This window comes from Parabacteroides sp. AD58 (genome assembly GCF_023744375.2).
GTDB classification, from domain to species: Bacteria; Bacteroidota; Bacteroidia; order Bacteroidales; family Tannerellaceae; genus Parabacteroides; species Parabacteroides absconsus.
In genome coordinates this window covers 1,727,010-1,842,352 of record NZ_CP146284.1, presented here as the reverse complement: position 1 = coordinate 1,842,352, position 115,343 = coordinate 1,727,010, and the positions used below count along the sequence as shown (strand labels likewise).

At 43.2% G+C, this 115,343-nt stretch carries 82 protein-coding genes, 2 tRNA genes, 3 pseudogenes and 3 riboswitches (2 of these 90 cut by a window edge); of the genes and pseudogenes, 39 read left to right on the top strand and 48 right to left on the bottom strand.

Features of this window, described 5'->3' with window-relative positions; translation table 11 throughout:
• The 3 genes from ribH to NEE14_RS08050 all read left to right on the top strand — a co-directional run.
• A protein-coding gene (gene ribH / locus NEE14_RS08060; RefSeq protein WP_251968681.1) for a 6,7-dimethyl-8-ribityllumazine synthase crosses the window boundary here: on the top strand, window positions 1-457 show its 3' portion. The gene continues 38 nt to the left of window position 1, outside the view; only the last 457 of its 495 coding nucleotides appear in the window; its start codon lies beyond the left edge, outside the window; it ends in the stop codon at window positions 455-457.
• Between the two features lie 33 nt (window positions 458-490).
• A tRNA-Tyr gene (locus NEE14_RS08055) sits at window positions 491-573 on the top strand.
• Window positions 574-593: 20 nt separating this feature from the next.
• Window positions 594-666 (top strand) — tRNA-Gly (locus NEE14_RS08050).
• Window positions 667-901: 235 nt separating this feature from the next.
• On the opposite strand, the gene rny is transcribed toward NEE14_RS08050, so the two are convergent.
• The 16 genes from rny to NEE14_RS07970 all read right to left on the bottom strand — a co-directional run bounded on the left by rny (window position 902) and on the right by NEE14_RS07970 (window position 16,732).
• On the bottom strand, window positions 902-2,437 hold the full coding sequence (gene rny, locus NEE14_RS08045) for a ribonuclease Y (RefSeq protein WP_251968680.1): 1,536 nt from the start codon (window positions 2,435-2,437) through the stop codon (window positions 902-904).
• A gap of 109 nt (window positions 2,438-2,546) precedes the next feature.
• Window positions 2,547-2,840 (bottom strand): cell division protein ZapA, encoded by a 294-nt coding sequence (locus NEE14_RS08040; protein ID WP_251968679.1) that lies wholly within the window; start codon window positions 2,838-2,840, stop codon window positions 2,547-2,549.
• Window positions 2,841-2,844: 4 nt separating this feature from the next.
• Entirely contained in the window at window positions 2,845-3,138 is a 294-nt protein-coding gene (locus NEE14_RS08035) for a hypothetical protein (RefSeq protein ID WP_251968678.1), read from the bottom strand.
• 153 nt (window positions 3,139-3,291) lie between these two features.
• Complete coding sequence (locus NEE14_RS08030) at window positions 3,292-3,495, bottom strand: winged helix-turn-helix domain-containing protein (protein WP_251968677.1); 204 nt, start codon at window positions 3,493-3,495, stop codon at window positions 3,292-3,294.
• 76 nt (window positions 3,496-3,571) lie between these two features.
• Window positions 3,572-4,264, bottom strand: a complete 693-nt coding sequence (locus NEE14_RS08025) for a B3/B4 domain-containing protein (RefSeq protein WP_251968676.1) — start codon at window positions 4,262-4,264, stop codon at window positions 3,572-3,574.
• A gap of 12 nt (window positions 4,265-4,276) precedes the next feature.
• Window positions 4,277-5,134, bottom strand: coding sequence for a peptidoglycan editing factor PgeF (pgeF, locus tag NEE14_RS08020; RefSeq protein ID WP_422394689.1), 858 nt, complete (start codon window positions 5,132-5,134; stop codon window positions 4,277-4,279).
• Window positions 5,079-6,263, bottom strand: coding sequence for a GTPase ObgE (gene obgE, locus NEE14_RS08015; RefSeq protein WP_251968675.1), 1,185 nt, complete (start codon window positions 6,261-6,263; stop codon window positions 5,079-5,081). The genes pgeF and obgE overlap by 56 nt, the downstream gene beginning before the upstream one ends.
• A gap of 76 nt (window positions 6,264-6,339) precedes the next feature.
• On the bottom strand, window positions 6,340-6,912 hold the full coding sequence (locus tag NEE14_RS08010; RefSeq protein WP_251968674.1) for an adenylate kinase: 573 nt from the start codon (window positions 6,910-6,912) through the stop codon (window positions 6,340-6,342).
• A 94-nt stretch (window positions 6,913-7,006) separates the two neighbouring features.
• Window positions 7,007-7,552 carry a phosphoribosyltransferase gene (locus NEE14_RS08005; RefSeq protein WP_251968673.1) on the bottom strand — a complete coding sequence of 182 codons (546 nt, stop codon included), beginning with the start codon at window positions 7,550-7,552 and terminating at the stop codon, window positions 7,007-7,009.
• A gap of 232 nt (window positions 7,553-7,784) precedes the next feature.
• The gene (locus tag NEE14_RS08000; protein ID WP_251968672.1) at window positions 7,785-8,699 is read right to left on the bottom strand and encodes a hypothetical protein; all 915 of its coding nucleotides are present in this window, start codon (window positions 8,697-8,699) and stop codon (window positions 7,785-7,787) included.
• A 248-nt stretch (window positions 8,700-8,947) separates the two neighbouring features.
• The gene (locus NEE14_RS07995; protein ID WP_251968671.1) at window positions 8,948-9,208 is read right to left on the bottom strand and encodes a hypothetical protein; all 261 of its coding nucleotides are present in this window, start codon (window positions 9,206-9,208) and stop codon (window positions 8,948-8,950) included.
• 1,425 nt (window positions 9,209-10,633) lie between these two features.
• A complete protein-coding gene (locus tag NEE14_RS07990; RefSeq protein ID WP_338578832.1) occupies window positions 10,634-11,842 on the bottom strand; it encodes a 6-bladed beta-propeller in 1,209 nt (402 codons plus the stop codon).
• Between the two features lie 64 nt (window positions 11,843-11,906).
• Window positions 11,907-13,325 (bottom strand): glycoside hydrolase family 140 protein, encoded by a 1,419-nt coding sequence (locus NEE14_RS07985; RefSeq protein ID WP_251968736.1) that lies wholly within the window; start codon window positions 13,323-13,325, stop codon window positions 11,907-11,909.
• A 114-nt stretch (window positions 13,326-13,439) separates the two neighbouring features.
• Complete coding sequence (locus NEE14_RS07980) at window positions 13,440-15,674, bottom strand: GH92 family glycosyl hydrolase (RefSeq protein WP_251968737.1); 2,235 nt, start codon at window positions 15,672-15,674, stop codon at window positions 13,440-13,442.
• A gap of 35 nt (window positions 15,675-15,709) precedes the next feature.
• Window positions 15,710-16,147 (bottom strand): DoxX family protein, encoded by a 438-nt coding sequence (locus NEE14_RS07975; protein WP_251968738.1) that lies wholly within the window; start codon window positions 16,145-16,147, stop codon window positions 15,710-15,712.
• Window positions 16,148-16,174: 27 nt separating this feature from the next.
• Window positions 16,175-16,732, bottom strand: a complete 558-nt coding sequence (locus tag NEE14_RS07970) for a sugar O-acetyltransferase (RefSeq protein WP_251968739.1) — start codon at window positions 16,730-16,732, stop codon at window positions 16,175-16,177.
• Between the two features lie 256 nt (window positions 16,733-16,988).
• Between NEE14_RS07970 and NEE14_RS07965 the strand changes: the two genes are divergently transcribed.
• The 11 genes and pseudogenes from NEE14_RS07965 (at window position 16,989) to NEE14_RS07915 (ending at window position 35,365) form a co-directional block, all read left to right on the top strand.
• Complete coding sequence (locus NEE14_RS07965; protein ID WP_251968740.1) at window positions 16,989-19,811, top strand: glycosyl hydrolase; 2,823 nt, start codon at window positions 16,989-16,991, stop codon at window positions 19,809-19,811.
• A gap of 105 nt (window positions 19,812-19,916) precedes the next feature.
• A complete protein-coding gene (locus tag NEE14_RS07960; protein ID WP_251968741.1) occupies window positions 19,917-20,783 on the top strand; it encodes an alpha/beta hydrolase in 867 nt (288 codons plus the stop codon).
• Between the two features lie 808 nt (window positions 20,784-21,591).
• On the top strand, window positions 21,592-23,103 hold the full coding sequence (locus NEE14_RS07955) for an NAD(P)H-hydrate dehydratase (protein ID WP_251968742.1): 1,512 nt from the start codon (window positions 21,592-21,594) through the stop codon (window positions 23,101-23,103).
• 188 nt (window positions 23,104-23,291) lie between these two features.
• A pseudogene (locus tag NEE14_RS07950) lies at window positions 23,292-24,410 on the top strand (AAA family ATPase); the annotation flags it as partial.
• A 239-nt stretch (window positions 24,411-24,649) separates the two neighbouring features.
• A complete protein-coding gene (locus NEE14_RS07945) occupies window positions 24,650-26,407 on the top strand; it encodes a tetratricopeptide repeat protein (protein ID WP_251968743.1) in 1,758 nt (585 codons plus the stop codon).
• A gap of 378 nt (window positions 26,408-26,785) precedes the next feature.
• A complete protein-coding gene (locus NEE14_RS07940; protein WP_251968744.1) occupies window positions 26,786-28,000 on the top strand; it encodes a 6-bladed beta-propeller in 1,215 nt (404 codons plus the stop codon).
• Between the two features lie 49 nt (window positions 28,001-28,049).
• A complete protein-coding gene (locus tag NEE14_RS07935; RefSeq protein ID WP_338578830.1) occupies window positions 28,050-29,258 on the top strand; it encodes a 6-bladed beta-propeller in 1,209 nt (402 codons plus the stop codon).
• A gap of 20 nt (window positions 29,259-29,278) precedes the next feature.
• On the top strand, window positions 29,279-30,445 hold the full coding sequence (locus NEE14_RS07930) for a 6-bladed beta-propeller (RefSeq protein ID WP_251968771.1): 1,167 nt from the start codon (window positions 29,279-29,281) through the stop codon (window positions 30,443-30,445).
• A gap of 20 nt (window positions 30,446-30,465) precedes the next feature.
• Window positions 30,466-31,626, top strand: a complete 1,161-nt coding sequence (locus NEE14_RS07925) for a 6-bladed beta-propeller (protein WP_338578829.1) — start codon at window positions 30,466-30,468, stop codon at window positions 31,624-31,626.
• Between the two features lie 58 nt (window positions 31,627-31,684).
• Complete coding sequence (locus NEE14_RS07920; RefSeq protein ID WP_251968772.1) at window positions 31,685-32,884, top strand: DUF4934 domain-containing protein; 1,200 nt, start codon at window positions 31,685-31,687, stop codon at window positions 32,882-32,884.
• Window positions 32,885-33,052: 168 nt separating this feature from the next.
• Window positions 33,053-35,365 (top strand): TonB-dependent receptor, encoded by a 2,313-nt coding sequence (locus NEE14_RS07915; RefSeq protein ID WP_338578828.1) that lies wholly within the window; start codon window positions 33,053-33,055, stop codon window positions 35,363-35,365.
• A 96-nt stretch (window positions 35,366-35,461) separates the two neighbouring features.
• On the opposite strand, the gene NEE14_RS07910 is transcribed toward NEE14_RS07915, so the two are convergent.
• Window positions 35,462-36,592, bottom strand: coding sequence for a type II toxin-antitoxin system HipA family toxin (locus tag NEE14_RS07910; protein WP_251968788.1), 1,131 nt, complete (start codon window positions 36,590-36,592; stop codon window positions 35,462-35,464).
• Entirely contained in the window at window positions 36,589-36,900 is a 312-nt protein-coding gene (locus tag NEE14_RS07905; protein WP_251968789.1) for a helix-turn-helix domain-containing protein, read from the bottom strand. Before NEE14_RS07905 ends, NEE14_RS07910 begins: the two co-directional genes overlap by 4 nt.
• Window positions 36,901-37,351: 451 nt before the next feature.
• Between NEE14_RS07905 and NEE14_RS07900 the strand changes: the two genes are divergently transcribed.
• Window positions 37,352-39,007, top strand: coding sequence for an IS1182 family transposase (locus NEE14_RS07900; protein WP_338578827.1), 1,656 nt, complete (start codon window positions 37,352-37,354; stop codon window positions 39,005-39,007).
• Window positions 39,008-39,095: 88 nt separating this feature from the next.
• Here the strand turns inward: NEE14_RS07900 and NEE14_RS07895 are convergent, their stop codons facing one another.
• From NEE14_RS07895 to NEE14_RS07880, 4 genes are all read right to left on the bottom strand, one after another.
• Window positions 39,096-40,457 carry a cytochrome-c peroxidase gene (locus tag NEE14_RS07895; protein ID WP_251968764.1) on the bottom strand — a complete coding sequence of 454 codons (1,362 nt, stop codon included), beginning with the start codon at window positions 40,455-40,457 and terminating at the stop codon, window positions 39,096-39,098.
• A gap of 91 nt (window positions 40,458-40,548) precedes the next feature.
• The gene (locus NEE14_RS07890) at window positions 40,549-42,009 is read right to left on the bottom strand and encodes a PepSY domain-containing protein (protein WP_251968765.1); all 1,461 of its coding nucleotides are present in this window, start codon (window positions 42,007-42,009) and stop codon (window positions 40,549-40,551) included.
• A gap of 11 nt (window positions 42,010-42,020) precedes the next feature.
• On the bottom strand, window positions 42,021-44,402 hold the full coding sequence (locus tag NEE14_RS07885; protein ID WP_251968766.1) for a TonB-dependent receptor: 2,382 nt from the start codon (window positions 44,400-44,402) through the stop codon (window positions 42,021-42,023).
• Window positions 44,403-44,499: 97 nt separating this feature from the next.
• Window positions 44,500-45,384 (bottom strand): sirohydrochlorin cobaltochelatase, encoded by an 885-nt coding sequence (locus tag NEE14_RS07880; protein ID WP_251968770.1) that lies wholly within the window; start codon window positions 45,382-45,384, stop codon window positions 44,500-44,502.
• Between the two features lie 130 nt (window positions 45,385-45,514).
• Window positions 45,515-45,716: riboswitch (cobalamin riboswitch) on the bottom strand.
• A 128-nt stretch (window positions 45,717-45,844) separates the two neighbouring features.
• A riboswitch (cobalamin riboswitch) is annotated at window positions 45,845-46,074 on the top strand.
• A gap of 52 nt (window positions 46,075-46,126) precedes the next feature.
• On the opposite strand from NEE14_RS07880, the gene NEE14_RS07875 reads away from it, so the two are divergent.
• Both NEE14_RS07875 and NEE14_RS07870 read left to right on the top strand, forming a co-directional pair.
• Window positions 46,127-48,310, top strand: a complete 2,184-nt coding sequence (locus NEE14_RS07875) for a TonB-dependent receptor (protein WP_251968767.1) — start codon at window positions 46,127-46,129, stop codon at window positions 48,308-48,310.
• Window positions 48,310-49,242 carry a sirohydrochlorin cobaltochelatase gene (locus NEE14_RS07870; protein WP_251968768.1) on the top strand — a complete coding sequence of 311 codons (933 nt, stop codon included), beginning with the start codon at window positions 48,310-48,312 and terminating at the stop codon, window positions 49,240-49,242. The genes NEE14_RS07875 and NEE14_RS07870 overlap by 1 nt, the downstream gene beginning before the upstream one ends.
• Window positions 49,243-49,349: 107 nt before the next feature.
• Here the strand turns inward: NEE14_RS07870 and NEE14_RS07865 are convergent, their stop codons facing one another.
• Window positions 49,350-49,754: an HU family DNA-binding protein gene (locus NEE14_RS07865; RefSeq protein ID WP_022457080.1), complete on the bottom strand. Its 405-nt coding sequence runs from the start codon at window positions 49,752-49,754 to the stop codon at window positions 49,350-49,352.
• A 321-nt stretch (window positions 49,755-50,075) separates the two neighbouring features.
• Here NEE14_RS07865 and NEE14_RS07860 point away from each other — a divergent pair, with 321 nt between their 5' ends.
• From NEE14_RS07860 to NEE14_RS07850, 3 genes are all read left to right on the top strand, one after another.
• Window positions 50,076-50,294, top strand: coding sequence for a DUF4248 domain-containing protein (locus tag NEE14_RS07860; RefSeq protein WP_251968769.1), 219 nt, complete (start codon window positions 50,076-50,078; stop codon window positions 50,292-50,294).
• Window positions 50,295-50,411: 117 nt separating this feature from the next.
• The gene (locus tag NEE14_RS07855) at window positions 50,412-52,067 is read left to right on the top strand and encodes an IS1182 family transposase (protein WP_338578715.1); all 1,656 of its coding nucleotides are present in this window, start codon (window positions 50,412-50,414) and stop codon (window positions 52,065-52,067) included.
• Between the two features lie 154 nt (window positions 52,068-52,221).
• On the top strand, window positions 52,222-54,723 hold the full coding sequence (locus NEE14_RS07850) for a BT4734/BF3469 family protein (RefSeq protein WP_251968553.1): 2,502 nt from the start codon (window positions 52,222-52,224) through the stop codon (window positions 54,721-54,723).
• Window positions 54,724-54,848: 125 nt separating this feature from the next.
• On the opposite strand, the gene NEE14_RS07845 is transcribed toward NEE14_RS07850, so the two are convergent.
• The 8 genes from NEE14_RS07845 to NEE14_RS07810 form a co-directional block, all read right to left on the bottom strand.
• A complete protein-coding gene (locus NEE14_RS07845) occupies window positions 54,849-55,979 on the bottom strand; it encodes a tetratricopeptide repeat protein (RefSeq protein ID WP_338578826.1) in 1,131 nt (376 codons plus the stop codon).
• A 69-nt stretch (window positions 55,980-56,048) separates the two neighbouring features.
• Window positions 56,049-57,212 carry an IS4 family transposase gene (locus tag NEE14_RS07840; RefSeq protein WP_251968555.1) on the bottom strand — a complete coding sequence of 388 codons (1,164 nt, stop codon included), beginning with the start codon at window positions 57,210-57,212 and terminating at the stop codon, window positions 56,049-56,051.
• A gap of 370 nt (window positions 57,213-57,582) precedes the next feature.
• Window positions 57,583-58,056, bottom strand: coding sequence for a DUF805 domain-containing protein (locus NEE14_RS07835; RefSeq protein ID WP_251968556.1), 474 nt, complete (start codon window positions 58,054-58,056; stop codon window positions 57,583-57,585).
• A 24-nt stretch (window positions 58,057-58,080) separates the two neighbouring features.
• The gene (locus NEE14_RS07830) at window positions 58,081-58,476 is read right to left on the bottom strand and encodes a hypothetical protein (protein ID WP_251968557.1); all 396 of its coding nucleotides are present in this window, start codon (window positions 58,474-58,476) and stop codon (window positions 58,081-58,083) included.
• Between the two features lie 26 nt (window positions 58,477-58,502).
• Window positions 58,503-58,985: a hypothetical protein gene (locus tag NEE14_RS07825; protein ID WP_251968558.1), complete on the bottom strand. Its 483-nt coding sequence runs from the start codon at window positions 58,983-58,985 to the stop codon at window positions 58,503-58,505.
• A 257-nt stretch (window positions 58,986-59,242) separates the two neighbouring features.
• Entirely contained in the window at window positions 59,243-59,734 is a 492-nt protein-coding gene (locus NEE14_RS07820) for a hypothetical protein (RefSeq protein ID WP_251968559.1), read from the bottom strand.
• 18 nt (window positions 59,735-59,752) lie between these two features.
• Window positions 59,753-60,244: a hypothetical protein gene (locus tag NEE14_RS07815; protein ID WP_251968560.1), complete on the bottom strand. Its 492-nt coding sequence runs from the start codon at window positions 60,242-60,244 to the stop codon at window positions 59,753-59,755.
• Between the two features lie 134 nt (window positions 60,245-60,378).
• The gene (locus NEE14_RS07810) at window positions 60,379-60,864 is read right to left on the bottom strand and encodes a hypothetical protein (protein WP_251968561.1); all 486 of its coding nucleotides are present in this window, start codon (window positions 60,862-60,864) and stop codon (window positions 60,379-60,381) included.
• Between the two features lie 636 nt (window positions 60,865-61,500).
• Window positions 61,501-61,704, top strand: a riboswitch (cobalamin riboswitch).
• 136 nt (window positions 61,705-61,840) lie between these two features.
• Here NEE14_RS07810 and NEE14_RS07805 point away from each other — a divergent pair.
• Entirely contained in the window at window positions 61,841-64,204 is a 2,364-nt protein-coding gene (locus tag NEE14_RS07805) for a TonB-dependent receptor (RefSeq protein ID WP_251968562.1), read from the top strand.
• A gap of 38 nt (window positions 64,205-64,242) precedes the next feature.
• Complete coding sequence (locus tag NEE14_RS07800) at window positions 64,243-65,526, top strand: hypothetical protein (protein WP_251968563.1); 1,284 nt, start codon at window positions 64,243-64,245, stop codon at window positions 65,524-65,526.
• Between the two features lie 143 nt (window positions 65,527-65,669).
• Here NEE14_RS07800 and NEE14_RS07795 read toward each other — a convergent pair whose 3' ends face one another.
• From NEE14_RS07795 to NEE14_RS07755, 9 genes are all read right to left on the bottom strand, one after another.
• Window positions 65,670-66,830: an MFS transporter gene (locus NEE14_RS07795; RefSeq protein ID WP_251968564.1), complete on the bottom strand. Its 1,161-nt coding sequence runs from the start codon at window positions 66,828-66,830 to the stop codon at window positions 65,670-65,672.
• An 8-nt stretch (window positions 66,831-66,838) separates the two neighbouring features.
• Window positions 66,839-67,705, bottom strand: coding sequence for a carbohydrate kinase family protein (locus NEE14_RS07790; protein WP_251968565.1), 867 nt, complete (start codon window positions 67,703-67,705; stop codon window positions 66,839-66,841).
• A gap of 19 nt (window positions 67,706-67,724) precedes the next feature.
• Complete coding sequence (locus NEE14_RS07785) at window positions 67,725-69,596, bottom strand: GH32 C-terminal domain-containing protein (protein WP_251968566.1); 1,872 nt, start codon at window positions 69,594-69,596, stop codon at window positions 67,725-67,727.
• 182 nt (window positions 69,597-69,778) lie between these two features.
• Window positions 69,779-70,222: a 50S ribosomal protein L9 gene (gene rplI / locus NEE14_RS07780; protein ID WP_251968567.1), complete on the bottom strand. Its 444-nt coding sequence runs from the start codon at window positions 70,220-70,222 to the stop codon at window positions 69,779-69,781.
• Between the two features lie 21 nt (window positions 70,223-70,243).
• On the bottom strand, window positions 70,244-70,513 hold the full coding sequence (gene rpsR / locus NEE14_RS07775; protein WP_005637107.1) for a 30S ribosomal protein S18: 270 nt from the start codon (window positions 70,511-70,513) through the stop codon (window positions 70,244-70,246).
• A 2-nt stretch (window positions 70,514-70,515) separates the two neighbouring features.
• Window positions 70,516-70,869, bottom strand: coding sequence for a 30S ribosomal protein S6 (gene rpsF / locus NEE14_RS07770; RefSeq protein ID WP_251968568.1), 354 nt, complete (start codon window positions 70,867-70,869; stop codon window positions 70,516-70,518).
• Between the two features lie 157 nt (window positions 70,870-71,026).
• The gene (locus NEE14_RS07765; protein WP_251968569.1) at window positions 71,027-71,797 is read right to left on the bottom strand and encodes a LytR/AlgR family response regulator transcription factor; all 771 of its coding nucleotides are present in this window, start codon (window positions 71,795-71,797) and stop codon (window positions 71,027-71,029) included.
• Between the two features lie 147 nt (window positions 71,798-71,944).
• Window positions 71,945-73,972 carry a tetratricopeptide repeat-containing sensor histidine kinase gene (locus tag NEE14_RS07760; RefSeq protein WP_251968570.1) on the bottom strand — a complete coding sequence of 676 codons (2,028 nt, stop codon included), beginning with the start codon at window positions 73,970-73,972 and terminating at the stop codon, window positions 71,945-71,947.
• Between the two features lie 198 nt (window positions 73,973-74,170).
• The gene (locus NEE14_RS07755; RefSeq protein ID WP_251968571.1) at window positions 74,171-75,385 is read right to left on the bottom strand and encodes an alkaline phosphatase family protein; all 1,215 of its coding nucleotides are present in this window, start codon (window positions 75,383-75,385) and stop codon (window positions 74,171-74,173) included.
• A 388-nt stretch (window positions 75,386-75,773) separates the two neighbouring features.
• Between NEE14_RS07755 and NEE14_RS07750 the strand changes: the two genes are divergently transcribed.
• From NEE14_RS07750 to NEE14_RS07720, 7 genes are all read left to right on the top strand, one after another.
• The gene (locus NEE14_RS07750) at window positions 75,774-76,346 is read left to right on the top strand and encodes an RNA polymerase sigma-70 factor (RefSeq protein WP_251968572.1); all 573 of its coding nucleotides are present in this window, start codon (window positions 75,774-75,776) and stop codon (window positions 76,344-76,346) included.
• Window positions 76,347-76,428: 82 nt separating this feature from the next.
• On the top strand, window positions 76,429-77,403 hold the full coding sequence (locus NEE14_RS07745; RefSeq protein WP_251968573.1) for a FecR family protein: 975 nt from the start codon (window positions 76,429-76,431) through the stop codon (window positions 77,401-77,403).
• Between the two features lie 179 nt (window positions 77,404-77,582).
• On the top strand, window positions 77,583-80,981 hold the full coding sequence (locus NEE14_RS07740) for a TonB-dependent receptor (RefSeq protein WP_251968574.1): 3,399 nt from the start codon (window positions 77,583-77,585) through the stop codon (window positions 80,979-80,981).
• 19 nt (window positions 80,982-81,000) lie between these two features.
• Window positions 81,001-82,764 (top strand): RagB/SusD family nutrient uptake outer membrane protein, encoded by a 1,764-nt coding sequence (locus NEE14_RS07735; protein ID WP_251968575.1) that lies wholly within the window; start codon window positions 81,001-81,003, stop codon window positions 82,762-82,764.
• An 84-nt stretch (window positions 82,765-82,848) separates the two neighbouring features.
• The gene (locus NEE14_RS07730; protein ID WP_251968576.1) at window positions 82,849-85,842 is read left to right on the top strand and encodes a glycoside hydrolase domain-containing protein; all 2,994 of its coding nucleotides are present in this window, start codon (window positions 82,849-82,851) and stop codon (window positions 85,840-85,842) included.
• 229 nt (window positions 85,843-86,071) lie between these two features.
• A complete protein-coding gene (locus NEE14_RS07725; protein WP_251968577.1) occupies window positions 86,072-88,480 on the top strand; it encodes a glycoside hydrolase family 127 protein in 2,409 nt (802 codons plus the stop codon).
• A gap of 231 nt (window positions 88,481-88,711) precedes the next feature.
• Window positions 88,712-91,390 carry a valine--tRNA ligase gene (locus tag NEE14_RS07720; protein WP_251968578.1) on the top strand — a complete coding sequence of 893 codons (2,679 nt, stop codon included), beginning with the start codon at window positions 88,712-88,714 and terminating at the stop codon, window positions 91,388-91,390.
• 124 nt (window positions 91,391-91,514) lie between these two features.
• Here NEE14_RS07720 and NEE14_RS07715 read toward each other — a convergent pair whose 3' ends face one another.
• The 5 genes and pseudogenes from NEE14_RS07715 to NEE14_RS07695 form a co-directional block, all read right to left on the bottom strand.
• Complete coding sequence (locus NEE14_RS07715) at window positions 91,515-93,020, bottom strand: RagB/SusD family nutrient uptake outer membrane protein (RefSeq protein WP_251968579.1); 1,506 nt, start codon at window positions 93,018-93,020, stop codon at window positions 91,515-91,517.
• 54 nt (window positions 93,021-93,074) lie between these two features.
• Entirely contained in the window at window positions 93,075-96,143 is a 3,069-nt protein-coding gene (locus NEE14_RS07710; protein ID WP_317259027.1) for a TonB-dependent receptor, read from the bottom strand.
• A gap of 51 nt (window positions 96,144-96,194) precedes the next feature.
• Window positions 96,195-97,850, bottom strand: a complete 1,656-nt coding sequence (locus tag NEE14_RS07705) for an IS1182 family transposase (RefSeq protein WP_338578715.1) — start codon at window positions 97,848-97,850, stop codon at window positions 96,195-96,197.
• A gap of 18 nt (window positions 97,851-97,868) precedes the next feature.
• Window positions 97,869-98,006, bottom strand: coding sequence for a hypothetical protein (locus NEE14_RS07700; protein WP_338578825.1), 138 nt, complete (start codon window positions 98,004-98,006; stop codon window positions 97,869-97,871).
• A gap of 406 nt (window positions 98,007-98,412) precedes the next feature.
• Window positions 98,413-98,583 (bottom strand): annotated as a pseudogene (locus NEE14_RS07695) (PD-(D/E)XK nuclease domain-containing protein); the annotation flags it as partial.
• Window positions 98,584-98,935: 352 nt separating this feature from the next.
• Between NEE14_RS07695 and NEE14_RS07690 the strand changes: the two are divergent.
• The 10 genes and pseudogenes from NEE14_RS07690 to NEE14_RS07645 all read left to right on the top strand — a co-directional run bounded on the left by NEE14_RS07690 (window position 98,936) and on the right by NEE14_RS07645 (window position 111,431).
• The gene (locus NEE14_RS07690) at window positions 98,936-99,871 is read left to right on the top strand and encodes a helix-turn-helix transcriptional regulator (protein ID WP_251968136.1); all 936 of its coding nucleotides are present in this window, start codon (window positions 98,936-98,938) and stop codon (window positions 99,869-99,871) included.
• Between the two features lie 140 nt (window positions 99,872-100,011).
• Window positions 100,012-101,130, top strand: coding sequence for a site-specific integrase (locus NEE14_RS07685; RefSeq protein ID WP_251968137.1), 1,119 nt, complete (start codon window positions 100,012-100,014; stop codon window positions 101,128-101,130).
• A 241-nt stretch (window positions 101,131-101,371) separates the two neighbouring features.
• The gene (locus tag NEE14_RS07680) at window positions 101,372-102,202 is read left to right on the top strand and encodes a transposase (RefSeq protein ID WP_251968138.1); all 831 of its coding nucleotides are present in this window, start codon (window positions 101,372-101,374) and stop codon (window positions 102,200-102,202) included.
• A gap of 210 nt (window positions 102,203-102,412) precedes the next feature.
• Window positions 102,413-102,787 carry a helix-turn-helix domain-containing protein gene (locus NEE14_RS07675; protein ID WP_251968139.1) on the top strand — a complete coding sequence of 125 codons (375 nt, stop codon included), beginning with the start codon at window positions 102,413-102,415 and terminating at the stop codon, window positions 102,785-102,787.
• A 5-nt stretch (window positions 102,788-102,792) separates the two neighbouring features.
• Window positions 102,793-103,938, top strand: coding sequence for an AAA family ATPase (locus NEE14_RS07670; protein WP_251968140.1), 1,146 nt, complete (start codon window positions 102,793-102,795; stop codon window positions 103,936-103,938).
• Window positions 103,939-104,115: 177 nt separating this feature from the next.
• A pseudogene (locus NEE14_RS07665) lies at window positions 104,116-105,227 on the top strand (DUF6371 domain-containing protein).
• Window positions 105,228-105,534: 307 nt separating this feature from the next.
• The gene (locus NEE14_RS07660) at window positions 105,535-107,001 is read left to right on the top strand and encodes a mobilization protein (protein ID WP_251968141.1); all 1,467 of its coding nucleotides are present in this window, start codon (window positions 105,535-105,537) and stop codon (window positions 106,999-107,001) included.
• Window positions 107,002-107,088: 87 nt separating this feature from the next.
• Window positions 107,089-108,207, top strand: coding sequence for a PDDEXK nuclease domain-containing protein (locus NEE14_RS07655; protein ID WP_251968142.1), 1,119 nt, complete (start codon window positions 107,089-107,091; stop codon window positions 108,205-108,207).
• Window positions 108,208-108,248: 41 nt separating this feature from the next.
• Window positions 108,249-109,013 (top strand): hypothetical protein, encoded by a 765-nt coding sequence (locus tag NEE14_RS07650; RefSeq protein ID WP_251968143.1) that lies wholly within the window; start codon window positions 108,249-108,251, stop codon window positions 109,011-109,013.
• 105 nt (window positions 109,014-109,118) lie between these two features.
• Window positions 109,119-111,431 carry a TonB-dependent receptor gene (locus NEE14_RS07645; RefSeq protein ID WP_251968144.1) on the top strand — a complete coding sequence of 771 codons (2,313 nt, stop codon included), beginning with the start codon at window positions 109,119-109,121 and terminating at the stop codon, window positions 111,429-111,431.
• 400 nt (window positions 111,432-111,831) lie between these two features.
• On the opposite strand, the gene NEE14_RS07640 is transcribed toward NEE14_RS07645, so the two are convergent.
• The 3 genes from NEE14_RS07640 to NEE14_RS07630 form a co-directional block, all read right to left on the bottom strand.
• A complete protein-coding gene (locus tag NEE14_RS07640) occupies window positions 111,832-113,220 on the bottom strand; it encodes an ATP-binding protein (protein ID WP_251968145.1) in 1,389 nt (462 codons plus the stop codon).
• Between the two features lie 270 nt (window positions 113,221-113,490).
• Window positions 113,491-114,261 carry a hypothetical protein gene (locus NEE14_RS07635; protein WP_251968146.1) on the bottom strand — a complete coding sequence of 257 codons (771 nt, stop codon included), beginning with the start codon at window positions 114,259-114,261 and terminating at the stop codon, window positions 113,491-113,493.
• A gap of 19 nt (window positions 114,262-114,280) precedes the next feature.
• Window positions 114,281-115,343: the 3' portion of a RagB/SusD family nutrient uptake outer membrane protein gene (locus tag NEE14_RS07630; RefSeq protein ID WP_251968147.1), read on the bottom strand. 476 nt of this gene lie beyond the right edge of the window; 1,063 of the gene's 1,539 nt are visible here — the last part of the coding sequence; the start codon falls outside the window, past its right edge; its stop codon occupies window positions 114,281-114,283.

Here is a 115,343-nt window from a genome sequence, read left to right as displayed (position 1 = left end):
TAACAGCGTTCCAGACGCTTCAGAAATGAATGTCGGAATCGTTGTTGCAGAATGGAACAAGGTGATAACTGAAAAGTTATTGGAAGGTGCATGCAATACGTTGGAGAGACACGGAGTAAAACCTGAAAACATCATTGTCAAGCGTGTTCCCGGTAGTTTTGAACTGACATTCGGTGCAAAACGGCTGGCCGATGAGAAAGATGTAGATGCAGTCATTGTTTTGGGATGTGTCGTAAAAGGTGATACGCCACATTTTGATTATGTTTGTTCAGGCGTTACGCAAGGCATTACAGAGTTGAATCTGATGTATGATATTCCATTCATATTCGGCTTGTTAACGACCGATAATATGCAGCAGGCTGAAGATCGTGCTGGTGGTAAATATGGAAATAAAGGGGATGAAGCTGCCGTAACTGCAATAAAAATGATCGATTTTTCTTGCAAGTTACAAAATTAGTTCTTACCTTTGCATCGCAATTGAGAAACAGAGGGGCAGTTACCAGAGTGGCCAAATGGGGCTGACTGTAACTCAGCTGGCTTACGCCTTCGGTGGTTCGAATCCATCACTGCCCACTTCTTCTTACTTGCTTCCTGCGGAAGTAGCTCAGTCGATAGAGCATTAGCCTTCCAAGCTGAGGGTCGCGGGTTTGAGTCCCGTCTTCCGCTCAATAAGAGGATACATCTTTTTGATGTGTCCTCTTTTTTGTTATGGGGGAAACCAAGTATCAACGTAAAAGGTCTGTAGTTGCCTGTAATTGGGCTTATAGGTTATTTTCCGTGAGAAGGAAGTTTCTGGAAGAATCAGGATACAGAGAGGGATATCTCTGTTGGCTTATAAAGCAAACGAGGCTGTACCAACCGATACAGCCTCGCTTATTTAGATAGGATAAATTATCTGTTGTTATTTTGCATAACTTACCGCTCTGGTTTCGCGGATAACGGTAATCTTAACCTGGCCCGGATAAGTCATTTCATCTTGGATCTTCTTGGCGATTTCGTTCGACAAGTTTTCTGTTTCCTTATCGTCGATCTTGTCTGCTCCAACGATGACGCGTAATTCACGTCCTGCCTGGATAGCATACGTCTTGACTACGCCCGGATAGGAAAGAGCCAGTTGTTCCAGATCATTCAATCGCTTGATATAAGCTTCTACGATTTCACGGCGAGCTCCAGGACGGGCGCCAGAGATAGCATCGCAGACTTGTACGATCGGAGCCAATAGTGTCTGCATTTCCACTTCGTCATGGTGCGAACCGACTGCATTGGCAATATCCGGCTTTTCTTTATACTTTTCGCAAAGCTTCATACCTAAGATTGCGTGTGGCAATTCAGGCTCGTCATCGGGCACTTTACCTATATCGTGCAACAGACCGGCGCGTTTTGCCTTTTTCGGATTCAAACCTAATTCGGAAGCCATGATGGCACACAAGTTAGCTGTTTCGCGTGCGTGCTGCAACAGGTTCTGTCCGTATGATGAACGATACTTCATCTTACCGATCAGACGGATCAGTTCCGGATGCAAACCGTGTACACCTAAGTCGATGGCTGTACGCTTTCCGGTTTCGATGATTTCATCTTCTACCTGTTTCTTGACTTTGTTGACTACTTCCTCGATACGGGCTGGATGAATACGTCCGTCTTGAACTAACTGGTGCAAAGCTAGGCGGGCGATTTCACGGCGAACCGGATCAAATCCGGACAGGACGATAGCTTCCGGTGTGTCATCTACAACGATTTCAATACCGGTAGCCGCTTCCAAAGCCCGGATATTACGTCCTTCGCGACCGATGATACGACCTTTGATCTCATCCGATTCGATATGGAAGACGGTGATTGAGTTCTCGATGGCTGTTTCTGTAGCTACACGCTGAATAGACTGGATCACGATTTTCTTCGCTTCCTTGTTAGCCGTCATTTTTGCTTCTTCCATGATGTCGTTGATGTAAGAAGCCGCTTCCGATTTCGCCTCGTCTTTCAACGATTCGATCAGGCGTTCTTTGGCTTCATCAGCCGACAGGCCGGAGAGCGTTTCCAGATGTTCGATTTCTTTCGAATGCAGTTTTTCCAGTTCCTGTTTCTTCTTCTCTACCAGATCCAGTTGCGATGCCAGGTTTTCCTTGACAACTTCTACTTCAGCATTCTTGCGCTGCAGTTCTTCCTGGCGTTGGCTCAGGTTCATTTCGCGCTGTTTCAGCTTTGTCTCTACCGACTGGATTTTCGCATTGCGTTGTGATACTTGTTTCTCCAGATCCGCTTTGAGGTGGATAAACTTTTCTTTTACTTCCAGCAGCTTGTTCTTTTTAATTACTTCCGCTTCCTTTTCTGCTTCACGCAGCACCGATTCATACCTCGATTTCAAAAGGAAACGCATTGTTAGCCATACAAGTAAACCTCCGAGGAAGAAGGTCACTATTGATATGATAATATACATTCCCATTTAAATAATAATTAAGTTCGTATAAATTGTTATAAATAAAAAAGCACTACACTACATGATCTGCATCATGTAAGGCAGTGCGGAAAAGTCACTTATGTATATAAAAATATTACTGATCCTTCAAGTATTTATCCAGTTCGTCATTGAGTTCCCGGATTTTGTCCTCGAAGGGGCTTGTATCATGTTTGTCTTCCCATGTCAGGTTTTCGACTGACAGCTGAAGAGCAACCATTGCCAACATATCTTGTGTATCCAATTGAGTGCCATATTTGCTCTGATACTGGAGAATCTTCTGGTTGATCTGTTTGGCCGCAGCCCGCATTTCTTCTTCTTTATCCCTTTGTATCGTAATTGGATATCGTCTACCTGCTATTTCTATATGTATAAGAAATGTTTCGTTCATCGCTCTATTCATTAAGCAGTGCGATGCACTTGTCAACTTCCCGCACTAATTTGGACAATCGCAATTTGGCATTCCTCACTTCTCCTTCCTGGACCGAGAGTACGTGCGCAGTCAGCATATTGTCGCATTTGGCATTCAAATCTTTAATATCCTCAAAAGCTTTCTCCAGCTCTGTGTTTTTCATTTCAAGAGCTTTTTCCAATTCTTGAATTTTTTGTTTTTGCTGGTCGCATAAAGTTAGCAATTCTCGAAATCGGACTTCAAATAAAACGAGTAGCCTTTTACTGTCTTCGGTCATGTCCTGCCAAATTGTACACAAAAGTAAGATTTAGATTTGTAAATAACAATACTCACGCGGATTATTTTGGCGGTGTAAGGGGAAAAATAAAAGGTTGTCTGCGTTTTTACAGCTAGACAACCCTTTATCGATTCCTTTTTGGGAGGAATGGATTTAGCCGATCAAAGAAACGAAGATGTCGTTATCGGTTTCTTCAAAGGCCAGTTTTCCTTCTTTCGCCAACCAGCCTAAAGCTGCGTACATGTCTTTTTCAGCTTTGATCTTGGTGGCTTTCTTCAACGCTTTTAAACTCATTTTTCCGCCGTCGTGTAAAGCATTCCAAACTTTTCCGGCGTTTGTTCCAATTAGTTCAATCATCATTTTAGATATTTTAATAACACTGGCAAATATATGTATTTCAATTAAAATTCAAAATAAAAAAACAGGTTTTTCGCTATAATGTAATCTGTTCTTGTCCGTTTTGACTAATAAGTGACATTTTTATTTCTTTTGCGTTATTGAATTTCCGGAGTAATTCGAGGGAATATTGTCCGGTTTCACGAAGTCCTTCTTTCCCGGAATAGCCGTTGATGATCATCAATAGTGATGTCGTTTCCAGGCTGATTTTCGTTCGTTCTTCATCGCTGGTGGGCGTTCCGATGCCTCCGATGGCATCCCGATATACAGGTAAACCGGCAATGTTGAGTTCGCCGCGGCCGATGCCGTGGTAGATTTCGCCTTCTTGTCCGACTCCCAGAATGAGTTTGTCTCCTTGTATTTTGTCTTCATCAAATCCGCCGATGGAATATCCGCTGTGGATTGAAATTAGGTTGATCAGGTCAACCAAGGTATCGATCTGGTATAATGGCAATTCCCGCAAGATACGTCGACGAAGTGATTCGGCCGACGGGCGATAGCGGTTCGGGTCTTTCCCTAATTTCTTATAGGCCTGTCGGGTAGCCTGGATGGGAAGCCATTTGTTGATTTCATTGAGTTTGACTTGCTCCCGGATCAGGCGTTCTTCCTGGTGTATGATTTCCCAAAGATCCGCATCGTTGGGTGTATTCTTTACCTGGCAGGAAATGGCAAGAACATGTAAATCCGGACAGGCGTTCAGTATTTCGTTGGATAAAGAAATTTGTTTCATGTCGATAACTGTTTATAGGATAAAAATACCAGATAAAATACGTCCGCTGTGGATTCCTTCGCGGCGGGCAGAAAAGAATTGGTCGGCGTGCTGATAGGTACAAATCCGGGCATTCTCGATCTGTCGGGGAAGAATACCTTCGGTCTGCAGCTGCAGTTCGTTGGCTTTCCACAGGTCAATATGCGTTTTACCGGTTTTCGGATTATGCCAGCATAAGGAAGAGGTTTCTTCTGCTGTCCAGGCTCCTGACTGCCGGAAGGCTTCGACGACTTCTTCACCTACTTCGAATGCTTCCTGGCTGATGGACGGACCAATGGCGGCCTGCATCAACTCGGGATTACATCCGGTTTCTCTGCTCATCTGTCGGATCGTTTTAGCGGCTATTTGCAAGACTGTACCTCGCCAACCGGCATGAATAGCAGCAACCGTTTTCGTATCAGGGGCATACAGCAGGATGGGAACGCAGTCGGCGGTTGAAACACTGACGCACACTTGGGGCAAAGAGGTGAACAAGGCATCCACGCCGTCGAGTTGTTGCTTTTGTTCCGTTTCCGTCAATGCCATGAAGGCTGAGTCAATGTGTATGATCCGGTCCTGATGTGTCTGATGCGGTGTAATGATGTTCTGTACTGGCAACTGAATTCCCTCAGCTAATATTTCCCGGTTCTTACGGATGGAATCCGGAGCATCGTCGGTATAAAGTCCCGGATTCATGCGGGCATAAGCTCCGGTACTGACGCCTCCCTGGCGGGTGGTTATAAAATGAGAAATGTTGCAATTACCGGCCAGTCCGGGAAATTGCAACACTTCGAGGTTATTTTTCAGTGGACGGATCATCGTCTGCTTCTCCTTCCTCATCATATTCTTCATCGTCCCAGTCTTCATATTCCACATAGTCTTCTTCATCGTCCTCTTCTTCCGGGTAGACAAAGTCGTCGTCATCATCAAACTGAAGTGTGCTGACGTCGATATTCTTGTGGACAATCTTTTCTGCTTCGTGGAACGTCTCTTTATTCAGTTCATTCCAGAGGATGTCTTTCAGCTCTGTCAGTCCGAATTGAGCAACCGACGAGATAAACACATGCGGAATGCCTTCGGGCAGTTCTTTCTCCATTTCCTTCATCAGTTCTTCATCCAGCATATCACATTTTGTGATGGCCAGCACACGGCTCTTGTTTACCAGATCCGGATTGTATTTGACCAGCTCGTTATGAAGAATTTCGTATTCCTTCCTGATATCGTCGCTATCAGCTGGAATCATGAACAGCAGTAATGAGTTACGTTCGATATGGCGCAGGAAACGAAGTCCTAGTCCTTTCCCTTCACTGGCACCTTCAATGATACCCGGGATATCGGCCATAATGAAAGAACGGTTATCACGATAGCTGACAATTCCCAAATTCGGTTCCAGGGTAGTAAACGGATAATTGGCGATTTTAGGCTTGGCGGCTGATAAGACAGATAATAAAGTAGATTTACCCGCATTCGGGAAACCTACCAAGCCGACATCCGCCAATAATTTCAATTGCAGGATGACAAAACGCTCCTGAGCCGGTTCTCCCGGTTGTGCATAACGGGGCGCCTGATTGGTAGCCGTACGGAAGTTCCAGTTACCCAGTCCGCCTTTACCGCCTTTCAGCAGCATGACCTTCTGACCGTCTTCTGTTACATCACAGATGAATTCACCTGTTTCAGCGTCATAGACGACTGTTCCGCAGGGAACTTCAATGATCTTGTCTTGTCCGTCTTTTCCGAAACTACGTTTGGCACCTCCGCTTTCACCATTGGTTGCCATGATGTGACGGTCATACTTCAGGTGAAGCAGCGTCCAGTAATTCCGGTTTCCTCGAAGATAAATATGGCCTCCTCTTCCCCCGTTACCTCCGTCGGGACCACCTTTCGGAATATATTTGGCACGGCGAAAGTGAGAAGACCCTCGTCCGCCCTTACCTGAGCGACAATAGATCTTTACATAATCTACAAAGTTGGATTCAGCCATAGTTGTTAGTTTTTGAGTTTATACATGGGCAAGGGGAGAAGCTGACTTGTCCTCTTGCCCAATGGATGGATTAAACTTATTTTACTGCGTTGATCGCTTCTTTGATACGGCCGAAGATTTCTTCGATAGTGCCCATACCTTTAATAGCTACATGCTTGCCTTCTTTTACATAGAAGTCGGCCAACGGAGCTGTCTGTTTGTGATAAACTTCCAGACGAGATTTGATTGTTTCCAGATTGTCGTCAGAACGGCCTGATACTTTACCGCGTTCCAACAGACGTTTGATCAATTCGTCTTCGTCAACCTGCAAGTTCAACATGATGGATACATCAGTACCGCGTTCGTTCAACATCTTCTTCAGTGCTTCAGCCTGCGGGATTGTACGAGGGAAACCATCAAAGATAACACCTTTTGAATTGGCTTTGCTGTCCAGTACCTTTGCCAACATGTTTACGATCAGTTCATCTGGAACCAATTGACCTTTTTCGATGTAATCTTTGGCAATTTTACCCAGTTCTGTTTCATTCTTCATTTCAGAACGCAAAACATCACCTGTTGAGATATGATCCAAACCATATTCTTTGATGATCAGTTCACTTTGTGTTCCCTTACCTGAACCGGGAGCACCGAAAATAACTACATTCAACATATAACACTTCGTTTTTTTACTTGACAATCGGGCCTTGACTGATTCCGTCTTTCCAGATTGCCAAAATGATACATATATATTTTAGTTTTTGAGTTTACTCATCAATCACATAGATGTCCCGATAAGCACGGCCCAGACCGTCGTAATCCAATCCGTGTCCGACAATAAAAGCCGGTGGAATCTGCATACCTACGTAATCCGGTTTCAGGTCACAACGCAGAGACTCCGGTTTGAAGAGCATGGTTGCCAGTTTGACTTCGGCAGCACCCTGTTCTTTCAGCTTGGCGATGACGTGCTTCATCGTAAAGCCCGTATCGATAATGTCTTCCAACAGGATCAGTGTCTTTCCCTGGATGTTTTCCTTGATAGGCATGATCTCGTGTAAGACACCCGTGCTGTTTGTTCCCGCATAAGAGGAATACCGGGCAAATGTGATTTCATAAGATTCATTCAATTCCGACATCAGTTCGGAAGCGAACATAAAGGCTCCGTTCAGGATACAGACAAACAAAACCTCCCGATTTTCCTGCTGTTTGATGTCTTGCTCGATTTGCCGAGCCACTTGGGCAACCGCTTTCGCTATGGACTCCTGCGGAATAAATAACTTGAATTTCTTGTCTTTTAGTTGAATCTTATCCATAATAACTCTGCTTTTAAGGTTGCAAAGTTACAACATTTCGGGGGATAATTAATGTGTTGCTTTTAAAATACGCCGGGTTTTCATCATTGTTAATTAACTTTTGTATCCTATTTTTGTATTAGGATGTTAAGAATAGTAGTTCTTTAGAGATGTATCCCAGTCATTTTTAGGCAAGATATTCTTTTGGGTAACTAAATTATTGAAATTAATAAATATCAGCCTTTAATAAAGGCTACTTGACGTAGAATAAATTGTTGATATAGTCAATGATTATTAGTGTGTCGTAGAAATAAGCATTTCCTGTAATACCCCATATTTGATATGCATCAAAAATAGAGTTCCATAGTCCATCTTTATCATAGAAAACTTTAGAGGTTGGACGAGTTTTACCTGCTACTATAACAGGTTTTGTCACATTTAAACCATAAAAAGTAATATTTTTTCCCCACCATAAAGGGCCACTTAATGAATCAATTATTGTGGGATCAGCTATTTTTAATGCCCTGTTTTGATTTGTAACTAATTCAAATGGGCTAGATCCTGTGTCAAACATCAATTGGCATTCTTGATTATTTATTAAAAATGGGAGTTTTATAATTCCATTTTCTATGGTAAATCGTATTGCCTGTGTTTCTTTGTATTCGTTTGGAATACTGTTGGTGATGGCAATTCTTTGATTTTTATAGTCAATAATTAATACTTTATTTTGAAATATATCACTCCCAATTGTCCCTATATGGATAGGTTGTCGTTTATAAAGATCTTTTTCAGGTATATAAGTCCCCGTGTTTTTCATATACTTTAATTCTATGTCGCAAAATGTTTCTTTCCCTAGTGTTAAAGAAATGTGTTGGAAAGAGTATGTTTTATCATTCCATTTGTGACTTAAAGAAGAGTCTTTTTGCATAATTGAATGCATTGTTTTCTCGTAAAATACGGATTGTGGCGTTCCGAGGTCAAACTGCATTGTAAACTTTAGAGGTATATTCTCAATTTGTACAGGTATGTATATGTATGCTTTATCTATGTATTTTCCTGAAATGGAATCTCCTTCCCATAAAAACGGAATCCATCTTAAATTGGCTGTTGCGGAAAAATTGATTGACAGAAATATTGCTATAATTGTTATATAATATGTTCGTTTCATAATCTAGTAATGTTAATTTGTTAAAAATAATTTGTTCCAGTTTTGTGAGTGCTGATATAAGTTTAATTGTAAAACCATCCAATGTTAGGTGTCTCTGATTGTAGGATGCAATTTTCTACTCATATATCAAGACTCGAAGAATAGTAATTTATAAATGCCAGTATGAATGACTTGATATAATAGTCCTATCTCTTTTCATATTTTGTTCAGTTCATTTTAATGAAGAAGATTTTTCATATGAATCATCTTCAGGAGTTTTTAATTGAACTAATTTTCATATGTCTTATCAGCCCTTTGAATTTATCCATACGTAGCACTACGGCTTTTTCCCCTTGGTCAGCAACATGAATAGAAGCTGATATTAATGTAGAAAGAATAATAAATAATACGAATAGTAGATCATTTGTGAATTGTGAAACTCGTAAAGCAAATAAAATAGCCATAAAGATAATTAATACAGAAGCAGTGATTGGATTAATCCAATTCTTTTTAATTACATTAGTTGTCATAAGTATTGATTTTTTTATACATTTCTAATTGATTATTTCATTTATCTCAAATCTATAGCTTAATGCTGTTGCAGAGAATTGTGTACAAATTGCTTTTAGTTTGTCCTTTCGTTCTCCTTCCGATAGCATTGTGTCGGTTTGACAGATAAGCGTCCATGAAGCTTGTTGGGTTCCTAAAATTTTTTTATTTCCTATTCTTTATAAGGTTTAGAAACCGTGTTTAGGTTAACTTTTAATTCCACAGCAAGTGCGCGAACTGTAAGTAATTGTTCGCCTAACTTTAATTTCTCGCAAGTAATACCAAATCGTATTTGATCTATGATTTGCCGATATATAGGTATACCACTTGAATAATCTAATATAAATTGCATCATAATATTTGTATAAAATTATATTGTACTATTTTTATAGTACAAAAATACATGTGTTGATTTTAAAATCCAAATTTTTTTTTGAATAAAGAATGGTCATTTTCTATCGTCTTTTGGTCTAAAATAAAATTGATTAGAGGATTCAGGAAAATACAGTAAGATTTTGAATTTATTGTACTATAATTATTTATTGTCTTGTAGTGGTAATATATATGATATACAATTGGATCAGATCGTTTACGAATCAACATTTGCCGGCTGATAAAACTCGCTGTCATAGTCTAAAAAAGATTGGTGGTGAGCACGCACTGGGTGATGTTCTATAATTTGTGCGATGAGATTGCTAAACTTATATGTAGACTGTGTTTATATTGAGGCGGTGTTGAACCATGTGATCTGGGCAATGGCGTCCTACCAGTAAAGTATATATCATTCTTCCTTCCCACACGATGACGAATAACTTTATCAAACCAAGTGTTATTTCTCGCTCCATATAAACTTGTAATTAAATCCGAATTTTGTAATCCATGAAGGAAACAACTCTGGCAGAAGGTGTGGTGAATGACGAATGCTTATCATTTTTAGAAATGGGGCTCATGTACGATTACTGTCTCAAGGCCATTTGTAAACGAATATTCTAAGCTATGTTTTTTACATTTGTTGGGTTAATTATTTTGCTTCAACTGCTTTCAATATCATTTTTGTGTCTTGATTTTTATGTAGTCGGCTTGTGAATCCTGACTTGTGGGATCACTGCCATTTTACACCGCTCAAAATCTGTGCAGCCGTTTCCATGGATTATGCCATTACTAGATGATGAATCGCGATTAATCATTTTTTCGCGTAGGTGCGCCACTCTCTTATAAATATACTTTGATATTCTTTACTATCCTTTTCTTTACTTTGTGTACTTACTACGGTTTGAACTGGTATTTTAGCTATGGAAATGGGAGCTTTATCTGCGTTAACTGTATAATGTCTGTAATTTATTGTGGTCGTTGTAATTTGAATTATAGATTTGTTTTCTAATTTATTTTTTTTCGTTATCAAGTCTCTAAAAAGTCCTATGTTTTACCAGCATGATAACCGGGTTTGAATCTTCGGTTAATTCTTCAGCTATTTCTTTCAACTCACCTTTCAATTCATCTTTTTCAAGTGATTCAAGCAAATCAGCAGCTTCCAGCTTGCCCCAAGCTGCTATCTTACCGTCTAAAGGCTTGAGGAAATTCATATAGATTTCTTTTTCAGAACGATAATCCCCATTGCAGACCTTATAGTTAAAAAAAGCATTTTCCTTTTTGTCATACATCAAGAATGTACGAGGGAAACCGGTATTCTTTTCAAAATCATACTCATTTTTCACCGTTTCCATAAAAATATAACGATCAGAAAGCAAGCGAATCATCAGAAAAACTTCCGGATTCGTATCATTGACAGACGGTGTTCGCACAATAAAAGGTGATAAACTATTATTGGGTAATAACTGATAAATAGTATCAGAAGAAAATTCCAAAAGGAACCAATCTTTTTGATAAGATAGAATGCTCCGATAATAACCGACATAAATTGAGGATATGAGACCTGTTTTTTCATCTTTTCCCCCAACGACCATTCCTATCTTTTTTTTATCAAATGGAATACTTATCTTCTTTGTGATACTTCCATCTTTTTTAGAAACAAGCACAAAAGGAGTTTTAGCATTTAAGAAGTCATAGCATATCAGATTATTATCATCGTAATTATATATTTCCAAATAAAATGAGCTCAAATCCGAATAATAGGGATATGACTCTAAAGACCCTTTTCCTACCTGATGTTTAAGGGTTCGTTTATAATTTCCATATAAATCATACACTAAAATCTTTTGTATATGGTGTGAGTTGATGAAAATTTCCTCATTTTTTTCATCTAAAGCCATATCTATTATATTGACATATTCTTCGGCGCCTTGTCCTTTTCTGTTGAATTTATGTAGTGCTTTTCCTTTACGATCATATACAAAGACATCTCCATCATTTTTTCTATTTGTAACCAAGATATATTTCTCGCCTACATCTTGTACAAAACCTTGGTTAATAAACTCATCGTTAGTTTCCAACGGAATATATTCCACATCCATAAAGTCCTGAAGGAGCAGTTCCTTTTCCGGATAGGAAGTTTCTAATACATCCACATGGATGATATCACCCGTCCGTTGTACTTCCTTTGTACAAGCAAACATTGTGAGTAGCATCAAGCCAATATAAAATCCTTTGTTTTTCATGTCAATAAGTTTAGCTGGTATTATGGTTTGTAAAGATAGGAAATTTGTTGGAACATAATCCTTTCTATTCATTTTCCGGTATCGGGTATTTGAACTGCGCATCGTCCAATACCAATATCCAATCGATCATTTCTCCAGGATCAGGTGTTTCAAAGACTTTTGTTCTTTCATTCTTAAGAACTCCAATCATGCGGGATTTCCCGGTTCTGGGATTAAACCACCAGGCCTTTATCTTTTGGGCCGGAAGTATTTTCATGTTGACGGCAAAAGGTCTTCCTACGGGGGCATAAACCATCAGATAGGTGCCTTCCTGGTCTCTTGTGGCAACAAAGCGATAGCGCCCTTCTCCGGGCATGGCCGTTTTTATATCCGTTTCAACGAGAATGTTTTCGCTATCAGGTATTCTTGAAAAATAAGGTCTGGAGGCCAATAATTCGCGGGCATGTTTTATCTGCCTGGAACCGGGTTGTGAAATCGCCTGCTTCCATGGATAAAGAGGTGTATTTATACCTTTGTCTTTACTCGGATTATACATTTGCCAGATGGAATGGTGACCATAGGTATGTCCGAAAGCTCCATTAAATAAATCCCAATACATCGCCCGGCGGCAATCTGCTGCAATGGAGTGGCCTTTGTCTTTGGCGTTAAAGGCCACAGGATGGTCTTCATAAACCGGTTCTGCATCCATAACGGGTTTGACAGGTTGGAGACGGTAGTCATCTAATGTCTTGGAATAACTGCGATATTCCACTTCATGTCCGTTTTGTCGCATATTAAAATCCAGCCACTCTTCCTGATGGAAAGCAGTCGATGAACCGTTCCATCCGGACGGATGATACGTACATAAGTGCCTGCCAGCATCACCTTTCTTAAGCCCTTTGACCAACGCCCGGATAATTGATTTCTGAGCCTCGTTCTCCGGCATCTTGTCACCACCTAAAACCCAAATAATCTGGTTGTTTTTATACCTGTTTCCTAAAAACTCTCCGTATTTTTCAGCAGATGTTTCCTGAAAGATCACCTTCCCGTTGTCATGCCAGTAACTGCCCCAGGTCGGTAAAAAAGCGATGACCAGACCTAACGAGTTTGCTTTATTTACGATGTAGTCTACATGATCCCAATAATCATTGTTTTCTCCTTCCCGAACGAGTGGGCGAGAAGGATCATTATCCTGCAGCGGCAGGTGGCCGTAGGCATTGGGAATCGTTATCCCTTCCAGTTCGGCCAGGCCGACAGCCTGGATAACGGTAAATCCTTTTTGAGCTCTGTCGGTTAAATACATATCAGCTTCTTCCCGGGTCAGTTTATGAAACAGCTCCCAGGCTGTATCTCCAAAGTAGAAAAAAGGACTTCCATCGTCCCACTGGAGAAACCGGTGATTGGCTGAAACCTCAATTTTCTTTCCAGAAGTGCGGTTTTCTGCTTGGACTAAAGAAGGCAGTAAAGCCAATAAAACCCAGTAAATGAATCTGCATTTTCCCAAAACGGCTCAATTTAAGTTTAGCATTGCTTTGTTGTTTGTAAAGATAACCAAACTCATTTGATTACAGATAAAAATACTGGGTAATTGGAGAAATAAGGTGTGTCTTAAACTATTTTAATACCATGCTACAGGCTTGTCGCCCATGATAAACTTGAGTTGGCCACCTTTCATTATATCAGCATAATTAATCCAGGCTTGCTTATACTCCTGATTATTCAGACTGATACTTTGAATGTATTGGTTGCTCTTCCCTTTGTTTTCCTTTTCTATCGTGAACTTACCTCCCGGAACAGTTATTTCGGCTTTGTCGAAGAGTGGATAACCAAATACAAACTTGCCTCCGGCCGGTTCTACCTGATAGAAACCTAAAGAAGAGAGCACGTACCAGGCAGACATTTGTCCTACGTCTTCGTTTCCTGATAACCCGTCAGGCTGATCTGTGTACATCGTATGGAGAATCTCATTTACCCGTTCTGCTGTTTTCCAGGGCTGACCAACCAGGGTATATAAATAGACGGTATGGTGATTCGGCTCATTTCCATGTGCATATTGACCAATTAGGCCACTAATATCTGGTGAAGACGATTCCCCCATATCTCCATCAGCAATGAACAGTGAATCCAGTTTACTGATGAATGCCTCCTTACTGCCAAAACAATCTACCAGACCTTCTACATCATGAGGTACCAGCCAGGTGTATTGCCAGGCATTTCCTTCACAATAGTCGTCGTCTCTGTGTGTGGATGCATAAGGATTGAACGGAGTCCGCATTGAACCGTCCAGCATTTTTCCTCTCATGAAACCGGTGGTCGGGTCAAAATAATTCTTGTAAGACTTACTGCGCTCCAAGAAGTATTTATAGTCTTCCTGTTTATTCAACTTACGTGCTGCCTGAGCTACCGACCAGTCGGCGATGGCATATTCCATATCATAAGCGATGGCTTCTTTCATCAGATCCGCAGGGATGAATCCATATTTTATTCTGTATTCCATGCCCCGTTCAGGCAGCATCGACGATTCTTTCAGCGCCTTGTATGCATCTTCCACATTGAAGCCTTTGATCCCTTTCAGTATGGCATCTGCGACGACTGGTACTCCCGGATTTCCTATCATGCAATCTGTTTCACAACCCATAAGATGCCATACAGGCAGTTTACCCTGCTGTTTGTAGATATTCACCATCGTGTTGATAATGTCACTCATCTTCTCAGGATGAAGTAACGTCATCAGTGGCTGTGCTGCACGGTATGTATCCCAAAGAGAGAATGTGGTATAATTGACAAAACCCGCACTTTTGTGCACTTGATGATCGGCACCATAGTAATCACCATTGACATCACAGAATACGGACGGGGCCAGCATGGTGTGATAAAGACTGGTATAGAAATTCTTCTTTGCCTGTTCACTGGCTGTATGCACCTTGACCTTACTCAACTCTCCATTCCATGCCGCCTTTGCGTCGGCCTTTGTTTTCTCGAAGTCCCATCCGCTCAGTTCGGCCTGCATGTTTAATGCGGCATTTTCTTCCGATGTAGGTGATAAAGCTACTTTTAGATAGACGGGGTTGGAACTTCCTTCCGTAAAGTTGATTCTCGCAAACAGATTCTTGCCTTTCGCTTCTTTCCCATTCTTCACAGAATCATTTACAATGAAATTCACACTCTCAAATTTCTTTGAGAAGGCAGCTACGAAGAATATACGCTGATCATCGGCCCATCCTTTAGAGAATCTGTAGCCACTGATCGTACTGTCATTTACTACCCGGATCAAAGCATCTGTCGTTTCATCCCAGCAACCTCCATTGACCATATCAAATACAACTGCCGGCTTTTCTTGGGCCGGGAATGTATATTTGTGAAATCCGACTCGTTTCGTTGCAGTCAGCTCCACATCAATGTGATACCTCAGTAGATGTGTCTTGTAATATCCGGGAGCCGCAAATTCCTTTGATCTGTCGGAGTATGACCAAAGTCCTGTGCTATAAGACGACTCGTCACCTCTGGCGTATGTAACTTCTCCGGTGACGGGCATGACATTAATATCATGAAGGTCGCCAATGCCTGTTCCACTCAAATGGGTATGAGGAAACCCTATGATGGTAGAGTCGGATATGTGATATCCTGATACCCAATCCCAAGAATCTGGGATGCTGGTCGGACCGAGCTGTATGAATCCGTAAGGGACATTGGCTCCATAAAACACATGTCCGTGTCCTCCTGTACCGATTCGTGGATCAACATAGGTTGTAAGATCTTCCTTGTTGGTTTCTTCTTCTGGCGTTGAATTGTTGCTGCATGCAGCCAGACATACAGCCGTCAGTGCAGCTAAAACGATTGTTTTGTGTTTCATTTCTTAATAGGGTTGTTTTATGTTCTTGCGTTATTTTACTTCATCTCTTTTTTAGTTTTAAACAATAGGGAATCAATCGAATATTTACCTCCACCCACGATAACTAAAAAACAATAGATACCTAAAAACAACAAGGGCAAAGACAAAGTTGCAAACGCATCATGCCAGTGATATTTGGAAGCAACCAACATGTTAAAAGCCAGTATAGCTGCTGCCGGACGCGAGAAGAATCCTCCTATTAACGCAATAGAGCAGAATACTTGTGCAAAGATGGTCAGAATTAAAGACGGCATCATTCCAATACCAATGGGATCGTCGAAAAAGTTGACAGCATATTTGTCGAAATTCTCTATTTTACCAATACCATAAGGTATCATCATCGCTCCTCCAAAAATACGGAATAACAGAAGGGCTATTGATAAGCCGGTTTCTGAAACTGGCTTATTACATAAAAAGTCTCTCAATTTTGTCATAAGTTTATGTGTTTTATTGATTTGTAATCAGATTTTGCGGATAACACGACAGGGATTTCCTACAGCCAATGAGCCTGCGGGAATATCTTTGGTTACTACACTGCCGGCTCCGATGACGCAATTATCACCGATAGTGACTCCGGGCAGCACACATACCTGTGCTCCTATCCACACATTATTACCGACAGTGATCGGCCGCGCATATTCCAACCCGCTGTTTCTCTGTTCAACATCAAATGGATGTCCGGCTGTATAGAAGCCACAGTTAGGAGCGATAAAGACATTATTGCCAAATTTGACTGTGGCTTCATCGAGTATAACACAATTCATGTTCGCATAGAAGTTTTCGCCAATCTCTATATTATAACCGTAGTCACAATAGAAAGGCTGTTCGATCAGGAACTTCTTTCCGGTCCGGCCCAACAGTTTCGTGAGGATGCTTTCCCTCTTTTCTATATCTGACGGCAACGTATGATTGTATTCATAACATATATCTTTGCAGACTTGTCTCTCTGCTATTAATTCGGCATCATTATTCGCATCATACAGCTTGCCCTGACGGCATTTTTCTTTTTCACTTTCCATGAATTACTTTTATTTTAAATTGCTATTGCAAAGTTATATGCATGCGGTATATCGTACAATAATTATAAATAACCATTTTGATTATAATGAAATATTTGTTCGCAGACATCTCCCTTTCTGATTCTCTAAAAAGAGTGGGATTAAAAACAACCTCAAAAAATCATTTTTGATAATTATTGAATCAGATTTGGCAAATCTGGAATGAAAAGATTTCTGTAATTTTACTGAACTATTGGTTTGAATGAAAATACAAGATATGAAAAGATTATTATTGGCTGCGTTGTTGTTAATAGGTTCCGTTTTTTATTCCAGTGGAGAAAATTTACCCACTAAATCTTCATTCTCTAAACCTAAAGGGGATTTGTATGAGACTTTTAAGAATCCGGGTGCTCAGTACAGGCCTTTTGTGAGATGGTGGTGGAACGGGTTGAAGATCGATAAAGACGAGATTGCCCGGGAATTGGATTTGATGAAAGAAATTGGTATTGGTGGTGTTGAAATCAATTCGATCCGATTTCCGGATGGAGCTGATAGCCTGAATTATCGGAGCAAACCTTACTTGTCTGACGAATGGGTGGATATGGTTTCTTTTACAGCCGATGCCTGCCAGGAGCGGGGGATGATTTGTGATATGATCGGTGGCTCCGGCTGGCCGTTTGGCGGAGAGTTTTTACCTCGTAACCAGCAGCTGCAAATGCTTACGATTGAGACCGTCAAGGTAGATGGTGGTAAAAAGGGAACGGACTTTTCCATTCGGAAAGATGAACTGCTGGCGCGTGTGAATCCTCCGATTGCTTCCAAGAATGAACATCCGCTGAAAGAATTGGTATATATTCGGCTGATGCCTGCCCGGGTGGATCAATTTACCGAAGGAACATCTTTTGATTCTTTAGTTAATCAAGATCAGATAACTATTCAAGTGCCGGCTGGCGAATATGTCATTTATTTCTTTGTGAAGATGACCGGTTATATGAACGTAATTAATGGAGCTCCGGGTGCCAGTGGTCCGGTGTTGAACCATTTTAATAAAGATGCCGTACTGGCTTATTTATCCCGGTTATCAGACAAAGTCCATTTTAATGATCCGAGCCTGAAAGGGAAGATCCGGGCTACCTTTGTTGATAGCTTTGAACTGGAAGGAGCCAACTGGTGTGACGGTATGTTGGAAAAATGGGAAAAATATTTTGGCTATTCTTTATATCCTTATTTGCCTTATGTCATCAAGAAGATCGGGCATATGGGAAATCCGTTACCCGAAAATTATGGCAGTACGTTCTCGGATGAGGTGAAGAAGAATATTGAGTACCGGGTTCGAAATGACTTCGAGCGGTTTCAGATATATCTGTTTCAGGAGAACTTCATCAATACATTAAATGAATGGTGCCGGGAAAATGGCGTACAGTCGCGTGTACAGGCTTATGGCCGGGCCTTGCATCCGCTGGAATCAAGTATGTATATTGATATTCCTGAATGTGAATCATGGCTATGGCAGGATGTCGGATTTAAGCTGACCGAGAATAAAGTCATTGGCGAAGGACATGGTTTCTCATGTAATAATAAATTTACGGCTTCAGGCTCATTGCTTGCCGGTAACGGGAGAGTCAGTTGTGAAGAGCTGACCAATACGGGGAATATCTATCAGTCGACCTTGGAAGACATTAAGATAACGGGCGATATGAGTAACATCTCCGGTGTCAATCATTCTATTCTGCATGGATTTAATTATAGTCCCCGCGAAGCCGGTTTCCCGGGTTGGGTGCAATACGGTGATTATTTCAATGAACATAATACCCTATGGCCATATTATCATTATTGGATGGATTACAAGGCTCGTGTCAGTGCTATACTGCAAAACAGTATTCCGCAATCGGATATAGCCATTCTTCCGCCTCTGGAAGATATGTGGTCTGTTTTAGGCCAGCAGCGGGATCCGTTCCCGGAAAATATCTTCCCGGCTTATGCACATGATTTGTGGCAAAATCTGCATCAGAATGGAAATGGGTGTGATTATGTGAGTGAACATATTTTACAGCATGCGCGGATAGCGAAGGGAAAACTGTCGTTTGGTACCAGAACTTATCAGACGCTGATCTTACTGGATGTGGAAAGTATGGATCCTAAAACGGCTGTTACCATTGATCGGTTTGTGAAAAAAGGCGGTAAGGTTATTTGCATCGGAAAAAGACCGCATCAGAGCATTGGTTTTGCTGATTATCAGGAAAAGTCGCTTATTGTCAAATCTGTTTTCGATAACTTGTTCGAAGCCTATCCGGATCGGATTGTCAATATTCCGGCTCCCACCTTGCCGCAGACGGAATGGTTTGCCCATGTACAGAAAGAATTGGATCTGAAACCGTATGTAAAAGTAGATAAACCGGTCAAATGGGTGTTCTATAATTATTACAAATCTGGTGATAAGGATATTTTCTTCATTACCAACTTTAACCGTCAGTGTAGTTATCAGGTCAATTTAAGCTTTACCGATGCCGTTCGGGGTAAACAGGCCTGGCTTTGGGATGCTGAAACCGGAAAAAGATATCTTCTTGATCAGGACGGAACCTCTATGGCGTTACGGTTTGGACCGGCTGAATCTAAGTTCATCGTCTTTGACAAGCTGAAAACGGGTGAACCTTATCAGACTCTTCCTCTGGAGCCAGACAGCGTCCGGTTGATCGGTAAGGTATGGAATGTACAGGCAAACCATGTGGACGGTTCAACTCAGACCTTTGAAATAGACAGTCTGGTCGATTTCAATACACTGCCCTTTGTCTGGATGAAGCATTTTGCCGGGACATTAAGCTATACAACGACATTCCAGGTAGATGATCCGAATGCTTTTCGCGTTATCAATACCGGAAAGGCTCGGGGCGTTGTCGAGGTCTATCTCAATGGCGAAAAGATTGGTACCCATTGGTATGGCGAAGCCGTATTCGATATCCAGCACAAACTTAAACCGGGAGAAAATCAGTTACAAATAAAACTCGTTACACCTTTAGGCAATTATGCGACGACCATCACCCGGCGCTATGCTTCGTCGATGGAAGAGATTGGATTACAAGGTCCGGTCCGGATGTATTGAGTTTTATTGGTGAAAATTACATTTATCCTAACGGACGCTTGGCTCATTAAACAGGGAATTGTATTTTTACAAATGCGATGTTTCATGAACAAAATACAAGCGAGTATGAGAAATTTGATTGCATTTGTGCTTTTGTTGCTGTGCGGAGCCGTGCAGGCACAAACCGGGGGAAAGGTCTTTGATTGCCGAACCCTGAAAAGTGAGATCCTGAATGAGGACCGGAAATATGCGATTTATTTGCCGCCGGGTTATGATACTTCCGAGAGGAGTTATCCGGTTTTGTATCTGCTTCATCCGGCAGGTCCTAAGGGAACTCTGCCCAATCAGCAGGGATGGGTGAATTATGGTATGTTGAAATCGTTTATGGACCAGGCCATTGAAAGTGGAAAGGTGGCTCCAATGATTGTGGTTACACCCGATGCGAATTTTGGAACACGACGGATAAGCTATTTTAATGATCCGGACAACAGCTTTCGATTTGAGGATTATTTCTTCGAGGAATTTATTCCCTACATCGAGAAGACCTACCGGTGCCGTACCGAAAAAGGCAGCCGGGCCATTGCCGGTGCTTCGATGGGCGGCGGTGCTGCGTTTTTCTATGCCCTGCATCATCCGGAGCTGTTTGCTGTTTCCTGTCCGCTAAGTGCGTCTGTCCGGGAATATGATAAGGCTTATCTGGCACAGCGTTATCCGGATATCAAAGAGAACGAGCTGATTGCTTGGTATAAGCCATACAATGTATACGACTTGTTCAAGCAGTTGCCGGATAATCAGAAGACGGCAGTTGCCTGGTTTATTGCCTGTGGCGACGATGATGCTCTTTCGCCCAATAACGCATTGCTGCATGTGGAACTGAAAAAGTTGGGAATTCCCCATGAGTTCAGAATGGGCAACGGTAAACACGACTGGCAGTACTGGCGTTCCGTATTTCCGGATGTCCTGCATTATGTTTCGTCGGTCTTTCTGAAATAACCTTGTTGAGCCTCTGGAGTCTCCCGATTCAGAGGCTTTTCTCTTTATTCCCCACCTTGTCCCTTTCTCTTGAAGAAGTAGCGTACTGGTTTGATGATATTGGCAACAATTTTCCATGAATCAGTCTAATAAGTTATTAATAAATATAATTCTCTTCCGAAAACCCGCAGGCAAAGATAGTTGACTGGTTGGGGGCGACTGACAGATAAAGTCGGTTAGGGTCGGTTAATCACAGATAAAGTCGTTTATTCTGTGAACGGTATTTTTATTGCTCCGGAGGAAAACCAACGAGAATCAAAAAGGATATTCGAGGGAATTCATTACAAAATACTTGAGCATTGAAGATGAAGGTTATTCGTGTGCTTGTATTTTAATTAAAAAAATGGCCGCATATATTTTCTTTCTTACTTTTATATCTTTCTTATATATAATAGTTGTGCCGTTTTGTGCGCAGTTTGTGTGCAATTTTATTTGTAATGGATTGGCTACTAGGGTTATGATGAGTGCGGTTTGTGCGCATTTATGTGTGCATAATTTTTATTTACACTTTTTTTGAAGTGAGAAGTTATAGTAAAGCATTTGTAGAATGAGATGTTATGATGGAGATTTGGGAAAAAACTGTGAAAATCGTGTATTACTGGTGTATAATTGCTCTTATTGTACTAAGGATTAGTTGTGAAGTTTATATTTGCATATCCTTTTTTGAAACCCAGAACGATGTGTAAATGTTGGATTAAACAAAGAAAATATGAAAACAAATCCTTACATTTGTCGGAAATAAATTAAAGACGAAGAATACAGGAAAGCTATGATAAAAATATTTGCAACAGAAAAAGTTAAAGATATTGATAAATACACGATTCTGAATATGCCGATTGCCCCGATAGATCTGGTGGAAGAGGCGGTTACAGCTTTTGTGAATGAGTTTAGAAACCATTACTCGAAGATGCACCGGATTGTCGTTTTTGCCGGTCAGGGAAATAACGGGGCTGATGCTTTGGGCATTGCCCGTCAGTTGCTCGATGAATCGTATAAAGTCGTTGTATATCTGTTCAATCCGACGGGATATCTGAGCCCCGAGTGTGCAGAGAATAAACGCCGTTTGTTGAATATTGACCAAGTAGAATTTACTGAGATACGGGATAATTTCATTCCGCCTTATCTGTCATCTCGGGATGTGGTGATCGACGGTCTGTTCGGTTCAGGTCTGAATCGTCCGTTGACAGGCGGTTTTGCCGGACTGGTGAAATATATCAACAGCACACCGGCCGAGATTGTTTCCGTTGATATTCCATCCGGCTTGTTCGGCGAGGATAATCGGGAGAACGACAAGGAATGTATTATCCGTGCTAAAAAGACATTTACATTCAATTTCCCGAAATTGTCGTTTTTAATGCCGGAAAACGAAGTATATGTGGGAGAATGGAAGGTGTTGAGCATCAATATGCACCCGCAGGCTGTGGCCGATACGCCGACGAACTATTACATGGTAACGGAAGAAGATATCGCCTGTGTATTCCAACCTCGCAAGCGGTTTACGCATAAAGGAACATACGGTCATGCTTTGCTGGTGGCCGGCAGCCGTGGTAAATTGGGTGCAGCCCAGTTGTCTGCCCGGGCTTGTCTGCGTAGTGGTGTCGGGATGCTGACTGTTCATCTGCCGAAATGTGGAGAGTTGATGATGCAGACGGCGGTGCCGGAAGCAATGGTCGATCTGGACCCGCATACAGATTTCTTTACGGCGGCTCCGGACATTACGCCTTATACGACGTTGGGAGTTGGACCGGGTTTAGGTCAGCAGATTGAAACGGCAGTGGCTTTAGACGAACTGATGTCGGCTGTCATCAAACCGGTTGTGCTGGATGCCGATGCGTTGAATTTGATTGCAGCGAACCGGGATATCTTGAATAAGATACCGACACGCAGTATCCTGACTCCGCATCCGAAAGAGTTTGACCGTCTGGCCGGAGCCAGTAATTCTGCTTACGAGCGGTTGCAGAAAGCTCGTGAGTTTGCCAAAGAGCACCGGTTGTGTGTTGTCTTGAAAGATGCTTACACGGCTATTTGTACATCCGAAGGAAATGTATATTACAGTGTCTGCGGTAATCCGGGAATGGCAACTGCCGGCAGCGGTGATGTCTTGACCGGCATCATCTTAGGCTTGTTGGCTCAGGGATATGAACCGGAAACGGCAGCAGTTGCCGGTGTATTCTTGCATGGAACAGCCGGAGATTTGGCTGCGGCCCAATGGAGTGAGCGGGGCATGATTTCCGGTGATCTGATCGATTCACTCGGAAAAGCCTTTAAGCAGGTTATTTGACAGGCAGGAAAATCAGCATGAACGATAAAGGGAAAGGTGAGTCAACGTGTTGGCTCACCTTTTTTTGTAGAACTTACCTTCGTAATAATTCCTATTCGGATATATAATTTTGGACAAGAAACAAAAAATCAGTATGTTTGTAAAAGCCATGTGCAAGATGGAACTGCAATAGATAAAATGGGAATATTATGAATAGAATCTATCCGGTAGGCATACAGAATTTTGAAGAAATACGCAAGGGGAATTATTGCTATGTAGATAAGACGGCATTGATTCATCGGCTTGTGTATAGTGGCAAATATTATTTTCTGAGCCGTCCGCGACGATTCGGAAAGAGTCTCCTTATCTCTACCTTAGAAGCTTATTTTCAAGGTAAGAAAGAACTTTTCCATGGTTTGGCCATGGAAACATTGGAGAAGGATTGGACCGTATATCCCGTTTTACATCTTGATTTAAACAACGAGAAATATGACAGTCCGGACAAACTCGATGGTGTTCTTCATAATGTTTTGTGCAGATGGGAAGAAATCTATGGGAAAAGAGACAGTGAAACCAGTTTATCATTGCGTTTTCAGGGAATCATACAGCGTGCGTCAGAAAAGACGGGGCATAATGTTGTAATTCTGATTGATGAATATGACAAACCAATGCTTCAGGCGTTAGGCGATGAGGCCTTGCTGACCGATTATCGGAGCACGTTGAAAGCTTTTTATGGGACATTGAAAAGTTGTGACCAATATATCAAGTTTGCTTTGCTTACCGGAGTGACGAAATTCAGTAAGGTGAGTGTCTTCAGCGACTTGAATAATCTGATGGATATATCTATTGATGACCGTTTTACGAATCTTTGTGGAATAACGGAGGATGAACTCTACCAGAATTTTCAGGAAGATATTATAGCGTTGGGAGAAAATAACGGAATGACACCGGAAGAAGCGAAATCTACGTTGAAGAAACTTTACGATGGTTATCATTTTGCCGGGAATAGCGATGATATTTACAATCCATTCAGTTTATTGAATACGTTTGCTAAAATGAGATTTGGCAGCTATTGGTTCGAAACCGGTACGCCGACTTTTCTGGTAGAATTGTTGAAACGTAGTAAATATAATTTGCATCGTCTGACTGAAGAATTGGCTAGTGCTGATTGTTTGGGAGGAATAGATTCGATGACTACGAATCCGGTTCCTGTTTTATATCAGAGTGGCTATCTCACGATAAAGGGATACGACAAGGAATTCGGTGTGTATTCATTAGGTTTCCCGAATAAGGAAGTTGAGGAGGGTTTTACCCGTTATCTTTTACCGGACAGAAGTCCTTGTTAAAAACAACAGGCGACAGCCTGAAAAAGAGAAAACAACGGCTTAACAGGCAAATTGGAATGATTTATTCACTCTTTTTAAGAATAGCTGTCCGGTAAAAATTGGGCGTTTTATCGATTAACTTCCTATTTATCATTCATTTGGCACACAAACAGGCTGTCCATACAAGGAATCAATTATTTTTCTACTTTTGAGTAACGAAATCAGTTAGTATTGTTATATTCATGAAAAATTACTTGATTCTTTTGCTGCTTGTTTTGTTGGCTGCTTGCCGTCATGCCGGTAGGACTTTCGAAGTGTTGGATAAAGCCGAAGAATTTATCCAGACTTATAAACCGGATAGCGCCTATACGCTTTTGAAAGAGATACCGAATCCGCAGCAATATCCGGAGAAGGAACGGGCCCGCTGGTGTTTGCTGATGACTCAGGCCATAGATAAAACATATCGCACGCATACGTCGGATTCGTTAATCCGTTTTGCTGTCAACTATTATGAGAAAACCAATGATTTATCGAAATTGCCTACGGCTTTCTATACGTTGGGCCGCGTACAAAGAGATTTGAATGATAACGAGCATGCTGTTAACTCTTTTCTGAAGGCATTAGATCTTGCCAAAGGTAGCGACGATTATAAACTGCAATATCTGGCGGCTTCACAATTAGGTCATGTTTATGCGTATTCCCGTTTTATTGATGAAGCGTTGAAAGCTTATCAGCAGGCTTTGTATTTTGCTGAACAAGACAATGATAGTATCAGCTTATCTTATGCTAATTCCTATTTAGGCAGGGTTTATGGACTACAGAAAGATTGGACTCGGTCGATAGAGTTTTACCAAAAAGCGATTTCTATGGCTAAACAAATCTCTTATATCCCAATTCTTAAAGCCAAGTTGAATGAATTAGCCGCCATTTATAAGTATTGTGAGAAATATCAGGAAGCCGCCGATTGCTTGCAGCAGCTGATTAGTTTGGAAGACGATCCATTATCTGGTCTGGGAGGTGAGGTCTATCTAAATTTAGGTGATTTGTATCGTTTAACAGATAGGAATGATTTGGCTATTTCCTATTTGGAAAAGGCCTTGCAAACGAAGAATTTATATACAAAACGCTCTGCCTACCAATGCTTTTATTATGTGTATACAGGACAGAGAAACTACCAAAAAGCCGTAGAATACAACAACCTGTTTTGGGAATGCAATGATTCTATCCAAAAAGTAGAAAATCGGAAAGCTGTTATAGCAGCCGAAGCCAAATACAAGCATGAGAAACTCCTCACGGAGAAACAGCAACTGGAGCTGAAACAGTCGAAGTTGATATTTTGGGGCAGTTTTTTATTGCTTGTGGCAATCATTATTATTTTGCTTGTTTACATGGATAAGAAAAGGACAACGATCCGCCTGTTTGAGCAATTGCATGCGATTTGGTCTCAAATAGCAGAAAACAAACGAACCATCGCTTCTTATCAGGAACAAATGGATAATTTGTCGTTGCGACAATCCGATTATGATGATTTACAACAGGAAAAGACTTCGTTAGAACAAGAAGTATCCAATCTGCTTGAACAGAATGAAAAACTGAATAATCAGAAATCACAAATTTTGATCCGTCTCAACCAAAAGGACGAGGAAATCAAACAATACGAAGAAATCATCAAACAGCGGGAAAATACGCCGGATATATTTGCACGAATCAAACTAACCCATACAATTGAAGAGAAGGAATGGCCGGAACTGATTGCCCGCACGGATGCTTTGCACCAACAATTCTCCGAGCGGTTACGAAAAGCTTTTCCTCAGTTGACCGACACAGACCTCCAGCTTTGTTGCCTTATTCGTTTGGGATACGACAAAACGGAACAGAAATCCTTGTTAAAAATAACAGACGACAGCCTGGAAAAGCGAAAACAACGGCTCAAAAGGCGCTTAGATCCGAGTAAGAAATGGGAAAAAGGCGAATTAGAACAATTTATTCACCATTTTTAAGAGTTGGTTGTCCGGTAAAATAACGTTGTTTTATCGATTAACTTTCTATTTGTCAACTGATTGATGTATATAAAAAGTGTCCATACAACGAATCATTTCTTTCCTTACTTTTGAGGAAAGGACATCGAGTTCAGTATGAAAGTTTGTTGTTCCTATTACTTTCATCTGCAAAACTCGTTACTTTTTAATTGTTTGACAGTAGTCGTAAAGCTTTTCCATATATATGCTAAATCTTTTTGACGAATATAGTAAAGCTTTTCGACATCTGTCAAAAATATAAAATATAACGAGAAAAGGATTAGAAATAAATATAGTGAAGGTTTTATTCTAAGGAGTAACCTATAAAAAGGAAGTTTAATCAAATAAAAATATCAGATTATGAAAAATCTAATGTTATTGAAACTCGCTTGTTGCAGTATTATTCTAGGTTTGTCGGCTTGTACAGAATCTAAAAATGCAGGAAAAACAAATATACCAGAAGTCGATGTTCGTAGTGCAATAGATCATCCGGAAGGTATTTCATTGGGGGATGAAATAGAGAAACCACAATTTGTAATATTAAAGGAAACAGACGATGAAGAATCATTGGTTGATGGCATTAATGACTATGCGGTAACAAGTAAGTATATTTATGTTTTACCTGTTCGAGAATCGCGGATTGTTTTGTTCGATCGCGAAGGGAATTTCATCCGGACGTTGATCAAATCGGGACAAGGGCCGAATGAATTTTCCGGACCATTGGCTGGCATGCAAGTAGATGAGAAAAATAACCGGCTTTATTTGTTTGGAAGTAGTATCTGGGCTTTTACCTTGGAAGGAGAACCTATAAAACGGATGAACAGTCCGATGCCGATGATGTACACCCGCATGATTGCGCCAGACCGTTTTGCTGCCGTAGCTATGGGATTTATACCTTTTCAGCAAGGTAGTTTCGGAATAGGAACATTCAACGATTCAGGTGAACTATTATTCAATAAGAATAACTTTTATACACCATTAGTACCAGCCGAAAAAACTGGATTTACGGCAAATATTGCTTCTGCCCCTTCATTTGACAATCAATCCATTTTATTCAAGTCTGGAGCAAACGATACTGTCTTTCGGATAGGCTTGGATACTATTTCTGTGGCTTGTATCTTAAAATTGGAAAATTCAGACCAGGAAATTATCCGAGGTTCTGATGTTACAGATTTTACAGATATGGGTGGTTTAAAAAGAGACGGACAGGAAATATTTGTTCAAGACATCCTGGAAACTGCTACACATTTTTATTTCCGATGTCGCTATCAAGGCAATTATGCCATTCTTTCCGTTGAAAAGAACAATGGAGAATTAGAAGTAGAACATTGTCAACTTCCTCTTCCTTTTAAAGAATTACCAACATTGGCTTCCTACAAATATGGTTTATCGGGTATGCGAGGCACTGGTTCATTCCCTGTTTGGGGTAGTATTTTTGGAAATGAACTTGTGCAAGCTTTTACTCCAGCAGAATTATCAGTATATAAAGACAAAGGATTAGTTGAGATTCCAAACGAATTGAAAGAAATAAAAGAAGAAGGAAATCCGATCTTTGTATTCTATAAATTGAAATAGCGACTTGGCAGGAATTGATTGAATCGTAAATACCTATAATCTCACGCTTATGAAAACATTAATCTTTATCGAGACAATCCTTCTGCTTCTGTTGGCAGGATGCGGAAAAGACACTATATCGACTGATGGTTTTATAACAGTCGATGTAACCAAAAGCAGTTATTCGCCTAAAAAAGAACTGGTTCTTCAGGACTTTATGGATGTGGAATATATTCCGTTGGAAACAAACGATGAGTTTATTAACCAAGGTTTTGTACAAGATGTAGGCGAGAAATATATCTTGGTTAAAAATAGAAAAAACGGAGGAGATGTCTTTGTATATGATCGTAAAGGAAAAGCACTTCATAAATTCAACAGAAAAGGACAAGGAGCCGAAGAATATGTCAATATAACAGGTATGGTTCTGGATGAAAAAAATGAGGAAATTTTCATCAACTCACACCATATACAAAAGATTTTAGTGTATGATTTATATGGAAATTATAAACGAACCCTTAAACATCAGGTAGGAAAAGGCTCTTTAGAGTCATATCCTTATTATTCGGATTTGAGCTCATTTTATTTGGAAATATATAATTACGATGATAATAATCTGATATGCTATGACTTCTTAAATGCTAAAACTCCTTTTGTGCTTGTTTCAAAAAAAGATGGAAGTATAACAAAGAAGATAACTATTCCATTTGATAAGAAAAAGACAGGAATGGTCGTTGGGAAAAAAGATGATAAAACAGGTCTCATAGTCTCTGCTTCTTCAGGTTATTATCGGAGCATTCTATCTTATCAAAAAGATTGGTTCCTTGTGGAATTTTCTTCTGATACCATTTATCAGTTACTACCCGATAATAGTTTATCCCCGTTTATTGTGCGAACACCTTCAGTCGGTGATATGAATCCGGAAGTTTATCTGATGATTCGCTTGCTTTCTGATCGTTATATTTTTATGGAAACGGTGAAAAATGAGTATGACTTTGAAAAGAATGCCGGTTTCCCTCGTACATTCTTGATGTATGACAAAAAGGAAAATGCTTTTTTTAACTATAAAGTCTGCAATGGAGATTATAGTTCTGAGAAAGAAATCTATATGAATGTCCTTAGGCCTTTAGACGGTAAGATAGCAGCATGGGATGAGCTGGAAGCTGTTGATTTGCTTGAATCACTTGAAAAAGATGAATTGAAAGGTGAGTTGAAAGAAATAGCTGAAGGATTAATCGAAGATTCAAACCCGGTTATCATGCTGGTGAAGCCGAAGAAGTGAAATACCAAAATGATACGCTTATGAAAACATTCATCTTTATCGAGACAATCCTTCTGCTTGTAATGACAAGTTGCGGAAGAGACACTACATCGACTGATGGTTTTATAACAGTCGATGTAACCAAAAGCAGCTATTCTCCTAAAAAAAAACTGGTTCTTCAGGACTTTATGGATGTGGAATATATTCCGTTGGAAACAAACGATGAGTTTATAAATCAGGGAGCAGTAGAGGCAATTGGTGAAAAATACATCATAGTGAAAAACTATGGCCGTGACGGTGATATTTTTGTGTATAACCGGAAAGGAAAAGCTATCCGTAAGATAAACCGAAAAGGGCAAGGCGGAGAAGAATACATGTTTTGTAGCGGTATTACATTGGATGAAGAAAATAATGAAATATTAGTAGATGACCATATCATTAAAAAAGTATTAGTTTATGATTTGGAGGGGAATTTCAAACGAAGTTTTAAGCAGAAGCAAACAGGAGGAAGCCATAGTTATTGGAATGTATACAATTACGATAAAGATAATTTGATTTGTTATGATGAATTGAATAAAGATACCCCATTCTTGATTGTATCCAAGCAGGATGGAAGCATAACGAAAGAGATTAAAGTTCCATTTAAAGAGAAAAAACTTCTTCTTCAAATTTTACAGCATGACGAAGGAACAAAAGTGGTCGGGCCTGGAGAATATAGTAGAATTATTCCTTATAATGATAACTGGATCTTGCTGGAACTTTCTTCAGATACGATTTATACTTTAATGGCCGATTATAGTTTACGCCCATTTATAGCGAAAACACCACCAATTCATACCATGAACCCGGAATTTCATCTAATTCTAAGATTGGTTTCCGATCGTTATTATTTTATGGAAAGTATAAAGAATGTCTTTGATTTTGGAAAGAAAGAAGGATTTCCGAGAACGTACATCTTGTATGATACCCAAGAAAAGGAATTTTCCAGTTATATCGTATACAATGGGGATTATTCATCTAAAAAAGAATTACATATGTTTATGCTGAGTCCGATAAATTCCACAGGAGGATTGTGTGCGACCTTGAACGCTTCAGATCTTTGCCAAGATTACGAGGATGGAAAGCTGAAAGGAAAATTGAAAGAAATAGCTGCGAAATTGAGTGAAGATGATAATGGGGTAATTATGTTGGTAAAGCCGAAGAAGTGAAATAGTAAAATGATACGCTTATGAAAACAAACGTATTAAAAATTAAGAATGACATGCTACAAAGAATGTTCGGTTACTGTTTTATTGGGATGATACAATTTGTCCTACTTGGTTGTTCGTGTACAAGTACTGATCAAGAAAAAGGCTTGACAACAATAGACCTGTCAAAAGACTATCCCAAAAAAGAAATACTTTTATCTGAAATAGCCGATATACAGTATGTTTATATGAATGAGGGAAACGATTACATATATGGTGGAAACCCTTTATATGTATCAGATCATACTTTCGTCTTTTATTCGGAAGGCAGTTTTCTTTTCTTTACAAAAGACGGACAACCGAAATCTAAATTCAATCATCAAGGGAACGGACCTGATGAATATGATTATTTCTCAAAAGTAGTGTATGATGAAGCAAATGATGAGTTATACATACTGTCAGAAAAAAGGTTGATTGTTTACTCTTCATCGGGTGTATACAAACGAACGATCGCTTTATCACTGTCGGATGATAAACGAATCACAAGTATGGCTAACTATGATAATGGTTCACTCTTACTGTTTGATTCTGATAATTTTGTATTAATATCCAAAGCTGATGGCTCAGAACTAAAACGTCTTGATGTGTCATCAGGTGAAAAGGTAAAACTGTATGCCATAAATCAGGATGAACAAAGGGTATCTGTAATAGCCAGTACGCAAAACCAGATCGTGAATTATAAAGATGGATTATTATTATCGGACTATTCAACAGATACGGTTTTCTTCTTTAATAAGAACAAAGAATTAATACCCGTATTGATCAAGCAACCAAGTATTCATTCCATGGATCCGGTGATTTATGCCAATACATTTGTGGACGCTGCTGATTACTTATTCTATCGGAAAATAATCGTAAAAGTTCAAAATGGACAATTACCTTCGGTGTATCTGATGCAAAACAAGAAAGATGGTACTGTCTATGAACAGGAGATCAAGATGGACGACTTCAAAGGTAAGCAAGTAGAAATTGCTCCGGAGATACTAACCTCATCCTCTCGGCATGGCCTTGTCGTACTTGATTTGGTTGAATTGGAAGAAGCATACGCCGATGGTCGGCTAAAAGGTAAATTAAAAGAACTGATGGAAAAGATTGATCGGGAAAACGGGAATAATGTCTATATGCTTTTGACATTTAAGTAATATCAATCATAATAGGAAACAGAAACCATTTATTGTAAAATACAACTATATAATAATTATGAAACAGATATTTCTATTTTTGATCATAGGTGCGTTGTTTGCATGCAACAAACAAAATACACCGATAAAAGATAGTATCATTAATCTGGAAGGTGCCATGAATTCGGTTGAAACTATTCAGCTTTCAGAAATAACTTCGGATGTTACTTACATTCCATTGGAAACAACCGATAGCTCATTAATTGGAGAACAAGCAGATATGCGCGTATTCAATGACTATATTTTAGTTTCTTCGGCGAATCAGAGTCTGAAATTGTTTGATCGGACAACAGGAAAGTTTCTTTCAACGATTGGGCATATAGGTATAGATCCGCAAGGATATGCCAAAGATGCATGGGGGAAAGTAAATTATTGGATAGATAGCCAAAAGAATCTCATCTATGTTTTAGGATGGAAAAACGACTGGCAGGTTTACGATGTGGAAAATAACTATATAAATAGAATTATTGTGGGTGATGATTTGCATTGTAATCTGGCACAAGCATGTTTCCTGATTACTGCAGATACAATTTACGGACAGAATAAATTATGTATTGATCATTCAGCCCCTACGTTATTTACCTACAATTGTAAATCAGAATCATTGGAGATAATCCCGGACTTAAAAGAAGATGTACTTCCCTTAGATGAATTATTATCCATCTCAAATCTTTTAGGGAATTATGTTTCCTACGGAGGAGATTTGCAAATGGCCATATTCTCAGGAGACAGGAAATTCTACATGGCCATTAATAGTCCTTCTTTATGGAAATACCAACAAGAAATACGGGTTAAACAGGCTTTTAATGATACAATCTATACAATTGAAAAGAATCGTTTGCAACCTTCCTGGATATTTAATCTGGGTAATTGGCATTGGGATTATCAAGATCGTCTGAATGTAGCCGGTTGTGAAAATAAAATAAGTATTGACTATGTATTAGAGAACGAAAATCTGCTTTATTTCCACTTTCATACAGGTTTTTATTCGGAGAATCAAAAGGCTTACTGTGGTATTTATCAGAAAAAGACAGGAAATGTGAAAGTAATGGATAGCGATCAATGGATTGATGCCAAATTCAATCAGCCATTACAAATCCGGAATGTTTCTAATAATGGTAAATTTTGCGCCTTACTTCTTCCTGAGAAACTTTCAGACGAATTGAAAAAGCATCTTCAAGTTGAAGAAGATGATAATCCAATCATTGTGATGTTGTAAACTTTTATGGCAATAATTATTCACCTGTAAATCATATACGCCTATAAAAACATTCATTTTAATAGATAAATGCTTGTTATTTTTAATAATAGTTACTTTATTTACAGTGAATATGCCATACTGAAATATACGTGTTCTTTTTGTAATAAAAATTGGGAGGATAATACCATGAAAAAGAATCGGTGTAAATACATGTTATGCGCATTCGGATTATTATTCCACACACTGATTTATGCGCAGTATAATTTTTCCGGCTCAGTAGTTAATCCACAGAAAGAAGCATTGCCGGGTGCAACAATCATGCTTTATGCTGCTGATTCGTTGATGGGAGGAACTATTACGGATGCGAAAGGACTGTTCGAATTGAAGAATCTTCCGAAGAATGAATGCCGCTGTATCATATCCATGCTGGGTTATCAAATGCAGGAACACTCCATAAACTTGGCTCAACAGCAGCAGGCATATTCTTTTATCTTGCAAGAAAATGCTGAGGAACTGGATGTACTGACGGTAGAAGCCGATCGCCGGGATTTAGTGAAAGCCGGTGCCGGATATACGTCATATACCCTTTCCTCTCAGGCACTGAAAGCTAAATCGGCGTATGAGTCCTTGCGCGAAATTCCTCAACTGATTATTGATGAAAGTAACCGTACCATCCGGTTAAGTTCGGGCGAAACACCGGTTATACTGATTAATGGAGTGAACCGTCCGGGATATTTCGACAGCCTGGATCCGGAAATGATAGAATCAGTGGAAGTAATAGAAAATCCTTCGGCAAAATACCGTGGAGAGCAAGCCGTAAGTAAGATTCTGAATATAAAGATCAAGCGTGAAAAGGAGAAATCTTATCTGAATGGTAATCTTTATTCCCGGCATAATGTAGAAGCCGTATATGGTATTTCGGGACTTTCTTTAGGTGCCGGTAACAGCAAATATTCCTTGTATCTCACGGCACAGCAGTTCTATTTTCATAATGATGATGTGGATTTTAAAGAATATACGGAAACAAGTGGCATCATTCGTGATTTATCTCAGCAGCAAAGATTTAATACCAACATGATAAGTGCCAATGTCGGTGGGGATTGGGTAATATCGGATAAGGACTATTTGAGCTGGGCTGTTTCATATATCACAAATCCGAATGATATTAACAAGACTTCTTCCGGAACAATCACTGATTTGGCGGCGGATGAATCAGCTCCTCTCACTGCATGGCAGTCCACAGATAATCATTATTATATGAATACGTATAATCTTTATTACAAACATACCTTCCCGACTGATAACTATCTGGAAATAAAAGGTGGGTTCGGTTGGTTCGGTTCGGGAGCGCAAAGCGACCGTGTAGAAGAGTCTGCCTTGTCCAGCTATAAATCGGTTGTAGATTTGGATAACAAAAAGAAATCTCTGAACGTAGATATAAACTACGACTGGCAGTTGTCGGACAAACTGAAGATGGACTTCGGGGCAAATACTTATATGCAGCATTCGTTCATTGAAGACGTGGGCAACAATTATCCCATTTATCATTACAAGGATTTGAGGGAATATATTTTCGGAGACTTGTCGCATTCTGTTTTACCCAATTTGTCTTATCAGTTATCGTTGGGTGTTGATTTTGTTTTTACCAATGCGGACGGCATACACAACCGGTATGTCACTTTCGTGCCAGGAGCGTCGGTGACATACAATCTGAACCAAAAATCATTTTTCCAATTATACTTTTCCCGCCAGCGTACTTCGCCGGACATCAGCTTGCTGAATCCACGTAACACATCTGCCGACAGCCTGATGCTGATTCAGGGGAATCCGTATCTGAAGCCTTATGTGGATAATACGGTGAACTTGTCTTATACCTGGAATCATAAAGGCATCTATCTTTCGCCGTTTGTTCTGTATGATTATTCTGCCAAACAAATCTCGGATATCGGTTACATGGAAGGAAACCGGTATGTGCAGACCTATGAGAACCTGGACAACTTGCAGCAATTGCGTACGGGAATAAACACCCGTTTCAACCTCTCAACCTTCGGTAATCTGAATATGAGCGTTTATTATCAGAAAGACTTTATCGAAGGAATGCCATTCAGCGGGAACAATTGGGGGGCAAACGCGTCTTTGAATCTGTTTTACAAGAAAGTATCCCTGTATGCCTATCTATTTTATGGTGGATATCGTTACTCAAAAACCAGTAAATCATTCTCGACACCGGAATCAGAAATGATATTTACCTGGAACCTGCCTAAGAACTGGGCATTGACGGCCGGATTACGCTATTTTGCTGCCGGAGATAACCACCTTGAAGAGACGATTAAAGATGCAGGTTATTATTATCATTCAGTACAAAAGTTCACCGACCGCTATTTGATGCCGATGATCGGAATATTATACACGTTCAAGAACAAAGTACAACAGAAACGCTATCAGCAGCAACGGTTATATAACTCGGATTCAGGAATTGGCAGTATTAAAGTTAAATAAAGCAAGGTGTTCTTGGCATGAGTATTAGCTAATGGGTGTAAGTCCCCAATGAGTCCGAATAGCGGGAATCATACAGCCAATAGCAAGAGCGCTCTTTTATCGGCCCTTGATTTTTACTATTTTATCAACATCAAGTTCTGCGTTGCAGACAGCTTCGATTTCTTCGACAATTTCAATGCAACGTTTTCTGCTTATGCGGATGCCTGTGCCGGCAGAAATGATGTCTTCAAGGTTTGGATTGCCAGAATATTTGACAGACGTTGCATGTTCGCCTCTAGTACCATCCGGGGAATAAGTAATGTCGTATGCAGGGGCAAGTGTCCATTTGCCGTTTTCACAGAGGAAACTGAAGTTTTTGGCATGATCGTCTTTGTTGACGCATACGATATTGAAAACCATTCTGCGAAACATTTGCTCCACTTGTGCAGGATCTTGTGTAAGGTAACCGGTCAAGGCAAGAAGATTTACGTAATCTATGCTCTGAGTGCGGAAATCAGATTGTAGAAGGGCTGCCGCAGTGAGAGTATGGATGCGATGACCGCCTTTGACATCGAATCTTTTAATTGAGAAGTAGCGGTCATTAATAAGCCGGATCTCAGGAATGTCAATTCCACATTTCTTAGCTGTTCGCATATATTGATATTCTGTCTTACCCATATCTGAAGGATCGTATATATGTCTGAATTTTACTATCCAGTCTGAACCGTCAGCAGTCTTATATACCGCCTTTGGCCTTGCTCCACCAGAATTACGGCTATTGTAGTACAAGAAGGATGCATCCGCATCACTTTTATCGGAGAGTACATGAATAGCTTTACGCTGAAGTTCGTCAAAGTCGTTGTCTGTAATGGCAGCAATATGCTCTTTTAATGTTTCTGGCTTATAGCAAAGTGCTCCCATTCCGGAATTGCCAACCAGAGACAGTCTCTGAAGAGGGGATAGTTCGCCCAAAGAACAGCCTTCACGACGAAGCATTCTGTCAAGCAGGTAGAGGCCATAACCATCCGGCATACTGTCCTCAAATGCGGCAAATCCGCCACCAAAACTATTTTCTTTTGAGTATATGAGTCCTGTCTGGAGTGGAAGTTCCCATGGCGATATCGAGAAACCATTCGCGATCCAATCCTTGTCATACTCGAACACACACCGATCTCTTTCAGGTGTCATCTGCAAAGTGCCGACAGTACGTTCATCTAATGAAACTATGATTTTTAAAATATCTTTCATCTTCCTTTCAGTCTTCTTTGGTTCCGGTTTATAGTTTCAAGTTCCTCACCTGTAGTGAACTTGCTTTTACTCATAATGGCACTCATTTCGTCAAACCAGTCAAATTCAACAACCAATTTCAGGAATGCCTCAAGAGAAATCTTTCCTTTAGTTTCAAAACGTTCGAGTGTCGCTTCCGGAATGCCTGTTATTTCAGAGAGGCTACGCCTGCTCAGACCCTTATCAAGTCTGCGCTTACGACAATTCTCTGCCAAGATTTTTGCTAGACGCTCAGGATTCTTGTCGAAAACATCAAAACTATATTTCATAATATATTATGCTAAATTAACAATATATATTCTTATCCCTTAAAATAATATGCCAAATATAGTGTTTTTTGAGCAGATAGGCAAAAGATCTTGTACAATTCTTCTTGATAAATTATAAACAGACTCTAGTATTGAACATTCGGCAAAATCAGGGGCTTATCCATTTGTCTCAAATACGTTTAGGGAAGCCTAATACCCCAGTTAATTATACGTTGCTAAGGAATGTCAAATCCTGCCTGGCAGCAAGCTTTGTTTTATCTTTATCGTTGTAGATTATAAGTTAGTTGTGAAAGGAGGGAGCCTGTATTTATGTTGAGTAAATTTATTCTGTTTAAATGAAGGTGTGTCAAAAAGCACACCTTCTTTTTTAGCACAAAGCCCCGACTTTCACAAGCTGGGGCTTTGTTATTACCTAAAGATTTTGTATCTTTAAGCATAAAGATTTACACATATGACAAAGATACATTTTCGTCCATACACTCCCAACCAAACGGTACTTTTTCCGCAAAGAATCGATGAAGATATTGCAGAAAACGATCCTGTACGCATGGTTGACGCTTTGGTTGAAAGCCTGAATCTTGAAGGTTTCAGGAAGTTATACAAAGAATACGGCCGTAGTCCTTACCATCCCAAGATGATGCTAAAGGTTATCTTGTATGCCTATATGAACAATATATACTCCTGCCGGAAAATAGAAAAGCATCTTCGTCGTGATATCCATTACATATGGTTAGCCGGTTATGAGAAACCGGACTTCATTACTATCAACCGTTTCCGTAACCGGGTGAAGAAGGAAATTAACGAAGTGTTTACCCAAACCGTACTTCTGCTTTCATCCAAAGGTTTCATCAGTCTGAATGTGGAATATATTGACGGAACAAAGATTGAGTCCAAGGCCAACAAATATACTTTTGTATGGCGGAAGAGCGTTGAGCGAAACCGTGAACGACTGATGAAGAAAATCAGTGTTTTGTTTAGCCAAATAGATGACGTCATCGCTCAGGAAAAAGCTTCGGAAAACAACGAGGAAATTGAGTTTTCCCCTTCCATGCTGACAGAAATGGCAGGAGAATTACGCAATGCCCTTGAACAGGCTTCAGAACCATCCACGAAAGAGCAGAAATCTGCACTGAGAAAGAAACGCAGGCAGCTGAAAGAACTGGAAGCACATAGAGATAAGCTTCAGGAATACAATAACCATCTGGACAATCTTCAGGACCGCAACTCTTATTCCAAGACAGACAAAGAGGCCACCTTTATGAGAATGAAGGAGGATGCCATGCGCAACGGTCAGACAAAACCCGGATATAATCTTCAGATTGCTACGGAAAATCAATTCATTATCGATTATTCTCTTTTCCCGAATCCGACTGACACCTTGACGATGATTCCCTTCCTGAAGTCCTTTGCCGACAGATACGGCCAGTTGGCTCATACGGTGGTTGCTGATTCCGGTTACGGATCAGAAGAGAATTACCACTTTATGTCGGAAAACGGGATGGAAGCATACGTCAAATACAATTATTTCCACATGGAGCAGCGGCCAAGATTTAAACCGAATCCTTTTAAAGCCGAAAACTTTTTCTACAATGAAGAACAGGATTACTGTGTCTGTCCAATGGGACAAAAGATGCAGAGGGCAGGCACCAGGCATACGAAAACCGAATCCGGATATGTAGTCGAATATGCCAGGTATAGGGCTGTCAGATGCGAAGGATGTCCGTTAAGATGTCTGTGTTTTAAAGCTAAAGGAAACAGGACGATAGAACTGAATCACCGACTCTGGATATACAAACAGAAAGCCCGGGAACTTCTCTGTTCCGAAGAAGGGCTGAAACACAGAGGGCAAAGGTGCATAGAACCGGAAGCTGTATTTGGACAGATAAAATTCAACATGAACTACAAGCGCTTCCGTCATTTTGGAAAGGACAAGGTTCTCATGGACTTTTCCTTCCTGGCCATCGCCTTCAATATAAAAAAGATGTGTACCAAGATGAATAAAGAGGGTATAAATTGGCCAATTAAACACCTTTACGGCCTTATTACCGCTCATTTAAGCTATTGGGAACAAAATAATCGAGATTATCTTCAGAATATCGCTGCCTGAAAAAGTTAACTACGCTCTTATCGTTGATAAAGAAAAGAGGGTGAATCGCGTATTACGACACACCCTCATGTTTTATACTATGAATTGCTTATTGCAATGTCTTTCCGTTATATTCGCCAGTCAGAGAATGCAGGAAGGCTACGATCTTGGTCATGTCGGCATCCGATATGGCTGTACCAATCTGGAATTCGTGCATGATACGTACAGCATCTTCTACTGTCTTGACTGAACCGTCGTGCATGTACGGGTAAGTAATCATGACGTTACGCAAGGTCGGTGTCTTGAACTTGTGCAGGTCAGTTTCCTTCTTAGTGACAGAATAACGTCCGTTATCACCATCAGTCAGACCGGTACCACGGTAATCGAAGTAACTGTTCTTGATACCCATGTAATCGTAAGACTGTCCGCCGATGTTCATACCTACGTGGCAGGTTGCACATTTGTGGCTCTTAAACAAGTCATAACCTTCGATTTCTTCGGCAGACAAGGCTGATTTATCTCCTCGCAGATACTTATCGAAACGAGAAGGAGTCAGTAATGTCTTTTCGAATTCAGCAATGGCTTCTGTGATGTTTGACTGGCTGAAACCGTCCGGATATACCGCTGTGAATGCTTTGGTAAATTCTTTATCTTCGGCCAGAACAGCGCAGATGTCGTCAAACGACTTGTGTCCCATCTCTACCGGATTCAATGGAGGACCAGCAGCCTGTTCTTTCAGGTCGGCAGCACGGCCATCCCAGAACTGGGCGAAGTTGAGGGCTGCATTATAAACCGTAGGAGCATTGACACCACCTAATTGTCCGTTAATACCTTCTGAGTATTGCTTCCGGTCTACACCACCTGTTTCCAGTCCGTGACAAGACGCGCAGGAAATGGTGTTGTCAGCAGAAAGACGCGTGTCATTGTATAAGGCACATCCCAAAGCGACCTTGGCAGAGTCGACCGGAATGGATTCCATCAACGGTTGCAAAGGTTCGTTCGCGAACTCTTCTGCTACCGTAGGAGATTGATAATGAGCTTTACGCTCCTTTGCTGCCCATGCCAGAATCACGGCCTTTTCGTCTTTGTCAAGACTTGTTCCCCAGTGATTAGGCATGTACGAGAACTTGGCAGGAGGCATGGAACCACTCATTGCCGTGTTCTCCAGTTTTGCTAAATCGACTTCCGATACTGGCTTGCCGTTATCCAAAGCATCCAGCATATCTGTAAAGTCTACATACCGCGTTCCTTCTACCATATCGGCTTTCACGACTGAACCGATAACGGGGAAATTACCGTAGAATGGAAGAGGAGCATTTGCCGAATGGCAGTCCATACAGCCATTCTCTCGCAAGATGGAAGCCACTTGTTTGGCTTCATCGCCGGCATATTTTTTATATTCTGTCGTAGAACAACTGACAGTGAGTCCTGCCAGTAATGCCAGGCTTACAGGGAGAAATACTTTCTTCATGCTTTCCTTTGTTTAAAATAGTTAATAATAAACTCTCTTTTATCGTCAGCAAAGATACGAGTATATTCAGAATTCTGTATAACCGATGTCTTTATTTCCATCGTCTGGACTTAATTTTTCTTCGGAGATACTGGATGGCAAGCCAGAATCCGGACAGAGAAACAAATGTTCCCCCTAACATCAGTATCCACATGATCAGATACCACAGTCGCGGATGAGTGGTCAGTTCGGGTATCTGCAGGCTGTGCAATGCCGGATATGCCCAGTGCTGCCATCGGGCAGGACGATTCACATACCGGAATTCTCCGCTGTATGGATGAATGTAATAACAGCTGGCATCCGCATCATCTATCTGTACTTTCCAGACGGGCAGGGCCAGTTTCCGCTTACGGGAAACATAATATGTATCCTGTTCATTCAACCATTCGATTTTCAGGTTGGCCTCTTTCCCGTGGATGGACTGTAATACGTCTCGGATATCTTCGGGTGTGAGGTTTAAAGGCTTCAGGGAATCGGTACAACGCGCATCCCAGGTCATAGGTCCGCTGTCAGTCTGAGCGTGGTAGAGCGGAATCAGGCCGAAGTGAGTCCATTCCAATTGCCGGAGCTGATGCGGATGGCATTGGATGATTTTCCGGTAATCGAGCGGATAGTTTCCCGGATACATTTGCTTCAGTTGCTGAGACGGATTAAAGTCAAGCCGGGAGCGGATGCCGAAGTCTTCTACGTTGGCCAATGACATCATCCCGCTGAAACAGAACGTCAGCACAAACAGACCGAAAACAGCACCTGCCAGGTGATGCCATTTGTACCAGAACTTCTTGTAGGGCGAAAGCCTGTGCTGATGGCGTGCTCTCCGGAAATCCCGGATTCCGAGATACAAGCCTGTCAGACAGAAAATACAGCCGATGCCGGAAAGTGTGACGACCACGGTTATCCACCGGTCGATATCCTGCCGGAGAGTAGTGAAGTAAATCCAGTGAGGAATCGCTCCCAACCACGCCCAGCAGCGTTCTTCCCGACTGGTATATTGTAAGATTTCGGCCGTCTTCGACGAAATATATAATTGGTGCCTGTCTTTATCGGCAAAGTAATATTTATAGATCGGGAAATGCTGCCTGAGTGCTCCAAAAGGAATCCATTGCTCCAAGGTGTAAAGTGTATCAATCCGTTCGACCGGAGATGAATTCCAGCTCGCTGCCACCTGCCTGATGGAAGAAGCATCGATATGGGTTCTTTCTGAAAAGTCGGTGGTCAGTTCATGTGATCCGTTGTCTGTCCGGATTTGGAAAACCTGTTGCCCTAAACTCTGACAAAGCGAAATATGCCGGATCTCTTCGTTGGCCGGAAGCCGTTTCTGTACTTCGTCCCAGGCCGGAAGAGAATCAGCTTTCAGATAATCCATTCGGCTCCATCGGTCAGCCTGTTTTACCCGGGGAAAGGTATGATAAATCATGACCAGTCCGGAGAGAAACCACATGCAGAAAAGGATACTGAGCAAGGTGCCCAGTATCCGGTGTGTTGTCAAGATAAATGAATGTAGTTTATGCATGCGTCATTTATTTAGAGCGTATACGAAAGAGCTACCTGGAAGTTACGGGGCATGCTGGGAACAAGCTGGTTTCCTAACGCCTGGTTGTAATAGCTCTTGTTGAACAGGTTATTGACATTGACAGTCAGATGAACATGGTTGTTGACGGTATATGACGCTCCCATATCGGTTATCCAATACGGATCGAACCAGGTACTGTTCGCTGTATTCCGATAGACTTTCCCTGTATAGCTGCTGCTGATGTGGAACTCCAGGTTCTTCAGCCAGCCTTTGGGAATAGTATAACTGCCATAGGCATAAAATGTCTGGTTCGGCACGTTCGCCTGCCAGTTCCCTTCCTGGCTGTTCAGTTTGTCTTTCGCCGCCTGTGCGTCAGAACCGTAAATGGCTTGGGCCAGTTCCGGGTCTTTCACTTCCTTCATCTTCCGTATCTTCGAATCATTGAATCCATAACCCAGGGTGAATGCCAAGGTTGGCAAAGGAGTCACGGTCACATCGAAGTCAAATCCTTTAGAGTCTTGTACGCCGACCTGTCCGATGACAGTCAGCTTCTTCGTCTGTCCGTCTACCTCTGTCTGATAGCTGTTTGTCAGCGTAGCGGTACTGTTCATCTTCCGGATGTAGAAGAGGCTGGCATTGGCCTGGAGGAAACGGTTGAGGTCATATTTGATCCCGACTTCCGCCTGATATCCGTTTTCCGGTTTGAATACTTCTTCGTTGCGAGTGGGGTTAAAGCGTTCTCCATTCGCGTCGACATAGATCACATTGTCCCTGTAGAAGGTACGGATCGGTTTGAAGAAAGACGCAAAAGACGCATATAAAGAGGTATTCGGATGAGGCAGATAGACGGCTCCGAAACGGTAGGTGAGCGCCTTGTTGCGTACCCGGTTGAAAGACCCGTGGTTTTCGTATTCACGTTTGCCGGTCGGCGTTGTAGCCTCGGCCGACAGATATCGGTAGAAATCTCCCCGGAGGGCAGCCAGAATCTTCCATTGATTATTCAGTTCGATCATGTCCTGCAGATAGATGCTGTTGGCATAATGATGTGTAACCGTAGCTTCCGAAAAGCGGCTGACCATATATCCCATGCTGTGCGGGTCGTACACCGAAACATGCGAATACAGTCCGGGACCTTGCACATCTTCTCCTAAATTATAGCCCGAATAACTTGTCCGGTTGAGGGCAACGAACGAATACCCGCCCATGTAATTGTGTTTGACTTCGCCTGTATAGAAATGTCCGTTTAATTCCAAGGAGTTACTGACGGTCTTGGCTATGTGGGAAAAGCGCAGCGGGAAGGAGAGATATACGGTGTCGAGGCAGATATATTTCTTTTCGGTCGGACTTTTCCAGTAATAATGGTTATAGATCGGCTCGTCACTTTCCAGATAATCGAGTTCTTCTGTACCGAAATAATTGATGTCGTCACTGGTAAAAGACAGACGGTCTACCAGCTTCATGCTTTCGGAAAATTGATGTGTATATTGTCCGGAGATATTCCAGCTGTAGTTTCTCATGAAATCCGATTCGTTGTTGTAACGGGCTGTCTTGTCCAGTCCGGGCAACATATCGTTTTTATGCAGATAGAGCTGGTTGTCGGATGTGTTGTAAATGTCTTGCGTCATGATGTCGGGCAAACCAATTTCCGTTCCATAGTAATCCCGATTGAAACCCGTACGGATATCGATAAAATCGTTAGACGTTAATTGGGCATTCAGGGCAAGATAACCGGAGAAGCGCCTGTTCCCATTGTTGCGCCATCCTGTCTGGTCGGCATAATTGACATTGGCATAGTAATTGACAGGCCCTAATAACTTGCCACCTACACCTAAAGTCGCTTCCTTGTTCTCGAAGCTGCCGTAGGCAACCCGAGCATTGAGTGTCTGCCGTTCAGTCGGTGCTTTACGGACGATATTCAAGATACCGCCAACAGCCGAATGGCCATATAAGACAGAGGCCGGTCCTTTCAGTAATTCAATGGATTCGACGGCCGAAAGATCCGGAACAGGATATGAATTGTTGATGGCAGAGCGTTCGTCTCGTACTCCGTCGATCATCAGTACGGCATGATCGAAACCACGTACAGAGATTTGTTGGAAAGCTCCGTAGGAAGTCTGTATCCGGATTCCCGGCATGAAGCGGACAGCGTCCTGGATGTTTCTGATTCCTCGGATTTCCAAACTCTTCGACTCGATTCCATTGACAGAAAGCGGCAGATATTTCATGGGAACATCGAGCTTGGTAATCTGAGGTCGTGCTTTTCTGGCTGTCTGAATGACTACTTCCTGCAAATTATAAGTTGTGTCGGCTGCAGGTGAAACCGTTTTTTTCTCCTGGGCATGAATGCCACATGTCAAGCTTACGAGAGGTAAGATAATCCATGTTTTTTTCATATAAAATGTTTTTTGAATAAGACATACTTCTCCTTACCCGGAAGAAAATGAGTCTCTTCCGGGCAGAAAAAGTGTATAAAAATTGTTGGATGATTTGTTATTCTTTGTCGGCAGCGTATGCCTTCTTTTTATCGGAGATGTCGATAAGTATGTGTTGGGTCATGAACCGGGCATGGTCAATGAAGATATCTTGGATTTCAGGGTTTTGTCCTAATCCTTCCATCAAGACGCTTACCTGATATCCAGCTGATTCCAGGTCTTGCCGGATGTCACCGGCTATGTCGTTCTTGGCATGATCGCCGGCCACGAACATGAATGGTAAGAGCTGGATCTGCTTGATTTTCTTTTGTTCTTTGATTTTTCTGACGGCATCATCCAAAGTCGGATAGCCTTCAACGGTGGCGACAACGAAATCCGGGTGTCCTTCGGCTTCCAGCATATAATCAAGCATTGCATACTGTGCTGTTGCCGGTGTATAAGTTCCGTGACCGACAAGTACGGTCATGGTTTTATCCTTTCCTTTTTGTGACAGGATGGAGATGACTTGCCGGTAATCTTCTGGAGTGTACAGCAGAGGTGTACCCAAGCGGATTTCCTTAAACAGGTCTTTCATGACGTCGATGTCTTTGCGGAGTGATTCCATTTCGATTCCGTCGATGATGTTGGTCGACTGAATCAGGATGTGAGTAAATCCGTCAGCCTTCAGTTGGGCTAATGCTTCTACCGGATTCTTCTTGTAAACCCCTCGTTTTGCCAGGCGGTTCATGACAATACGTGAAGTGTACGCTTCGCGGAACTCAAGGTCAGGGAAAGCTTCTTGTGCTTTCTGATTGATGGCATCGATGGTCAATGCCCGGGTATCGTCGTGCGTAGTCCCGAAATGAACGAGCAGCAAGGCTGCCTTATCGCCTGCCTGCATGGTTTCAAACAGGTTCGATGGGACGTAGTTGCCTTCCGTATGGGCATAAGCCTGATGCAGCATTCCGGAGGCCGCAGTTACGCACACGATGAATAGTCTTTTAAGATTCATCATATCCAAGGGTGTTTTAAATGTAAAATATATCTCAACATTCGTTATAAGTTTATTCAATTCCCGGAATAAACATTCCATATTAATCGAATTTGTTCAGGCAGGTTTCCTGACTTCACCTTAAGAAGAAAAGCCTTCCCATCTTGAAAGATAGTGGCACGGAGTGTGTATTCTTCTCATTTGCAGGTGTTACAGTAGCGGGTACTGCTCCGGATTCACACCGGATTCCCTTTTCAAGTCCACACCGAAAGGTTGTGAATCTCACCTCAACGCTGCAAAGATAAATTTAATTTTGGAAATACTATCTGTTTTCTGAAAAAATTATCTCTTTCTGCAAGCAGTTGTTGTATATAGGAAAATACTTCTTCTTTTTTAAAGTTACAAAATGATAGTTTATTTCAAATTAAAGATGTACCTTCGCCGCCGTATTGGTGATATTATTCTCGATCCCAGAGATAATATAAAAGGGAATCCGGTGTGAATCCGGAACAGTTCCCGCTACTGTAAATTCCCTGCTCCATTGAGCAGCAGCTATAGGAAATCACCGCTTTGCCACTGTTGCCGGATCGTCATGGTCAGGCTGACGGGAAGGTTCTTTCCTTAGGAACAAGTCAGGAAACCTGCCAATATGTTTTAGTGAGAATGAACGCTCTTTCGGGAGGTAAAGAGTATTAGTACACAAACATTTTTATTCATGGAAACAAAAAAGATGTTGGCAACCTTGCTGATTGCAGGTTGCGCACAAAGTGTTTTCGCACAAGACCGTGTGATAACAGGCCGAGTAATTGATGCAGAAACGGGGCGCCCGGTATCGGGTGCCAATATCCGGGTTTCAGAAAGCTTGACAGGATGTACAACGAATAATGAAGGGTATTTCCAGTTGAGCCTGCCTGATAATGCTGACCGGATTCGTATTTCGCATCTGGCATATGAACCGGAGTCGTATAATGTAACACATACGGACCAGAACATTGAGATTCGCCTGATCGAAAAGTATGTGAACATTAATCCGGTGGTAGTTACCGGTACCGGTACTCACCGGAGAATGGATAACTCGCCCATACCGGTACAGGTGTATTCGGCCAAGGACCTGCGGACTGCCAACGTAACGAATGTGCAGGAAGCTATGACAAAACTCAACCCAAGTATTTCGTTCATGACCAACGGTATGGGAACAACCATGAGCATGAACGGTTTGACCGAGCGTTACATCCTGGTCTTGGAGAACGGAAAACGCCTGGCCGGCGATGATACTTATGCGCGTATCGATATGGCAAATGTCAAACGTATTGAAGTCTTGAGCGGTGCGGCTTCAGCGTTGTATGGAAGTGATGCAATTGCCGGTGTTATTAATATCATCACCGATGATGCCCAGAATAAGGCCAACATAACCAGTAATACGCGTTATGGCAGCAAGAACCAGTTTACTCAGTCGGTAAATGCGGATTTCCAGACCGGAAAATTCGGTTCGTTTACTTCTTATCAGCGTCAGCAGTCGGATGGCTGGCAGCTGAATCCGTATACGGAGGGAAAAGATGGCAATTTAGTGGAAACAAACAAGCAGGCTTCGACGGCTTTTCATTCGAATACGATCAGCCAGCGTTTTACCTTCGATCCGACCGACCGTCTTTCATTCTATCTGAGAGGAAATATTTATACGCATAAAACGGATCGTCCTATGCCGATGGGCGACAATACCACCAATTATGACATACGGCACGAAACATTTACCTATGGAGCGGGTGCACAGTATATGATCAATAAGAAATCGTATCTGAATGCGGATTATTTTTCCGATAACCATAGTACTTATAAAGATTTTTTCACCGGAGATAATCAGGGAACCAACGAGATGACCAAACGTATTCATCATCATAACCTGAATGTGAAGGGAATCTTTCAGTTGGGCCAGTACAACAAGCTTTCTGGCGGTTTCGAGTTTATTCGTGAGCTGCTGAGCAGCCAGACGGATAATATTGCCGGAAAAGGAGTATCAACAATGGCCTTTTATGCCCAGGATGAAGTGAACTTCAGCAAGCATTTTCAAGGAGTTGTCGGACTGAGGTATATTTATCATCAGAATTTCCACAGTTATGCAACTCCCAATGTGGCTTTGCTTTATAAAGTAGGCGGCTTTAATTTTCGGGGTTCGTATGCCTCGGGTTTCCGTTCGCCCAGTTTGGCTGAACTGTACACTTTCTCTGAATCCAAGCGGACTTCGCGGCTGACCATCGGTAATGTGAATCTGAAACCGGAAAAGAGTGATAACCTGACGCTGAGTGCGGAATATACAAACCGTAACTTCTCGATATCAGCTTCCGGATTTTACAACCACATCCGCGATATGATCAATTACCGTGAATTCAGTCAAGAAGAAACCAACCGCTATAATCAGGAAAACGGAACAGATTTTGCCAGTGTCCAGATCCGTGACAACATCCAGAATGCGACGATCAAAGGCTTCAATGTCCGTTTTGATGCTTATATCGGTGCCGGATTCTCGATGAACGGTGGCTATACGTTTGTAGATGCGAAAGATAACACCAACGACAGGCCGGTTGACAAGAGTGTAAAACATAGTGGCGTGGTGGCTGCTCTATGGAATCATACCTGGAATAAATATACCTTGAATGTGAATTTCAACGGGCGTATCCAGGGAGAACGCTTCTCTCAGAGTTATGGATATGCGCCGAAATTCTCTCTCTGGAACCTGAATACGACGCATCGGTTTGTGTTGAAGGATTTTATTCTTGAACCGGGCGTAGGCGTGGAGAACTTATTTAATTATGTGGATGACCGGCCTTATAATTCCAACTATGCGACTTTGACGCCGGGACGTACCTATTACGTCAGTTTGCTGGTGAAATTCAATAAGTGATGTACCGACGGGATTTTCTGAAAATAGTCATGGTTCTGTTGGCTTGCCTTGGTTGGGAGCATCCGCTCCAGGCCAAGGTCGGGCGTGAGTTCGTCGCTTCGGATATCCGTGAGACGATGCAGAAAGGCGATAAGCTGGCTATTCTGATGGTCCATTTCGGGAGCGCTTATCCGGAAACCCGCGAAGCCCTCGAACGGATGAATGATCAGGTACGTCAGGCATTTCCGCAAGTCGAAGTCCGACAGGCTTACAGTGCCCGCAGTATTGTCAACCGTGTACGCCGCCAAGGCATCTGGATCGAGCATACGACGGATGCTTTGATCACCCTGAAGAAAGAAGGCTATACGCATGTGGTGGTGCAGCCATCAATTGTGATAGAAGGCGTGGAGATGGAAGCCCTGCGCCGCGATGTGGAGCTCCGGAAAGGACTGTTTAAGGAAATCCGTATCGGCAACCCGCTGCTGTATGATGATGCCGACTATGAGGCTGTGATAAAAGCCCTGACCGGAAGTGCTGTGGCTTCTCATGCCGGTGCCAAGTTGTTGATTGCTAACGGAACCTATCATGCCAGTAATTCGGCTTATGCCAAATTGGGCTATATGTTGCAGGTGTCCGGACATAAAGACTATTTCGTCGGGACTCGCGAAGGCTTCCCGACTTTAGAGACAGTCATTGGTCAGCTCAAGGCAGGTAAATATAAACAAGTGACGTTACTGCCTTTTATGTTTGTCTTGATCAAATCCAACGAAAACCGTGTCTCTGCCTCGTGGCGGGAAGGTTTGGAAAAAGCCGGCTTCAAAGTCGGCCTGGAGGCCAAAGGATTGAGCGACTATGAAGCCATTCGCTGCCTGTTGGTCGAACACATTCAGTTTGCCTTGGCTTACAAGCGTATCACGGTCGCCGAACGGAAAGAAATGTTCGGCAGGTTTTAGTCATTAGATGTGGATTATTAAATAAAAAAACAAGTTGGCATTCGGCTTTTGTACCTGTACCAACTTGTTTTTATTTTGCCAGATCCCTTTAAGTAAGGTTTAGGGTTCTACTCTGCCGGTTTCAATTCAATACGTTCAAATTTAGGACTGGCACTCATGGTTCTCAACCGACTACCAGGCGTGAAGATAATCTTCCCTTTCTTGAACAACGACGTATTAAAATCTTCGGCATTGGCTACACCAGAACTACCTACACTCAAACGGAAATTCCCAAATTCGCCCATCTGCACGCTGTTCCCTGCCTGAAGTTCGGTAGTTAATACCCTGATCAATCCATCGATAACTACCATCACATCTCCCTTAGACGCCGTCGAACGATCGGCAATTCGTTCGCACAAGGTATCAAAATCGACTTGTTGCCTGATTTTGATCTGCCCGTAATACAATTTGCTACCTTCCAATGCACCCTCACTCTTGTCGGGCCGTTGTACTAAATGATACGTAAGTGACATATACACCTCCTTTTTTGTTTATAAAATAAAATAGATTATCTTTGATACCTGAGAAATCCACAATATTCCCCCGTTATAATTGATTCAGGAAATCTCCAAGATAATAAGAATACCTTATTTTCCCGGCCTCGTTTATTTCCCAGTTATCTTTCTTGTTACAAATATATCGCTGATTTACAGTTGCTTTTCCAGATAGACGATTCAACCTTCATATTCTGTCTTTTTTAGTCTTTTACTTCTCTATATATACTTTCCCTTGTATCTACTTTTTCTCTTCCCCCTGCCAATAGACAGATATTTGCTCTATAAAAATGTTTAGAAATGAAAACGTTCTGTTTAAAGGCATACGGCTGGCAAGAACTTGCAGTTCTGTATGCGCCGGAATTGACTCCGGAGAGTGCCAGCAAACGACTTGGATATTGGATACGTTACCATCCAAACCTAAGTCAGGCCCTGCAAGAGGCAGGATGGAAGAAGGGGCAAAGGGTACTGACACCACTTCAGGTAGAAGTGATCATTAAGTACCTAGGTGAGCCCTAAAATGAAGGTGTGTCAAAAAGCACACCTTCTTTTTTAGCACAAAGCCCCGACTTTCACAAGCTGGGGCTTTGTTATTACCTAAAGATTTTGTATCTTTAAGCATAAAGATTTACACATATGACAAAGATACATTTTCGTCCATACACTCCCAACCAAACGGTACTTTTTCCGCAAAGAATCGATGAAGATATTGCAGAAAACGATCCTGTACGCATGGTTGACGCTTTGGTTGAAAGCCTGAATCTTGAAGGTTTCAGGAAGTTATACAAAGAATACGGCCGTAGTCCTTACCATCCCAAGATGATGCTAAAGGTTATCTTGTATGCCTATATGAACAATATATACTCCTGCCGGAAAATAGAAAAGCATCTTCGTCGTGATATCCATTACATATGGTTAGCCGGTTATGAGAAACCGGACTTCATTACTATCAACCGTTTCCGTAACCGGGTGAAGAAGGAAATTAACGAAGTGTTTACCCAAACCGTACTTCTGCTTTCATCCAAAGGTTTCATCAGTCTGAATGTGGAATATATTGACGGAACAAAGATTGAGTCCAAGGCCAACAAATATACTTTTGTATGGCGGAAGAGCGTTGAGCGAAACCGTGAACGACTGATGAAGAAAATCAGTGTTTTGTTAAGCCAAATAGATGACGTCATCGCTCAGGAAAAAGCTTCGGAAAACAACGAGGAAATTGAGTTTTCCCCTTCCATGCTGACAGAAATGGCAGGAGAATTACGCAATGCCCTTGAACAGGCTTCAGAACCATCCACGAAAGAGCAGAAATCTGCACTGAGAAAGAAACGCAGGCAGCTGAAAGAACTGGAAGCACATAGAGATAAGCTTCAGGAATACAATAACCATCTGGACAATCTTCAGGACCGCAACTCTTATTCCAAGACAGACAAAGAGGCCACCTTTATGAGAATGAAGGAGGATGCCATGCGCAACGGTCAGACAAAACCCGGATATAATCTTCAGATTGCTACGGAAAATCAATTCATTATCGATTATTCTCTTTTCCCGAATCCGACTGACACCTTGACGATGATTCCCTTCCTGAAGTCCTTTGCCGACAGATACGGCCAGTTGGCTCATACGGTGGTTGCTGATTCCGGTTACGGATCAGAAGAGAATTACCACTTTATGTCGGAAAACGGGATGGAAGCATACGTCAAATACAATTATTTCCACATGGAGCAGCGGCCAAGATTTAAACCGAATCCTTTTAAAGCCGAAAACTTTTTCTACAATGAAGAACAGGATTACTGTGTCTGTCCAATGGGACAAAAGATGCAGAGGGCAGGCACCAGGCATACGAAAACCGAATCCGGATATGTAGTCGAATATGCCAGGTATAGGGCTGTCAGATGCGAAGGATGTCCGTTAAGATGTCTGTGTTTTAAAGCTAAAGGAAACAGGACGATAGAACTGAATCACCGACTCTGGATATACAAACAGAAAGCCCGGGAACTTCTCTGTTCCGAAGAAGGGCTGAAACACAGAGGGCAAAGGTGCATAGAACCGGAAGCTGTATTTGGACAGATAAAATTCAACATGAACTACAAGCGCTTCCGTCATTTTGGAAAGGACAAGGTTCTCATGGACTTTTCCTTCCTGGCCATCGCCTTCAATATAAAAAAGATGTGTACCAAGATGAATAAAGAGGGTATAAATTGGCCAATTAAACACCTTTACGGCCTTATTACCGCTCATTTAAGCTATTGGGAACAAAATAATCGAGATTATCTTCAGAATATCGCTGCCTGAAAAAGTTAACTACGCTCTTATCGTTGATAAAGAAAAGAGGGTGAATCGCGTATTACGACACACCCTCTTGAGAATTAAAATATTATTAATCGAGTGATGAATAGATGCTGATTATCAGTGATTCTGTTTATCGCTCATAATAAAAATAAATAATATGTATAATCTTTTTATAGAAAGGATCAAAGTATCTTTTTTTGAAAGTGTAAAGAGTTCTCAAAATAGTACTCATACACTACAGGGTATAGCCAATTTTATTGGCAATAAGAAACAAACGAAAAAATCAGAACTTTTAAAAGAAAGAACTGAGAAAATCCGTCAGTATCTGGCAGAGCAGAATGAACAAAAAGCCAAAGAGCTGAAAATCAAATTGCCGTGTGTAACATTTTCTGCTTGTTTTTCTGGAGCACGCCGATCAACTTGCGATCATGAAGAGACTGGCTTGATTTTTATTGACTTTGATCACCTGACAGATGAAGAGATGAAAAGTGTTTTGGAAAAAGTTAAGCAAATATCTTATGTCGTGATGGCGTGGAAAAGCGTATCGGGCAATGGGTTACATCTTGTTGTCTTACTTCCTGAAACGGGAAAGTTCGCACAGTACTATCCTTTAGCATGGCAATGCATGAAAAAAGATTTTTCTATGGCGGCCTCGAAGATGGACGAAAGTTGCAAAGATATAGCGCGTTGCTCGTTTTTGAATTATGATCCCAACGTATACACCAACTGGAAGGCTCAGCCGATGCCGATTAGTCTTCCAAATTCATGTGCAGATGAAGAATCAGAAGGCATAGATGCTAACGAGATTATGAATTTTGAATCATTTTTTAACAAAACAGGTATGGAAACAGATAATTTGAAAAAATACTTAGACAAGGTAGAATCTAGCCGCCCTATGGTAAAAGGGGAAAGGCATAAAAATTTATTACAGATTGTTCCTTTTTTAAACAAAAAAGGTTTTGACAAACAGGAAGTGATTGATGAATTATTGACTCGATATGCGTCACCTGATTTTCCACGTGATGAGATTGTAAATATAGTGGAATATGTCTATAAGGAAAATGCAAGTGAATATGGAATCAATAAAAAGAAATCGTTTGAGCCAAAAAGTCAAAAAAGACAAAAAGGACAGATAGAAGTGGATGAGACTGAAATTCTCAATGATTTCCATTCGGATATGCCTGATATAAAGTCTTTTAAAAGTGCTTTACCTGGTCTGATCCGTTCTTTTATGGATGAAAAACAGAAGGAGGATATACAATGGGCGTTGTTAATGAGTTTGATTTCGGCGTATGGCGGCATGGCGATGAATACGGTGTTCCAGTCAGACAAAATCCGTCATCCGTTGATGAGTGTTATTTGGACTGGAGAATCGGGTGCCGGGAAAGGGCAGTTGCATTTGGTTCAGAAAGTGGTTGCGTTGCATGAAGCACTGGTACAGGATATAGAGAAAAAGAAAACTCGAAAAATGGGTCCGGCTCGAGAGGAATTGCCATCAACACGGAAGAAGAACCCGATGTGTAAAACAGAACGTCTGAAAGTGAAAAAGATGGCAAGTGAAAAAAATGCTCGAAATATAGAGGAAGACGAAATGAAACACTTGATCGTTTCGTCGCATACTTCAGAGAGCCAACTCACGTTTCGTTGCCAGCAAAATAATCCTTATACGACATTCTATTTTACAGAAGAGATCGGGAATATGTCGAACAACCGGGAACAAAAATATGGAATCTCCTCTTCATGCTGGCGTGAAGCCTTAGAAGGCGGACGATTATCTACAGATTATAGGTATAGCGAATTTGTTTGTGTAGATGAGGTACGGATTATCGCCAATATTGCCGGAACAAAATCGGCTGTACAGAAATTCATCGACAATCAGGAAGACGGACTTTTTGCACGATTCATATATGTTCTCATCACGGATGATTTTACGTATAAACGTCTTGCCGACATCTATTGTCCTGATACCTCGTTTTGGGAACAAATGGGAACAAGCATCGCAGACTATACTCGATATTGCCTGCGTATGCATACGCAAGTTCTGTTTGACGAGGAATGTATGAAGGTTTTGGAAGATGTGTTGGAGAATTTGAACAAAATCTGCGCTTTACTCAACAATCCGGCTCTCCGTTCGTATGTTCATCGTATGCGTAATTTCGCCATGAGTATGTGTACAACACTCACGATGCTGTCAGCGTTCGAAAATCAGGTATCAGCCGAAGATACAACCCGTGAACAGCCTTTAGAAATATCCTGCTCTTTAGAAACGGCCAAGTTGGTAGCCAGCTGGTTGCCTTATATCTTCTATTCGGCATGCCAGATTATCTTGACATTACCCAAGGGTAGGATTCTAGGGTTGGAGGAAACTGACCTGACAACTCAACAGATTTACAAATCACTCCCCGATGAATTTGCCACCAGCATGATGATGAAAAAAGCCGAAGAATTGGGTATGATCCAAAAAACAGCGCAACGACGTTTGAAGAACTGGGTGAATAGCAGGGTGGTCACAAAATTGAGGCATGGAGTTTATCAAAAGAACTACCAAAAAGATGAACAAGGCTCTGAACAATCCCTTATACCTGCTGAACCTCAGCCAGATGGTAACGCAACATCGACAGCATTAGCACCTATTTGCAATTCTACGATTTTTGATTAATGTCCTAACTGTCCTTTTTGGGAGTTTTTTTAATTCCTTTGTCAGACAATATTTCACGATATTATCTGGCAAAGGAAATTTTTTATTGGAAAGTGTATTCGAAACAGATTTTATCTAACAGAAATTTATTGATTTTCAAGATTATCATAAATCTGTTTCCAATAATCAGCTTTTTCATTATCCGGCTCTAAAGCCGTGCCGTCTGAATATAACAGATACAAATTATATGCAGCGTCATTAATTCCTTCTTGATAAGCTCGTTCATAATATTCAATTGCTTTTTGCGCATCTTTAACTGTACCTATTCCTCTTTTATAAGCAATTCCAATATTACACAATGCTTTTTTATCCCCCAGCTCGTAGGCTTTATTTAATAATTCAAACCCTTTTTTCTGATCAGCCTCTTCTGCTGAATGGAATAAAATCATACCCAAATTTGTCGTTGCCAATGCGTCATTTTGATCGACCGCTTTCTCATACCAATAAATGGCTTTATTGATATTTTTTTCAATACCAAAACGCCCCGTTTCGTAAATAAGAGCCAAATTATATTGTGAATCTGCATTCCCCAACTCGGCAGCCCTTATATACAATTCAATACCTTTATTGATGTTTTTAGTTACAATATAGCCTTGCATATAACTATCAGCTAAGATACCGATAGCCTCCTTGTTTTTATATTCTTCAAACGATACCGCTTTTTCTATCAGAGGCAGAACTTTATGTAAATCGTTATGGTCAAAATAAAATTTAATCAAAAAATCAAGTGCGCTCAAACTATTCAAATACGCCGCTTTATTTACTAAAGAGAAACCTTTCTTTGTGTTTCTTTGTATTCGTTTGCCGAACAAGTATTGTATTCCTAAAATAAATAACGCATCCGGATGATTCAAAGCCGCTGCTGATTTTATATATCGTAGCCCTATTTTGTACTGAAGATCCGAAACATCATTGTCCTCAATTTTAGAAATACCTAAAAGAAACATGGCATTACTATCCCCTTGTTCTGCTTTCAATTTTAGATTCCTAACCACCGAAAAGGTGTCAGAAAATTGTTCAGATAAAGAGAGTACACCGTCTTTCATACGAAAGCAATAATGCAGTGTCGCATCTGCATCGGACAGCCCCAATGCATTCGCCTTCTTCAACCAATTATATGCTTTCTGATGACTCTCTGGAACATAGATGCCATACAGATAATAACCGCTTAATTCAAACATTGCATTTGAATTGCCTAAATGTGCTTTTGTGTACACAGATAAAAAGTGTAGTTTGTTTTTTATTTGTATCATATTTACACTACTGTCCACTAAAAATGGACAAGGTTAAAAATTAAATAAATTCGGTTCACTTGAATCATATCGGTCTTTGACATTTTTGAAATTAGATTTGTCAAACAAGTCACAGAGATGTGTTTTGTCAGTCAGGGAAATTCCAAGGATTTGGAGAACTTCATAGATGCTACGTTCTAATTTCATATCGTGTTGGATTATTGCTGCCAAACAGTAAGTAATTATCGCACAATAGATTTGTATGCGTACTGCGTTTTCCGATGTTCCCCAAAACTTCTTAATTCTGAGGTGTTGTTTTATCCATTTGAAGAACAGTTCAACACTCCATCTGTTTCGATAAAGCGATGATATCAACTCCGCAGATGCATCAAGACTATTTGTCAGAAAGATGTATCGTGTACCGTCTTCAGGATTCTCAACGATGAGTTTTCTAAGTTCCTCAGGGTACTCCTTAGAACTTTTATAAACCGTAAAGCATCCGATTACATCTGAAACTACCCCTTTCGGCAATCTTCGTTTCCAAGTTTTAGGCTTGATCCGTACGTTTGTTTTGGCTCGTACAACGAAGAAAGCACCTATACGATTTATTGTATTAAGGTTGCTGAAATCGTTATATCCGCGGTCGAATATGTAGTGCGCTCCAGATTCGTATGGTATCTCAGGCATAGCTTTTGAATCGTGAATATTGGCATGTGTAATATGCACAAATGCAGGTACTTCCGCTTCAACATCATAGAGCGTATGCAACTTTATTCCGCCTTTATGTTTGCGAAATTTAGCCCACTCAAACACTGACAGGCACAAATCAACCGTTGTAGAGTCAAATGCGTAAACATGATCGTCAAGTTCGAATATTTTATTGATTCTACGCTTGCGGGCCTCAGCAATCATGAATGTTGCATACTCTTCGAAGATGCGGTAGTTACGTTGCTCATTAGCCTTACTGAGATTGCTCCGCGTTACAGACTTTCCGATTCCAAGATGGTAAAGTTTTCCGGCATGAGCTTCCATAGCCACAACCAAATCTCGGAGACTCTCTCGATTGGATAGCTGACCGAACATCATCGTAAGTAGTTGATTCCAACAGGTGTAACTCTTGATATATTTGTCGCCTTCATACTTCTTTATGAGATAGTTGAAGTGATTGCGGTCAAGAAATCGGGTTAATTGAGCAAAAACGAACTTGTCTTTATGCATAACGGTCTGATTAATACCGCAAAAGTAAATTCAAATCCGTTGACTCCCAAAATACCTATAACAAATTGAATTTCAGTTGTTTCAAAGAACTCCTATAATTTTTTAGTGGACACTAATGTCATATTTATTCAGAGTTTATTGAACTGTATTTAGAAGGAATATAACAACAAGATACAAAGTTTTATCTTTATCTTATGGAAATATACATTCTTTTTAAATGGGATTATCCACTACATAAAACAATTAACTTGCGTGCTTGAATTTAGATCAGACACGCAAGTTATTGATAGTTTTCTCTAAAACTTATTTATTACCCAATCTGTTTTAGCTTCAGTCAAAAAAATAAATGAACAATTGTTGTTGTATGGTCTTAGGGCTTATAAATTTGACTTTCATAATCTTTTTTAGGTGAAGTTCCGTATCTGTTTGGACCATCTACTCCATCCGCAAAAAACATCCAGAAAATATAAAATGGAATAAACTGAAACCACCCCGAATTTCCTCTGTCATGGCATCTTTTAACTCCTTGAGCCAAGCAGATCCAAACGGCTGGAATAACCAGCAAGAGCCATATAAAGCCAAGTACTAAGCCAAAAAGATTTCCGTCTTCGAAATCTATCAGATTAGCAAAATAAACAAATGACATATACAACAAATAAGTCAAAACATATTCTGACCTTCGAATTCTTCCTTTAAACGAAAAAATCCGGGTAAACATCCCCTTAGAATTATTCAAGGGAAGTTCATATTGCTCACAACTACTATCATCCAAATACTTATAATATTTACAAGCTCCCTCATGGGTAAAATTTTTACACGCTGTACATTGTGCTAGCTTTGTCATAATTGGAATATTTTAGATTGTTTATTAAATTATAGCGACTCTCCAAATTCTGAAATCCTCATTTTTTCGGCTCAAGACATAATCAACCAGACCTAAGACCAGTATAACCAAACCTCCGAGTATGAGTTTTAGGTAAATTTGATATTCTTCGCCTGGTTCTGCATCAGTATAACTGCTGTATGTATTAATCAGTCCTGCGCCTAATAAAATAGAACCTAAAATCAAATAATATTTTCCACGTCCTCTTTTCTCTTTTTTATCACTACTGATAATCGCCGTTACAATCTTATTGGCCAATTCTTCATCAGCCCCTTGCCGCATCATGGCTGCTTTTATTTCTTCAGCTTCCACATGATTCTGGTACAGACTTGCGGCATAATTCACTAATTCACTAATTTTTTGATCTGTCATATTTTCCATGCTTTTATCCAACTTTTAGTTTCTTATTATTTTATTGAATGAGGCATATACTTAGGAACAATAGTTGGCATATATCCTCTGGTCATATTTTCTAATCTTTTATCATACTCTTCCTTGTCCTTAAAGAACATTTTTTCTGTTCCATATCCTTTTTTCCAGGCTTTAAAATTTGCATATTTCCGAGTTTCATCGGTATTAACTATTCCTATAGTTATTTTTTCATATTCATTATAGCCATATTTGTCCTCCCCTGAAATGGCAATCAATGTAACATAGACATTGGGGTTGTGATTTTTTTTACAAAAATTATAGACATATTTGTCTAGCTCATTGAAGTTAATATTAAAGCTCATACGACCAATACCTGAAATGCCTATCTTGTAATTAAAGCCATCAACAAAAATTTCAGAATCTTCTGTATAAACTCTACAATCCCCTATTTTTGTATCACAACTGTTAAAACTAAGAATTGTAAATCCCAATAATATAGTTAATAATGATATTTTCATGTGCTTTGATCTTTTTAGTGTTAGTCTATATTAAATGATAAAGTAGACTGGTGCTGTTTAATAATTAAGAAATCCATAAAAGATTATCCAATAGCAAGAATTATATACCTCTCTAAATTCTCTTTACAAACTACTCATACATAACTCTAATATCTTTTGCTATTTTTTTGAATAAAGTTAACTCTAGTATATAAATACCGACAAACTTTTTCAAAAACTTACCTCTTTATCTATTGGATAAATTTTAATGTGTTACATTAAGGAGTAAATAAAAATTTATCCCAGTTCATTTCTTTATTGACAGTACCATTATATTCCATTTCTTCTATGCCATTATCTCCTTCTCTTTTAATAACAAGGGATACTCGGATTAAATTATTAGGTTTAAATATTTGAGTAACGGAACAAATTGTATTTTCAATATTATTCCCATTATGAAAAATACCAATGAAATTATAGACTTTTTTTCTATATTCTCTAACCGTCTCCGGATACTCTTCTTTTTCCAAACAAGTAACGGTTCCCATTTTACTACTGTTGTTTTTGGCAAAAGAGAATAATATCCACAAAAATTCTTCATCTTGATAAAAAGCGATACCTGTACCTTGAGAAATTATTTCTTCAGAAACATCTTTACCATTGTACTTACCTCCAGAACAAACAAACATACCATATGTAGGGAACGACTGTGCATATAAATTATGTATGAAAAGAAACATACAAATAATGCCTAAAACTATGCTTCTCATTTTTTTATTATTAGATTCTTAAGGGATCCATATGGCTAAGCCTATACCATCAAAATATATATTATATACTTGAGGATTTTTTTTGAATGGCTGTATTTTAATAATCGCTTCAGATACATGTTTATCTACATCAGGATCTGTAGCCCCCGGTCCATAAGGAAATCTATCAATAAATTTATCTGAGCCTTTAGTATAGTATTCTACACTCCCTTTAAACTCATACCACTTTTTTTTCTTGACTGTTTCTTTCTTTATTTTTTTACTTATAATATTAGGATCAAAAAGAGGGATACTTACTAATATTTTATAGTTAGAAGGATGATCATTTGTAGAATAAATGTAAAAATGAGAGTAAGTTCCTCCTAGTGTATAGCTAATATTATTATCCCATTTGCCCCATAAATTATTAATGTTTTTACTGTAATAAAAAGTTTGTCCATTGATTGATATTGATACACAAGAAAGTATTATAATTAATATGTATTTACTGAATGTGTTATAGAATTTCATGACAATATATTTATGAATGTTATTTTATATAAGAATTTGTTTTTATTTCCCCAAATGTTTACTTCATGTTATTGATAAAGAAACCAAAGGAATATTCAAGATGAACTTTAACTATTTAGGCTTAATTAATCTATTTAAAAATAGATACTTCTTCCTTCTACTTTAATTTTATAATTAAAATAATCTACTAAATCACCATCAAAAACACGAGTGACCTCATATACTTGTGCATTACATTTTTTCATTAGTTGACTACCCAATTTTGTATATCCATCTACGTATAAATCATTTGTAGTAGCAGGATCTGTTTTCAAATGTAAGCGTACTTCAACCCATTCTTTATTACTACTTAAGTAATATCCTATAATATTCTTACGTTTTTCTGCATCAATACGATTTTTTGTAGCTTGTTTTTTCAGCATATACTCCTCTTCAATGTTAGGTGGAACAGGTATGTTGTATTGTATATTAGGGACATAAATAGGATCATAGGTTGAATATTTTATGCCATTTTGCGAATAAGATATACCTGGAAACAAAAAAGACAACACAACGTAAAATAATAATCTCTTTTTTTTAAGGGTACATTTTAAATGGTTTTTAAATTCTAAATTATTCATAGCAATAAAGTGTAAAGCCTTCCAATCCCCCAAAAAGGCTATTAAACAAAAAAAGCGTGGGAACTGTACTTGTTGCTCGTCCCACACTCTAAAGGCTCTCGCATTGCCCGATTAGTCGAAACGAACAACGCCGAAAGCCCCACGCCGATAGTATTATATAACTCACCCTTTCCCTCTTGGTATAAAGGTAGGAACCAAGAGGGTATAAAAGGGCTATACATATATACACCCGAGGGCATCCACCGTTGCTTTGTTTTTGACTAATCATTAACGAATTTGCGAGATTCTTAGAGTGTCAAAACCAAAGCGTCAAGTAAACGCCTTTCAATAATATGTCTTGTTTCCCTCCACACCCTTATCATCGGCGTGGAAAGGAAACATTACAAAGATATAAACTTTTTCTTTGCTTTACCATTTTATGTCAGAAAAAGTGGAGAGAAGGAGTTGAGATTGGAAATAAAAATAAATTGCCATTCAATCTTTTTATGGATGAAGTAGATGAAATGTCAGCAAATAATATACGTGAAATTTATAGCCTTTAATAAACATACTCGACGACTTCTTATAATATCCAGGCTTTTCTACAGCTAAAATAAATTTTAAACTCTAAATTAATACATTTCATATTTTTTTTCTACTTTTGCCTACGTTATTGGTTCACCGCTCTTTTTCCGAAGATTAGGTGATGAAAAGGGAATCCGGTGCAAATCCGGAACAGACCCGCTGCTGTGAGTTCCTTTATTTGCTTCTAAGAAACTCTATGCCACTGTCCGGATGCCGGATGGGAAGGCTTCTTGGAACGGAACAAGTCAGAAGACCTGCCAGTGACAGCTTTGTTTTGATGCTTTCGGGGAATAAGGCTATTAAAATATCAGATTTGATTTTCTATCTTTTTTCTTTCAATAAAAAAGAGACTTCATTCTTCTTTTACCCCCTAAGCATATAGGATGTTACTAAGGAAATGAAATAAATGAAGATGAAATTTTCTTTTTGTCTGTTTTTGCTGTTGGCTTCGTGGTTTGTCGGTCTGGAAGCGGCTGCCCAGCATAACTTTATCCTGTCGGGGAAAATAACGGCACGTGACGGTAGTGCCATGCCACAGGTTACTGTTTCTGTCAAGGGAACAACTTTGGGTACTTATAGCGATGCCGACGGCAAATACTCATTGCGCCTGAAATCAGGAACTTATACCTTGTCTCTCTCATTTCTGGGGTATGAAACCCTGGAAAAGACGATTGTTCTGAACCAGAATATGACGAGAGACTTTGTGATGAAAGAGAGTTCCGTGAGTTTGGATGGGGTTAATGTCTACGGGAAGAGCCGCTCACAGAAAATAAGAGAAGGGGCTTTTTCTGTCAATGCGTTGGACGTGAAGCCTATAGTCAACTCCTTGAACAATCTTACGACATTAGTGGACCACAGCGCGGGCGTGAAGATCCGCCAAGAAGGAGGCGTAGGTTCCGATTATGACTTGTCTATCAACGGTATGTCGGGAAATTCCGTCCGGTATTTCATCGACGGAGTTCCTTTGGATATCAAGGGAAGCGGAGTCTCGCTTTCCAACCTGCCAGTAAATATTATTGATCGTGTAGAGATTTACAAGGGTGTGGTTCCGGCCAGCCTGGGAACTGATGCATTGGGAGGTGCCATCAATATCATTACCCGCCAGGAACAGAAGAATTACCTGGATGTTTCCTACAGCGTTGGGTCTTTTCATACCCACAAGGCTGACTTGAACGCTCAGTTCGTGGAAAAGCGAACCGGTCTGATTGTCCATCCTACAGTCGGAATCAGTTATTCCCTGAACGACTATATGATGAAAGGAGTGGAGGTTTGGGATGAGGACAGCCGTAAATACGTGCCGTCTGACCGCCGGCGTTTCCACGATGGCTATTTCTCCGTATTGACACAGCTGGAAGCCGGATTCCGGAACAAGTCGTGGGCGGATGCTTTCTTTGTTTCAGCATCGTATTCAAAGGTGGATAAAAAATTACAGACCGGATCCGTGCAAAGTAAGGTTTATGGAATGGCTGAACGTCAGAGTGATGCCTGGAATGTTTCGGCACGCTACCAGAAGGATCATTTCCTACTGGACCGGCTGCGGTTCAACGCCTTGTTCTCGCATACTTGGGACTATTCGATAACAGTCGATACGGCTTACCGCAAATACGACTGGAACGGGAACTACATAGAAAGTTCACGTAATGAGATCACGGGGCGTGGGCGTTCCATACGCCATTACAATCGTCCGCTTACGGTCGTGCGGGGTAATCTGGACTATGCATTTAGTGCATCTCATAGCATCAATCTGAATTATATGTTGAACCGTACCGGAAACAACCGCTATGATGAGCTGGATACCGATTTTGAAGCGGCAAACGACGTGCTTTGCAAACATATTGTGGGACTGGCTTACCATCAGTCGCTTTGGGACGGACGGATGGAAAATTCTTTTTTCGTGAAGAATTACGTGAACCACCTGAATATCCGCCAGACCGATCTGTATTGGCAGACCGGTTCGGATGAAGTAAAGGGTTCCAGTACCAAAAGTTATCCTGGATATGGAGCCGGACTGCGCTATAATTTTTTTCAGCCGCTGGCTGTCAAAGCTTCCTTCGAACATAGTGTACGCCTTCCATTAGCCCGCGAATTGTTAGGCAACGGAACGACGGTGTATGCCAATGTAGCCTTAAAACCGGAAAAGAGTGATAATGTGAACCTCGGTTTGTTCGGTACATGGCATCCCGCCGGTGCGCATACTCTTTCGTATGAACTGAACGGTTTCCTCCGGTTTGTGGATGATTATATTCAGGCTACTGTTTCTGAAAAAGAAGGAATGATGCAATATGAGAATGTTCCGGCGGTCAATATCAAGGGGATGGAAGGGGAAGTCCGCTATGATTTTGACGGCAGGCTTCAGCTTTCGGCCAATGTCAGCTATCAGGACGCCCGTGACCAGCGCAAGCTGAAGGACGACGGGAAACCATCGGCCACCTATATGAACCGTGTTCCGAACCGTCCCTGGCTGTTCAGTAGTTCTGGGGCCTCGTACACGTTCCATGACGTGTTCCTGCACAACAGCCGTTTGCGTATTGGCATGGATTATCAGTGGGTGCATTGGTATTTTCTTACTTGGGAGGCTTATGGAGCACGTGAGAGTAAGGCAAAAATTCCTACACAGCACATCTGTGATGCTGATATCACCTATTCCTGGCATAACGGTCGCTACAACGTGTCTGTGGAATGTACCAACTTCCTCGATAAGTTGGCTTATGATAACTACAAGCTTCAGAAGCCCGGGCGTGCTTTTATGGCCAAGTTCCGGCTGTTCATCGAGTAATCATTGAATTATACATTAATATTAAAAGCATGTTGAAAATGAAAAAATTGAAATCTGCATTCTACTTGTTTGCTGCTGCACTAATGACATTTAGTGCTTGTTCGGATGATGAGGATCCGGTGCCCGATAATGGAAACGACAATAACGGGCAGGTTGAAGCTTCGAGCTGTCATTTTGATATCTTTATGACGATCGGCCAGCATGGTGGCATGAACCGTGGTGACGGAACCATTGTTAAAAGTGTCAGTTCATTAGATGCCGGACAGCCGATGATTGATATACGGAATGATGGTGTGGAATTCCGCTCGGAAGACGTGACCTATTCTATGGAGGCCATCGTGAAAGGCAAATATTATTATCAGGTTCCTACATCGAACGACCGTTTCACTAAATTGCAGGTAGTGGATAACTCGGTAAAGGTCATTCAGGAACAGCCTTTTGTGGAGAATACCTATAAGGTACGAAGCTATACTCATGCATGGCTGGACGATAACATTCTGCTTATCATGGCGGCCAACGGTGATGCCGATAAGATTATATGGACCAAGCTGAACACCGACGATATGCACATTGTCGGGGAAGGAACATTGGATCTGCCTCTTCCCGAAGATGCCAAGGTATTCAATGCATCTGGAATACTGACGTACAACGAGTCTGCCGGGAAATTGTTCTATTTCTATTTTGCCAAAGATAAGTCGGGACGATATGGAAAGGCTACGTCCAATTTCCTGACGGCTGTTATTAATCCTTCCACTATGACCGTCGAGAGCAATAAGGTGAACAGCTTGGCGCATGAGATGGCAGGCAGTGCATACGGCGAATTGTTGCAAAGCATCGTCTTGTATCAGGACGGCGACTTGTATCTGGCTGCATTTTCCGATGAAGATGATATAGAGAAAGGTCATTTGCTTCGTATTAAAAAGGGTGAGACAGATTTTGATGCCAGTTACGAGGGATATCCGAATGCTGACGGCAAATTGCTTACCATCCAGAATCTGGGTAACGGGAAGGCTTTGGCTTATGCGCGTAATGATGCGGCCGGAACGGATATAGATGATTTCAGCCATTACTATACGATAATAGATCTGTCTACTGGTGAGAGAAGCCGTTTGAGTTATCAGGGTGCGGAAATCCCTTATAGCGCCGGCCGTTTCGCGCAGCGTTCGGTGATTGTAGACGGAAAGGCCTATATCGGCGTGAATACCCAAGATGCCAATCCTTGTATCTATATATATGATATCGCAACGGGCAATGTAGAAAAGGGTGTGGAAATAGCCGAAGGTTATTACTTTGATATGATCCGTCTGTTGGAAAACGAATAAGATCACTTTCTTTTGTTTTTTACTCTTTTAGGCAAAGAAGCCGGCGAGGAGTAATGAATGGAAATAAAAATAACCCGCCATCCAATCCTTTCAAGTGTGAAAGTGAATCGGATGGCGGGTTTCTTGTTTTGTCTTATTTCAGATCAGTCCTTCCGGATAGCCGGTATGATAGAGAGCAGATAAAGAACACCGATGCTCATGATAGCAACGGCTCCGATCTGCGACTGCATCCAGTCGGATACGATACCCATGAAGAGCGGGAAGATCGTTCCTCCAAACAAGCCCATGATCATCAGGCCGGATACTTCGTTCTTGCGGTTCGGCAGATGGAGCAGGGCGCGTGAGAAAAGCATGGAGAAGATGTTCGAGTTACCTAATCCTACCAAAGCGATACATACATAATGTGCGGCCAGCGACTGCATCGTGAACAGTCCGATCATGGCGGCTACCATCATCAGCACGCTGACGATAAAGACTTTCTTCATCGGGAAGTAGGCGAGCAGAAAGGCGCCGCTGAAACAACCGATGGTTCTGAACAGGAAGTAAACGCTGGTGGCCAGTCCGGCTCCGGCAAGTGTCATGTCCAGACGTTCCATCAACAGCTTCGGGGCCGTCAGGTTCAAGCCTACATCAATACCTACGTGGCAGACAATACCTAAGAATGAAATCAATACGACCTTGTCGGCCAGCAGGGCAAAGCATTCGCCGAAAGTGGAACTCTTGGTCTCGGCCGACGAGCTCTCGTCGATGTGTGTCATGCCCAACAAGACGCAGGCAATAACTGCGATGACCAGGAAGATGAGGAAGAGCAGCTTCCAGTTGCCCCACGAAACAGCGGCCCAGCCGGCAATGATGGGAGCCAGGAAGGAAGCGATGGCCTTGACAAACTGTCCTAATGTCAGACTACTTGCCAGGCGGTTTCCTGTGACGATATTCGACAGAAGCGGGTTCAATGATACTTGCATCAGCGTATTTCCGATTCCCAGCAAGGAGAAGGAAATCAGCATACTGGCAAATGAATAGTTGATCAAGGGCAACAAGAGGGCGGCAACGGTTACGACGATACTGAGTAAAACCGTCTTTCGCTGGCCGATCTTGTTCATCAGCATTCCGGTCGGAACAGAGAAGATCAGGAACCAGAAGAATACCATTGATGGCAACAGGTTGGCCAATGTATCCGACAAATGGAAATCTGCCTTGACATAGTTTGTCGCGATGCCTACCAGGTCGACGAATCCCATCGTGAAGAATGAGAACATCACCGGGATCAGCATCCAGATCATACTTTTTTGTTGTGTGCTCATGACGTTATTTATTTTTTAGGGTAAACAGGCCAGGCTCCATCTTTGGTGCAGACGAACGCCGCTGTTTCGACGGCTGTCTGGTGAGCTTCTTTTAAAGACTTTCCTGACAAGATGGAACAAACAAAGGCACCCGAGAAAGAATCACCGGCTCCAACCGTGTCGGCCACCTTTACTTTCGGTGTCTTGATGGTCGATTTCTCGTCGGCAGAATAAATCGTGCTGTAGCGGCTTCCGGCTGTCAGAACCAGGTATTTCAGGTTGTATTCCTTCAGAATGTGGCGGCAGCAGGTATCTTCATCGCCTTCGAGCTTGAACATCGGGCGGAACATCTCGAGTTCTTCGTCGTTCAGCTTAAACACATTGGCCTGTTGCAGCAGGTCTTTGATCAGTTCTTCTGAATAATATTTCTGGCGGATATTGATGTCGAAGAAGCGCATGGCTGATTTGGGCGCATAAGAAAGCAGTGTGTTCAGGGTTTTTCTGGATTCCGGATTGCGCTGTGCCAATGTGCCGAAGCAAACGGCATCGGCTTTCTTTACGATATTGATCGCTTCTTCCGTCAGAGGAATATGATCCCAGGCAACGCCTTCCACGATGTTGTAGGTCGGGATGCCCTTGTTGAGTTCAACAAGTACGGTGCCCGTCGGATAATCAACCGTCGCGATGCTGTGGCCAATACCGTTTTTGTCAAGTTCCTGCAGGATTTCCGTTCCTGCCAGGTCATTTCCTACTGCGCTGATAGCGTAGCCTTCAGCACCGAGCTGAGTAGCATGATAAACAAAGTTCACCGGAGCGCCACCGGCTCTTTTTCCTGTAGGCAGAACATCCCATAGAAGTTCGCCTATACCTACGATTACAGGTTTTTTATTTTCCATAAATCATTATATTTTATTGTTATAGTTTCAATTCATAAATATGCATGTCCTTGATTGTCGATGAACCTTTGTCGTTATAAAATTCCACGCTGTTGTAAGGCTCATTCGGGAATACCAGGTTTGTCATGGCTATTTTGCCGCCATCTACAAACAGTTCCACCGAACATTTGTCTACAAAGATACGAAATTGATGGTTAGAACTCTTCTTTGTTGGAGCCCATGTTGCCAAGGCAAAGTTGTCTATATAATTGATGGCATTCTTAGCCGCCAGGTTTTCTGTTTCCTTTTGGTGCATCGTCGATTGTCCGCCAAACTCTACAATACCGCTTTGGGTACGGTCCATTACCACCTTGCCGGCTTTCTGGTCCAGGTAAATGTTTACTTCTTCTCCCTTGGAGTTCTTGAGCTTGAAGCCGGAAATATCTGCCGCATTGGGCTGAAGGGTGAAGCACATTTCGTAGGCGCCTTGGTTGTCGGCCAGCAGCGTGTCGATGGCATAGGTGTCTTTTACTTCGAAGTCGGGCAGCTGCTGTGCTTCCTGTCGGATGTTTTCTACTTCCTTGACCGGATTGGCGGCTACATATATTTCATTTCCTTCGGTGAACATGCTCAGTTCGCGCGGCAGGGCATTGGCGCTTCTGAACTGGCTGGTCGGAACGATGTTGGCATATTGCCAGTTACTCATCCAGGGAACGGCTATCACCCGGTCGCCCGTATTCGAGAAGCAGACCGTCGCATAATGGTCTTTTCCCCAGTCCAGCCATTTGGCCACTTCCGGTTTCGTATCACAGGTAAATTTATTCCCGTCGAAGTCGCCTATGAAATATTCCGTAGCTGAACCCCCGAAGAGGCAACCCGGGTTGATGTTGACAAGCAGGGCCCATTTCTTGTTGTTCTCATCGCCGTCGACAGGCAGTTCCACCATATCCGGACATTCAAACTGGTTCGGCTGTGCGCCATAACCCGCTCCGAAGGCGCTCATGTATGTCCAGTCCTTCAGGTTGGTCGATGAATAGAAACGCATTTCCTTATCGGCTGATACGATCATCACCCATTTCTTCTGCGGTTCGTACCAGAATACTTTCGGATCACGGAAATCCTTGAGTCCGTCGAACGGCGTCAATATCGGATTCTTTTCATATTTGGTAAAGGTACGGGCATTGTCGGTACTATATGCCATACATTGAATCTGGCCGTTCTTGTCGCTGGCCGATGTATAGAAAGCGATGATGGCTCCCGGTCCGAATCCGGCTGTATTATCTTTATCGACAACCGAGCTGCCCGAGAAGATCTGTCCGAGTGTATCCCGTTCGAGGGCGATGGGGAACGGTTCCCAGTGTATCAGATCCTGGCTGACGGAATGTCCCCAGTGCATGTTTCCCCACATCGAGCCGTATGGATTGTACTGATAGAACAAGTGGTATTCACCGTCTTTGTAGACCAGTCCGTTGGCGTCGTTCATCCAGCCGTAGAGCGGAGTGTGGTGATAAACGGGACGGAACGGATCCACGTTGGTCGAGTCGACGGTGTGTGTCAGTTCCATTTTCTGCCAGCAGATGTTATCTTTGGGTGCCATGCGGATGCGCAGGGTCGCTTTGTCGTCGTCGGTCGGAAGAGCAAAGGGAATGAGATAGTCTACCTGATTTTGAGCCAGGCGGATATCCATTTCCGTATCTCCCGGATCACCGGTGCTGAGGCAAACTTTGGCTTCCGGCGCGCTTTCTTCGATCGGTAAAAGGATGTACGGTGTCGGATTGGCAATCTCCAATACCGTCAGTGTGTCGTTTTGCTCAACTACTGTTATTTTTGCTTGCGGATTGTTTTGGCAGCTTGCCAGGGCTAACAGTAAACCTGTGCAGGCGAATCCTTTTTTAAAGATAAATGTGCTCATGATACATGGATTTATTTTGTGCCGAAATTAGTGGTTTCAGTAATAATATCCTAAAATTAAGGGTAAAAAAGATCATTAAAAAAGAGGAAATACAAAAAATGTGATATTTTGTATTTCCTCTTTTATGTTTGCCTGTCTAAAAACAGGATGTTTTCAGCAGAAAAATATTCTGTAAGTGATTATTATTCAGAAACAACTGTGAAAGGAACTTCAACAGTAACTTCCTTGTGCAATTTGATAGTTGCCTTGTAATCACCAACTTCTTTTACAGAATCTTTGATATAGATAATCTTACGGTCGATATCATAACCTAACTTAGCCAATTCTTCAGCAACCTGAATGTTGTTGACAGAACCGAAGATGGTACCTGTAGAGCTGGTCTTTGCACCGATAGTCAGTGTTACATCTTTCAGCTTAGCAGCCAATTCTTCAGCATCAGCCTTAATTTTAGCCAACTTGTGAGCACGCTGCTTCAAGTTTTCAGCCAATACTTTCTTAGCAGATTCTGATGCGATAACTGCCTTACCCATGGGGATTAGAAAGTTACGTCCGTAACCAGACTTAACTGTTACGATATCGTCTTTGTAACCTAAATTGATTACATCTTCTTTCAAAATAACTTGCATATTCTGTCTCCTCTTTTTTAATTATTTCATCAAATCTGTTACGTATGGAAGCAAAGCCAAGTGACGAGCACGCTTAACAGCCTGCGCAACACGACGCTGGAACTTCAAAGAAGTACCTGTGATACGACGAGGTAAGATTTTACCCTGTTCGTTCAAGAATTTCTTCAAGAATTCAGGATCTTTGTAGTCGATATACTTGATACCGTTCTTTTTGAAACGGCAATATTTTTTCTTCTTAACGTCAACTGAAGGCGGAGTCAAATATCTGATTTCTGATTGAGTAGCTGCCATAATTAATTCTCCTTTACTGTTTCTTTAGATGATTTCAAATTTCTTCTCTTAGCGGCATATTCTGCTGCATATTTGTCCTGACGGAAAGTCAAGAAGCGGAGTACGCGTTCGTCACGACGGAAGTTAACTTCCAAAGTAGCGATGGTTTCCGGTTTTGCTTTGAATTCGATCAGCTGATAGAAACCAGTTGATTTCTTGTCGATAGGATAAGCTAACTTGCGCAAGCCCCAGTTTTCCTCATTCACGATTTCTGCACCCTGTTCTTTCAGGATACCTGTGAACTTGTCTACCGCTTCCTTCATCTGTGCATCAGACAAAACGGGAGTTAAAATGAAAACGGTTTCGTAATTATTCATACAATACTGTTTTTGATAATAATGTTATTAATATTTTTCGCGGTGCAAAAGTACGAACTTTTTCTGATACTGCAAATTTAGCGGCCTCTTTTTTTCTTTAAGTAATCAATTTTCAGCCGTTTGTTGAGCTGTCCTCCTCGTTTCTGCATCCGCCGGGTCAGAATTGCTGGAACATCTTCAGTAATTTCTTGTGGAAAATATTCGAGATGCTCAGGTCGTTCACCTGGTCGAAAGGCGGATACAGCACGCAGCGTCTTTCCTTGATGGTGACCAGGTAGTTGATGTTGATGATGCACGACTGGTGTATCTGCACGAACGACGGCGAACTTTTCAGGATGTTTTCGGCTGTGGTGTTTCTTCTTAGCGCAATTTTAGGTTGGGAGCAGGGGTAAACTTCCCATTGTTTTCGTTCTTGGTTGTATTTAAAGTAGCCGATGTCTTCGGTATGAAGTACCTGAAAGTCGTTGGTCGGTGTGGCTATCGCAAAGGCCTGCTTTTCTTTTGACAGGCTTCTCAGCTGAATATAGGGCGGAGCGATGGCTACCTGTTCCTGGTCGATGTCTTCGATCGAACGGCTGATGACCGTCTCGAGTTCAGCCGGATCAATCGGCTTCAGCAGATAATCGAATGCTATTTCGCGGAAGGCCTGAAGCATGTACTTGTCGTGTGCCGAGTAGACAATGACCCGCATGCTCCAGTCTATTTCATCGCGTATCTGGTTGAACAGATCGATGCCGTTCATGTCTGACAGTTCCATGTCGAGAAACAACAAATCGGGTTTATGCTTGGCGATGATTCTTTTGCCAAGATTAGCGTTGCGGGCTGTCCCGGCGATTTCAATCATCGGGAAGTCGTTCAGACAGGCCGCCAGGTTGTCGATAGCTACCTGATCATCATCTATGATCACTACATTATAAATCCTTTTCATTATCCGTGTAAACTGATTGGTTCATTAACAAAGATAAACGATGTATTTTTAATTTATTTTCGCTTTTTTGTGCCAAAAGAGATATCCGAATGGATATGAAAGTTAAGTATTCAAAATTTGTCATTAATCATCCGAATTTTTTTCTTCTTATAATTCGTATGAATACTCATCCGGAATGTTGAAGCAGACTTCAACGCCGGTTTCTCCTTCATCCGTCGTGATATTGTGGATCTGCAGTTCCAGTTTCTCCTTGTTATGCTCGTTCAACAGACTGATTGTCTGGGTGATGATCTTCAGTCCGAGTCCGGCATTGTCGTTAGGAATCGACGGCCCCCGCAAGCCTCCTCCGTTGTCCTGAATGCGGATAAGGGTATGATTGCCTTCCCGCTGGATTTTTATGCGCAGCCGCTTTTCTCCTTCCTTTGCCCGCAATCCGTGCTTCATGGCATTTTCTACCGGTATCTGGATGAGCATCGACGGGATAAAAATCTGCTGGTCATTCACATCCGGCGCCTGTTCGATCTCGAAGCTGAACTGGTCCAGGCGTTTTGATTCGAGGTGTACGTAGGTCCTGACGAAGTTCAGCTCTTCCTTGAGGCTGATGTAGAGCTGTTCGGAGAGCGACAGGTTCTGCCGGAGCAGCTTCACCAGTTCGGATATTTCTTCTTTCTTAAAGCAGAGCTCGTTGTAGTTGATAGACCGGTTGAGGACGTTGAAGATGAAATGCGGCGAGATGCGGTTCCGTATGTTCTCCATCTTCAGCTCGGCAATCTTGTTCTTCTGCTGTACGGTGATGTAGGCTTTCTGCTTTTTGTCGTACAGGTAGATAAAGATCAGAACCAGAATGAGCAACAGGCACAGGCTGATCCACAGGTATGACGACATTTGCAGCAGGCGCATGTGGTTCTGCTGTTTCTCAATCACGATGGCCTGTTGCATGACTGTCGTATCCTGCTTATAGCGCATGTCGATTTCGGCCACGCGCATTTTGATCTGCTCGTTCCGGATGGAATCATCCAGCCGGATGCGTTCACCTAATACCTGATAGGCCTCTTTGTACCGGTTTGTCCGGGTGTAATACTGTTCCTGGTATTGTTTACGGATCAGCATCAGGCTGGGCTCGATCTCATGGTCGTCCATGGTCTGCAGGATGGCCTGTGCCTCGTCCCAGTCTTTCTCTGCAACAGCTAATGCGAACTCTTGTGTCTGGATATACGAGAGGGCCGAAGTCTGGTTGATGGAGAGGAAGAAGTCGCGGGCTTCTTTTAGAAAGAGCCGGGCCGAATCGGTCTGTCCGCCGATGAGATACAGCTCCGCCAGATTGATCTTCGACAGGTTCTGTTCGTACTGGTAGTCCGGACTGCCCTGTACGGTCGCGAATGCCTGCCGGTGGTATTTCTTGGAATTGGGATAATCTTTCCTCGAATAATAATACAGGCCCCGGTTGTTGAAGTAAACAAACTTCTCATGGATGTCCATGTGGTCAAGGAAGGCTTCTGTCTGCCGGTAGAAATAGTCGGCGTTGTCGAAATCGTGCAGTTCGGTGTACGTATGTCCTAACCCATGGTAGATAAAGGAACATTCTTCCTGGGGCAGACCGAGCGAGTCGGCATAGTGCAGGGCCTGGCGGTAATACATCACGCCGTTCACGAAATCGCCTGTCCTGACGTAGGTGTCGGCTATGTTGGTGCACAAGTCGGGCAGGAAGCGCTGCTTGTCGCTCTGCAGGCAGTGGAAGAGGGCCTGTTTATAATAATGTAAGGCCAGGTTGTTGCCGCTGGTCCGCCCTTTCGTGTTCCCTAAGATGTTGTAGTTTTCGGTCAGCAGGCGGTGGATCTGCGGCGTCAGTTCTTTCTGTTTCCAGCAGTAATCAATCACCTTCTCGCTGTAATAGAGGGCCGAATCATACTGCGACGACAGGAACAGCGCCTTGGCCAGTAAATTTTGCAGCTGGACTTGGTCTTTTTCGTCGGTACAGGCTGGCAATGCCTCTCTTAATATACGGCATGACCGGAGCGGCTCGGTAAATAAATAGGAATTCGCTTGGGTAAGCAGAGAATCAACGCAACTGTATGCCTGGTCATTCGTAGGGCGGGAGACAGGTCTTTCGCAGCTTGCAAGCACGATGACCGATAGTAAAATGGCGAATATACGGACATAGCTTTTTCTCTTCATGGCTCTTGTTGTTATGCTCGTGGCGTTTGGATATGAATACATGCTCTCTGGTCCCAAAAGTAATGTTTTTTCTTTAAGAATCAAGTGATACATTGGTCTTTTTCTGCAATCAAACAATAATTGTTCTTTTCGGGCGTTTATGGGCTGGGAAACAGGCAGGCCGGCCGCATGTCGGGCCTTGCCTGCCTGTTTTCCGGTTTACCGGCTGACCCAGCGGTTCAGATGATTATGAGGTGTCTGAAGCACGAATTTATAGAACGATGAAGCCGGCAGTCCTTTGATCCGATAACTCCGGTCGGATGCCGGTACGGTATCCAGTTTGATCCACTTGTCTTTGCCGCCTGTCTGAAACTGGTTGCCGGTGGCGGCATAGATGGTTACTTCGGCATTCGGGTTCAGGCAGTCCCACGAGAGGATGATGTCATCGTCATATGGTGATGTCTTCATGTTGGCGATGTCTACCGGGCCGACAAACGGCATGCCGTCTTGTTCCCATAAGACGTCTTGCGGCACCTCGAAGCCCATAAAGCGGCAGATCGACGGCGTGATGTCGGTAATGGCCAGTTGCCCGTCGTGAAAATGCCGGTTCACCGCCTGGTTGGTCGAGATCCACGTGGTCCTTTCCCGTTCAGACTGTCCGCCGTGGTCGTGCCCGTTTTCCGTACGTCCGTGGTCGGTGGTAACCACAACCATCCATTCTTCATCGAAATTTGCTTCCCGGTACTTCACGGCCTCCCATATTTGGGCAATCTGCCGGTCGGCCTTCAGCGTGTACTCGTCGAAGAAAGCCCCGTTACCTTCGATGTGTCCGGCATCATCGGTGTACCACAAGTAAACCCAGCTTAAGTCGGGCGCGTCTTTCTTGATGCCTTCCGCGGCCTGTTGGGCCACCAGCTCGTCGATATCAAAGATATGCAGGTCTTTTTCTTTCTTCGGGAAACGCTTGGTGTCCAGGTCGTAGCCGTCGCATACATAGTCTATCTTCAGGTAGTTCGTCTCCGGTTTGCCTTCGCCCAACAAGACCGTCCGGTTGTCTGTCCAGCTCGAATAGATGGCCGTCTTGTAATCTTTCGGCTGTTCCTTGGCAATCCGGAAGATAGTCCAGTAATTGTAATTCGGTTTCAGGTTGGAATTACCGTCTACACGGTGTTTGTTCATCCAGGTAGCCGTCAATAAATTGGTATAACCAATGGCCGAGATCGTCGGCGTCTGCGAATATCCGCCCACTTCACCGCCCGTATAGGCCCGGTCGAACGAACCCCGGCCGGCAATCTCGTCGATGGCCGGAGTATTCAGCCGTTCAATCATGTCGGCAGGTACGCCGTCTACAATAATAAACACAGCCTTTCGCGTAGTGGCAAATGCCGAGGCCGTCCATAACATACAACATAAAGCAAACAGTCTGCATTTCATGATACTTGTTGTTTTTATAGTTGAAAAATTGGTCTATTCTGGGGGCAAAGGTAGGGATAAAATTTGAAAATACAGGACATATCTGAAAGGACTCCTGTTAATGGTAAAATCAATTACCGAGAAGGAATAATATGAAATTCCTTAGGAAATAGCTTTAGCATATCTGTCAAAAAGCTTTATGACTAATATGGTAAAGCTTTATCACATATATGGAAAAGCTTTTTGACAAATGTCAAACAATTACTTTCTAATGACTTTTCAATCACTTCCCGATAAGAAACAGCCAATAGAAAGACAGCCGTCAAAAAAGAATAGAATAAGATTAAGAATAAATGCTTATTTTTGTGCGAAAAGAAATTTGCTAAAATGGAGATGTAGAACAAGGAGAATGGATGTTCCTTATGATTTAAATAAGGTAAAGAAAGGAGATAAGAACGCATTCCGGTCTTTCTTCGGGTATTTTTATCCCAAGTTAATGGCCTTGGCTTGCCGTTTTGTTGACTCGCAGGCGGCCGAAGATTTGGTACAGGATGTTTTTGCATCGTATTGGGAGAAAAAACAGCAGATAGAAGCGGATGATATTCATTCATTCTTGTTTAGATGGCTTCAGAATTCCTGCCTGAACCATATCAAACATCAAATGATCGTAGAAGATTACGAAGAACGTGTGCGCATTGCCGAAGCCCGTCTGGAATCTAAGGGAAAATCAGAAGAGCAGAATGAGGTGTTGAAACATATCCTGAGTCAGGATCTGAGAGAGTTGGTAGAAAAAGCTATTTCAAAATTGCCCCCGAAATGTGCGGAAGCCTTCCGCCTTTATTATTTTGCCGATTTAAGCCGGAAGGAAATAGGAGAGCGGTTGCAGGTTTCCAATCGGACTGTAGAAGGTTACATCCGTCAGGCTTTGCTATTGTTGCGGGATGAATTACGCCCGATTTTCTTCTTGATTTTTATGTTATAGGGCATAACTGCAAAAATAACAGCCTTTTTACTGCGTAGTTTTACCTTCTTGGATTGTCGTCTATATAAACAACCCCAAAAGGATGATGATAAATGAAGATCTATTGATCAGGTTTCTCGAACAATCCTGTTCGCCGCAAGAGCTGAAAGAAGTGGATGAGTGGATTCAGGCAAGTCCTGAAAACCGGGACCAGCTCTTTGAGCTCGAACGAGTGTGGAGCTTGAAGAACGAATGGCATTATGCGCAGCCGGCACAGATAGACAAGGCTTATCGGACTTTTACAAAAAAACATTTCAAGAAGCAGGCTACTTATTGGCCGGCTTTCCTGAAGTATGCGGCTGTATTGATTTTGGGTGTTTTCGTTGGCGTTGGCGCATACGTAACTTTGCATGAGCAGGAAATAACGGCAGCCATGAATTTTGTAGAGGTGCCGGTCGGAGAAAGGGCCAGTCTGCGTTTGTCTGACGGGACATTCGTATGGCTGAATTCGGGCAGCCGGTTGGAATATCCTACTCATTTTGCGATCGATAATCGGCAGGTCCATTTGGATGGAGAGGCCTATTTCGAGGTTAGCCGGAATGAATCGAAGCCTTTTATTGTGCAGACTAACAATTTGGATGTGAAAGTGCTGGGTACGAAATTCAATATTTCTTCGTACGACCAGGAAGAGACAAGAGTAACCTTAAAAGAAGGAAAGGTACAAGTGGACTGCAATGCCGGAAAAGAATCCTATATTTTGCATCCCAATGAACAGATCATTTATTCGGAAGAAAAAGGAGTGGAGCTGATGCAAGTAGATGCCAACCGGATTTCTTCGTGGACTACCGGTGATCTGAGTTTTGTGAACGAGCCGTTGGAATACATCGTGAAAATCTTGGAACGGCGATTTGATGTGCAGATAGAAATTGATAGTCGGTCGTTGGCGGAAAAAACATTTACCTGTACAGTAAAACATGTGTCGACCGTTGACCAGGTGCTCGATCTGTTGCAAAAGACACAAAACTTGACTTATCAGAAAAATAAAGAACAGAATTATATTATTCATCCTATAAATTAAAAAGCCTATGGGGAAGGTTAGAAAGAGAGAATAGCAGATTTTTTATTATTTGAAAAGAATGTATCGTTCTTAGATCTATTTACCAATTTAATATTTTACTTATGGACATAATAAAGAAAAAGAGGCCGCAAAGAGGGAAGACGGCCAGCCTAAAAAAAGTTCTTACCGTTTCGGGTTGTATGTTTCTTTTGATTGCATGGGAAAACACGCCTGCTTGGGCAAATCATGCGGATGCACGCTATGCGCAGGTAACTACATTTACTTTTGATTTGCAAGAAGCAACCGTGCAAGATGTATTGATGGCTATTGAAAATCAAAGTGATTTTTATTTTACGTATAGTAGTTCTCAGGTTAATACCGACAGGCTCGTTTCAATTAATATAAAGAATCGGAAGATTACGGATGTATTGGATGAGCTGTTTGCCGGGCAGAATATTGGTTATACGATTGAAGACAGACATATTGTATTATTCTCGACAGCCGGGAAAAAGAATGCGAAGGTGGAGGCTGTACAGCAAAAAACAAGACAGATAAAAGGTACGGTACGTGATGCTGCTGGCGAACCGGTTATTGGAGCCAACGTGGTTGACCTGACATCGCCTTCCAACGGAACTATTACCGACATGGATGGTAACTTTACGTTGAATGTGTCTGATAATGCCAAGTTGCAGATTTCTTATATCGGCTTTGATTCCAAGGTAGTCTCTGTAAAGGGACATGATGCTTTGCAGGTTGTTTTGGCAGAAGACTCCAAGGCTTTGGAAGAAGTGGTTGTAGTAGGTTATGGAACACAGAAGAAAGTGAACTTGACAGGTTCGGTCGCTTCTGTCAGTTCGGATGAAATTAAAGACCGTGTTCAGAACGATGTATTAAGTTCTATACAAGGTACGGTTCCTGGTGTGACGGTTGTTTCACGTCCGGGAAAAGATGCTTCGATTAATTTCCGTGGTCGTGGTAATTTGGGAACGTCAGAGCCGCTGTATGTCATTGACGGTGCCATTGCCGACGCGACCTTCTTTTCTAACCTCGACCCGAACAGCATTGAAAGCATTTCGTTCTTGAAAGATGCAGCGTCGTCGGCTATCTATGGATCTCGTGCCGCCTATGGTGTTGTGTTGGTAACGACAAAACAAGGAAAAGAAGGACGGATGGATGTTTCGTACAGCGGTATGGTTGGTATGAAAGCCCCGACTTATACACCAGACCTGGTGAATTCGTGGGAATATGCCGAACTGTACAACGAAGCTCTTTATAATACGAATCCGGCAGCAGGTAAAAAGCAGGGATTTACAGACGAGCAGATTGAACTCTTCAGAAATGGTTCGCAGCCGGATTTATATCCGAATACCAATTGGGTAGATCTGCTGTTCGATGATTGGGCTGTAACGACCAAACATTCGTTGAACTTCTCAGGTGGAACCAAGAAACTGCGTTATTTTGCAGGCTTGGGTTATATATATGATACAGAGAATGTACGAAACCGGGATACCCGCAGATATAATTTGAATTTGAATGTTTCGTCGGATGTAACAGACTGGTTGACATTCAGAGGTGGTGTGAAGTACATTCAGCGCAATAAGGATGTTGATGGTGGAACACCTTCATTCGATAATATGCTGATCGTTCCAAGTACCTTTGTTGCACAGCAGTCAAATGGAGAGTGGGGTTCTGTTGAATCGGGCCACGAAGCGAGTGGTACATTTGCCGGTGGAAACCCGCTGCGTGCTTACAGTACAAACGACTGGACAAAGAATCAGGTAGAAAATACCATGTATGAACTGGCCTTCGATTTGAAGCCTGTCAAAGGGCTGGTGATAACCGGACAAGCTACTTATAAGTCTTATTCGTATAAGAATAAATATTATAATAGTTTGAAAGACGATGTTCCAAGTTTCCTGAATCCGGGGACTGTGATTGGTGGTACGGGAAATACTATTAACTCGATGGAAGTAAATTGGCAGAGTAATAATTTCCTGACTTATACCGGAACAGCCAATTATAGCTGGACGAAAGGAATCCATTCATTCTCTGTTTTGGCCGGTGTCTCTTACGAACATTACAAGGCTGAAACCTTAATGGCTTCCAGACAGGATTTCCCGGCCGATTCGTTTGAGGATCTGTCGGCTGGAGCGACTTCCGGATCTCTGTACAAGAATGGTTCCAGCATGCAGGAATACAAGATGTTTTCTTATTTTGGCCGTGTGAACTATACCTTGATGGACCGGTATATGTTTGAAGCGAATTTCAGAGGTGATGCTTCTTCCCGTTTCCATGCGGATAACCGTTGGGGTTATTTCCCTTCTTTCTCTGCCGGTTGGAGAATCAGCGAAGAAGCCTTTATGGAAGATACGCGGGATGTGATAGACAATTTGAAGTTGAGAGCTTCGTATGGTACGCTGGGTAATATCAATAACGTAGGCAATTATGACTATTTCCAGAATTATGGAGGTCGGAAAGTTTGGGGAACAGACGCTTACTATTCATTCAGCGATTCTCCGGCTAAAGTCATCGAAGAAACCAAACCGGCGAATCCAACCCTGACTTGGGAAAAAGTAGCGTTGGCCGATATTGGTTTGGACTTTGATTTATGGAATGGAAAACTGAGTGGTACCGCTGATTATTACGTTAAGAATACAAGTAATATTCTGTTGCCTTACAATGTACCTCTGGAAACGGGTATTTCTACGGCTCCTTCCCAGAATATTGCCAAGGTACGTAATAAAGGATTTGAATTGGCACTGACTCATCGTAATACGATTAATAAGTTCTCGTATGTGATCGGGGCTAATATTGCGACTAACTCGAACAGAATTACCGATATGGCTGCTTCAGATAACAAAATAGACAATGTGAGTGGTCATGGTGTTGCCAAGTATATATCAAAGGTAGGAGAATCAGTAGGATCATTCTATGGATTCAAGAGTGACGGTCTGTATACGCAGGAAGAAATCGATGCCGGACATTATTATACTTATGGTGGTGTTACGCCGAATGCGGGTGATACCAAATTTGTTCCTCAGCGCGATTTAAAGTGGGGCGAAGAGATTACAGACGATGATAGAACCATCATCGGATGTGAAGTGCCTGACTTTACGTATGGAATCAATTTGTCGATGAATTATGCGAACTTTGAATTCTCTGTTTTCGGCCAGGGAGTAAGCGGGGCTGATGTCGCCTTTGAAGTATATCAGGTGCACCCGTTCTTCCACGGACAAGATAATCCGAGAGCCTATCATTTAGGACGCTGGACAGAAGAGAATCCAAATCCGAATGCCATTTATCCGCGTATCTATACGGCAAGTAGTCCTCATACAACTTATAACCGGGCGTTTAACGACTATCATATTTTTGATGCAGATTATTTCCGTATCAAGACTTTATCGTTTGGGTATAATGTACCGAAAGATGTGATTACTCGTTTGGGCCTGTCTTCGTTGAAGGTATATATAACAGGTGAAAATCTGTTTACCATCCGTGCAGATCATAAGATGAAAGACTTTGATCCGGAAGCGACAAGCAGTACAATTCAGGCATTAGGAACCAAATCATTGGCGTTTGGTGTGAATGTTTCATTTTAATTAGTAAGGAGTATTGTTTATGAAGATGCAAGCAAAAAAAATAATCATGTTATGCGCTTTGGCAGGAGCGTTTTCATCATGCGATATGGATGTGGTTCCACCAGCCGAGATTTCTGCCGAAAATTTCTGGAAGACAGAGAAAGATGCCTGGTATGCCTTGAATGGCTGTTACCAGTCTATGCCCGCGTTGGATATCTGGGATGAAATGTGTACAGATAATGCCCATAGCCATAAACCTTGGGAAGGAAATATGGAAATGGTACAACAGAACGGTATCAATACGGCTTCTCCTTATGGCGATTACGACTTCAGTGCCATCCGTACAGCCAATACCTTTATATCGCGGGTTGAAACGTGTGATATGAGTGACGAGCTGAAAGAACGTATGAAGGCGGAAGCGCGCTTTTTCCGGGCATTTGCCTATTTGGAGCTGACCCAGTATTTTGGAAAAGTTGCTATCGTAACGGAAGAATTGCCGTATGATGCTCCCAATGTGCCACGAAATTCATTGGAAGAGGTGAGAAATTTTATTTTGGATGAATTGGCGCAGGTAGCAGAAATTTTGCCGGAAAGCTATAATGGCAGTTTCATGTATGAGTCGGGACGTGTAACCAAATATGCTGCTTTGGCTTTGCGGGCAAGAGCCGCTTTGTATTTTGGAAATTATGCGGAAGCAGAGAAGTCGGCAAAAGCTGTTATGGACAGCGGTAAATATTCTTTGTTCAAGCTGACTTCGTTGAGCGCCGCTCAGGAACAGGAAGCCAAGGAAATGGATTTGTATATTGATTTTGAATCGTTGGGCATTGATAAAGACAAATTCATCAAGGGAATGTTCAGCTATGAGTCTTTATGGCAAGGCGCAAATGCTACACCGGCTAATCCGGAGTATGTATTGACACATGAATATATGGAAGATCCGTATGCTTATGATGAGAATCGGTACACGTACTTTATCCCTTTGTCAATATCTATTCACCATGGATATTCTTCTTTCGAGCCTATGCAGGACTTGGTAGATGCTTATTGGAATATTGACGGAAAGACTATTCCTGATAAAATTCCGGTAGAAACTCGTAAGGCTAATTACGAAAAAATATGGAACTTTGCAAAAGGATTGAGCGCGGATGAGTACAAAGCATTTGCTACAAGCCCGGATTTGATGACGTATGATTACATGAAGGAATTCAAGAACCGCGACAGCCGCTTGTATGTAACATTGCTATTCCCGTTCAAAGGATGGCATGAAACAGCTGCCGGGGAAATCTATTATAAATGGGATCCGGATGTGGTTAATAAGAATGGTAATGAGTCTTGGACAGGTTTCAGCTATAGAAAGATGGTTGCCTGGAATCCGTATAATTATAGTTTGTATGGTTCGGCCGACGATTATCCGACCATTCGCTATGCGGAAGTGCTTTTGACGTATGCTGAAGCCCGATTGATGACGACCGGCTATGATGAGCAGGTTCGTGCAGCGTTGAATCAGTTGCGTGACCGTTGTGGTATGCCGGATGTACCGGAATCGTTGGGTAAGCAAGAAGCGATTAACTTCTTGCGGAATGAACGTCGTATCGAGCTGGCCGTTGAAGGTCATCGCTTTGATGATGTTCGCCGCTACGGAAGTGATTATTGCAAGGAATATCTGAATGGTCCTTCTACGGCACCAGACGGTTCGGTTGTGGTAAACAAGACATGGAATGACCGCTTATTGCTGATGCCGATACCGACAACAGCGATTGATGTGAATCCATTGTTGAAAGATGATCAGAATCCGGGTTATTAATCCTGATTATATGATGAAAGTGCCCGGATCTGTTCGGGCACTTGATTTATGGAAATAAATGGATATTTACAAATTAGTTTGAGCATGAATAAATATGTGTGCGTGTGTATAGGAGCATTGAGCTGCCTGCTGGCTTGTTCGCCTAAACCGGCAGTACCGGACGGAGACAGCCAGTATTTACCGTATGCTCCGGATGGAATTCCCTTTGTGGTGGCCGATTCGATGTGGAAAGCCGATATGCAGGGGAATCATCGGGCGGTAGTAGAAGTAAGTGGTATAAAAGAGCAGAAGGCGGTGCAGGTGTATTTGCCTTGGCGCAGACCGGACTTGCGGCCGGAGACGAAAAAGGTAGTGGTGGTGGATGCTCAATCGGGCTCGGAAGTAAAGAACGTGAGTGTGTCTGACTTTTCAGCAGAGTCGGCCACTGTGACGTTTGAGCCGGTTTCGGGTGATGGAATCTATTATGTGTATTACCTGCCATATAAATATCGGAAAGGATGGAATGACGCTCGTTATGGCAAGCCGTGGAATGATTATCTGCCTCCGGTTTATGAGGCGGATGAGGCTTGGAAATCCGGCTTGACGGCGGCTGTTCCGAAGGCAAAGGTGCTGCGCTTTGAAAGCCGTTCGCGCTTTGATGCCTTTACGCCGATGGGCCTGGCGGCTACGGCACGCGAGATGGACAGTCTGAAACAGGTCTATCCGATGAATCCGGTGCTTTTCCCCGAAGACCGGGCGTTCCCGATCCGTCTGGCCAATGAGCTGCCGGTCCGCTGGGTAAAGAACGGATCGCCGGCCGGCTTCGAGGGTGTGGCGTTGCGGAATGAATATTATACGTGGCAGATTGGTGTCTGGGCCGCTCATGAGGCCGTGAAGCAGGTGCACCTTGACTTTTCGGATCTGACCAACGGTTCGTCTGTCATTCCGAAGGAGGAGATAACCTGCTTTAACCAGGAAGGCATTAACTGGGATGGAAAGCCGATTACATTTACTGTAAATGTGCCGGAAGGAAAGGTGCAGGCGCTGTGGTGCGGAGTACAAATTCCCGAAGACGCCAAGACGGGCACTTATAAAGGAAGTGTGACCCTGAGTTGTGAGGGCGGAGCACCTCAGACGATTCCGGTAGAAATCCGGGTGGAAAAAGAGGTCCTGGCAGATAAAGGAGATAATGATTTGTGGCGTCATGCCCGGTTGAGATGGCTGAATTCGACTATCGGAGAAGATAATAACCCGGTGAAGCCTTATACGGCCATGCAGCTGGACGGGAAGACCGTGACGGCGACGGACAAGACCTTGCTTGTAGGGGATAACGGACTTCCGGCTTCCATTCAGATCAACGAGAAGGAAGTGCTGGCCGCGCCGTTCCGTTTTGTGGTTGTGACCAACCAGGGCACCATTCCTTTTGAGGCAACGAATGTTTCGCTGAAGAAGAAGGCCGGCGGCTTAGTTTCGTGGACGGCTTCATCCACGCAAGATGGAATCCGCTTCGAGAACCAGGCTTCGATGGAATATGACGGGTATGTGCATTATGACCTGAAGGTATCGACCGACCAGCCTCTGGTCGTGAAAGATATCCGGCTGGAAACGAACTATACGCCGTATGCGTCGGAGTATTTCATGGGAGCCGGATTCAGTGGCGGAACGCGTCCGGTGTCGTATCAATGGGACTGGAAAGGTCCGTGGGACAGCTACTGGATGGGAAATGCCAAGGCCGGTCTGCATGTGGAATACCGCGGAGGCAGTTATCACGGTCCGTTGCTGAATGACTATAAACCGGCTCCGCCAAGGGCCTGGGCGAATAACGGAAAAGGAACGATACGGGTTTCCGGACCGAAGGGCGGCCAGTCGCTCGTCGTGGCCAGTACCGGTGTAGATACCTTGTCGGCCGAGCCCCGCAGTTATGAGTTCGACCTGCTGATCACCCCGCTGAAGCCGGTGAATACGGCGAAACATTTCTCCGAGCGTTATTACCATGCGCCTCATACCGGTTTCGACAAGGCCGCCGAAGAAGGAGCCAATATCATCAATATCCATCACGCGCAGAAGCTGAACCCGGTGATCAATTATCCGTTTATCGTACAGGATTCACTGAAAGCCTTTATTAAGCACGAACATGAATTCGGACGGAAGGTCAAGCTGTATTATACCATTCGGGAGCTGACTAATTATACGACAGAAATCTATGCGCTGAAGAGCTTGAACCATGAGATACTGGCTGCGGGTGTCGGGTACGGACTACCGTGGCATTGTGAACATCTGATCGACGATTATCGTCCGGCCTGGTACACCGAGTTGCCGAACGAGACATCCGATGCGGCGTTGGTATTGTCAGGTTTCTCTCGTTGGATCAATTATTACCTGGAAGGCTTGCGCTGGATGTTCGAGAATTATGACCTGGATGGCATCTACATGGATGATGTGTCATTCGACCGCCCCGTGATGAAGCGGATGCGGAAGATCATGGAAAAGTATCATCCGGGTGCGCTGATCGACTTGCATTCCAATACGTGGTATTCCGTTGGTCCGGCCAACCAGTACACGGGTTTCTTCCCTTACGTTGACCGTCTGTGGTTTGGCGAAAGCTTCCGTTATAACGAGATGCGTCCGGACGAATGGTTCGTTACCTTCTCGGGCATTCCGTTCGGGCAGATGAGCGAGATGCTGCAAGACGGCGGAAACCGTTTCTTGGGAATGGTGTATGGAACGACGGGCCGTCATTCATACAGCAAGTATTCGCCGGCTCCGGTCTGGGCGTTGTGGAAATCGTTCGGCATAGAAGACGCGAAGATGCTCGGGTATTGGGATGAAGATTGTCCGGTGCAGACATCGGATCCGGAAGTGAAGGCAACAGCCTATGTAAAACCGGACCAGGTTTTGATATCGATCGGTAATTTCAGTGCGAAAGACAAATCCGTCAGATTGACGTTCAACTGGAAAGCTTTAGGATTCGATCCGGCACAGGCGACGCTCGAAGCTCCGCAGGTAACCGATTTCCAGGAAGCCCGTTCATTCCGTCTGGATGAATCTATTCCGGTGAAGACGAAAGAAGGCTGGTTACTCATCCTGAAGAAGAATTAAAGACTGAGGCCGCCGGGCGGTCTGATCAAGTGATATATATCGGCAGGTTTGCATCATATCCGGGCAAATCTGCCGATTTTTTCATGTCGGCTGATAGATAAAAAGGCGCTTCAGTTTTTCTTCTGCCGGAGCATAAAATCGGTAAGAATCTTGCATTTATACCAAAACCTTGTTACATTTGCCAAAATGTGTTAGTGAAACACTTCTTAATCCGAATAAAATGAGAACCATGAAAAGATTCGTAATGACTATTTTGGCAGGATGCCTGGCCGGAAACAGCCTGTTCGCCCAGAAAGAACAGCTGAAACATGGGTATCCGATTGATCCTGTACCCTTTACTTCCGTGAAAGTTTCTGATTCCTTTTGGGGGCAACGCCTGAAAGCGAGTCGTGAAGTAACGATCCCGCTGGCCTTCAGCAAATGCGAGGAAACAGGGCGTTACCGTAACTTCGAGCTGGCAGCGCATCCGAGTGACACGACGAAAGTGACAGGCTATTCGTTTGACGATACCGATGTGTATAAGACGATAGAAGGTGCCAGCTATTCCCTGCAGACCTATCCGGATAAACAACTGGCGCATTATATGGACAGTGTGCTGGATATTGTGGCGGCAGCCCAGGAGCCCGACGGCTATCTGTATACGGCCCGTACGATGAATCCGAAGCATCCGCATGAATGGGCCGGCAGCAAGCGCTGGGAAAAGGTGGAAGAGCTGAGTCATGAATTCTATAATTTGGGGCACATGGTAGAAGGAGCCATTGCTCATTATCAGGCTACGGGCAGTAGGAAATTCCTGGATATCGCCATCCGCTATGCAGATTGTGTGTGCCGTGAAATAGGCGATGGAGAAGGACAGGTGGTACGTGTTCCCGGTCATCAGATAGCTGAAATGGCATTGGCCAAATTGTATTTGGTAACCGGCGATCAGAAATACCTCGACCAGGCCAAATTCTTCCTGGATAAGCGCGGTTATACTTCCCGGAAAGACGAATACAGTCAGGCACACAAGCCGGTCATTGAACAGGATGAAGCCGTGGGGCATGCTGTTCGTGCCGCCTATATGTATGCCGGCATGGCCGATGTGGCTGCCCTGACAGGCGATACATCGTATGTACATGCCATTGACCGTATCTGGGATAACATTGTCTCGAAGAAACTCTATATCACGGGTGGTATTGGCGCGACCAATCAGGGCGAAGCCTTTGGCAAGAATTACGAATTGCCGAACATGTCGGCTTACTGTGAGACCTGTGCGGCCATCGGGAATGTCTATGTCAATTACCGCTTGTTCCTCTTGCATGGAGATGCCAAATACTATGACGTACTGGAACGGACCTTGTATAATGGCCTGATCTCGGGCGTCTCACTCGACGGTGGTGGATTCTTCTATCCCAATCCGCTGGAATCGATGGGTCAGCACCAGCGGCAGCCCTGGTTCGGCTGTGCCTGCTGTCCGTCCAATATCTGCCGCTTCATTCCTTCATTGCCGGGTTATGTGTATGCAGTGAAGGATAATCAGGTGTATGTGAATCTGTTCATGGGCAACGAAGCCGAACTGAAAGTAGGTGGGAAGAAGGTCATTCTGCATCAGGAAACCCGTTATCCGTGGGACGGCCATGTGACACTGACGGTAGATAAGAACGCAGCTGGAACGTTTGCGATGAAGATCCGTATTCCGGGCTGGGTGAGAAATCAGGTTGTACCGAGCGATCTGTATACTTATTCCGACGGGAAACGCCCGGGTTATTCTGTAAAGGTGAACGGTGAAGCAGTCACTTCTGCTTTGGAACAGGGTTATTTCACCATCGAGCGGAAATGGAAGAAAGGTGATCGCGTAGAACTGCAACTGGATATGGAAGTCCGTACCGTAAAGGCAAACGGAAAGGTGGAAGCCGACCGCGGCCGTATGGCGGTTGAACGCGGACCGATCGTCTATTGTGCGGAATGGCCGGACAACAGCTTTAATGTTTTGAGCCTGCTGATGAACCAGCACCCGCAGTTCGAAGTAGTAGAAAGACCGGATTTACTGTATGGATTGAACCAGATCAAGACGCCGGTGCAGACGTTGGAATACGACGAACAAGGACGTCTGGTGGTGAAAGACCAGGAACTGACGTTGATTCCCTATTATGCGTGGGCACATCGCGGACCTGGAAACATGGCTGTCTGGCTGCCTTCTGAAGTCCGGGCAACACGTCCGGTAGCCATCCCGACATTAGCCTCGAAGAGTCAGGTTTCGGCATCACATCCGGCCAAGTCGCTGACAGCCATTACCGACGGACTGGTCCCGGCCGACGAGAATGACCGCACCATCCCGTATTATCACTGGTGGCCGAAGGAAGGAACAACCGAATGGATCGTTTATGAATTCCCGGAAAAGACAGAAGTCTCCAGCTCGACGGTTTACTGGTACGACGATGCGCCGTGGGGAAGTTGCCGTTTGCCCCGTTCTTGGAAAGTCTATTACAAGAATGAAGCCGGCGAATGGACGCCTGTATCCGAAGCCGACGCTTATCCCGTCTCGAAGGGAAATCCGAATACCGTTCACTTTGCGCCCGTCAGCACGTCGGCTGTCAAACTCGAGGTGGTTTTACCGGAAAAGTATGCTGCCGGGATGTATGAGTGGGAGATTCAGTAATACCTGCCGGCAAGCAGATCCGGTAGTTTGTTGATAATCCAATATATAAAATACAGTTTCCAGTATCGAAGAATCAATAAATTTCGTACTTTTGTCGATTCTTAGAGACGGCAGACAGAAGGCCAGTCTGATTTCCTTCGCCCGAAGAGGCATATCGGAAGACTGGCCTTCCGTTTGTGATAACGGGTCTTTTTAGATGCAAATAGTGAATTAATAACAAGATATAAAACAATGGAATTAGCAAGTAAGTATAACCCCGCTGATGTGGAGGGTAAATGGTACCAGTATTGGCTGGACAACAAGCTTTTCAGTTCTAAACCCGACGGTCGTGAACCTTATACCGTCGTTATTCCGCCCCCAAATGTGACGGGCGTGCTCCACATGGGTCACATGCTTAACAATACTATTCAGGATATTTTGGTACGTCGTGCCCGCATGATGGGCAAGAATGCCTGCTGGGTTCCGGGAACAGACCATGCTTCGATTGCTACCGAAGCCAAGGTTGTCAATAAGCTGGCTCAGCAAGGTATCAAGAAGACGGATCTGACCCGCGAGGAATTCTTGAAGCATGCCTGGGCGTGGACGGAAGAACACGGTGGCATCATCTTGAAGCAGTTGCGCAAGCTGGGCGCTTCCTGCGATTGGGACCGTACGGCGTTTACCATGGATGAAGAACGGAGCAAGAGCGTGATCAAGGTCTTTGTCGATTTATATAATAAAGGCCTGATTTATCGGGGCGTCCGGATGGTCAACTGGGATCCGAAGGCCTTGACTGCCTTGAGTGATGAGGAAGTTATCTATAAGGAAGAACACAGCAAGTTGTATTACCTGCGTTATTATGTGGCTAATGATAACGGAGAAGGCGAAACAGGCGAGGAAGGTGAAGTTGTTCATCGGGATGCACAAGGCCGCCGTTATGCTGTTGTGGCTACGACTCGTCCGGAAACGATCATGGGTGATACGGCTATGTGTATCAATCCGAACGACCCGAAGAATCATTGGCTGAAGGGAAAGAAAGTGATCGTCCCGCTGGTTAACCGGGAAATTCCGGTAATCGAAGATGATTATGTAGATATCGAATTCGGTACGGGCTGTTTGAAGGTGACTCCGGCACACGACGTGAACGACTATATGCTGGGCGAGAAGTATAACTTGCCAAGCATCGACATCTTCAATGATAACGGAACCTTGAGCGAAGCGGCCGGTCTGTATGTCGGCATGGATCGTTTCGATGTCCGTGAGCAGATCGAGAAAGACCTGGCCGCAGCCGGTTTATTGGAAAAAGTAGAAGCATACACCAACAAGGTTGGTTTCTCTGAACGTACCAATGTGGCTATCGAACCGAAGCTGTCTATGCAATGGTTCCTGAAGATGCAGCACTTTGCTGATATGGCCTTGCCTCCGGTTATGAATGATGAGTTGAAATTCTATCCTCCGAAATATAAGAATACGTATCGTAACTGGCTGGAGAATATCAAGGACTGGTGTATCAGCCGTCAGTTGTGGTGGGGACACCGGATTCCGGCTTATTTCTTGCCTGAAGGCGGTTATGTAGTGGCAGAAACACCGGAAGAAGCCTTGAAGCTGGCTCAGGCAAAGACGGGAAATACTTCCCTGAAAGTGGAAGATCTGCGTCAGGATGAAGACTGTCTGGATACATGGTTCTCTTCTTGGTTGTGGCCGATTTCATTGTTTGATGGCATCAACAATCCGGGAAATGAAGAAATCAAGTATTATTATCCGACTTCTGTTCTGGTAACCGGACCGGATATCATCTTCTTCTGGGTAGCACGTATGATCATGGCCGGTTATGAATATATGGGCGATATGCCTTTCCGGAATGTCTATTTCACCGGTATCGTGCGTGACAAGATCGGACGTAAGATGTCTAAGTCGCTGGGTAACTCACCGGATCCGCTGGAACTGATCGAGAAGTACGGAGCCGATGGTGTCCGTATGGGTATGATGTTGTCTGCTCCGGCTGGAAACGATATCCTGTTTGATGACGCGCTGTGTGAACAAGGACGTAACTTCAATAATAAGATCTGGAATGCCTTCCGCTTGGTAAAAGGCTGGAATGTGGCAGAAATCGAACAGCCGGAATATGCGAAGCTGGCTATCTCGTGGTTTGACGCGATGTTGTCGAAGACAGCTGCCGAAGTCAATGACCTGTTCAGTAAATATCGTTTGAGCGAAGCCCTGATGGCGGTTTATAAACTGTTCTGGGACGAATTCTCAAGCTGGTATCTGGAAATGATCAAGCCGGCTTATGGACAACCGATTGACAAGGCTACTTACGAGAAGACATTGGAATTCTTCGATACGTTGCTGAAGCTGCTTCACCCGTTCATGCCGTTTATCACGGAAGAATTGTGGCAGCATATTTACGAGCGTAAGGATGGAGAAAGCATCATGGTTCAGACATTGAAGGTCGCAGAAAACTATGATGAGGCAATTATCGCCAAGTTCGAAGTCGTTAAGGAAGTAATCGGTGGCATCCGTACAATCCGTTTGCAGAAGAACATTGCCCAGAAAGAAGCTTTGAGTCTGGAAGTGGTCGGTGAGAATCCGGTAGCTGCTTTTGATTCAGTGATCGCGAAACTGTGTAACTTGTCTGCTATTACCACGGTAAGTAATAAGGCCGACGGCGCTGCTGCCTTTATGGTGGGAACAACCGAATATGCCGTACCGTTAGGCAACCTGATCAATGTGGAAGAAGAACTGAAGAAACTGGAAGCCGACTTGAAATATCAGGAAGGATTCCTGCAGAGTGTGATGAAGAAACTCAGCAATGAGAAGTTTGTCAGCAAGGCTCCGGCTCAGGTGATTGAAATGGAACGGAAGAAACAGGCTGATGCAGAAACAAAGATTGCTGCTTTGAAAGAAAGCATTGCCGCGCTGAAGAAATAACACACAGTTAATAGAATAAAGAAAGGCTGCCAGCCGACCGGACTCCGGTGTAGCTGGCAGCCTTTTTTGTTGGCCTTTATATCCATAAAAAGAGGGAACCTGCCGAAGGTTCCCTCAAATGCTATTATTGTTGCGGTTCATAAACGCCATCATACGGATTCTGGTCGCCATTTGGCCAAACGGCATCCGTCATCGAGTCGTTGTTCAATAATTCTGTATTCGGAATCTGATAGATCAGTCTCCAAGAACGAGCCGGGAACGGCGTTGCTCCTCCCCAGTCTACGTGATTTCCAGTACGTTCCAGAGGCAGTTCATTGCGGATGATATCGAAGAGTGCGAAGCCTTCACCATAAAGTTCCTTACGGCGTTCAATCCAGATCGCCTTTACCAGTTCTTCACCCGAAGCTTCTGTGCGGACAGCACCACGCATATCCTGCAGCTGCCATAACAAATCTTTGGCTTCCGATTCTTTTCCCTGACGGGCACAAGCTTCAGCGGCATTCAGTAACATTTCGTCTGAACGCATCACAACCATAGAACCACGGCAGTCTTCGTTGTCACGGAATTTCATGGAAATCCAGAACTTACGGCTGGTTCCTGCCGGGTCGTCCCAGTTTTGCATTTGCTGATAGCGGATATCGCTTTCATCAAACAGTTTTACGAAGTCGTCTGCCAGGATGAAGCAAGCGAATGTCCAGCAAGAACGGGTTCCGTTGTACCACATGGCGAATGGAGAATAATCACCCTTGTTCTGTTCTTCGGTCTGCTTGATACTCCAGATCCATGAAGGAGTTGATTCATCATTGAAACCAGCTGTGTAATCATCGTTGGTTGTCAGCGGATATTTGGCTAATACCTTACGCGCATATTCTTCTGATTTAGGCCAGTCGCGCATTACCTGATAAACTTCTGAAAGAATACCCTGAACTACCGACTGATCGATTACATTCGGGTAACTGGAGCTGCGTACAAAACCTTCCAACATCGGTTCGGCAGCAGTCAGGTCAGAAAGAATCTGCTGATAAGTTTCTTCCAATGTACCGCGCGGTGCTCCCGGTGTATTTACGTTGGATGGTTCTGTATAGATTGGCATACCCGGCATGTTCTTGGCAATCGGATAAGTCTGCTGGAACCATCTGGTCAGCCAGAAATAAGCCCATCCACGCATGGCTAATGCCTGGCCTTTGATGTATTGCTTTTCGGTTGCGTCGCCTTCGCAGTCATCTACATAGGCAATGATGGAATTGGCGTTGTTGATCAGGCGGTAGTAGTAAGTCCATATCTGGCTTGCACGGAAAATATCACCACGAGTCTCACCCCAATAGTTATAGGTAAAGTTGTACCATCCGCCTCCGTTACTCATGACATCTTCACCGGAAAGATCTGATATCATCTGATAGGAAGGAATACCCCAGTCGTCCTGGCGGTTTGCGCCACCACCACCGTAGCATTTCATCTGATAATAACAGCCGTTCAAGGCAGCCTGCGCGCCACTTACGGTTGTGAATACTTCGCTGTCGGCAACATCAGTAGATGGGTTGGTCTCAAGAAAATCACTGCACGAAGTTGTTCCACCAATAAGCAGGCCTGAGATCGCACAGGTTGTCAATATGTATTTAATTGATTTCATATTCTTATTAGTTGTCTTTGTTAAAATTGTTATTGAACTTACGTTACTGTCTCATTACAAGTTAAGCTGCAGACCGAACGAAATAGATTTCGTTGTCGGGAAGCGGTTGGCGGTAATACCGTCGATGCTTTGTTCCGGATCGGTACCACGGCGGGCTGCATTACCCCATGTCGCTAAATTGTCACCTTGTACATAAAGACGCAATGAATTGATTTGCAATTTCTTGGTCCATTCGCGAGGTAATGTATAACCTAATGTTACGTTACGGAGGCGGGCAAATGAGTTGTTGAACAAGAACTTCGATGTATATGATCCCATATAGCTACCATAAACGGTTGAGATTCTCGGGAATTTAGCATCTGTATTTTCCGGAGTCCAGGCTTCCAGCATATCCGGGTGCATGCTGTAACCGGTGCGGTATGACATAGCTGAAGCATAATCAGAGTCGTACAGTTTGCCACCCAAGCTATAGTAAATCATGAACGAAAAGTCGATACCTTTCCACGAGAAGTTATTTGTGATACCACCGAAGAATTTAGGAATAGCGTCGCCTAAGTACTTCTTCTGGTCTTCACTATTTACTGCATTATAATCTTCCGTCTTGATACGTTCTTTTACGACTTTGTTGCCGTTTTCATCGGTTTCATATACATTATACCAATACTGGTCGTTACCGGTTTCCGGGTTTACTCCGGCATATTCAGCGCCCCAGAAGTTATAGCGGGATTCGCCTTCGCGCCATTTGAAGTAACCTGAATTAATTTCGTCTTGCGGCAGTTTGGTAATGCGGTTTTTATAATGTGAACCATTCAGATTCAGATTCCACTTGAAATCCTTACTGTTGATGGCGGCAATATCGAGGTTGAATTCAACACCAGTATTCTTGACATCACCGATATTTCGCTCAATGCTTCCAAATCCGGTTGATGGTGCTTTCGGAGTATAGAACAACAAGTCTTTTGACTTACGGTTGAACCATTCGAAGCTACCGTTGATGCGGTTGAACAGGGCGAAATCAACACCTACGTTGGTTTGCAGGTTGGTTTCCCATTTCAGCGTCGGGTTTGCCAAACGGCTGATCATTACACCGGCATCGTTGTAGTTGTTCATACCTGTTGCATACAATCCCTGGTAAGCATAGTATATTGAGGTATTACCAGACATTAAGTTATCGTTACCTACGGCTCCGTAGCTGGCTTTCAGCTTCAAGTTGTCTAACCAACCTTTGGTACTTTCCATAAAGGCTTCGTTGGAAACACGCCAAGATGCACCGACTGACCAGAATTTACCCCAACGACTTTCTGGAGAGAAGCGGGATGAACCATCCGTACGGAAGCTGGCAGAAAGGTAATATCGGTCGTTATAATCATATTCCGCACGTGAGAACCAGCTTAACAAACGGTAATTGTCGGTATATGAATTCATGGAGCTCATTTCAGAAGCGGCTCCGATTTCTGTGATTCCAAAGAAAGGCAATCCGCGTTTTGCTGCTTGCAGGCTCTTGAACTGGCGGTAGTATGCTTCCTGACCTAACAAGATGTTGAATGAATGGTCGCCAATCGTCTTGTCGTATGTCAGAAGGTGGTTGGCTGTCCATGAGAAGTTCTTGTCGTTTTGCTTGTAAGCTTCACCACCATAACCGGCTGCGAAACCATATTCACTGTTGGTATATCCGTCATATCCATACAGATAATAGTCGAAGTTGAAGTTAGTACGCCATTTCAGTCCCGGCAGGAAGTTGATTTCGAAATAAGTACGGGCAGATGCGTTATCGGTCGTGTACGGATATTTATTGTAAACATTATCCGCTACGAAGTTAGAGCCGCTCCATGAAGTACGATAGTCTCCGTAATCGTAGATCAGGTTGCCGTCGCTGTCGCGGGCATAGTCTCCGGCTTGGGCATCCCATTCATAAATCGGATAAACAGAAGGCATCGAACGCAGCATCCACACTACCTGGTCATTTGAAGATCCTTCCTTCAGGCCGTGTGCCAGATTGGCGTTCAAACCAACCTTCAACCATTTGTTGACTTCGTAGTTGACATTGGCGCGGACAGTGAAGCGTTCGAATTCAGATACGGTGAATACACCTTTATCGTTCAGATAGCCGGCAGACAAGTAATAATCGGCTTTCTTTGATTTTCCGCTGAAGTCAATATTATATTCCTGGCGCAGGCGGGATTTCATCAGGGCATCTCTCCAGTCTCCGGAATACAGCAACTGGGCATCCGGATTCATCTTTCCGTCCAGTCCGACCGGCATATCTACATTATACGGGTTGCACCCCCATTGTCCAACCAAATAAGAAGAAGCATAGTTGGCTGCATCCGACTGCGAATAACCGTTATCCATATATCCATTGGATAAAGCCTGCCATGTCAGGACTGCAAATTCGTCTGGAGTCAGTGTGCGAGGCAGATCAACGGCCAAACTCGACCAGCCCCATGATGAACGGAAGTTGAGCTGTCCTTTCTCGCTAGCACCTTTCTTGGTGGTGATCATTACGACACCGTTGGCAGCACGTGATCCGTACAGGGCCGTAGCCGAAGCATCTTTCAAAACGGTCATTGATTCGATATCGGCCGGGTTGATGGCATTCAGGTAACCATCATAAGCCGTTCCATCTACTACATATAAAGGTGAGCTGGAAGCATTCATGGAACCGATACCACGAATCATAATGGTTGCATCAGAACCCGGTTCACCAGAAGTATTGAGAACTTGTACACCTGCACTTTGACCTTGCAGGGCCTGTGTTACGTTAGAGGCTTTGATCTTTTCGAGCGCGTCACTTTTTACAACGGTCGCAGAACCGGTAAACGATGATTTCTTTCCGGTACCATAGGCAACTACCATCACTTCGTCTAAAGCAACTAAGTCAGGTTCCATTGTAATTTTCATGGTAGTTCCCTTAATCTGTACATCTACGGCCTTATAACCTAAGTAAGAAACATTTAAGCTTTTAGTGCGTGGTGAAACTTGGATAGAGAATTTACCGTCCATGTCGGTCATCACTCCATTGCTACTCTGCTTATCCATGATGGCAACACCTGTCATAGGCAATCCATCTTCAGAAGAGACCACAACTCCTGTAATTACTTTTTCCTGAGGGTGTGTCGTAATACGCGATTCACCCTCTTTTCTTTATCAACGATAAGAGCGTAGTTAACTTTTTCAGGCAGCGATATTCTGAAGATAATCTCGATTATTTTGTTCCCAATAGCTTAAATGAGCGGTAATAAGGCCGTAAAGGTGTTTAATTGGCCAATTTATACCCTCTTTATTCATCTTGGTACACATCTTTTTTATATTGAAGGCGATGGCCAGGAAGGAAAAGTCCATGAGAACCTTGTCCTTTCCAAAATGACGGAAGCGCTTGTAGTTCATGTTGAATTTTATCTGTCCAAATACAGCTTCCGGTTCTATGCACCTTTGCCCTCTGTGTTTCAGCCCTTCTTCGGAACAGAGAAGTTCCCGGGCTTTCTGTTTGTATATCCAGAGTCGGTGATTCAGTTCTATCGTCCTGTTTCCTTTAGCTTTAAAACACAGACATCTTAACGGACATCCTTCGCATCTGACAGCCCTATACCTGGCATATTCGACTACATATCCGGATTCGGTTTTCGTATGCCTGGTGCCTGCCCTCTGCATCTTTTGTCCCATTGGACAGACACAGTAATCCTGTTCTTCATTGTAGAAAAAGTTTTCGGCTTTAAAAGGATTCGGTTTAAATCTTGGCCGCTGCTCCATGTGGAAATAATTGTATTTGACGTATGCTTCCATCCCGTTTTCCGACATAAAGTGGTAATTCTCTTCTGATCCGTAACCGGAATCAGCAACCACCGTATGAGCCAACTGGCCGTATCTGTCGGCAAAGGACTTCAGGAAGGGAATCATCGTCAAGGTGTCAGTCGGATTCGGGAAAAGAGAATAATCGATAATGAATTGATTTTCCGTAGCAATCTGAAGATTATATCCGGGTTTTGTCTGACCGTTGCGCATGGCATCCTCCTTCATTCTCATAAAGGTGGCCTCTTTGTCTGTCTTGGAATAAGAGTTGCGGTCCTGAAGATTGTCCAGATGGTTATTGTATTCCTGAAGCTTATCTCTATGTGCTTCCAGTTCTTTCAGCTGCCTGCGTTTCTTTCTCAGTGCAGATTTCTGCTCTTTCGTGGATGGTTCTGAAGCCTGTTCAAGGGCATTGCGTAATTCTCCTGCCATTTCTGTCAGCATGGAAGGGGAAAACTCAATTTCCTCGTTGTTTTCCGAAGCTTTTTCCTGAGCGATGACGTCATCTATTTGGCTTAACAAAACACTGATTTTCTTCATCAGTCGTTCACGGTTTCGCTCAACGCTCTTCCGCCATACAAAAGTATATTTGTTGGCCTTGGACTCAATCTTTGTTCCGTCAATATATTCCACATTCAGACTGATGAAACCTTTGGATGAAAGCAGAAGTACGGTTTGGGTAAACACTTCGTTAATTTCCTTCTTCACCCGGTTACGGAAACGGTTGATAGTAATGAAGTCCGGTTTCTCATAACCGGCTAACCATATGTAATGGATATCACGACGAAGATGCTTTTCTATTTTCCGGCAGGAGTATATATTGTTCATATAGGCATACAAGATAACCTTTAGCATCATCTTGGGATGGTAAGGACTACGGCCGTATTCTTTGTATAACTTCCTGAAACCTTCAAGATTCAGGCTTTCAACCAAAGCGTCAACCATGCGTACAGGATCGTTTTCTGCAATATCTTCATCGATTCTTTGCGGAAAAAGTACCGTTTGGTTGGGAGTGTATGGACGAAAATGTATCTTTGTCATATGTGTAAATCTTTATGCTTAAAGATACAAAATCTTTAGGTAATAACAAAGCCCCAGCTTGTGAAAGTCGGGGCTTTGTGCTAAAAAAGAAGGTGTGCTTTTTGACACACCTTCAATTACGGAAAAAGCGCCTAATGCTAATAAGAATTTTTTCATATAACACTAATTTTTATAATAAGGATTAGAAAGTCTAATAATTGTTCATTTTACAATTGTTGCAAATATATAGATTATATTTAAAAAATGAAATTTTCATGCGGCTTTTTTTATTGAAATGTCGAATATTTTGTTTTTGTGATTATAAAAAGATAAAGAAACGGCTTGAATACGTCGTTTTATAAAGCCGTAAAATAATAAAGGTTGGTGTAAATATATTTAATTTTCGAAATTCTATAGAAATTCTTTAGTTCACGCCGTGGATTACTTAGTTCGCGTCGTGGATTACTTAGTTCGCGTCGTGGATTACTTAGTTCACGCCGTGGATTACTTAGTTCACGCCGTGAATTACTTAGTTCACGCCGTGAACTAAAGAATATCTGGTTAGATTCCTAACTTTTTCGGGTTATCTGGCCACGATCCATTTTTCTATATTTCTGGTTTTACTGCTAAAGTTTATACCTATTTTGAAAAGCGTACGATTATCAGAAGAAAAAGGAAGGGCATAATTGTTCGCTTCTATCTGTGCCAATGCTTCTTCAGCCGAACCTTCAAATTTAAATTCCAAAATATGTATTTAGAAGCGTAGAACAACCAAAAACAATCAGAAATATCCAAACATAAACATTTAATTATCAACACATTCTAAAAATTAACACTTTTCGGCTGCTTTTTGATGCTTCCCAAATTTCCACATATTTTTGAGACGTATTTCTGACGTGGAGAATTTGCGGGGCTTGTTTTTTGTCACACCGTGCAGACAGTTGACAAGGGTTTACAACCGTTTACGACAAGCGACAATATCCGCCCCAACATTCAGTGACGGTCACATCGTGTAGAAAGGCGACAACCGTTGACTGCCGTTTACATCCGTTCACCACTTCAGGAATACAGGATTGAAGAAATGAACCAGTAAACGATAAAGCAGTATGAAAGCAACCCGAAAATGCAGTTTTTGCGGCAAGTCCTTTGTTACCCGCAGCGGAATGCAAAGGTATTGCAGCGAGGCTTGTCAGGCGGAAGCCCGGCGAGCCAGAATGACACAGAAGAACAACCTCTTCAAGGCCGTCCGGCCAATCATGGAGATACAGCATCAGGAGTATCTCACCTTTTCCAAAGCAGCCATACTCATGGGCTGTTCCCGACAGTACATCTATAAACTTGTAGCCATGGGTAAGCTGAAAGCCTCACGCATCAGCAACCGCATGGCATTCATCCGCAGAGCCGACATCGAGCGGATGCTGGAGGGTAATCCCTACCACCGCATCCTGCCCGGCAGCACTTCCACACCGAAAAAAAACGCTTCATCTTCCTTCCCGGCGAAAAAAGAAAAAAGGGAAAAGGTAACCGATGAAGTGCCGGACTTCTATTCCGGTGAAGAGGTGATATCCCTTTATAAAGTCAAGCAGTCATGGCTCTATACCACCGCCAAACGCAACCGCATCCCCATCTGCCGTATCGCTGGAAAGAACTATTACAGCAAGAAGCATGTTGACGAGTTCTTCGGTACGGCTGTTGATATGGAAAGTATCACCGACTGGCTCCTGACTGAAGAAGCGGAAGAGCAGTTCGGCATGAAGCCTGCCGCACTCCGGGCATACGCCTACCGGCACAGGATACCGACCAAAAGAGAATACGGCCGCACCTATTACTCCAAGTCCCATCTGGACGAACTCCGCAGAACCGACCTTGTGAACGACGAGCGTTATTACACCGTGGAACAGGTCCGGCAGATTTACGGGCTTTCCTCCGCCAACATCTGCCATATCGTCAAGGTTAAGCACATCGAAAAGATAAAGGTCGGCGTGAAGAACCTGCTTCTGCGCTCCGACGTGGAGCGTGTCATGGCTGAAAGGAACAAATAACCGCAAGCAACCGCCATTACCCGAAAATTATTTCAAAATGATTGTCGTGGAGATATTCACGGCTGTTTCACGTTGTTCCTTTGCCACCGTGAACACGGAGACACCTCCGGAAATGTACAACCAGTTAAAACATCATCAATATGAGTAAATGCAAGACAGTAACCTTGCGCAAGCGCAAGATCAAGAACGGTACACAGTATTCGCTGTGTCTGGACTATTATCCCGGCTACCGTGACAACACCACCATGAAAGTGATCACACGTGAAGCTCTGGGTATTTACATTTTTGCCAAACCTGCCAACCAGCAGGAGCGTGACTTCAACGCACGCATGATGAAGAAGGCGGAGATACTCCGCAACAGGCGTTACGAAGCCATCTTCAACGAGAACAACGGCTTCTTTGACAAGGCCAGGATGAAAGGGGATTTCCTCGCCTACTTCAAGGAACTGGCAGACAGGAGGAATATCAAGTGGCAGCACGTCTACAAGCACTTCGAGCGGTTCGTGGGCGGCAAATGTACCTTTGAAGAGGTGGACGTGGACCTGTGCCGCAAGTTCATGGAGTACCTGCTGAACGCTCCCCAGACCATACACACCAACCAAAAGCTGCATATCAATTCTGCGGCAGGCTACTGGTCAGCTTTCCGTGCCGTCCTGCATACGGCCTACCGTGACAGGAAGATAAAGGAGAATCCCAACGGCTTTCTGGATCGTATCGAGAGTATTCCCACCATGAGGGAGCATCTGAGCCAGGAGGAACTGATACGGCTTGCCGAAACGCCATGCGAGGAAGAGGTTCTGAAAAGGGCTTTCCTTTTCGCCTGCCTGACGGGATTGAGAAAGAGCGACATCAGGCAGCTTACCTGGCAGCAGATACAGCCGTACACCAACGGCAAGATGTTCGTTACCACCCGTATGCAGAAGACGAAGCAGATCGTACACAATCCCATCAGTGATGAAGCCTACGGACTGCTCGGGGAGCGGCATGAAGGGCTTATCTTCGAGGGCTTCAAGGACAAGATGCTGCAGGGACCCCTGAAACGTTGGCTGTCGGCGGCAGGCATAACCAAGAAGATAACCTTCCATTGCACCCGGCATTCATTCGGAAGCCTGCACGTGGAAATGGGCACGGACATGGCTGTCATACAAGCCTGTCTGGGACACAAGAACATTACCACCACACAGATCTATTCCAAGATGGCTGCACAGCAGATGTGCGAGGTGGTGGACAAGATAACCCTGAAACGCAAGGAGGCATAGGCCTTGTTTCAGGATATTCAGGGGGAGCGGTTATTGCGTGCAGGCTTTAACCGCTCCCTCTGTTTCTGATGGCACCATTCCTTAAAAAGTCATTATAGTATGATAATCGGGTATGATTCCGGACTTTTGGTGAAAAACATTGAAAAAGAAACCGCCAACCAAGGCTAATGAGTAATAATTGGAAGAATACCATTAAATTTGCAAAGACCTGACAGTTACAAGTAATAACCGAAAAAACGATATGGAACCAACGATAAAGGACAAATACATCATTCTGGGATTCATCGGCGTTGCCATCTGCCTGATTTCCTTTTTTATCACACTGATTGTCTCCGCAAGTTTCAATCAGGACAATTTTGTAAGGCTGATAGTCTTTGTATGCAGCAACATTCTCGGCTGGCTGTTCTATCTCTCTTTCCAGACGGTCATTTTCGACTCATACGAGATCTGGAAACTCAAGTCCGGCAAGAAAAAGGCATCTGCCGGAATCATAAAGGCTCAGGAAGAACAGCCACAGAATGCGAATGAACCTGCAGCTCCGACACCGATACCGACAAACGGGGAAGCAACCCCGGATATAAAACCGGTAGAGATTGCCATTGCCCCGGAACTTCACGAAAAGAACCGTGCCAGCTATGAGGACAGACAGAAGCAGGAAGAGACGGAACGGATCCGCATGGTCATGGAGTACATCCACTTCGTCATGCCCCGTATTGCAGACAAGGAGACCGTCAACCATATCTGTGCCGAGGTCAACAAGTGGATGTGCCTTCACAGCTACAAGCCCAAGCCGATAACAGGACGGCTGACCCGGGATATTACCAACATTCCGCTCCGCCATTTCGTGTGGAACATTTCCGAGCGTTTCATGTACAAGAAATACTACAACGGGGACAACCGTGCCAATTTTATCAAAAACCTTTTCCCACGTGAATTTGCCGACACGGATATAGCGACCATAAAGAACTTCAAGGTCGATCCGTCAAAGACGCTGATTCCCATTGACGAACCCGAAAACGGCAGTCTGGACTTCCATTATCCCGAAGATTATGCACGGGAAATGAACAGTTGACCGTTTCCCGGGGATATAACAGCAATAACGACAAGTATCAGGCAACACGTAACAGCCTGTATCTCATTGTTTCCCGAATAGCTTTGCCCGTCATTCACGGTTGGACATCGTTATTCGGAAATTATTTTGCAATGACCTTTCGTGAAGATATTCACGGTCATATCATTGCTGTCCTTTGCGCCAAGCCTTACAAAAGAGGCGAGTACGCAAATGGAAAAAACAGTGATTACATTCAACGACCTACCGGAGGTCGTAGCCCAGCTTCGGGACGAAGTGATGAGCTTGAAAAGCCTGCTTACCGAGCAGCGCAGTGTGAACAATGCAAAGGCGGTGGACACCCATGTCCCCATGTCCGTGGATGAAGCGGCGGAATATCTCGGTATTCCCAAGGGAACGCTCTACATGAAACTGTCGGACGGAAGCATTCCGGCCACCAAGCCCGGCAAACGTTATTGCCTTTACCGTGACGAACTGGACAGATGGCTGGAATCCTCCCGCAAGAATCCCGTACCCCTGTCCGATGAGGAACTCAGCGAATCCATGTCCTCCTCCCACCGCCGCAAGCCCGGCCAACGTAACTGGTAAGAGCCATGGAAGAGGACAAGAACTATATCAGCATGATACATGGCGACCTGACGAGGGCAGCCCAGATGCAGAACGGTATGCCGGAAAATATTGGCGTGATGAGCATAAAGACCGCCAACCGGACCATACTCGAAGCATCGCAGCTGCCCACGCCCCGTGCGTTGTGGGACAGCTTCTGGTACGAGGGGGAACTGTCCTGCCTCTTTGCGGATTCCAACGTGGGAAAATCCATCCTTGCCGTGCAGATAGCCGACCGTATCGCCCGGACTGACAACGTGCTTTATCTGGACTTTGAACTGTCAGAAAAGCAATTCCAGCTCCGCTATACCGACGAGTACGGAAAGCCTTACATTTTTCCCGAAAGGCTGTACCGGGTATCGCTTGACTGTGACGCCCTTCTGGATGCCGACTTTGAAGGGACGATCATCGGCAGCATAGAACAGATGGCACAACAGACCCGCTGCAGGATATTCATCGTTGACAACCTTACTTACCTGTGCTGTGCCATGGAGAAAGGCGATGCGGCGGGACGGCTGATGATACAGCTCAACAATCTCAAAAAGAGATACGGGCTTTCCATCCTTGTCCTGGCACACACCCCAAAGCGTTCACTGGACTGTCCCATCACGTCCAACGACCTTGCCGGAAGCAAGCGGCTCTACAATTTCTTTGACAGCGTGTTTATCATCGGGAAAAGCGCACTGGATGGGGGACTCCGCTATGTGAAGCAGCTCAAGGTCCGTTACGGGACATTCTCGTACGATGCCGACAATGTGATTGTCTATGAGATTGAGAAAACGGATGCCTTCCTGCAATTCGTGTTCAGGGGCTATTCAACCGAAAAGGAACACCTGAAGAAACCGGGTGACAACGAATCGGGACAAAGGGATTGCCTTATCCTGCAACTGTCCCAATCCGGGAAGTCAGTCCGGGAGATTGCCTCGCAGGTCAATTGCGGCAAGTCCACCGTCAGCCGGATAATCCAGCGCAGCAAGGAGGACTGGAACGCTGCCGTCCCGGGTGTCCCGCTGTCCCGTCCCAAGGAGAACGGGACAATGGGACAGCATGGGACAGATGGGACAAGCGGGACAGCAGGAGAAGCAAGGCAGGCGGAGCTGTTTGCAGGACATGAAAAGGAGGACAAACCATGAAAAAGCAGCCTGCACACGTCTGTATGACAGCTGACCGTATCATTTACAGGACATGGGAGCATACAAACTGGGTCCTGATTTTCCAGAGTGTCCCAAGTGTCCCACTGTCCCAGCCTTTAGGGGGCGGGACAGTGGGACAGCGGGACAACAGTAGAAAACCAATCATCAAAAAAAGTCATGAGCAACTATTCATTACAGAAATATAAAGGAACGTCAACACGGCATACCTGTCCGAATTGCGGGGACAGACATTCCTTCGCCTACTACGTGGACGAAAGCGGTACGCCCCTTCACCCGTCAGTCGGCAGGTGCAACCACGAAAGCGGCTGCGGGTATCATTATACGCCCAAACAGTATTTTCACGACCACCCCGAATGCCGGACCGCCGGTGATTTCTCTTCCGGCAGGCAATGTATGGCGCAGAAGCCCAAGCAACCGCTGCAACAGACAGCCATCGGTTACATTTCGCCGCACTATGTGGAGAAATCGCAGAGCGTGCATAGCAACTTCTGCCGTTTCCTTTCAGCACTGCTTGATTCCTATTACGGCTGCAAGGCAAAGGAAGTGCTGAAAAGGTTATGGAGGATTACCGTCTGGGAGCAACCCGTGACGGTGCGGTCATCTTCTGGCAGATTGACCGGGAGAACAAGGTGCGGACAGGCAAGGTGATGCAGTACAATCCCGGGGACGGACACCGTGTAAAGGACGGACAGACATCGGCAGTGAACTGGATACACAGCATACTGAAAAGACAACGGGTACTGGCGGAGGAATGGCAGCTTTCCCAATGCCTTTTCGGGGAACACCTGCTGAATGTCTATCCTGACAAGGTGGCGGTTCTGGTGGAATCCGAGAAGAGTGCCGTTATCGGTTCCGCCCTCTTCCCCGGCTATGTATGGCTGGCGGTAGGAGGCAAAAGCCAGTTGCGGGAGGAAAAGCTCCGTGTGCTGACCGGACGGACCGTGCTTCTCTTTCCGGATGCCGATGCCTATGCCGAATGGAAAGAGCGTGCCGACGGCATGACCTTCTGCAAGGTGATGGTGTCTGACCTCATAGAGAAGAACGCAACGCCGGAGCAGAAGGCTGCACATATTGACATAGCCGACTGGATAATCTTCCAGATACGGGAAAGCAGGATAAATTGTACAGCCGACCATCTGGTGGAAGCGGAAAGAATCCTGCAAAGGATGATAGAAAAGAACCCCGCCCTTCAAAAGCTGATAGATGATCTGGGGCTTGTGCTGGTCGGTGCATCCCCAATCGGCAGCGGTGACGGAAACCCTCCTTAACGGAGGAGAGGGAAACCGGAGGTTGTAGTGTACGGACAATGGCTTGCCATTGATATAGCCCACTATAACTACACGCTCCGCTTACGTAGTTGTGGGCTCTCCCGAGGGGCTGGGCTTTGCCCCGTCCCACTTAGGACTTTGCCCTAGGAACCCACTCAGGGCGTTTCTCCCCTGAGAACCCCGAGCAAAGAGTGACCCTCTCTTTGCAATCTCCGCTTATGGGTTACACCCCTAAGAGCCCTGTGCGGTTATGAGCGGACATCAGCTAACAACTTTAGTCAGACAACCTGAATCAAAATTTAAGAATATGGCAACAAAATCAAGCATACATATCAAGCCCTGCAGAGTCACATCAAGCGGGGCTCATAACCGGAGAACTGCCGAGTACATGCGCAATATCGGCAAGTCTCAAATCTACATCGTGCCCGAACTGACTGCCGGTAACGAGCAGTGGATAAACCTAGGCTTCGGCAACCCCGACCTGCAGGCGCACTATGACTACATCAAGCGGATGGTCAAGGAAAAGACAGGACGTGCGATGCAGGAGAAGGAGCGTGAACGCAAAGGCAGGAACGGGAAAATCACCAAGGTGGCTGGATGCTCGCCAATCCGTGAGGGCGTGTTGCTCATCAGACCGGACACGACACTGGCAGATGTTCGCAAGTTTGGCGAGGAGTGCCAGAGACGCTGGGGCATCACTCCACTCCAGATCTTCCTGCACAAGGACGAGGGGCACTGGCTGAACGGTCAGCCGGAAGCGGAAGACAGGGAGAGTTTCAAAGTAGGCGAAAGATGGTTCAAGCCAAATTACCATGCCCATATCGTTTTCGACTGGATGAACCATGACACAGGCAAGAGCCGCAAGCTCAATGACGAGGATATGACAGAAATGCAGAATTTGGCATCCGACATACTTCTGATGGAGCGTGGGCAGTCAAAGGCTGTTACAGGCAAGGAACATCAGGAACGTAACGACTTTATCATTGGGAAGCAGAAGGAGGAAATGAAGCGACTTGATGCCACGAGGCAATATCGGGAACATCAGCTGGAAATGGCGAACAAAAAGATGCAGGAAACGGAAAATATCACCAATGCCCTTATCGAAAAGGCAAATGAAAAGGAACGGCAGAGTGAAGACCTTGACAGGGCTATCAGCGAGAAACGCTCCAGACTGAACAAGGAAAAAGGAAGCGAGCTTCTGAACGCCGCTGTCGGCTGGGCTACCGGGAAATCAAAAGCCCTGAAAAATGAAATAGAGGATTTGCGCTGTGAGATTTCCACGCACGAGGAAACCATTGAACGGTTGCAGGATAAAATCCAGACCATACAAAACGACCATAGCCGTGAGCTGATACAACTGGAGGCCAAACACCGGTCCGAACTGAACCGTAAGGAAACGGAATATGCACAGGAAACAACAAGGTTTAAAAAACGGATTGCATGGCAAAGCCATATTATCGGTTGTCTCAGTTTCCTGCTGCTCAAAACGAGCGACATCTTCCGTAAGGCAGTACACAGTGTTATCCGTTTCGCCCGTGATTATTACAAGCCACGTTTTGACACGGAACAGGTATCTGACATCAAGAACGCTCTTAACCTGTTCGGGGATGACAGACAATCACATCAGGCGGCAGGGGATTTCCTGTACTTCACTGCCAGACAAAAAGGTGAATTTGACAACCGGGAGCAAATCAAAGCCAGACGGGAAGTCGACAATGTGGTGGAAGGGAATTATGACCAGCAGCAGAAAAGAGGATTTTCGATGAGAAGATAGCTCATAAGAGAATAACTAATAATATTGTATGAATTTGATGTACAATCGAATAAAAAACGTAACTTTGTAAATATATCAAAGGAGAATATGGCTAAAAATACAGATAAACAAGCAATTGAAAACATGTCGGATAGCTTTCGTGGTTATGCGACATTGCTTCGCAAAATCAAGCAACGGGTACTGATAGCCCAGCAAAGGGCGATTTATGCTGCCAATGAAGAAATGCTCAGGATGTATTGGGATATTGGCGGCATGTTGCAGCAAAGTCAGGATGCAGACGGTTGGGGCAAAAAAACCTTGCAACGGCTGGCAGCGGACTTGAAGAACGATTATTCCGAAATAAAAGGATTTACTGTACGTAACATGCAATATATGGTACAGTTTTTCAATGAGTATAATCAGGAACTTACGATGATAAAAAGGGCAGTTTCTCCAATTGCGAAATCAGTGATTTCGCAATTGGATGAATATAATTTCACCCTCCCCATCAAGCATCTGGATTGGACGCACAATCTTGTATTGATAAAGCAGGTTAAAGATATTCGTGCACGCTATTGGTATATGGTGCAGAGTATTACTAATCACTGGACAACACGCTATTTGCAAGAAGCCATCAAACTTGATGATTATGGCAAGCATGGAGCGTTGGCTAACAATTTCACTGAAACCCTGCCTGTTCCGGAAGCAAATGATGTGAAATCAATGCTCAAAGACCCATATATATTTGATATGCTGACTTTCACAGAGCAATACAATGAGCGTGATGTGGAAATCGGTTTGGTGAAGCATGTGGAGAAATTCCTTGTAGAAATGGGGGCTGGCTTTGCTTTCATAGGACGGCAGTATCATATAGAGGTATCTGGTGATGATTATTATATTGACATATTGATGTATAACGCCTTTCTGCACCGTTACTTAGTAATCGAATTAAAAGATACAGAGTTCATGCCGGAATATATCGGCAAACTGAATTTCTACTGTTCTGCTGTAGATGATATTCTTTGCCGAAAGGGGGATAACCGGACTATCGGACTGCTGCTTTGCAAGAGTAAAGACCGTATCAAAGCAGAATATGCCTTGCGTGATATTCAGAAGCCTATCGGAATTTCCGATTATGAATTAGGACAAGCTCTACCGAAAGATTTTCGAGGAAGTTTGCCTACAATTGAGGAAATTGAGAAAGAATTGGAATCTGACAGGCAATGAACAAAAATACACATACTTTCAAGACTAATAACAGATAAAACATGAATCCATTTATAGCAATAACAGTATTTTTCTCTTTGATGATACCATCATTGTTCCTGAGTTACGGCAACTATACAACCGCGAAAGAACATATTATAGATGATGTCAACCAAGCTTTGGCCCAGACTATCCTATACAAACAATCAGACCGTATTACGGCTGACACGCTGAAAGTGTACAGGTCAAAATTAAAAATTGACCAGCTGAAGAAAACTTCCTATCTGGCAATGTGCACGGAGGAAACAAGCAATGTATCCTTCTGCAGTGATACCATGACCTATAAGTGTGGTGAAGAAAGACTTCATGTAAGGGCGTATCCCAACTGCTCCAAAGCCGCAGTTTTCAGCATGTCCGAACAAACAGTTCCCGGCATGTTGTTTATAGCGTCAATACTTTGGGGTATGTTCTCCATGTTTTACCTGAATCACAAGAAATCCATATATCCAAGCCTTCAGTCCGACAATCAGTCTATAGTTTTCGGAGATATTGTATTTTCCGACTCCCGTTCATTGTTCTACAATGGAAACCATGAAGAAATCCATTTTACGCCGATGCAGTATGCGTTCATGAAAATCCTTATCACCAGCGAATGCAAAAAGGTGCCGATCAATGAAATCTGCAAGAAACTATGGCCGGGTAAGGACAATTCCAAAGAAACATTATACACATTAGTCCGCCGGTTGAAACCTGTCGTTGAGAGCAACAGCAACGTGCGGATAATTTCGGATAAAGGTGGATATTATTCGCTCAAAATAGAAAACTGATGACTTTCAGCCAATTGTCAGGCAGATGTCAGCAAAATGTCAGCTGTTTTATAGCTGCTTTTTCTTGTCGAACATTACTTTTGCACAAAAAAACAGCTATTCGTCATGAGAAGATTGAAACTTATTTTTTTGCTGCTTTGCAGTATCGTGTGTACAATACCGGCATGGGCTCAACATACCGTCAAAGGTGTTGTGAAGGATTCCAGGGAACATTCTGTAACCGGAGCCTCAGTGGTAATCAGATCCAAGACAGATTCCCTTTATTACAAAGGAGGAACCACGGATGGAGAAGGTCGATTTGCCATAGAAGGACTGAAGTCCGGAGATTATGGTCTTGAAATATCATTTCTGGGCTACTCGAACCATTATCAGGATCTGAAACTGGACAAAACAACCGATTTGGGTATAATACACCTACAGGAAAATTCTATGAATCTGGAAGAGGTAGTTGTTACGGCAAGCATGGTGAAAAGATTTGCCGACAAGAAAGAATATAAACTGACCAATGTAGAAAAGGGGCAATACAGCAGTGCTCTGTCCGCATTGGAATTTCTGCCCAAGATACAGGTTCTTGACCAGAGTGTCTCGTCGGTTGACGGCAAGGCGGTAAAGATCCTGATCAACGGGGTTCCGTCAACTCCGACTGACCTTTCAGTCATATCTCCCGAGAACATCGCAAAAATAGACTATTACACACAACCGCCCATCCAATACTCCAATATGGGATTGGGAGCGGTCATAAATGTAGTGACCAAGGAAAAACAGAACGGAGGTTCTGTCGGCATCAATACCCAGAATGCCGTGACTACAGGCTTCGGCAACAATGTTGTCAACTTCAAATACAACTGGGGAAATTCGCAGATAGGCGTAACATACAATATCAATTACAGAAACTACAACAAAAGGGTATTGGATGAAGAAATGGCATATTCTGTCGGAGGAACAGATTACCAAAAGACAAAAAGTGGACGCAACAGCCCGTATGCCTATGAACAGCAGATGGCTGAAATCAGTTTCAACAACTCAAAAGCGGACAACTATCTGTTCAGTGCAAAACTGTCCTTCAACTCCTTGAACCGCAGACGTTCCTCGATACAGGACATCACATCAAGGATAAATGACGTGGAATCCGTCAAAATCGGTGAAAGCTCGGACAAAGACAAATACATCAGTCCGGTTATGGATATGTATTTCAGCAAATCATTCGGTTCCAGACATGAACTGATAATGAATCTTGTCGGTACTTACTACAAGTCAGACTATGATTATGAATACAAGGAACTCCTGGATGAAAAACTGGATTTTGAAACGGCAACGGTAATCAACACGGACAAATACTCCGTTATCGGCGAGGCGCTGTATAACTATAAGATGAAGACTGCAAACCTGTATGTCGGAACCAGGTACATGTACAACAACAGTATCCAGAACAATCTGCCTTCAAACAACCGGATAACCACCAATGAAATCTATTCCTATCTGGGCATAACCGGGATGCTGGGGGAAAGATTCAATTACAGCATAAGTGCCGGTGTAAACAACAATATATTTACCACCATTGAGAACAAGACCTACAACTTTACCTATTTCCGTCCTCAGGTGAAATTGGGATACTTCATAGACCAAAGTTCGGATCTGATGTTCAATTACGAGGTGAACACCGAAAACCCGTCGGTATCTTCGCTCACTTATAATCCGTATTTCAAGGATCCCAACTATATATTTGCGGGAAATCCGAATTTGGCCCCGAGCAACAATCATGATTTGTCGCTGTCCTACTTCAAAGGCTTCAAGAAATTTGTTATCAATGCTGAAGTGGGATACTCATATACAAAAGATGCCATCGCACCGATTTTCCAATCGGATGATACAAACATCATTGAGACATTCGGCAACCTGGACAACGCTCAGAACATGAAAGCCAGTCTGTTTCTGCAGTGGTATCCGTTTTCAAACAATATACTCAGACTGAGACTGTATTCTGAAGTGTTCCATCAGATAAACAGACTGGGTGATTCACAGTGGAACCATACAGGCTATTCTATCATTCCGTCAATATACCTTGCATACAATAAATGGGGATTGCAGCTGTTCTACCAGACTCAGAAGAAATCACTTATCGGACAGACGACGAAAAACATACCAAGTATGGCATCAGTGGAACTGTCTTATAAACCAATCAAGAACCTGACCATCACCGGAGGCATAAGATACCCGTTCTATGATTCATGGAAACAGGTTACATCCGTATCAGGGACACCGCTTCTGCAACGTACAGAAACCGAAAGAATCATCAACAATGCCAATATGGTGTATATAAACCTTGTTTACAACTTCTCATTCGGCAAGTCCAAGTCAGGCGTGAAACTGAAGATGCAAAATAAAGATAAAGATTCCGGAATACTGAACAGAAATTGATAGACTCAAAAAAGGAAAAAGGGAGAACCTATCGGCTCAACGTCGAAAGATTCTCCCTTCTCTTTTACTCTTCAAAGAGCAACGGATATTCCACCTTTCTTTTGCGTTCGATGCTCAGAATTATTTTACCTTTAGTACAGGAAAGAAATATTGAACAATGTAAGCAAAATATGATATCTTTATTATCGGCTTAAACTATGAGCTAAAACAGAAGTGGAATATTGGAAACAAATTGCATAGAAAAAAAGAAGAAACCACCTATATTGTTACCGTAAGTGAGTTAATAATCAATAAAAGCGTTAAATCTTCACCCTTTAGAATGTACGATTAAAGATTATGACCATATTTCTGACTTATAACTTATAAACTATTGAATAACAACTGTTTGTAAATACTTCTATTAAATATAGTTGGGAGTTTTTACAACCATATCTATTCTGCCTTGTGAAGTATGATATTCTACTTCGGTATAGAAACCCATTAACTTGAATATGATGAATAAAACATTTTGATAATGTAGTTCATTGTTTCGGATCAATTCGTAGGGTGTATCTGCAAAAAAACCTTGTAGCCGCTTCATAAAAGCGTCTATTTTGCCTGATCTTATTTCTTTAATGAAATTCAGAATATGGAAACTGGGATTTCGGCCGTTTAAATTCATATAGGCAGGCATGAGGTAACTCATAAAACTTTGTTCTACTTCCTCATTCGGGAATCCGAGAAGATAGTTCTTGAACTCCGGATCATAGCCTTTGATGGTGAGATAACCGCTTTGAAAGAACAACGGTATCGGATTGTTATCAAGGTTTTCTAATCCTGTCAGTTCATCGGCTGTTGCTTCAGTTTTATCTGTTAACTCACTAAGCAGATAATTGTTCTTTTGTAAGAGCTTTACCAAAAAAGAAGGTGTTCCGGTAGAAAACCAATAGTTTTCAGGCATCATGCGAAAAAACGTGTTTAGCAGGCTGAATGGATTGTACAGCCCTTCTGTATCTTGTACGAAATGATATCCGTCGTATTTTTTCTTCAGTAGCTCACAGGCCTGGCAATAACTTATTTTTTGTTTGACTGCAAGTCGGTTAATATCTGAAGCAAAGTTGGTAGTTAGTTCAGTTTCACTGATGCCGCAGAGTGTGGCATACTCCGGATCCATGGTGATGTCATTCAGATTGTTCAGGTCGCTGAAGATACTTATCCTACTGAACCGTGTCACCCCTGTCAGGATGGCAAAACGGATATATTTGTCGCAAGATTTTAAGTTCCCGTAAAATGCTTTCAGTATGCTACGGTATTCGGCTTGTAGGTCTTCATTGTTGAGTGATTGGATTAACGGCTTATCGTATTCGTCGATAAGGATGGCTACGTTCTGTCCGGTCTTTTCGGAAGCACGCCGTATGATACCTGCAAAACGCAGGGAAAGAGACTTTTCCGATGGATCATTTCCATAAATTCTTTCCCACCGCGTGAGATAATTATTGAGTATTATTTCCAAATTCTCTCTTGAATTGTATTCTTGATTGTTCAGGTCAAGATGCAACACAGGACTTACGGTCCAGTCTTTTTCCAGTTTTTCCATGGCCAGACCTTTGAACAGCTCTTTTTGTCCTTCAAAGTAGGCTTCCAGCGTAGAAATCATCAGGCTTTTACCAAAACGGCGTGGACGACCGAAGAAATAATATTTGCCTGTCTTTACTAGCTTATATAGCAAGGCTGTTTTATCTACATAAACATATCCGCCTTTACGTATTTCGCCGAAATTCTGTATGCCAATAGGGTATATTCTATCCATAGTTGCCAGTTGTTTATTATACATCCATATTGCAAATTTACAATTTTATCGGTGTCTTTGGTATAAAGGGTTTAGATTTATAGCAGAGAGGAAAGATATCCGTGCTGTTGTCGCTTGGAGACTTACCTTTCATATCATTTTAGGAAGAGTGAATTCGTAACTTTTTCGGGTGAGGAGTGGGAGAATGGGCGGTGGGAGAGGAGACTATAAAAAAGAAGGAAGGAATCCGCGGATTCCTTCCTTACCTTTATAATAATATGAAGCTGTTTTTTACTTTGTCGGTAAAATGATTACTTCTTTAGCAGTACCGAAGCTACCAGCACTAACGGTAAATTCGAGAGTTACCGTGATAACTCCATCTTCAAGTGTACCTGAACCGGCTGCATAAGCTGTTCCGTATCCACTGATATCGGAAGCGATAGCCTGTTTGTCGACGGTTACATCTTTACCGTTGTCGGCAATCTTGAAAACTAAGTCATATCCTTCTTCATACAAGCTGACTGCTTTATACCAGTTGATATCATCGGCTTTCTGAATTTCAGCTTCCCCTTCACCACCGAAGAATTCAGAAATCAGTTTACCTGTTCCGAGGCTTGTATAAGTATAGTCACGGTAAACAGAAACTACTTTTGTCGTAATCGCGTCTTCGAAAGAAGAAGCAGCCGACGGATCAATTGTAATTGCTACCGGATAAGAAACTCCAGATTTGATGTTGCCTACAGTGACATGCAACATTTTCCGATATTCTCCGGCGTCGAATGTGAGTTCTGAAGGAACTTTAATCTCGGCAGGAAGGACTGAGCCATCTTCCATAGCAGCTGTAATGCCTATTGTTGCAGCTTCTTCGTGCTGGGCACGTGTTATTTCCACATCAAAGCCCTCATATCCGTTGGCCGGGAAAGAAACCGATTGAGCTCCGAATGTAAAAGCAGCTCCTATGGTTGTTTCCTGGAATACATCTTTCACGTTGTCTGTGTCGCAGGAAGTAAATAAAGCAGCCATAGCGACACCTATTCCAAATATATAACCTTTTATTTTCATTGTCATTCTAAATTAAATGTTATTTAGTATCACCTACCGGATTCTGATCAGTAACTGGGTTCATATTGGCATTGCCATCAAATTCGCTTTGCGGAATAGTTAATACCCACATATAGCTTTCCGGATCGTCAGTCGGACGGTTGGTCAGCAAAGCGGCTGTCGGCCATCCCATAGCAGTTGTGCGGACGAAACCTTGTTTCAGACGGCGGATATCATAAATACGGCCGATTTCACCCCAAAGCTCAATTCTACGCTGAGTGATGATTTCTTCCAACAGAGAACCGGTCATATCTGTAGTCAGTTTTCCTAAGGCAGTACCTGTTTTTGTACAGGTATATCCTTCTACACGCTGGCTCATGACAGCATTCAGGTCTTCTTTCGCTGCTGCTTCTTCGCCTAAGCGGCATTCAGCTTCGGCAGCTGTCAGATACATTTCTTCTACACGCATCCAGATGTAATCACCCGTCCAGGTTTGTGTATCGGCAAACTTGAATTTGTTCTGCATATAGCCGCAATCGCCATTTCTTTCATCTGTCGGATCCCACCACGCACGACGTGTATCTTTGGCATCCATTTCATCATACAGTAACTTGCTGATCTGTTTGTAAGCTCCGCTGTTGGCGTAACCGGTTCCATCGGCATCCATGTGTGAGAAGAAGCTGGCATACATAGTAGACTGATCGGAGATGATTTTGGCTCCCCACATAACATTAGCCGCATCCGAGTTGTTCAACCCTGTAAAGCTGGCTACTGGTAAAACCCGGCATCCGCTGGCTTCGATAGCTGCTTTGGCTGCTTCTTTAGCAGTTGTCCAGTCTTCCATTACCAGCGCGATACGTGCTTTTAATCCTAAAGCAGTAGCATAGTTGATATGCGTGATATGCTTGCGGGTTGTTCCGTTTAACAGTTCAATAGCCGTGTTGATATCCGACAAGATCTGATCATACACTTGCTGAACAGTTGAACGAGGCTGGCCTTGAGTTCCGGCAACTGTCGGTTCTGTGTAGATCGGGCAGCAAGGCTCTGATTCATGTCCTTTGTATGTACGGGCAAAACTTTGTGCCAGCATGAAATATGAATAC

What these genes read in the sequence shown, in the direction of transcription:
- NEE14_RS07925 (WP_338578829.1), top strand. Translation starts at nt 30,466, where the DNA reads ATGAAAACAAACGTATTAAAAATTAAGAATGACATGCTACAAAGAATG.
- rplI (WP_251968567.1), bottom strand. Translation starts at nt 70,222, where the DNA reads ATGCAAGTTATTTTGAAAGAAGATGTAATCAATTTAGGTTACAAAGAC.
- NEE14_RS07635 (WP_251968146.1), bottom strand. Translation starts at nt 114,261, where the DNA reads ATGAAAATAAAAGGTTATATATTTGGAATAGGTGTCGCTATGGCTGCT.
- NEE14_RS07960 (WP_251968741.1), top strand. Translation starts at nt 19,917, where the DNA reads ATGAGAAATTTGATTGCATTTGTGCTTTTGTTGCTGTGCGGAGCCGTG.
- NEE14_RS07790 (WP_251968565.1), bottom strand. Translation starts at nt 67,705, where the DNA reads ATGGAAAATAAAAAACCTGTAATCGTAGGTATAGGCGAACTTCTATGG.
- NEE14_RS07815 (WP_251968560.1), bottom strand. Translation starts at nt 60,244, where the DNA reads ATGAAATTCTATAACACATTCAGTAAATACATATTAATTATAATACTT.
- NEE14_RS07750 (WP_251968572.1), top strand. Translation starts at nt 75,774, where the DNA reads ATGGATGTTCCTTATGATTTAAATAAGGTAAAGAAAGGAGATAAGAAC.
- NEE14_RS07660 (WP_251968141.1), top strand. Translation starts at nt 105,535, where the DNA reads ATGGCAACAAAATCAAGCATACATATCAAGCCCTGCAGAGTCACATCA.
- NEE14_RS07980 (WP_251968737.1), bottom strand. Translation starts at nt 15,674, where the DNA reads ATGAAACACAAAACAATCGTTTTAGCTGCACTGACGGCTGTATGTCTG.
- NEE14_RS07650 (WP_251968143.1), top strand. Translation starts at nt 108,249, where the DNA reads ATGAATCCATTTATAGCAATAACAGTATTTTTCTCTTTGATGATACCA.
- NEE14_RS07825 (WP_251968558.1), bottom strand. Translation starts at nt 58,985, where the DNA reads ATGAAAATATCATTATTAACTATATTATTGGGATTTACAATTCTTAGT.
- NEE14_RS07850 (WP_251968553.1), top strand. Translation starts at nt 52,222, where the DNA reads ATGTATAATCTTTTTATAGAAAGGATCAAAGTATCTTTTTTTGAAAGT.
- NEE14_RS07745 (WP_251968573.1), top strand. Translation starts at nt 76,429, where the DNA reads ATGATGATAAATGAAGATCTATTGATCAGGTTTCTCGAACAATCCTGT.
- NEE14_RS07640 (WP_251968145.1), bottom strand. Translation starts at nt 113,220, where the DNA reads ATGGATAGAATATACCCTATTGGCATACAGAATTTCGGCGAAATACGT.
- NEE14_RS08040 (WP_251968679.1), bottom strand. Translation starts at nt 2,840, where the DNA reads ATGAACGAAACATTTCTTATACATATAGAAATAGCAGGTAGACGATAT.
- NEE14_RS07965 (WP_251968740.1), top strand. Translation starts at nt 16,989, where the DNA reads ATGAAAAGATTATTATTGGCTGCGTTGTTGTTAATAGGTTCCGTTTTT.
- NEE14_RS07720 (WP_251968578.1), top strand. Translation starts at nt 88,712, where the DNA reads ATGGAATTAGCAAGTAAGTATAACCCCGCTGATGTGGAGGGTAAATGG.
- obgE (WP_251968675.1), bottom strand. Translation starts at nt 6,263, where the DNA reads ATGGCTGAATCCAACTTTGTAGATTATGTAAAGATCTATTGTCGCTCA.
- NEE14_RS07685 (WP_251968137.1), top strand. Translation starts at nt 100,012, where the DNA reads ATGAGTAAATGCAAGACAGTAACCTTGCGCAAGCGCAAGATCAAGAAC.
- NEE14_RS07835 (WP_251968556.1), bottom strand. Translation starts at nt 58,056, where the DNA reads ATGACAAAGCTAGCACAATGTACAGCGTGTAAAAATTTTACCCATGAG.
- NEE14_RS07755 (WP_251968571.1), bottom strand. Translation starts at nt 75,385, where the DNA reads ATGAAATGCAGACTGTTTGCTTTATGTTGTATGTTATGGACGGCCTCG.
- NEE14_RS07805 (WP_251968562.1), top strand. Translation starts at nt 61,841, where the DNA reads ATGAAATTTTCTTTTTGTCTGTTTTTGCTGTTGGCTTCGTGGTTTGTC.
- NEE14_RS07810 (WP_251968561.1), bottom strand. Translation starts at nt 60,864, where the DNA reads ATGAATAATTTAGAATTTAAAAACCATTTAAAATGTACCCTTAAAAAA.
- NEE14_RS07915 (WP_338578828.1), top strand. Translation starts at nt 33,053, where the DNA reads ATGAAAAAGAATCGGTGTAAATACATGTTATGCGCATTCGGATTATTA.
- NEE14_RS07760 (WP_251968570.1), bottom strand. Translation starts at nt 73,972, where the DNA reads ATGAAGAGAAAAAGCTATGTCCGTATATTCGCCATTTTACTATCGGTC.
- NEE14_RS08005 (WP_251968673.1), bottom strand. Translation starts at nt 7,552, where the DNA reads ATGGATAAGATTCAACTAAAAGACAAGAAATTCAAGTTATTTATTCCG.
- NEE14_RS07740 (WP_251968574.1), top strand. Translation starts at nt 77,583, where the DNA reads ATGTTTCTTTTGATTGCATGGGAAAACACGCCTGCTTGGGCAAATCAT.
- NEE14_RS07700 (WP_338578825.1), bottom strand. Translation starts at nt 98,006, where the DNA reads ATGAAAAAATTCTTATTAGCATTAGGCGCTTTTTCCGTAATTGAAGGT.
- NEE14_RS07880 (WP_251968770.1), bottom strand. Translation starts at nt 45,384, where the DNA reads ATGCTGCATCAGGCTTATGCCCATACGGAAGGCAACTACGTCCCATCG.
- NEE14_RS07725 (WP_251968577.1), top strand. Translation starts at nt 86,072, where the DNA reads ATGAAAAGATTCGTAATGACTATTTTGGCAGGATGCCTGGCCGGAAAC.
- NEE14_RS07970 (WP_251968739.1), bottom strand. Translation starts at nt 16,732, where the DNA reads ATGGAAAGTGAAAAAGAAAAATGCCGTCAGGGCAAGCTGTATGATGCG.
- NEE14_RS07730 (WP_251968576.1), top strand. Translation starts at nt 82,849, where the DNA reads ATGAATAAATATGTGTGCGTGTGTATAGGAGCATTGAGCTGCCTGCTG.
- NEE14_RS07930 (WP_251968771.1), top strand. Translation starts at nt 29,279, where the DNA reads ATGAAAACATTCATCTTTATCGAGACAATCCTTCTGCTTGTAATGACA.
- rny (WP_251968680.1), bottom strand. Translation starts at nt 2,437, where the DNA reads ATGGGAATGTATATTATCATATCAATAGTGACCTTCTTCCTCGGAGGT.
- NEE14_RS07875 (WP_251968767.1), top strand. Translation starts at nt 46,127, where the DNA reads ATGGAAACAAAAAAGATGTTGGCAACCTTGCTGATTGCAGGTTGCGCA.
- NEE14_RS07735 (WP_251968575.1), top strand. Translation starts at nt 81,001, where the DNA reads ATGAAGATGCAAGCAAAAAAAATAATCATGTTATGCGCTTTGGCAGGA.
- NEE14_RS07645 (WP_251968144.1), top strand. Translation starts at nt 109,119, where the DNA reads ATGAGAAGATTGAAACTTATTTTTTTGCTGCTTTGCAGTATCGTGTGT.
- NEE14_RS07940 (WP_251968744.1), top strand. Translation starts at nt 26,786, where the DNA reads ATGAAAAATCTAATGTTATTGAAACTCGCTTGTTGCAGTATTATTCTA.
- NEE14_RS07830 (WP_251968557.1), bottom strand. Translation starts at nt 58,476, where the DNA reads ATGGAAAATATGACAGATCAAAAAATTAGTGAATTAGTGAATTATGCC.
- NEE14_RS07800 (WP_251968563.1), top strand. Translation starts at nt 64,243, where the DNA reads ATGAAAAAATTGAAATCTGCATTCTACTTGTTTGCTGCTGCACTAATG.
- NEE14_RS07885 (WP_251968766.1), bottom strand. Translation starts at nt 44,402, where the DNA reads ATGAAAAAAACATGGATTATCTTACCTCTCGTAAGCTTGACATGTGGC.
- NEE14_RS07935 (WP_338578830.1), top strand. Translation starts at nt 28,050, where the DNA reads ATGAAAACATTAATCTTTATCGAGACAATCCTTCTGCTTCTGTTGGCA.
- NEE14_RS07910 (WP_251968788.1), bottom strand. Translation starts at nt 36,592, where the DNA reads ATGAAAGATATTTTAAAAATCATAGTTTCATTAGATGAACGTACTGTC.
- NEE14_RS07895 (WP_251968764.1), bottom strand. Translation starts at nt 40,457, where the DNA reads ATGAAGAAAGTATTTCTCCCTGTAAGCCTGGCATTACTGGCAGGACTC.
- NEE14_RS07715 (WP_251968579.1), bottom strand. Translation starts at nt 93,020, where the DNA reads ATGAAATCAATTAAATACATATTGACAACCTGTGCGATCTCAGGCCTG.
- NEE14_RS07900 (WP_338578827.1), top strand. Translation starts at nt 37,352, where the DNA reads ATGACAAAGATACATTTTCGTCCATACACTCCCAACCAAACGGTACTT.
- NEE14_RS08010 (WP_251968674.1), bottom strand. Translation starts at nt 6,912, where the DNA reads ATGTTGAATGTAGTTATTTTCGGTGCTCCCGGTTCAGGTAAGGGAACA.
- NEE14_RS07795 (WP_251968564.1), bottom strand. Translation starts at nt 66,830, where the DNA reads ATGAGCACACAACAAAAAAGTATGATCTGGATGCTGATCCCGGTGATG.
- rpsR (WP_005637107.1), bottom strand. Translation starts at nt 70,513, where the DNA reads ATGGCAGCTACTCAATCAGAAATCAGATATTTGACTCCGCCTTCAGTT.
- NEE14_RS07705 (WP_338578715.1), bottom strand. Translation starts at nt 97,850, where the DNA reads ATGACAAAGATACATTTTCGTCCATACACTCCCAACCAAACGGTACTT.
- rpsF (WP_251968568.1), bottom strand. Translation starts at nt 70,869, where the DNA reads ATGAATAATTACGAAACCGTTTTCATTTTAACTCCCGTTTTGTCTGAT.
- NEE14_RS07975 (WP_251968738.1), bottom strand. Translation starts at nt 16,147, where the DNA reads ATGACAAAATTGAGAGACTTTTTATGTAATAAGCCAGTTTCAGAAACC.
- NEE14_RS07840 (WP_251968555.1), bottom strand. Translation starts at nt 57,212, where the DNA reads ATGCATAAAGACAAGTTCGTTTTTGCTCAATTAACCCGATTTCTTGAC.
- NEE14_RS07990 (WP_338578832.1), bottom strand. Translation starts at nt 11,842, where the DNA reads ATGAAAAACAAAGGATTTTATATTGGCTTGATGCTACTCACAATGTTT.
- NEE14_RS07765 (WP_251968569.1), bottom strand. Translation starts at nt 71,797, where the DNA reads ATGAAAAGGATTTATAATGTAGTGATCATAGATGATGATCAGGTAGCT.
- NEE14_RS07820 (WP_251968559.1), bottom strand. Translation starts at nt 59,734, where the DNA reads ATGAGAAGCATAGTTTTAGGCATTATTTGTATGTTTCTTTTCATACAT.
- NEE14_RS08000 (WP_251968672.1), bottom strand. Translation starts at nt 8,699, where the DNA reads ATGAAACGAACATATTATATAACAATTATAGCAATATTTCTGTCAATC.
- NEE14_RS07860 (WP_251968769.1), top strand. Translation starts at nt 50,076, where the DNA reads ATGAAAACGTTCTGTTTAAAGGCATACGGCTGGCAAGAACTTGCAGTT.
- NEE14_RS07890 (WP_251968765.1), bottom strand. Translation starts at nt 42,009, where the DNA reads ATGCATAAACTACATTCATTTATCTTGACAACACACCGGATACTGGGC.
- NEE14_RS08030 (WP_251968677.1), bottom strand. Translation starts at nt 3,495, where the DNA reads ATGATTGAACTAATTGGAACAAACGCCGGAAAAGTTTGGAATGCTTTA.
- NEE14_RS07855 (WP_338578715.1), top strand. Translation starts at nt 50,412, where the DNA reads ATGACAAAGATACATTTTCGTCCATACACTCCCAACCAAACGGTACTT.
- NEE14_RS07955 (WP_251968742.1), top strand. Translation starts at nt 21,592, where the DNA reads ATGATAAAAATATTTGCAACAGAAAAAGTTAAAGATATTGATAAATAC.
- NEE14_RS07670 (WP_251968140.1), top strand. Translation starts at nt 102,793, where the DNA reads ATGGAAGAGGACAAGAACTATATCAGCATGATACATGGCGACCTGACG.
- NEE14_RS08025 (WP_251968676.1), bottom strand. Translation starts at nt 4,264, where the DNA reads ATGAAACAAATTTCTTTATCCAACGAAATACTGAACGCCTGTCCGGAT.
- NEE14_RS07870 (WP_251968768.1), top strand. Translation starts at nt 48,310, where the DNA reads ATGTACCGACGGGATTTTCTGAAAATAGTCATGGTTCTGTTGGCTTGC.
- NEE14_RS07945 (WP_251968743.1), top strand. Translation starts at nt 24,650, where the DNA reads ATGAAAAATTACTTGATTCTTTTGCTGCTTGTTTTGTTGGCTGCTTGC.
- pgeF (WP_422394689.1), bottom strand. Translation starts at nt 5,134, where the DNA reads ATGAAGAATATGATGAGGAAGGAGAAGCAGACGATGATCCGTCCACTG.
- NEE14_RS07920 (WP_251968772.1), top strand. Translation starts at nt 31,685, where the DNA reads ATGAAACAGATATTTCTATTTTTGATCATAGGTGCGTTGTTTGCATGC.
- NEE14_RS07995 (WP_251968671.1), bottom strand. Translation starts at nt 9,208, where the DNA reads ATGACAACTAATGTAATTAAAAAGAATTGGATTAATCCAATCACTGCT.
- NEE14_RS07865 (WP_022457080.1), bottom strand. Translation starts at nt 49,754, where the DNA reads ATGTCACTTACGTATCATTTAGTACAACGGCCCGACAAGAGTGAGGGT.
- NEE14_RS07655 (WP_251968142.1), top strand. Translation starts at nt 107,089, where the DNA reads ATGGCTAAAAATACAGATAAACAAGCAATTGAAAACATGTCGGATAGC.
- NEE14_RS08035 (WP_251968678.1), bottom strand. Translation starts at nt 3,138, where the DNA reads ATGACCGAAGACAGTAAAAGGCTACTCGTTTTATTTGAAGTCCGATTT.
- NEE14_RS07690 (WP_251968136.1), top strand. Translation starts at nt 98,936, where the DNA reads ATGAAAGCAACCCGAAAATGCAGTTTTTGCGGCAAGTCCTTTGTTACC.
- NEE14_RS07785 (WP_251968566.1), bottom strand. Translation starts at nt 69,596, where the DNA reads ATGAGCACATTTATCTTTAAAAAAGGATTCGCCTGCACAGGTTTACTG.
- NEE14_RS07905 (WP_251968789.1), bottom strand. Translation starts at nt 36,900, where the DNA reads ATGAAATATAGTTTTGATGTTTTCGACAAGAATCCTGAGCGTCTAGCA.
- NEE14_RS07675 (WP_251968139.1), top strand. Translation starts at nt 102,413, where the DNA reads ATGGAAAAAACAGTGATTACATTCAACGACCTACCGGAGGTCGTAGCC.
- NEE14_RS07680 (WP_251968138.1), top strand. Translation starts at nt 101,372, where the DNA reads ATGGAACCAACGATAAAGGACAAATACATCATTCTGGGATTCATCGGC.